Source organism: Curvibacter gracilis ATCC BAA-807, from assembly GCF_000518645.1.
Taxonomy (GTDB): domain Bacteria; phylum Pseudomonadota; class Gammaproteobacteria; order Burkholderiales; family Burkholderiaceae_C; genus Curvibacter; species Curvibacter gracilis.
In genome coordinates this window covers 221,591-326,640 of the sequence record NZ_JADZ01000010.1, presented here as the reverse complement: position 1 = coordinate 326,640, position 105,050 = coordinate 221,591, and the positions used below count along the sequence as shown (strand labels likewise).

98 protein-coding genes and 1 pseudogene (1 of these 99 cut by a window edge) are annotated in these 105,050 nt (G+C 66.3%); 46 read left to right on the top strand and 53 right to left on the bottom strand.

The window, feature by feature from the left end:
* From L880_RS0108265 to L880_RS0108225, 8 genes are all read right to left on the bottom strand, one after another.
* Positions 1-518 (bottom strand): porin (locus L880_RS0108265; RefSeq protein ID WP_157462719.1); only part of this gene is annotated, 518 nt, incomplete at its 3' end.
* Positions 519-596: 78 nt separating this feature from the next.
* Positions 597-2,564: a glycoside hydrolase family 28 protein gene (locus tag L880_RS0108260; RefSeq protein WP_027475280.1), complete on the bottom strand. Its 1,968-nt coding sequence runs from the start codon at positions 2,562-2,564 to the stop codon at positions 597-599.
* Between the two features lie 311 nt (positions 2,565-2,875).
* Positions 2,876-4,471, bottom strand: a complete 1,596-nt coding sequence (garD, locus tag L880_RS0108250) for a galactarate dehydratase (RefSeq protein ID WP_051443159.1) — start codon at positions 4,469-4,471, stop codon at positions 2,876-2,878.
* Between the two features lie 22 nt (positions 4,472-4,493).
* A complete protein-coding gene (locus L880_RS0108245; protein ID WP_027475278.1) occupies positions 4,494-5,780 on the bottom strand; it encodes a TRAP transporter large permease in 1,287 nt (428 codons plus the stop codon).
* A gap of 5 nt (positions 5,781-5,785) precedes the next feature.
* On the bottom strand, positions 5,786-6,274 hold the full coding sequence (locus L880_RS0108240; protein ID WP_027475277.1) for a TRAP transporter small permease: 489 nt from the start codon (positions 6,272-6,274) through the stop codon (positions 5,786-5,788).
* Positions 6,275-6,366: 92 nt separating this feature from the next.
* Positions 6,367-7,338 (bottom strand): TRAP transporter substrate-binding protein, encoded by a 972-nt coding sequence (locus L880_RS0108235; RefSeq protein WP_027475276.1) that lies wholly within the window; start codon positions 7,336-7,338, stop codon positions 6,367-6,369.
* 66 nt (positions 7,339-7,404) lie between these two features.
* The gene (locus L880_RS0108230; RefSeq protein ID WP_027475275.1) at positions 7,405-8,301 is read right to left on the bottom strand and encodes an SMP-30/gluconolactonase/LRE family protein; all 897 of its coding nucleotides are present in this window, start codon (positions 8,299-8,301) and stop codon (positions 7,405-7,407) included.
* Complete coding sequence (locus L880_RS0108225) at positions 8,298-9,131, bottom strand: NAD-dependent epimerase/dehydratase family protein (protein ID WP_027475274.1); 834 nt, start codon at positions 9,129-9,131, stop codon at positions 8,298-8,300. Before L880_RS0108225 ends, L880_RS0108230 begins: the two co-directional genes overlap by 4 nt.
* 72 nt (positions 9,132-9,203) lie before the next feature.
* On the opposite strand from L880_RS0108225, the gene L880_RS0108220 reads away from it, so the two are divergent.
* The 8 genes from L880_RS0108220 to L880_RS0108185 all read left to right on the top strand — a co-directional run bounded on the left by L880_RS0108220 (position 9,204) and on the right by L880_RS0108185 (position 17,309).
* Positions 9,204-10,022: a FadR/GntR family transcriptional regulator gene (locus L880_RS0108220; RefSeq protein WP_027475273.1), complete on the top strand. Its 819-nt coding sequence runs from the start codon at positions 9,204-9,206 to the stop codon at positions 10,020-10,022.
* 203 nt (positions 10,023-10,225) lie between these two features.
* Entirely contained in the window at positions 10,226-11,200 is a 975-nt protein-coding gene (locus L880_RS0108215; RefSeq protein WP_027475272.1) for a Bug family tripartite tricarboxylate transporter substrate binding protein, read from the top strand.
* Between the two features lie 62 nt (positions 11,201-11,262).
* Positions 11,263-12,180 (top strand): 5-dehydro-4-deoxyglucarate dehydratase, encoded by a 918-nt coding sequence (gene kdgD / locus L880_RS0108210; protein WP_027475271.1) that lies wholly within the window; start codon positions 11,263-11,265, stop codon positions 12,178-12,180.
* Between the two features lie 58 nt (positions 12,181-12,238).
* Positions 12,239-12,688 carry a nuclear transport factor 2 family protein gene (locus L880_RS0108205; RefSeq protein ID WP_027475270.1) on the top strand — a complete coding sequence of 150 codons (450 nt, stop codon included), beginning with the start codon at positions 12,239-12,241 and terminating at the stop codon, positions 12,686-12,688.
* Positions 12,689-12,702: 14 nt separating this feature from the next.
* Positions 12,703-13,722: a Bug family tripartite tricarboxylate transporter substrate binding protein gene (locus L880_RS0108200; protein ID WP_245615027.1), complete on the top strand. Its 1,020-nt coding sequence runs from the start codon at positions 12,703-12,705 to the stop codon at positions 13,720-13,722.
* Positions 13,723-13,983: 261 nt separating this feature from the next.
* Positions 13,984-15,435 carry an aldehyde dehydrogenase family protein gene (locus L880_RS0108195; RefSeq protein ID WP_027475268.1) on the top strand — a complete coding sequence of 484 codons (1,452 nt, stop codon included), beginning with the start codon at positions 13,984-13,986 and terminating at the stop codon, positions 15,433-15,435.
* Between the two features lie 88 nt (positions 15,436-15,523).
* The gene (locus L880_RS0108190; protein WP_245615026.1) at positions 15,524-16,114 is read left to right on the top strand and encodes an aspartate carbamoyltransferase; all 591 of its coding nucleotides are present in this window, start codon (positions 15,524-15,526) and stop codon (positions 16,112-16,114) included.
* Positions 16,115-16,172: 58 nt separating this feature from the next.
* Positions 16,173-17,309, top strand: a complete 1,137-nt coding sequence (locus L880_RS0108185; RefSeq protein WP_027475266.1) for a zinc-binding dehydrogenase — start codon at positions 16,173-16,175, stop codon at positions 17,307-17,309.
* On the opposite strand, the gene fahA is transcribed toward L880_RS0108185, so the two are convergent.
* From fahA to L880_RS0108165, 4 genes are all read right to left on the bottom strand, one after another.
* The gene (gene fahA / locus L880_RS0108180) at positions 17,296-18,642 is read right to left on the bottom strand and encodes a fumarylacetoacetase (RefSeq protein ID WP_027475265.1); all 1,347 of its coding nucleotides are present in this window, start codon (positions 18,640-18,642) and stop codon (positions 17,296-17,298) included. The genes L880_RS0108185 and fahA overlap by 14 nt on opposite strands.
* 41 nt (positions 18,643-18,683) lie before the next feature.
* Positions 18,684-19,844: a porin gene (locus L880_RS0108175; protein WP_245615024.1), complete on the bottom strand. Its 1,161-nt coding sequence runs from the start codon at positions 19,842-19,844 to the stop codon at positions 18,684-18,686.
* A 150-nt stretch (positions 19,845-19,994) separates the two neighbouring features.
* Positions 19,995-20,795, bottom strand: coding sequence for a cyclase family protein (locus L880_RS0108170; RefSeq protein WP_027475263.1), 801 nt, complete (start codon positions 20,793-20,795; stop codon positions 19,995-19,997).
* Positions 20,796-20,812: 17 nt separating this feature from the next.
* Entirely contained in the window at positions 20,813-21,532 is a 720-nt protein-coding gene (locus L880_RS0108165; RefSeq protein WP_027475262.1) for a TetR/AcrR family transcriptional regulator, read from the bottom strand.
* A 137-nt stretch (positions 21,533-21,669) separates the two neighbouring features.
* Here L880_RS0108165 and L880_RS0108160 point away from each other — a divergent pair, with 137 nt between their 5' ends.
* The 4 genes from L880_RS0108160 (at position 21,670) to L880_RS0108145 (ending at position 26,473) form a co-directional block, all read left to right on the top strand.
* Complete coding sequence (locus L880_RS0108160) at positions 21,670-22,650, top strand: tripartite tricarboxylate transporter substrate-binding protein (RefSeq protein WP_027475261.1); 981 nt, start codon at positions 21,670-21,672, stop codon at positions 22,648-22,650.
* Positions 22,651-23,175: 525 nt separating this feature from the next.
* Positions 23,176-23,382: a hypothetical protein gene (locus L880_RS0108155; protein WP_027475260.1), complete on the top strand. Its 207-nt coding sequence runs from the start codon at positions 23,176-23,178 to the stop codon at positions 23,380-23,382.
* Positions 23,383-23,437: 55 nt separating this feature from the next.
* Complete coding sequence (locus L880_RS0108150; protein ID WP_027475259.1) at positions 23,438-25,633, top strand: phosphocholine-specific phospholipase C; 2,196 nt, start codon at positions 23,438-23,440, stop codon at positions 25,631-25,633.
* Between the two features lie 63 nt (positions 25,634-25,696).
* Complete coding sequence (locus tag L880_RS0108145) at positions 25,697-26,473, top strand: DeoR/GlpR family DNA-binding transcription regulator (protein ID WP_027475258.1); 777 nt, start codon at positions 25,697-25,699, stop codon at positions 26,471-26,473.
* 89 nt (positions 26,474-26,562) lie between these two features.
* Here the strand turns inward: L880_RS0108145 and L880_RS0108140 are convergent, their stop codons facing one another.
* Positions 26,563-27,324, bottom strand: a complete 762-nt coding sequence (locus tag L880_RS0108140; protein ID WP_027475257.1) for an IclR family transcriptional regulator — start codon at positions 27,322-27,324, stop codon at positions 26,563-26,565.
* Positions 27,325-27,437: 113 nt separating this feature from the next.
* On the opposite strand from L880_RS0108140, the gene L880_RS0108135 reads away from it, so the two are divergent.
* The 4 genes from L880_RS0108135 to L880_RS0108120 all read left to right on the top strand — a co-directional run bounded on the left by L880_RS0108135 (position 27,438) and on the right by L880_RS0108120 (position 32,307).
* Positions 27,438-28,430 carry a Bug family tripartite tricarboxylate transporter substrate binding protein gene (locus tag L880_RS0108135; protein WP_027475256.1) on the top strand — a complete coding sequence of 331 codons (993 nt, stop codon included), beginning with the start codon at positions 27,438-27,440 and terminating at the stop codon, positions 28,428-28,430.
* Positions 28,427-29,206 (top strand): enoyl-CoA hydratase/isomerase family protein, encoded by a 780-nt coding sequence (locus L880_RS0108130; protein ID WP_027475255.1) that lies wholly within the window; start codon positions 28,427-28,429, stop codon positions 29,204-29,206. Before L880_RS0108135 ends, L880_RS0108130 begins: the two co-directional genes overlap by 4 nt.
* Positions 29,207-29,241: 35 nt before the next feature.
* Entirely contained in the window at positions 29,242-30,465 is a 1,224-nt protein-coding gene (locus tag L880_RS0108125; RefSeq protein WP_027475254.1) for a CaiB/BaiF CoA transferase family protein, read from the top strand.
* A gap of 237 nt (positions 30,466-30,702) precedes the next feature.
* On the top strand, positions 30,703-32,307 hold the full coding sequence (locus L880_RS0108120) for a sensor domain-containing phosphodiesterase (protein ID WP_043328856.1): 1,605 nt from the start codon (positions 30,703-30,705) through the stop codon (positions 32,305-32,307).
* Between the two features lie 65 nt (positions 32,308-32,372).
* Here the strand turns inward: L880_RS0108120 and L880_RS0108115 are convergent, their stop codons facing one another.
* The 4 genes from L880_RS0108115 to L880_RS0108100 form a co-directional block, all read right to left on the bottom strand.
* The gene (locus tag L880_RS0108115) at positions 32,373-32,570 is read right to left on the bottom strand and encodes a hypothetical protein (protein WP_027475252.1); all 198 of its coding nucleotides are present in this window, start codon (positions 32,568-32,570) and stop codon (positions 32,373-32,375) included.
* 110 nt (positions 32,571-32,680) lie between these two features.
* Positions 32,681-33,037 (bottom strand): H-NS histone family protein, encoded by a 357-nt coding sequence (locus tag L880_RS0108110; protein WP_027475251.1) that lies wholly within the window; start codon positions 33,035-33,037, stop codon positions 32,681-32,683.
* Positions 33,038-33,117: 80 nt separating this feature from the next.
* Positions 33,118-34,140 carry a Bug family tripartite tricarboxylate transporter substrate binding protein gene (locus tag L880_RS0108105; RefSeq protein WP_027475250.1) on the bottom strand — a complete coding sequence of 341 codons (1,023 nt, stop codon included), beginning with the start codon at positions 34,138-34,140 and terminating at the stop codon, positions 33,118-33,120.
* A 383-nt stretch (positions 34,141-34,523) separates the two neighbouring features.
* On the bottom strand, positions 34,524-34,916 hold the full coding sequence (locus L880_RS0108100) for a VOC family protein (protein WP_027475249.1): 393 nt from the start codon (positions 34,914-34,916) through the stop codon (positions 34,524-34,526).
* A 234-nt stretch (positions 34,917-35,150) separates the two neighbouring features.
* Here L880_RS0108100 and xseA point away from each other — a divergent pair, with 234 nt between their 5' ends.
* On the top strand, positions 35,151-36,902 hold the full coding sequence (gene xseA, locus L880_RS0108095; RefSeq protein ID WP_027475248.1) for an exodeoxyribonuclease VII large subunit: 1,752 nt from the start codon (positions 35,151-35,153) through the stop codon (positions 36,900-36,902).
* The gene (gene xseB, locus L880_RS0108090) at positions 36,899-37,207 is read left to right on the top strand and encodes an exodeoxyribonuclease VII small subunit (protein ID WP_027475247.1); all 309 of its coding nucleotides are present in this window, start codon (positions 36,899-36,901) and stop codon (positions 37,205-37,207) included. Before xseA ends, xseB begins: the two co-directional genes overlap by 4 nt.
* A 39-nt stretch (positions 37,208-37,246) precedes the next feature.
* Here the strand turns inward: xseB and L880_RS0108085 are convergent, their stop codons facing one another.
* Positions 37,247-38,587 (bottom strand): LLM class flavin-dependent oxidoreductase, encoded by a 1,341-nt coding sequence (locus tag L880_RS0108085; RefSeq protein ID WP_084461134.1) that lies wholly within the window; start codon positions 38,585-38,587, stop codon positions 37,247-37,249.
* Positions 38,588-38,601: 14 nt separating this feature from the next.
* Positions 38,602-39,609 (bottom strand): aliphatic sulfonate ABC transporter substrate-binding protein, encoded by a 1,008-nt coding sequence (locus tag L880_RS0108080; RefSeq protein ID WP_157462713.1) that lies wholly within the window; start codon positions 39,607-39,609, stop codon positions 38,602-38,604.
* A 207-nt stretch (positions 39,610-39,816) separates the two neighbouring features.
* Between L880_RS0108080 and L880_RS0108075 the strand changes: the two genes are divergently transcribed.
* The 3 genes from L880_RS0108075 to L880_RS0108065 are packed head-to-tail and all read left to right on the top strand — an operon-like array spanning position 39,817 to position 43,066.
* Entirely contained in the window at positions 39,817-40,809 is a 993-nt protein-coding gene (locus tag L880_RS0108075; protein WP_027475244.1) for an aliphatic sulfonate ABC transporter substrate-binding protein, read from the top strand.
* 37 nt (positions 40,810-40,846) lie between these two features.
* On the top strand, positions 40,847-41,800 hold the full coding sequence (locus L880_RS0108070) for an ABC transporter substrate-binding protein (RefSeq protein ID WP_019572986.1): 954 nt from the start codon (positions 40,847-40,849) through the stop codon (positions 41,798-41,800).
* 51 nt (positions 41,801-41,851) lie between these two features.
* Complete coding sequence (locus L880_RS0108065; protein ID WP_027475243.1) at positions 41,852-43,066, top strand: acyl-CoA dehydrogenase family protein; 1,215 nt, start codon at positions 41,852-41,854, stop codon at positions 43,064-43,066.
* A gap of 32 nt (positions 43,067-43,098) precedes the next feature.
* Here L880_RS0108065 and L880_RS0108060 read toward each other — a convergent pair whose 3' ends face one another.
* From L880_RS0108060 to L880_RS0108040, 5 genes are all read right to left on the bottom strand, one after another.
* Positions 43,099-43,626 (bottom strand): P-loop nucleotide/nucleoside kinase family protein, encoded by a 528-nt coding sequence (locus L880_RS0108060; RefSeq protein ID WP_027475242.1) that lies wholly within the window; start codon positions 43,624-43,626, stop codon positions 43,099-43,101.
* Positions 43,627-44,292: a methionine ABC transporter permease gene (locus L880_RS0108055; protein ID WP_043328853.1), complete on the bottom strand. Its 666-nt coding sequence runs from the start codon at positions 44,290-44,292 to the stop codon at positions 43,627-43,629. It abuts the gene before it with no gap.
* Positions 44,273-45,439 (bottom strand): methionine ABC transporter ATP-binding protein, encoded by a 1,167-nt coding sequence (locus tag L880_RS0108050; RefSeq protein ID WP_027475240.1) that lies wholly within the window; start codon positions 45,437-45,439, stop codon positions 44,273-44,275. The genes L880_RS0108055 and L880_RS0108050 overlap by 20 nt, the downstream gene beginning before the upstream one ends.
* Positions 45,436-46,260: a MetQ/NlpA family ABC transporter substrate-binding protein gene (locus tag L880_RS0108045; protein WP_027475239.1), complete on the bottom strand. Its 825-nt coding sequence runs from the start codon at positions 46,258-46,260 to the stop codon at positions 45,436-45,438. The genes L880_RS0108050 and L880_RS0108045 overlap by 4 nt, the downstream gene beginning before the upstream one ends.
* Before the next feature lie 159 nt (positions 46,261-46,419).
* Complete coding sequence (locus tag L880_RS0108040) at positions 46,420-47,421, bottom strand: TauD/TfdA dioxygenase family protein (RefSeq protein ID WP_245615022.1); 1,002 nt, start codon at positions 47,419-47,421, stop codon at positions 46,420-46,422.
* 306 nt (positions 47,422-47,727) lie between these two features.
* On the opposite strand from L880_RS0108040, the gene L880_RS0108035 reads away from it, so the two are divergent.
* From L880_RS0108035 to L880_RS0108010, 6 genes are all read left to right on the top strand, one after another.
* A complete protein-coding gene (locus L880_RS0108035; RefSeq protein ID WP_211245291.1) occupies positions 47,728-48,969 on the top strand; it encodes an acyl-CoA dehydrogenase family protein in 1,242 nt (413 codons plus the stop codon).
* A gap of 51 nt (positions 48,970-49,020) precedes the next feature.
* The gene (locus L880_RS31980; protein ID WP_245615021.1) at positions 49,021-50,304 is read left to right on the top strand and encodes an acyl-CoA dehydrogenase family protein; all 1,284 of its coding nucleotides are present in this window, start codon (positions 49,021-49,023) and stop codon (positions 50,302-50,304) included.
* 53 nt (positions 50,305-50,357) lie between these two features.
* Positions 50,358-51,761 carry an LLM class flavin-dependent oxidoreductase gene (locus L880_RS0108025; protein WP_027475236.1) on the top strand — a complete coding sequence of 468 codons (1,404 nt, stop codon included), beginning with the start codon at positions 50,358-50,360 and terminating at the stop codon, positions 51,759-51,761.
* 297 nt (positions 51,762-52,058) lie between these two features.
* Positions 52,059-53,129, top strand: coding sequence for an ABC transporter substrate-binding protein (locus tag L880_RS0108020; protein ID WP_051443158.1), 1,071 nt, complete (start codon positions 52,059-52,061; stop codon positions 53,127-53,129).
* A gap of 26 nt (positions 53,130-53,155) precedes the next feature.
* Positions 53,156-54,241 carry an ABC transporter permease gene (locus tag L880_RS0108015; RefSeq protein WP_043328851.1) on the top strand — a complete coding sequence of 362 codons (1,086 nt, stop codon included), beginning with the start codon at positions 53,156-53,158 and terminating at the stop codon, positions 54,239-54,241.
* The gene (locus L880_RS0108010) at positions 54,235-55,098 is read left to right on the top strand and encodes an ABC transporter ATP-binding protein (protein ID WP_084461132.1); all 864 of its coding nucleotides are present in this window, start codon (positions 54,235-54,237) and stop codon (positions 55,096-55,098) included. The genes L880_RS0108015 and L880_RS0108010 overlap by 7 nt, the downstream gene beginning before the upstream one ends.
* 24 nt (positions 55,099-55,122) lie before the next feature.
* On the opposite strand, the gene L880_RS0108005 is transcribed toward L880_RS0108010, so the two are convergent.
* A complete protein-coding gene (locus L880_RS0108005; RefSeq protein ID WP_027475233.1) occupies positions 55,123-56,322 on the bottom strand; it encodes an aminotransferase class V-fold PLP-dependent enzyme in 1,200 nt (399 codons plus the stop codon).
* 168 nt (positions 56,323-56,490) lie between these two features.
* On the opposite strand from L880_RS0108005, the gene L880_RS0108000 reads away from it, so the two are divergent.
* The 5 genes from L880_RS0108000 to L880_RS31970 all read left to right on the top strand — a co-directional run bounded on the left by L880_RS0108000 (position 56,491) and on the right by L880_RS31970 (position 61,608).
* Positions 56,491-57,540: an amino acid ABC transporter substrate-binding protein gene (locus L880_RS0108000; RefSeq protein WP_051443167.1), complete on the top strand. Its 1,050-nt coding sequence runs from the start codon at positions 56,491-56,493 to the stop codon at positions 57,538-57,540.
* Positions 57,537-59,474, top strand: a complete 1,938-nt coding sequence (locus L880_RS34330; RefSeq protein ID WP_051443157.1) for an ABC transporter permease subunit — start codon at positions 57,537-57,539, stop codon at positions 59,472-59,474. The genes L880_RS0108000 and L880_RS34330 overlap by 4 nt, the downstream gene beginning before the upstream one ends.
* Positions 59,475-60,146: 672 nt before the next feature.
* Positions 60,147-60,395 (top strand): hypothetical protein, encoded by a 249-nt coding sequence (locus L880_RS0107990; RefSeq protein WP_027475231.1) that lies wholly within the window; start codon positions 60,147-60,149, stop codon positions 60,393-60,395.
* Positions 60,392-61,144: an ATPase gene (locus L880_RS0107985; RefSeq protein ID WP_043328849.1), complete on the top strand. Its 753-nt coding sequence runs from the start codon at positions 60,392-60,394 to the stop codon at positions 61,142-61,144. Before L880_RS0107990 ends, L880_RS0107985 begins: the two co-directional genes overlap by 4 nt.
* 68 nt (positions 61,145-61,212) lie before the next feature.
* Positions 61,213-61,608, top strand: a complete 396-nt coding sequence (locus L880_RS31970) for a M48 metallopeptidase family protein (RefSeq protein WP_051443156.1) — start codon at positions 61,213-61,215, stop codon at positions 61,606-61,608.
* Here the strand turns inward: L880_RS31970 and L880_RS36310 are convergent.
* Positions 61,554-61,859 (bottom strand): annotated as a pseudogene (locus L880_RS36310) (hypothetical protein); the annotation flags it as partial. The gene L880_RS31970 and the pseudogene L880_RS36310 overlap by 55 nt on opposite strands.
* Between L880_RS36310 and L880_RS0107975 the strand changes: the two are divergent.
* Positions 61,771-62,187 carry an ABC transporter permease subunit gene (locus L880_RS0107975; protein WP_027475229.1) on the top strand — a complete coding sequence of 139 codons (417 nt, stop codon included), beginning with the start codon at positions 61,771-61,773 and terminating at the stop codon, positions 62,185-62,187. The pseudogene L880_RS36310 and the gene L880_RS0107975 sit on opposite strands and share 89 nt — an antisense overlap.
* 256 nt (positions 62,188-62,443) lie before the next feature.
* Here the strand turns inward: L880_RS0107975 and L880_RS0107970 are convergent, their stop codons facing one another.
* From L880_RS0107970 to L880_RS0107935, 8 genes are all read right to left on the bottom strand, one after another.
* Complete coding sequence (locus L880_RS0107970; protein WP_027475228.1) at positions 62,444-63,802, bottom strand: HipA domain-containing protein; 1,359 nt, start codon at positions 63,800-63,802, stop codon at positions 62,444-62,446.
* 10 nt (positions 63,803-63,812) lie between these two features.
* Positions 63,813-64,115 (bottom strand): helix-turn-helix domain-containing protein, encoded by a 303-nt coding sequence (locus L880_RS0107965; protein WP_027475227.1) that lies wholly within the window; start codon positions 64,113-64,115, stop codon positions 63,813-63,815.
* A gap of 381 nt (positions 64,116-64,496) precedes the next feature.
* Complete coding sequence (locus L880_RS0107960) at positions 64,497-65,522, bottom strand: fumarylacetoacetate hydrolase family protein (RefSeq protein WP_027475226.1); 1,026 nt, start codon at positions 65,520-65,522, stop codon at positions 64,497-64,499.
* 42 nt (positions 65,523-65,564) lie between these two features.
* Positions 65,565-66,404 (bottom strand): SDR family NAD(P)-dependent oxidoreductase, encoded by an 840-nt coding sequence (locus L880_RS0107955; RefSeq protein WP_084461129.1) that lies wholly within the window; start codon positions 66,402-66,404, stop codon positions 65,565-65,567.
* 4 nt (positions 66,405-66,408) lie between these two features.
* Complete coding sequence (locus L880_RS0107950) at positions 66,409-67,413, bottom strand: Bug family tripartite tricarboxylate transporter substrate binding protein (RefSeq protein WP_027475224.1); 1,005 nt, start codon at positions 67,411-67,413, stop codon at positions 66,409-66,411.
* A 218-nt stretch (positions 67,414-67,631) separates the two neighbouring features.
* Positions 67,632-68,540, bottom strand: coding sequence for a helix-turn-helix domain-containing protein (locus L880_RS0107945; protein WP_027475223.1), 909 nt, complete (start codon positions 68,538-68,540; stop codon positions 67,632-67,634).
* A gap of 99 nt (positions 68,541-68,639) precedes the next feature.
* Positions 68,640-70,004: a type II toxin-antitoxin system HipA family toxin YjjJ gene (gene yjjJ, locus L880_RS0107940; protein ID WP_043328845.1), complete on the bottom strand. Its 1,365-nt coding sequence runs from the start codon at positions 70,002-70,004 to the stop codon at positions 68,640-68,642.
* An 87-nt stretch (positions 70,005-70,091) separates the two neighbouring features.
* Positions 70,092-71,111 (bottom strand): DNA-binding protein, encoded by a 1,020-nt coding sequence (locus L880_RS0107935; protein ID WP_027475221.1) that lies wholly within the window; start codon positions 71,109-71,111, stop codon positions 70,092-70,094.
* Positions 71,112-71,225: 114 nt separating this feature from the next.
* Here L880_RS0107935 and L880_RS31965 point away from each other — a divergent pair, with 114 nt between their 5' ends.
* The 3 genes from L880_RS31965 to L880_RS0107920 all read left to right on the top strand — a co-directional run bounded on the left by L880_RS31965 (position 71,226) and on the right by L880_RS0107920 (position 73,253).
* Positions 71,226-72,353 (top strand): site-specific integrase, encoded by a 1,128-nt coding sequence (locus tag L880_RS31965; RefSeq protein ID WP_051443166.1) that lies wholly within the window; start codon positions 71,226-71,228, stop codon positions 72,351-72,353.
* 205 nt (positions 72,354-72,558) lie between these two features.
* Complete coding sequence (locus tag L880_RS31960) at positions 72,559-72,729, top strand: YgaP family membrane protein (RefSeq protein WP_245615019.1); 171 nt, start codon at positions 72,559-72,561, stop codon at positions 72,727-72,729.
* 2 nt (positions 72,730-72,731) lie between these two features.
* Positions 72,732-73,253, top strand: coding sequence for an RNA polymerase sigma factor (locus L880_RS0107920; RefSeq protein WP_027475220.1), 522 nt, complete (start codon positions 72,732-72,734; stop codon positions 73,251-73,253).
* A gap of 39 nt (positions 73,254-73,292) precedes the next feature.
* On the opposite strand, the gene L880_RS0107915 is transcribed toward L880_RS0107920, so the two are convergent.
* The 5 genes from L880_RS0107915 to L880_RS0107895 all read right to left on the bottom strand — a co-directional run bounded on the left by L880_RS0107915 (position 73,293) and on the right by L880_RS0107895 (position 78,186).
* Entirely contained in the window at positions 73,293-74,294 is a 1,002-nt protein-coding gene (locus L880_RS0107915) for a Bug family tripartite tricarboxylate transporter substrate binding protein (RefSeq protein ID WP_027475219.1), read from the bottom strand.
* Between the two features lie 126 nt (positions 74,295-74,420).
* On the bottom strand, positions 74,421-75,584 hold the full coding sequence (locus L880_RS0107910; protein ID WP_051443155.1) for a porin: 1,164 nt from the start codon (positions 75,582-75,584) through the stop codon (positions 74,421-74,423).
* Positions 75,585-75,698: 114 nt separating this feature from the next.
* Complete coding sequence (locus L880_RS0107905; RefSeq protein ID WP_027475217.1) at positions 75,699-76,634, bottom strand: LysR family transcriptional regulator; 936 nt, start codon at positions 76,632-76,634, stop codon at positions 75,699-75,701.
* A 117-nt stretch (positions 76,635-76,751) separates the two neighbouring features.
* Positions 76,752-77,099, bottom strand: coding sequence for a RidA family protein (locus L880_RS0107900; protein WP_019572931.1), 348 nt, complete (start codon positions 77,097-77,099; stop codon positions 76,752-76,754).
* A gap of 145 nt (positions 77,100-77,244) precedes the next feature.
* A complete protein-coding gene (locus L880_RS0107895) occupies positions 77,245-78,186 on the bottom strand; it encodes a delta(1)-pyrroline-2-carboxylate reductase family protein (protein WP_043328842.1) in 942 nt (313 codons plus the stop codon).
* Between the two features lie 270 nt (positions 78,187-78,456).
* Here L880_RS0107895 and L880_RS0107890 point away from each other — a divergent pair, with 270 nt between their 5' ends.
* Together L880_RS0107890 and L880_RS0107885 are read left to right on the top strand one after the other, a co-directional pair.
* Positions 78,457-80,232, top strand: a complete 1,776-nt coding sequence (locus L880_RS0107890) for a DUF1800 domain-containing protein (RefSeq protein WP_245615018.1) — start codon at positions 78,457-78,459, stop codon at positions 80,230-80,232.
* A gap of 12 nt (positions 80,233-80,244) precedes the next feature.
* Positions 80,245-81,639, top strand: coding sequence for a DUF1501 domain-containing protein (locus L880_RS0107885; protein ID WP_027475214.1), 1,395 nt, complete (start codon positions 80,245-80,247; stop codon positions 81,637-81,639).
* 22 nt (positions 81,640-81,661) lie between these two features.
* Here the strand turns inward: L880_RS0107885 and L880_RS0107880 are convergent, their stop codons facing one another.
* From L880_RS0107880 to L880_RS0107855, 6 genes are all read right to left on the bottom strand, one after another.
* Positions 81,662-82,075: a phage holin family protein gene (locus L880_RS0107880; RefSeq protein ID WP_027475213.1), complete on the bottom strand. Its 414-nt coding sequence runs from the start codon at positions 82,073-82,075 to the stop codon at positions 81,662-81,664.
* Between the two features lie 96 nt (positions 82,076-82,171).
* Positions 82,172-82,621, bottom strand: a complete 450-nt coding sequence (locus L880_RS0107875) for a CHRD domain-containing protein (protein WP_027475212.1) — start codon at positions 82,619-82,621, stop codon at positions 82,172-82,174.
* A gap of 124 nt (positions 82,622-82,745) precedes the next feature.
* Positions 82,746-84,080 (bottom strand): glucarate dehydratase, encoded by a 1,335-nt coding sequence (gene gudD, locus L880_RS0107870; protein ID WP_027475211.1) that lies wholly within the window; start codon positions 84,078-84,080, stop codon positions 82,746-82,748.
* 125 nt (positions 84,081-84,205) lie between these two features.
* Positions 84,206-85,243 carry a LacI family DNA-binding transcriptional regulator gene (locus L880_RS0107865; protein ID WP_027475210.1) on the bottom strand — a complete coding sequence of 346 codons (1,038 nt, stop codon included), beginning with the start codon at positions 85,241-85,243 and terminating at the stop codon, positions 84,206-84,208.
* 63 nt (positions 85,244-85,306) lie between these two features.
* A complete protein-coding gene (locus L880_RS0107860) occupies positions 85,307-87,067 on the bottom strand; it encodes a methyl-accepting chemotaxis protein (protein ID WP_027475209.1) in 1,761 nt (586 codons plus the stop codon).
* 163 nt (positions 87,068-87,230) lie between these two features.
* On the bottom strand, positions 87,231-88,322 hold the full coding sequence (locus L880_RS0107855) for a sensor domain-containing diguanylate cyclase (RefSeq protein ID WP_157462707.1): 1,092 nt from the start codon (positions 88,320-88,322) through the stop codon (positions 87,231-87,233).
* A gap of 29 nt (positions 88,323-88,351) precedes the next feature.
* On the opposite strand from L880_RS0107855, the gene L880_RS0107850 reads away from it, so the two are divergent.
* The gene (locus L880_RS0107850) at positions 88,352-88,921 is read left to right on the top strand and encodes an HD domain-containing protein (protein WP_027475207.1); all 570 of its coding nucleotides are present in this window, start codon (positions 88,352-88,354) and stop codon (positions 88,919-88,921) included.
* Between the two features lie 40 nt (positions 88,922-88,961).
* Here the strand turns inward: L880_RS0107850 and L880_RS0107845 are convergent, their stop codons facing one another.
* Entirely contained in the window at positions 88,962-89,573 is a 612-nt protein-coding gene (locus L880_RS0107845; protein ID WP_027475206.1) for a DUF938 domain-containing protein, read from the bottom strand.
* A 160-nt stretch (positions 89,574-89,733) separates the two neighbouring features.
* Here L880_RS0107845 and L880_RS0107840 point away from each other — a divergent pair, with 160 nt between their 5' ends.
* Positions 89,734-90,654, top strand: a complete 921-nt coding sequence (locus tag L880_RS0107840; RefSeq protein ID WP_245615017.1) for an alpha/beta hydrolase — start codon at positions 89,734-89,736, stop codon at positions 90,652-90,654.
* 23 nt (positions 90,655-90,677) lie between these two features.
* Here L880_RS0107840 and L880_RS0107835 read toward each other — a convergent pair whose 3' ends face one another.
* On the bottom strand, positions 90,678-91,256 hold the full coding sequence (locus tag L880_RS0107835; protein WP_027475204.1) for a hypothetical protein: 579 nt from the start codon (positions 91,254-91,256) through the stop codon (positions 90,678-90,680).
* 378 nt (positions 91,257-91,634) lie between these two features.
* Between L880_RS0107835 and L880_RS0107830 the strand changes: the two genes are divergently transcribed.
* The 5 genes from L880_RS0107830 to L880_RS0107810 all read left to right on the top strand — a co-directional run bounded on the left by L880_RS0107830 (position 91,635) and on the right by L880_RS0107810 (position 96,677).
* Positions 91,635-92,471: a DODA-type extradiol aromatic ring-opening family dioxygenase gene (locus L880_RS0107830; protein ID WP_245615016.1), complete on the top strand. Its 837-nt coding sequence runs from the start codon at positions 91,635-91,637 to the stop codon at positions 92,469-92,471.
* Between the two features lie 105 nt (positions 92,472-92,576).
* Positions 92,577-93,035, top strand: a complete 459-nt coding sequence (locus tag L880_RS0107825; RefSeq protein ID WP_043328839.1) for a MarR family winged helix-turn-helix transcriptional regulator — start codon at positions 92,577-92,579, stop codon at positions 93,033-93,035.
* Positions 93,036-93,170: 135 nt separating this feature from the next.
* Positions 93,171-93,710, top strand: a complete 540-nt coding sequence (gene pal / locus L880_RS0107820) for a peptidoglycan-associated lipoprotein Pal (RefSeq protein ID WP_027475201.1) — start codon at positions 93,171-93,173, stop codon at positions 93,708-93,710.
* Between the two features lie 145 nt (positions 93,711-93,855).
* Entirely contained in the window at positions 93,856-95,337 is a 1,482-nt protein-coding gene (locus L880_RS34325; protein WP_084461127.1) for a DUF3500 domain-containing protein, read from the top strand.
* A gap of 113 nt (positions 95,338-95,450) precedes the next feature.
* Positions 95,451-96,677: a HupE/UreJ family protein gene (locus L880_RS0107810; RefSeq protein ID WP_169737738.1), complete on the top strand. Its 1,227-nt coding sequence runs from the start codon at positions 95,451-95,453 to the stop codon at positions 96,675-96,677.
* On the opposite strand, the gene map is transcribed toward L880_RS0107810, so the two are convergent.
* From map to L880_RS36025, 3 genes are all read right to left on the bottom strand, one after another.
* Complete coding sequence (gene map / locus L880_RS0107805; RefSeq protein ID WP_027475199.1) at positions 96,659-97,453, bottom strand: type I methionyl aminopeptidase; 795 nt, start codon at positions 97,451-97,453, stop codon at positions 96,659-96,661. The two genes, L880_RS0107810 and map, sit on opposite strands and share 19 nt — an antisense overlap.
* Positions 97,450-97,704, bottom strand: coding sequence for a ParD-like family protein (locus L880_RS0107800; RefSeq protein ID WP_027475198.1), 255 nt, complete (start codon positions 97,702-97,704; stop codon positions 97,450-97,452). The genes map and L880_RS0107800 overlap by 4 nt, the downstream gene beginning before the upstream one ends.
* A 244-nt stretch (positions 97,705-97,948) precedes the next feature.
* Positions 97,949-98,134 carry a hypothetical protein gene (locus tag L880_RS36025; RefSeq protein WP_169737737.1) on the bottom strand — a complete coding sequence of 62 codons (186 nt, stop codon included), beginning with the start codon at positions 98,132-98,134 and terminating at the stop codon, positions 97,949-97,951.
* Between L880_RS36025 and L880_RS34320 the strand changes: the two genes are divergently transcribed.
* Positions 98,133-101,513, top strand: a complete 3,381-nt coding sequence (locus tag L880_RS34320) for a bifunctional diguanylate cyclase/phosphodiesterase (protein WP_169737736.1) — start codon at positions 98,133-98,135, stop codon at positions 101,511-101,513. The two genes, L880_RS36025 and L880_RS34320, sit on opposite strands and share 2 nt — an antisense overlap.
* Positions 101,514-101,554: 41 nt before the next feature.
* Here the strand turns inward: L880_RS34320 and L880_RS0107790 are convergent, their stop codons facing one another.
* The 3 genes from L880_RS0107790 to L880_RS0107780 form a co-directional block, all read right to left on the bottom strand.
* Complete coding sequence (locus L880_RS0107790; RefSeq protein ID WP_027475197.1) at positions 101,555-102,646, bottom strand: GTP pyrophosphokinase; 1,092 nt, start codon at positions 102,644-102,646, stop codon at positions 101,555-101,557.
* Positions 102,647-102,817: 171 nt separating this feature from the next.
* Positions 102,818-104,530: a methyl-accepting chemotaxis protein gene (locus tag L880_RS36635; protein WP_027475196.1), complete on the bottom strand. Its 1,713-nt coding sequence runs from the start codon at positions 104,528-104,530 to the stop codon at positions 102,818-102,820.
* 163 nt (positions 104,531-104,693) lie between these two features.
* On the bottom strand, positions 104,694-105,050 hold the 3' end of the coding sequence (locus L880_RS0107780; protein ID WP_027475195.1) for a sensor domain-containing diguanylate cyclase. It continues 2,406 nt past the right edge of the window; the window shows 357 of its 2,763 coding nt (coding positions 2,407-2,763); its start codon lies beyond the right edge, outside the window; its stop codon occupies positions 104,694-104,696.

The following is a 105,050-nucleotide window of genomic DNA, read 5'->3' as shown; positions in this document are numbered from 1 at the left end:
ACCGAGTTGGAGGCGCGCACAAAGGTGTTGGTGGCGGCCGAGCCGGTGTAATCAAGGATCAATGTGCCCACGCCGGCGGCGGCGAAGGGGTCGGCATTGAGGTAGTTCTGCCAGCTGGGGGTGGTGTCGCGGCCGATGCGCAGCTCGCCGAAGGCGCCAGCGAGGCTGACGGTGGCGCGGCGGTTGAAGGTGAGGCCGCCGGCGGCGATGTCGGAGCGCTGGTTGTTGGTGGTGGTGCCGCTGCTGCCGATGCCGCTGGCGGGGTTGATGGCGCCCTCAAGCCAGAAGCCGGCGCTCAGGCCGCCGCCCAGGTCTTCGACGCCGCGAAAGCCGAGGCGGCTGGCGCTGTTGCCGGAAGGGGAGACGCCGGAGACGCGGCCGGCGTTGGTCTTGACGTTTTCATAGGCGAGGTCGAGCACGCCGAACAGGGTGACCGAGGACTGGGCGAGGGCCAGGCCAGGGGCGCTGAGGGCGCTCACGGCGGCGCAGGCCAGCAGGGTTTTCTTCAGATGAGTCATGGTTTTATCTCCAGGGTTGACGAAAAGCACGGGGTTGAAAAATCGATGCGGCAAGCCTTGAGCGCAATTCATCGCGCTTCATCGCACGTCGCTCACGGTGGTGTTGAGGGTGTTGCCCGCGATGCGCACATTGCTCAGGCTGATGGCGTTCACGTTCCAGGCATAGATGGGGCCGGCCACGGTGGCGCTGGCGGGGCCTGCGGCGGTCGGGGTGCCGAAGTCGCAATCGCGGATGCTCACGCCGGTGATGGCGGGCACGGTGGGGGCCGGGGCGCTGCCGTTGTAGTCGTAGGCCACGGGGCCCTGGGCCACGATGGCCTGGAAGCACGAGGCTGTGACGCCGTTCAGAGTCACGTTGCTCACCCGCACGTTGCTGATGTTCACGTTCTGCACCAGGGCCGGTCGGGTGCGGATCGCGTCCTTGGCCGGTTGGTAGTCGCAGTCGAAGGTGATCACGCCGCCTTGCGAGGCCGAGGGGTTGGAGGCCGCCGTGGTGGCCACCCCGATAGGCACGGTGGCATTGATGGGGCTGCCCGCGATCATCGAGCTGCCGTAACCAGCGCCCGTCAGGCTCACGCCGTTGGGCAGGCTGACATCGTCCACATAAAGGTTCTTCACAAAGCCACCGCGGTTCATGTTGGTCTTGATGCGGATGGCAATGTTCAGCGGGTTGCTGGCCCAGTTCTGGTTCAGCATGGTCAGGCGGCGGGCGTAGATGTTCTGCACCCCGGCACCCATTTCGCTGCCCAGGGTGAGGCCGCCGTGGCCGCTGTTCATGGTGCAGTTCTGGATCAGGTGCCGGTCGGCCGGGCCGTACTGGGTGTCCAGGTTCTTGCCCGACTTGATGGCGATGCAGTCGTCGCCGGTGTTGAAGGTGACCTTCTCGCACAGCACGTTGGTGCAGGCCTCGGGGTCGAAACCGTCGTTGTTGGGCCCGATGCTGTCGGCCAGCACGCCACGGATCACCACGTTGGTACAGGCCACCGGGTGGTGTTGCCAGAAGGGTGTGTTCTGGGTGGTGTAGTTCTCCATCAACACGTTGGTGCAGCCGATGAACTCGACCATGCAGGGCCGCAGGTAGTGCCCCTTGCCAAAGATGCGCTGGGCCACCGGCACACCGGCTTCTGACAGGGCCGGCAGGTAGTTCTGGTCTTGCTGCCAGGGCGTGACCGGGTTGGTGAGCAAGGTGTAGAGCGCATTGCTGATGTTGGGGGCCATGGTCCTGAGGTCGGCATTGGCCGGGTTGGCGTAGGCGCAAGAGGGGGTGGATGGGCCCGTGCAGCCGTAGGCGCCGCTGGTGCCCTTCCAGGTCCACCAGCAGGTGCTGGTGCTGCCGCTGCCGGCAAATGGCGTCATGGCCTGACCGTTCAGCACAGAGGTCTGGTCTTCGCCCGTGAGCGCGATGTTGTTCTGCTGGTAGGCATACACCGGCGCACCGAAGTTCAGGCAGTCGTCGGCCTGCCAGCGCGAGTAGTACAACTTGCCGTTGCTGCCGCAGTCATAGGGGCCGTCCTTGGCGTAGTCGGCCGGGTTGGGGCTGAAGTAGATGGTGCAGTTGGCGCTCAGGTGAAAGTTCACATTGCTCAGCAGCACGATGGGGCCGGCGCAATACCAGGTGCCGGCGGGCACCACCACGCGGCCACCACCCGCGGCATTGGCGGCCTGGATGGCGGCCAGAAAGGCCGGGCGGCTGTCAAACGAGCCCGGGGCGTGGGTCAGGTTGGCACCGTTGCTCAGCGGTGAGCTGCTGGCCGGGTAGGGGCTGGTGGCCGCCACCACCTGGCAGGTCTGGGCGCCGTAGTTGAGCACCGAAAAATCGCGGGCGGCAAAGCTGGTCTGGCTCACGCCGCTGAGGCTGCTGATGATCTGGTCAGCCGCACCGCCCACGCCCCAGATCGGGTCGCCATCGCCACCGCCACAGGCGGCCAGCGGGCCAGCCAAGGCTGCGGTGCCGAGCAGGGCGCCAGAGCGGCCCAGAAAGTCGCGGCGCTTGAGGGACGCTGAGGTCCACAGCGGGAAGTCGTGAGTGGCAGTCGGTTTCTTCATGTTGTTGTCTCCAGTTGATGTGTCAGTGGGCAAGACGTGGCCCTGCCCGGCTTGGCGCGGGCATTCGGGGCGGTGATCTGGGCCGTGTTCGGGCCGTTTGGGCGCAGCCTGACCCGCAGCCCGTGGCGTCTGCGCCAGGGCTGGTTTCAGGGTGTGGGGTGCCGTTGACCCGGGGTCAAGGCCTTGGCGGCCTCGGTTTCAAAAAGATGGTCAGCCGCTGGGCGGGCTTGGTGCGTGCATGGTGGTCTCCGGTGGTGCGCAGGTTCTGGCGACTTGCTGCAGGGTGAGGCTGGTGAAAGAGGCCCAGGTGCTCATGTGACAGGGGCGGGGTTGAAAAGCACCAGGGCGTTGTGCAGCTTCCACTGCTCGGCCCAGGTCTTTTGGCGGCCGCTGGCCACGTCCAGCATGTACTGGAACAGCTGGCGGCCCACGTCTTCGATGGTGGCTTCTCCGGTGGCGATGGTGCCGGCGTCGATGTCCATCAGGTCATGCCAGCGGCGGGCCAGGTCGCTGCGTGTGGCCACCTTGATCACCGGCACCTCGGCCAGCCCGTAGGGCGTGCCGCGGCCGGTGGTGAACACATGCAGGTTCATGCCGGCGGCCAGCTGCAGCGTGCCGCAGATGAAGTCGCTGGCCGGGGTGGCGGCGTAGATCAGGCCTTTTTGCGTGAGCTTCTCGCCGGGCGAGATCACACCGGTGATGGCGTAGCTGCCGCTTTTCACGATTGAGCCCATGGCCTTTTCGACGATGTTGGACAGGCCCCCCTTTTTGTTGCCGGGCGTGGTGTTGGCGCTGCGGTCGACCCGGCCCTGGTTCAGGTAGGCGTCGTACCAGGCCATCTCGCGGACCATGGCCTGGGCCACCTCGTGGCTGGCGGCGCGGGCGGTGAGCTGGTCGATGCCGTCGCGCACCTCGGTCACCTCCGAGAACATCACGGTGGCGCCGGCGTGGATCAGCAGGTCGGTGGCATAGCCCACGGCCGGGTTGGCTGTGAGGCCTGAGAAGGCGTCGCTGCCGCCGCACTGCACGCCCACCACCAGCTCGCTGGCTGGCACGGTCTCGCGCCGGCGTGCATTCAGGCGCTGCAGGTGCACCTCGGCCTGGCGCAGGATGTGATCGACCATGGACATGAAGCCGACATGGGCCTCGTCTTGCAGGCAGATGGTGTCCAGCGGGGCGTCGGCGCCGGTGGGTTGGCCGCGTTCGTCGCGGATGGGGATGCTGCCCGGGGGCAGCAGGCGCTCGGGCTGGAGCTTTTCGCAGCCCAGGCTGATGACCATTACCTCGCCGCCAAAGTTGGGGTTGAGGCTGATGTTGCGCACGGTGCGGATGGGGATGACGGCATCGGGTGCGTCGATGGCCACGCCGCAGCCATAGGTGTGCTCCAGGGCCACCACGTCGTCCACATGGGGGTAGCGCGGCAGCAGCTCGGCCTTGATGCGCTGCACGGCGAAGTCGGTCACGCCGGCCACGCACTGCACGGTCTGGGTCACGGCCAGGATGTTGCGCGTGCCCACCGAGCCGTCGGCATTGCGGTAGCCCTCGAAGCTGTGCTGCTCGGTGGCAGTGGGTGCCGGCACGGCCAGCGTGCCCACGGGCAGGTCGTCCAGGCCGGGCGGCGTGGGCATGCGCATCACGCGCTCGTTCACCCAGCTGCCGCGGGGCAGGGCGCGGGCGGCATAGCCGATCACCACGTTGTAGCGGCGGATCACCTCGCCCTCGGCCAGATCGGCCAGGGCCACCTTGTGCCCCTGGGGCACGGCCTCAACCAGGGTCAGGCCGCCGGGCAGCACGCTGCCGGCAGGCAGGCCGCCGTCGTTGACGACGATGGCCACGTTGTCGGCCGGGTGGACCTGGATGGTGCGCGGCGGCGGGGTTGGCGCGCCGGATTGCGTCTGTGGGCTCATGGCTGAGGCTTTCGGGTCGGCTTCACTTGGTCATGAACATGCTGGGCAGCCACATCGAGAACGAGGGCACATAGGTGACCAGCAACAGGGCAAAGATCAGCGCGCCATAGAAAGGCCAGATGGTGCGCATCACCGTGCCCACCGAGACCCCGCCGATGGCGCAGCCCACGAACTGGGTGGTGCCCACCGGGGGGGTGTTCAGGCCCAGGGCGCAATTGATCAGCAGCATGATCCCGAACTGCACCGAGCTCATGCCATATTGCTGGCAGATCGGCAGAAAGATCGGGGTGCACAGCAAGATGGTGGCGGCCATGTCCAGGAAGGTGCCGAGCAGGAACAGCAGCACATTCACCAGCAGGAAGATCAGCCACGGCGTGGTGGTCATCTGCGACAGCATCGCGCCCGTGAGCTCGGCCACGCCGTACAGGCTGATCAGGTAGCCGAAGGTGCTCGAAATACCGATCAGCAGCAGCACCACGCCCGTGGTCTTGACGGCCTTGGCCGCGGCCTTGATGAAGTGCTCGCGCTTGATCGAGCGGTACACGAACACCGTCAGCGCCAGGGCGTAGAGCACGGCCACGGCCGCTGATTCGGTGGCCGTGAAGATGCCCGACAGAATGCCGCCCAGGATCAGCACCACGATCATCAGCCCTGGCAGCGAGGCCGCCAGCGAGCGCGCCACGATGGCCCAGCCCGGGAAGGTGCCGGCCGGGTAGCCGCGGTGGATGGCCACCAGGTAGGCGGCCGCCAGGTTGCACAGGGTCAGGATGGCGGCCGGCAGCAGGGCCGCCAGGATCAGTGCCGCGATCGACACCTTGCCGCCTGCGGCCAGCGAATAGATGATCAGGTTGTGGCTGGTGGGCATCAGGGCGCCCACCAGGGCCGCGTGGGTTGTCACGTTGACGGCGTAGTCGGCGTGATAGCCCTCTTTCTTCATCATCGGGATCATCACCGCGCCCATGGCCGACACATCCGCCACCGGCGAGCCCGACACACCGCCGAACAAGGTGCAGGCCACCACATTGGACATGCCCAGGCCGCCGCGCACGTGGCCCACCAGGTTGCGCGCCAGGTCCACGATGCGGTCGGCGATGCCGCCGTACATCATCAGCTCACCCGCGAAGATGAAGAACGGGATGGCCAGGAACGAGAAGATGCTCATGCCCGAGGTCATCTGCTGGAAGCCCACCGCCAGCGGCAGGCCTTCATACAACAGTGTGGACAGGGCGGACAGGCCGATCGAGAACGCCACCGGCACCCCCATCAGCAGAAACAGCGCGAAGCTGACGCAGAGAATTGTCAAGGCCATGGTGATCAGCTCCAGCAGGGTTCGACTTCGCGGCCCTGGGCCAGCGCGATGATGTGCTCGATCGAGAACATCACGATCAAGACACCTGAAAGGGTGGCGGGGATGTACTTCCAGCCTTCGGAAATCCACAGGGTGGGCAGGCGGTAGCTCCAGACCGATGCGGCCAGCTCGGCACAGCCCCAGGCCATGGCGCCGCCAAACAAGCCCACCAGCAGGTGGATCAGGATCTCGATCTTGTTGCGGACCTTCTCGGGCACCAGCACCAGCAGCGATTCAAGCCCGATGTGGCCCGCGTCGTGCACGCCCACGGCGGTGCCCAGCATGGTCACGTACAGCACCAGCAACAGCGCCAGGCTCTCTGCCCAGGTGGGCGTGTTGTTCAGGACGTAGCGGCCAAAGACCTGCCAGCTCACGGCCCCAATCAGGGCCACGATGCCGGCAATGCCCAGCCACATGCAGCTGCGAGCCAGCCAGCGGCAAAGTTTGGAATACATGGTGTCGACTCTTCAGAAAAAAGGGTGCAGCCAGCCCCCCGGCCCGCTCAGATGGGCCGTGGAACGCACAGGGGCGGCTGCCTGGGCGGTGCTTACTTGGTTTCCTGGACGCGGCGGACCAGGTCTTTCAACTTCGGGTCGGTGATGAACTTGTCATAGACCGGCTTCATGGCGTTCTGGAACGAGGCTTTGTCGACGGTGATGATCTCGGCCCCCCCGGCCTTGACGGTGGCCAGCGACTTGGCTTCGCGCTCATCCCACAGCTTGCGCATGTAGGGCACCGACTCCTTGGCGGCCTGGCGCAGGGCCACCTGCTCTTCGGGCGTCAGCTTGTCCCACACGCGCTTGGAGAACAGCAGCATCTCGGGGGCCATCGAGTGCTCGGTGAGCGAGAAGTACTTGGCCACCTCGAAGTGGCGCGAGCTTTCGAACGAGGGGTAGTTGTTCTCGGCACCGTCCACCAGGCCGGTCTTGAGGGCGGTGTAGACCTCGCCGAAGGGCATGGGGGTGGCGTTGGCGCCCATGGCCTCGAGCAGGGCCACCCACAGGTCGGATTGCTGCACCCGGATCTTCAGGCCCTTGGCATCGGCCAGGGTGCGCACCGGCTTGCGTGCGGTGTAGAGGTTGCGCGCGCCGCTGTCGTAGTAGGCCAGGCCGATGAAGCCCTGGGGTTCGCACGACTTCAGGATTTCTTCGCCGATCGGGCCGTCCAGCACCGCACGCAGGTGCTCCTTGCTGCGGAACAGGAAGGGCATCGTCGGCACCTGGGTGACCGGGCAGATGTTGTTCATGGGGGCGATGTTGACCCGCACCATGGCCAGGGCACCGATCTTGGTCTGCTCGATGGTGTCCTTCTCATTGCCCAGCGAGCTGTTGTTGTAGATCTTGACGCTGTCCTTGCCCTGGGTCAGCTGCTTGAGGCGCTCGCCCAGGAACTTCACCGCTTCGACCGTGGGGTAGCCGTCGGGGTGGATGTCGGCCGAGCGGAACTCGGTGGCCTGGGCGGCCAGGGGGCCCAGGGCCAGGCTGGCGGCCAGCATCATCAGGTGGTGTTTGAATTTCATCTTTGTCTCCTTGAGGATCAGGTTTGTCGAACGTCGGGAATCAGAAAAATCGGCGGCGGGTGGGGGTCATTCCTGGTAGTGGGGTTCGGGCAGACCGCTCACGCCGGGGTGCAGCGCAAACACGCCGCCCGCCAGGGGCTGGTCGCTCAGGTCGATGCCCTCGGGGCGGATGCTGGTGACGTACAAGGTGTCCAGGCCGGGCCCGCCAAAGGCGCACATGGCGGGCTTCTTGACCGGCACGGCCAGCGAGCGGTCGAGCCGGCCGGCCGGCGTGAAGCGGTGCACCAGGCCGGCGTCGTTGCCGCAGATCCAGTAGCAGCCCTCGGCATCCACGGCCGCGCCATCGGGGCGGCCGGGGTGATCGCGCATGTCGACGAACAGGCGGCGGTTGTGCGGCGTGCCGGTGTCGGTGTCGTAGTCGAAGGCCCAGATGGCCTGCACCGAGGGGTGCGAATCCGACAGGTACATCGTGCGCCCGTCGGGGCTGAAGCCCAGCCCGTTGGGCACGGTGAGCCCGCGCAGCACCGGCAGCAGGCCACGTGCCTGGTCGCAGCGGTACAGCTGGCCCAGTGGCAGGTTGGCGCTCATGTCCATCACCATGGTGCCGGCCCAGAGGCGGCCCTGGCGGTCACAGCGGCCATCATTGAAACGCATGCCCCGGCGCCCGTGTTGCACGGCGGCGATGGGGGTTGCGCTCAGCGCGTCTGTGTCGGCTTGGGCGTCCAGCCGGAAGAGGCCGGTCTCCATGCCGGCGATGAAGCCTTGGCCATCCGCGGTCCGGGCCACGCAGGCCAGCATCTCGGGGGCCTGCCAATGGCGGCTCTGGCCGCTGGCCGCGTCCCAGCGGTGCAGGCGGCCGGCCGGGATGTCCACCCAGTACAGCGCCTGTTCGGCCGGGCTCCACAGCGGGCTTTCACCCGTGCCGCAGCGCGCGTCCAGCACCAGTTCGGCGGGGGAGCTCATGTGGCGCTCACAGGGGGCAGGGTTTCGAAGGGGCCGGCGGCGCAGAAATTGCCGCCTTGGTACAGGGCGGCCGGCGCGTCGGGCGGCACCGGGGGCTGCTGCTCGACTTTGGCGCGGAAGACTTCCGAACTGTCTTGCGGCACAAAGCCCAGGTGGCGGGCGCCAGCGTTGTCCCACCAGCCGGCAGGGTTGTCCGAGGCGCCATACACCACGGTGTGGCCCACCTTGGGCGTGACCAGGCTGCGGCGCACCAGTTCGGTCAGGTCGCGGTAGCTGAGCCAGGTGCTCAGCATGCGGCGGTCGCGCGGCTCGGTGAACGAAGAGCCGATGCGGATGCTGACGGTCTCGATGCCATAGCGGTCGAAGTAGAAGTTGGCCAGGTCTTCGCCAAAGGCCTTGGACAGGCCGTAGTAGCCGTCGGGGCGATGCGGCACCGTGGTGTCCAGGCGCTGGGTCTGGGGGTAGAAGCCGATCACATGGTTGGAGCTGGCAAACACCACACGCTGCACGCCATGGCGGCGGGCCGCCTCGTACAGGTTGAACACGCCGCGGATATTGGCTTCGAGGATTTCCTCAAACGGGCGCTCCACCGAGATGCCGCCCAGGTGCACGATGGCATCGCAGCCCTGCACCAGGGCGTCGACGGCGGCCTTGTCGGCCAGATCGCACAGCTGGATTTCCTCTTGGCTGGAGCTGGCCGGCGCCAGGTCGGCGATGTCCGACAGTCGCAACTGGCGGGTGAAGGGTTTGAGGCTTTCGCGCAGGACGCGGCCCAGGCCGCCGGCGGCCCCGGTCAGCAGCAAGCGTTGCGGCAGTTGTCTCTCGTTCATGGCGTTTTGTTGGCTTGAAGGGATGTATGTCATCGGTTGTCGTACAACCTGGGGCTGGATTATCATCACGCCATGTCAAAGTTGTCAACGGCCAATCTCACCGCGCCAACGGTTAATGCAACGGAGGGCCCTGTCGGGGTGTCGCCCACGCGTCGCCGACCGCGGGGTCTGGCCCATGAGCTGGTGGAAGACTTCAGCAGCCGCATCCAGAGTCAGGTGCTGCGCGCCGGTGACAAGCTGCCCACCGAGTCCGAAATCATGCGGGCCTTCGGCGTCAGCCGCACGGTGGTGCGCGAGGCGCTGTCGCGCCTGCAGGCGGCCGGCCTGGTGGAGACCCACCATGGCATCGGCACCTTTGTGCTGGAGGCCCAGGCGCCGGGCATGTTCCGCATCGATCCGTCCGACATCGCCGCCTCGGTGGATGTGTTGGCGGTGCTGGAGTTGCGCATCAGCCTGGAGACCGAATCGGCCGGCCTGGCCGCCTTGCGCCGCTCTGAGCAGAACCTGCTGGCCATGCGCCAGGCGCTGGACGACTTTGCCTCGCACGTCGAGGTGGCGGGGGACACCGTGTCGCCCGATTTCCGCTTTCACCAGGAGATCGCTCGCGCCACCGGCAACCGCTATTTCGGCGACATCATGGCCCACCTGGGCACCACCATCATCCCGCGCACCCGCATCTCATCGGCCATGCGCATGGCCCCCGAGTTGCGTGCCCAGTACCTGCAGAAGGTGAACCGCGAGCACGAAGAGGTGTATGACGCCATCGCGCGGCAAGACCCCGAATCGGCCCGCGCCGCCATGCGCATCCACCTCACCAACAGCCGGGAGCGCCTGCGCCGCGCCCAGGCGCTGGCCCAGGCGGGCCAGCCGGCGGACGATCTGGCCCGCTGATCCGGCGCGCCCACCGCCCGGCGGGCGGCAGCCTGGCAGACGGCTTCACTGGGGCCGCGGGCGGCCGCAGTCATCTTTAGTTGTCTTTTCTAGACATTCCGAAAATTTAGTTGTACGATGACTGACAACAACATCAGATCAGTCATCCCACTTCGCTGACGCCGTGCTGCGACCGGGTGCCTGGTCTTCCAACAGGAGACCGTATGACCTTGTCCCGACGCCGTTTGCTGGCCGCAGCCGCGCCCGCCGCCCTGCTGGCCAGCCCCGCCTGGGTGGGGGCCCAGACCTGGCCGGCCCGCCCGATCCGCATCGTGGTGCCTTACCCGCCGGGGGGCTCGTCCGACATCATTGCCCGGGCCTTGAGCCAGCCGCTGTCCGAGGCCCTGGGGCAGCCCGTGGTCATCGACAACAAACCCGGTGCCAATGGCAATCTGGGGGCCGACCTGGTGGCCCACAGCGCCCCCGACGGCTACACCCTGTTGTTGTGCGATGTGGGTGCGCTGGCCATCAGCCCCTCGGTGTACACCCGCCTGGGTTTTGATCCCTCCAAGGACCTGCGTGGCGTGACCATGCTGGCTTATTCGCCCCATCTGTTGGTGGTGCACCCCTCGGTGCCGGTGAACAACCTGGCCGAGTTGGTGGCGTATTCCAAGAAGACCGATCTCAACTTTGCCGTCACGGCCACCGGCAGTGCGGCGCACCTGGCCGGTGTGGCGGTGCAGCGTGCCAGCGGTGCGCGCTGGGAATACGTGCCCTACAAGGGCGGCGTGCAGGCCGTGTCGGACACGGTGGCGGGCCAGACCCAGGTGCTCATGAACGGCATGCTGGCCACCTACCCCCAGGTGCAGACCGGCAAGCTCAAGCTGCTGGGCGTGTCCAAGGCCACCCGCATGCCCTTGGTGGGGCAGGTACCCACGTTGGCAGAACAAGGCCTGAGCGGATTCGAGTCGGGCACCTGGCAGGGCGTGCGCGTGGCGCGCGGCACGCCCGACGCCATCGTCAACCGGCTGAACCAGGAACTGATCCGCATCATCCGTTCGCCCGACATCCGCTCGCGGCTGGCCGGGCAGGGCGCCGAGGTGGTGACCTTGGCCCCGGCCGAAGAAGAGCAGTTCTTCAACAACGAACGCAAGCGCTGGGCCCAGGTGGTCCAGGCCGCCCGGATCCGGCTCGACTGACCGGGTCGTCCTTTCCCTTTTTGTCTTTTCCTTCCTCATCCCTTTTTCTCTGGAGCATTCAAATGACCCCTCAAGAACTCAAGACCATCATGGGCTCGGGCCTGCTGTCCTTCCCGCTGACCGACTTCGACGCTGAAGGCAACTTCAACCAGAAGGGCTACATCGAACGCCTCGAATGGCTGGCCCCCTACGGCGCCAGCGCCCTGTTCGCCGCCGGTGGCACGGGTGAGTTCTTCTCGCTGACGGCTGATGAGTACCCCGGCATCATCAAGACTGCTGTGGACACCTGCCGTGGCGTGGTGCCCATCATTGCCGGTGCCGGTGGCCCCACCCGCTTTGCCATCCAGTGCGCCCAGGCCGCCGAAAAGGCCGGTGCCCATGGCGTGCTGCTGCTGCCGCACTACCTGACCGAAGCCGGCCAGGAAGGCCTGATCGCCCACGTCGAAGCGGTGTGCAAGAGCGTGAAGTTCGGCGTCATCGTCTACAACCGTGGCCAGGCCAAGCTGACCCCGGCCTCGCTGCAGATCCTGGCCGACCGTTGCCCCAACCTGGTGGGCTTCAAGGACGGCATTGGCGACATCGAACTGATGATGTCCATCTACCAGACCATGGGCGATCGTTTTGCCTACCTGGGTGGCCTGCCCACGGCCGAGGTGTATGCCGCCGCCTACAAGGCGCTGGGCACACCGGTGTACTCGTCGGCGGTGTTCAACTTCATCCCCAAGACGGCGATGGACTTCTATGAAGCCGTGCGTACCGACGACCATGCCACACAGAACCGCCTGTTGAAGGATTTCTTCCTGCCGTACCTGGAAATCCGCAACCGTGGCCAAGGTTACGCCGTGAGCATCGTCAAGGCCGGTGCCAAGCTGGTGGGCCACGATGCCGGCCCGGTGCGCACCCCCTTGACCGATCTGAAGGCCTCCGAAATGGAAGCCCTGGACGCGCTGATCAAGAAGCTGGGCTCACAAGCCCTCTGACAACAACGGCACAGCGATGGCTCCGTTGCGGGGCCACGCCATCCATGGAGACAACAACATGAAACGACGTCTGAATCTGGCGGCCTGCGGGCTCGCCGCCTTGCTGGCCTGGGCTCCTGCCCTCCATGCCCAAGGCGTACCTGACGAGCAGGCCGTGGGGGCCGCGGTCGAGCGCCTTCGGGTGGCCATGGTCGACCCCGACCGGGCCGCCCTCGAAGCCCTGGTGGCTGATGAGCTGAGTTACGGCCACTCGGGCGGCCGGGTGGACACCAAGGCCAGCTTTGTGGGCGACCTGTTGAGCGCCAAATCGGATTTCGTGAGCATCGAGTTGAGTGCGCAAAGCGTGCGCGTGGTGGGCGATGTGGCCGTGGTGCGGCATCGCCTCACCGGCGCTACGCTGGACCAGGGCAAGCCCGGGCAGGTGGACCTGCACGTGCTGCTGGTCTGGCACAAGCGGGAGGGGCAATGGCGGCTGCTGGCGCGCCAGGCCGTACGCACCCCTGCATGACTGGAGACAAAGCAATGACCACCGTGAATTCCAACTTCTCCCGCCGCGGCCTGCTGGCCAAGGGCTGCTCCCTCGGCCTGGCCCTGGGGCTGGGTCTGGCCGCCGGCCTCGCGCCGGTGTCCAACGCCTGGGCCGCCTACCCCGACAAGACCATCACCCTGGTGGTGCCCTTCCCACCGGGGGGCACCACCGACATGGTGGCCCGCCTGCTGGCCACCAAGATGGGCGAAAAGCTCGGCCAGACCGTGATCGTCGACAACAAGGCCGGTGCCACCGGCAGCATCGGCGCCACCTTTGTGAAGCGGGCCCCGGCCGATGGCTACACCGTGCTGGTGTCTTCGCTGGGCCCTTTTGTGATCGTGCCGCACCTGATCAAGGGCATCGGCTACGACGCCACCAAGGATTTTGACTACCTGACCGTGGCCGCCCAGTCGCCCAATGTGCTGGTGGTGCCACCGCAGTCGCCCTTCAAGAGCGTGGCCGATGTGATCGCCGCCCAGCGCAAGAAGCCCGACAGCGTGACCTTTGCCTCGTCGGGCAATGGCTCCTCGGACCACCTGAGCGCCGTGCTGTTCTGGCAGCAGACCGGCACCAGCGGGCTGCACGTGCCCTACAAGGGCGGTGGCCCGGCCATCAGTGATCTGCTGGGTGGCAATGTGGATGCCTCGTTCCAGAACGTGAACAACGTGATCCAGCACATCAAGGCCGGCAAGCTGCGTGTGCTGGCCGTGGCCGACGACAAGCGTGCCGCCGTGCTGCCCGATGTGCCCACGCTCAGCGAAAGCGGCGTGAAAGACGCCGACGTGCTGTCGTGGCAGGGCGTGGCCGCCCCCAAGGGCCTGCCCGCCGACGTCAAGAAGCGCCTGGTCGAGGCCTTGCAGTTCGCATTGAAAGACACGCAGATCAAGACCCGTCTCAACGAGATCGGCCTGGAGGTGGTGGCCAACACCCCCGAGCAGTTCGCCGCCAGCCAGGCCAAGGAATTTGCCCGCTGGAAAAAAGTGATCGAAGACCGAAAGATCACTGCAGATTGATGTCGCCCCCACGGTCGCGCACTGCGTGTCGCTCCCTGCCCCCCAAGGGGGCCCAACCTGCCTTCGGGCGGCCGGGCGGCAGGTGGGTGTTTGGCCCCCACGGTCGCGCACTGCGTGTCGCTCCCTGCCCCCCGAGGGGGCCCAACCTGCCTTCGGGCGGCCGGGCGGCAGGTTGATTTCCTCGTTTCCAGGCCTTGTGGCCAATGACCCGTGACGGCTTCGGCCGTCGTTCCCATTTATTCAACCTCTGTTCCACACACCATGAGCACTCCGCACCTGAACTTCATCAACGGCGAATGGCTGGCCGGCAACACCCTGGCCCCCAACCTCAACCCCAGCAACCTGGCCGACGTGATCGGTGAATACGCCCAGGGCGATGCGGCTCAGCTGGACTTGGCCGTGCGCGCGGCCGAGGCGGCGTTTCCGGCCTGGTCCACCAGTGGCATCCAGGCGCGCAGCGATGCGCTGGACAAGATCGGCAGCGAGATCCTGGCGCGGCGCGAAGAGCTGGGCACCCTGCTGTCGCGCGAAGAGGGCAAGACCCGCGCCGAAGGCATTGGCGAAGCCACCCGCGCCGGCCAGATCTTCAAGTTCTTTGCGGGCGAATGCCTGCGCCTGGCGGGCGAGACCATCCCCTCGGTGCGCCCTGGCATCGGCGTGGAAGTGACCCGCGAGCCCATCGGCGTGGTGGGGTTGATCACGCCCTGGAACTTCCCCATCGCCATCCCGGCCTGGAAGATCGCGCCGGCGCTGGCCTTTGGCAATTGCGTGGTGCTCAAGCCGGCCGACCTGGTGCCGGGCAGCGCCTGGGCGCTGGCCGAGATCATCAGCCGCAGTGGCATCCCGGCAGGCGTGTTCAACCTGGTGATGGGGCGTGGCAGCGTGATCGGCGATGCGCTGGTCAAGCACCCCGGCATTGCCGCCGTCAGCTTCACCGGCTCGGTGGGCGTGGGCCGGCGCATTGCCGAGGCCTGCGTGCAAGGCCACAAGAAGGTGCAGCTGGAGATGGGCGGCAAGAACCCGCAGGTGATCCTGGACGACGCCAATCTGCAACAAGCCGTGGAGCTGAGTGTGCAAAGCGCCTTCTTCTCGACCGGCCAGCGCTGCACTGCCAGCAGCCGACTGATCGTGACCGAAGGCATCCACGACGCCTTTGTCGAAGGCGTGAAGGCCCGCCTGGCCGGCCTGAAGATCGGCGACGCCCTGACGGCCGGCACCGACATCGGCCCCGTGGTCTCGCAGGCCCAGCTGGAGCAGGATCTGAGCTATGTCGAGATCGCCCGCTCGCAAGGCGCCACCGTGCAGGCCGGCGGCCAGCGCGTGGCCTGCCACACCGGCAGCGGCGCCGATGGCTTCTTCATGGCCCCGGCCCTGATCACCGACAGCACACCCGAGCAGCGCATCAACCGCGAAGAAGTGTTCGGCCCCGTGGCCAGCGTGATCCGCGTGAAGAACTACGAAGAGGCCCTGGCCGTGACCAACGACACCGAGTTCGGTCTGTCGGCCGGCATTGCCACGCAAAGCCTGAAGCACGCCACCCACTTCAAGCGCCACGCCCAGGCCGGCATGGTGATGGTGAACCTGCCCACCGCCGGGGTGGATTACCACGTGCCCTTCGGCGGCCGCAAGGGCAGCAGCTATGGCCCGCGTGAGCAGGGCCGCTACGCGCAAGAGTTCTATACCACCGTCAAGACGGCTTACACGCTGGCCTGAGTCGTAGGCGGCAGGCCATGCCGCAGCATGGCCCGGCACCCCCACCCGGGGCGATTAGGATGGGCGCCTGTCAACTTCGGAGAAGTTCATGCGCATGTTCTGTTGCCCCCGGTGGGCGGTCAGTGGCCTGTTCGCGGTCGGGTTGCTGGGCGCCGCAGGCCTGGCCACGGCGGCCACCCCGCCCACACCTTCCAGCCGCCAGGCTGAGGTGGCCCGGCGTGGCCCGCAGGTGATGCCTTTTGACCTGGCCGCCACCCGCCATGTTTTCACCGCCACCCCCAGCGGCGGCGAGCAGCAGGTGCTGGTGCGCCAAAGCGGCGACCGGGTGCAGCAGGCCCTCATCCGCTTGCACCTGGCGGCCCTGCGCGAGCAGTTTCTGGCGGGCGATTTCTCCGGCCCGGCCCAGTTGCATGGGCCCGACATGCCCGGCCTGGCCAGCCTGCGCAACGCCCCCCGCGGGCGGCTGCAGATCACCTACCACGATGTGCCCGATGGCGCAGCGCTGCGCTACAGCAGCCACGACCCGGCGCTGGTTGATGCGCTGCACCGGTGGTTCCGGGCCCAACTGGACGATCATGGCGACGATGCCATGGAAGGCATGGCAGGTCATGCCCTGCACCACGGCATGCACCACCATCCCGGCATGCCAGCCCAGGATGCCGTCAAAGAAGCGCCCTGAGGCAAGCCCCAAACCCCATGCCCGAAGCCGAATTCTCAAACCCCACCCGGAGACACCGATGAACCACCCCCTGCCTGCCACCGCCCTGCAACTGCGCTCGCTGATCCATGCCAGCGGCGAGCTGGAGATTTCGCTGGTGGACGAGCCCCTGCCCGTGCCCGGCGAGCACGAGGTGCTGATCCGCATCGAGGCCACCCCGCTCAACCCCTCGGACCAAGGCCTGCTGCTGGGCCCGGCCGACCTCAGCACGGTGCAGGCCGCGGGCAGCCCTGATCGCCCGGTGCTCAAGGCCCAGGTGCCTGCTGCGGCCATGCCGGCCATGGCGGCACGGGTGGGGCAATCGCTGCCGGTGGGCAATGAGGGCGCGGGCACGGTGGTGGCCGCAGGCGCCTCGGCCGCCGCCCAGGCCCTGCTGGGCAAGAAGGTGGCGGCCATCGGCGGCGCCATGTACGCCCAGTACCGCTGCGTGCCCCTGAACCAGTGCCTGCTGCTGCCCGACGACGCCACGGCGGCCGAAGGCGCCTCGTGCTTTGTCAACCCGCTCACGGCCCTGGGCATGGTCGAGACGATGCGGCGCGAGGGCCATACTGCCCTGGTGCACACGGCTGCCGCCTCCAACCTGGGTCAGATGCTGAACCGCATCTGCCTGCAAGATGGCATCGGCCTGGTCAACGTCGTGCGCTCGCCGGCCCAGGCGGCGTTGCTGCGCGGGCAGGGCGCGGTACATGTGTGCGACAGCAGTGCCGACAGCTTCAGCCACGACCTGACCGAGGCCCTGGTGCAGACCGGCGCCACCCTGGCCTTTGATGCCACCGGCGGCGGCACCCTGGCCGGCCAGATCCTGTCGGCCATGGAGGCGGCGCTGAACCGCAACGCGAGCGAATACAGCCGCTACGGCTCGCCCGTGCACAAGCAGGTGTACCTGTATGGCGGGCTGGACACCTCGCCCACCACCTTCCGCCGCAACTTCGGCATGGCCTGGGGCATGGGGGGGTGGCTGCTGTTCCCCTTCCTGAACAAGATCGGCCCCGCCGGTGCCGACGCCCTGAAGCAACGCGTGGCACGTGAACTGCGCAGCACCTTCCGCAGCCACTATGCGGGCGAGCTGAGCCTGACCCAGGCCCTGGCGCCTGAGCAGGTGCGCCGCTATGCCCAGCGTGCCACGGGCGAGAAGTTTCTGATCAAGCCGAATTGAGGCCGGCCTCAGGGCCCTGGGTGGGGGCGTGCGGCACGACCTGGCCCCGGCATTCGCCAAAGCCGATGCGGGCCACACCTTCGCGCTGGCACCATCCCCGCAGCACCACGGTGTCGCCGTCTTCCAGCCAGTGGCGCTGGGTGGGCCCCGGCAGCGTCAGGGCCTGGCGCCCGCCCTGTGTCAGCTCCAGCAGGCAGGCTGCCTGATCAGGCTCCGGCCCCGACAGCGTGCCGGTGCCCAGCAGGTCGCCGGCCTGCAGTCGGCAGCCATTGCTGCTGTGCTGGGTCAGCATCTGGGCCGCCGACCAGTAGGCGTGCCGGTAATTGGTCTGGCACAGGCGCAGCGCTGAGGCCTGGCCGGCCGGCAGCAGAAGCGCCTCCAGCTCGATGTCGATGGCGCCCTGCGTGGCCTGCACCGGGTGGTCCAGGTAGGGCAGGGGGGGCGGATCGTCAGCGCTGCGGGGCAGCGGCACCCTGAAGGGGGCCAGTGCCTCGAACGTGACCACCCAGGGCGAGATGGTGCTGAGAAAGTTCTTGGCCATGAAGGGGCCCAGCGGCACCGCCTCCCAGGCCTGGATGTCGCGTGCGGACCAGTCATTGAGCAGGCACAGCCCGAACAGCTGTTGCTCGGCCTGGGGCAGGTCGAGGGTCTGGCCAAGGGCATTGCCTGGGCCCACCAACACCCCCAGCTCCAGCTCGAAGTCGAGCTGCCGGGTGGGGGCATAGACCGGCCGGGTCTGCCCGGGCAGCATGATCTGGCCGGCGGGCCGTTGCAAAGCGGTGCCGCTGATGGCCACCGTCGAGGCCCTGCCGTGGTAGCCGATGGGGAGCCACTTGAACTGGGGCAGCAGCTCGCGCCCCGGCTGGAAAACCCGCCCCGCGTTCAGCGCATGGTGGGCCGAGGTGAAAAAGTCGGTGTAGTTGCCCACCTCGACGGGCAGCTGGTACTCGGCCTCGGCCTGTGGCACCAGGCAGGCCCGCCAGGCCGCTGCCTGGGGCGCACCGACCCGCAAGCCCCGCGACAAGGCCAGGCGCAGCGCCCGCCAGGCCGCCGGGCCCAGCGCCATCAAGGCGTTGAGGCGGGGCAAGCTGGCCGCCTGCAGGGCCTGGGCGGCGCCCGAGTCGAGGGGGCGCTCGTGGTCAGGCAGGGCCGCCAGGGCGGCCAGGTCCAGAATCGCATCCCCAATGGCCACGCCGCCCCGCCAGGCCTCGGCGCCCTGCTGGCGCCGGAAGACGCCATAGGGCAGGTTCTGGATCGGAAAGTCGGTGTCGGCCTTGTGGGCCGAGGCGACCCAGCTTTGCAGGCCGGGGTCGTGGGTTTCGTTCAACAGCATGAGAAGGTCCTTTTCGGAGGGGCGGATGGCAGGGTCTGCTTTCAGAACCGGTGTCGGATGCCCACGGCAAAGCTGGTGCCGCTGGCCTGGATCAGCGTCGGCGGCGCGGGCAGGGTGCGGGTTTCGGTCTGGTCCCGAGACAACAGCACGTAGACCTCGGTGCGGCGCGACAGAAAGTGGTCGTAACCCACGGTGAGCAGCTTGCGCGAGACGTTGCCGCCGGCCACCGTGGCCGGTACGGGGGCCACCGTATCGCCCGTGTTGCGCACCCCGTAGGCCGCCAGCCACTGGCCGGCACCCACGGGCAGGCCCAGGCTCACATCCCACACCCGGTAATGCACCGACTGGGGCGCACTGGCCGTGCCCCGGTTCTGGATCTGCCCCAGGTGGCCGTAGAGCTTGAGCGGGTTGAAGTCGTAGCTGGCAGCCCATTGCCAGGCGCGGGTGTCGTTGGCCGAGGTGCCGTCGGCAAAGGTCTGCGGGTTGCGGTTCACGCTTTGCCAGGCCAGTGAGGTGTTGAAGGCCCCGGCGTTGTAGGCCAGGCGCGCTGCAGCGTTGGGGCCGCCCTGGTTCTGCGAGGCGGCATAGGCCACCGAACCCGTCAGGCCGGCACGCACCGGGCTGTCATACACCACCGAGTTGGCCCAGGCCGTGCCGCCCGACAGCGGCGAGCCGATGAAGGTCAGCAGGTTCAGGGGCGAGAAGGTGGTGCTGTCGCCCAGCGCATTGCTGCTGATGGCGTTCAGGAACAGCAGGCTGGTGATGTTGCCCACCCGCACACGGCCCCAATCGGGGTGGCTCAGCCCCACCCAGGCCGCGCGCGAGAAATACGGGTCGGCCGCCACGTTCACTGGGGCTGGCAGGGCATCGCTGCGCCCGGCGGCCCCCGATTCGTTGCGCATGAACGAAGACAGCTCAAACAAGGCCGAGCTGCCGCCGCCCAGGTCCTCCTGGCCCCGGATGCCCCAGAAGCTGGTGGACAGCCCCCCGCTGCTGACCTTGCTCACGGCCTGTTCCTTGGCATTGACACCGGAGGGGCTGGTGAAGCGCCCGGCAGCGGCATCGAGCAGGCCGAACAGTTGCACACCGGGCTGGGGGGCGGGTTGGGCCTGGGCCGGGGCGGCCAGGGTCAGGGCGGCCAGTGCGGCCCAGCCGGAGGCCGGGTGCAGGCGTTTCAGGGTCATGGGCTTTGAATTTGTCATGTTGTCTCCTTCTGGTTGCTTGGATGCGCAGGGCGCAGGTGTGCCCGCGGGCCGGCCCTGGCGGGCTGGTCCGGTGTGGCGGGAACTGGGGGGCGGACACTGTCGGGGGCGCAGGCAGGGCTGCGCCCGACGTGTCAGCTCAACATCGGCTTATGGGCCCGGGGCAGGGGTGTCGGTCTGGTCCAGAAGGGCCACGGCGCGGGTCCAGCCCGCGGAAGCCCCTTTGACCTTGACCGGAAAGCAGCTGATGTGAAACCCGTGGGGCGGCAAGGCCTCGAGGTTGTGCAGTTTTTCGAGGTGGCAGTAGCCGATGTCGCGTCCGACCTTGTGCCCTTCCCAGATGCGGGATGCGTCCTGGTCGTCGGCATAGCGTTGGGCGGTGTGTGCAAACGGGGCGTCCCAGCTCCAGGCATCGGTGCCGGTCAGGCGCACGCCGCGTTCCAGCAGGTACAGCGTGGCTTCTCGGCCCATGCCACAGCCCGATCGGGTGTAGTGGGGCGAGCCATAGGCGGCACTCGCCCGGGTGTTGACCACGACGATCTCCAAGGGCTTGAGTGTGTGGCCGATGCGGGCCAGCTCGGCCTCGACCTCGGCGGCCTGCACCACATGCCCGTCAGGCAGGTGTCTGAAGTCGAGCTTCACCCCGGGCTGAAAACACCATTGAAGGTCGACCTCGTCGATGGTGATGGCACGCTGGCCGCCGTCCATGGTCGAGGCAAAGTGCCAGGGGGCATCCAGGTGGGTGCCGTTGTGGGTGTTGAGCTGAACCTCTTCCACTGTCCAGGCCTCGCCGTCGGGCAGGTCCTGTGTTTGCAGGCCCGGGAAGAAGCGGGCCAGGTCGGGCACGCTGCTGCGGTGGTCGATGTAGCGGATGTGGGGTTCCAGGCCCGGTGGATCGGTGGGAACGTCATTGCACAGCGGCATGGAGATGTCGATGATTTGGCGCGGCATGGTGGCGAGGCTCCGGTTCAGTGGGTGGGGGCGGCACAGGCGCCGCGCATGCCGTTGGCGATGAAGCGCACCAGCAGCGGGCCGGCTTGTTCATGGTCCCCCGGCTGGTTCTCGCCGCGTGACAGGCGCTCGATGCGCTGGTCTGTCACGTGGTGCAGCAGCGCCCCCAGGGCAAACTGGTAGCACCAGGCGGCCTGGCCCCGCGTGGCCTGGGGCAGGGCCTGGGCCAGGGCATCGATGAAGGCATGGGCCAGGGGGTCGAACAGCTCGCGGATGATGGGCTCGTCTTCTTCCAGGTGGTCGCTCATGCCGCGCGCCAGCATGCGCAGGAAGTGGCGCCCCTCCGTTTGAGATGCCACCCGCAGGGTGGGCAGCACAAAGGCGGCCACGATGGCGTCCAGCCGGTCTGCGGCGGGCTCGCTCTGGCAGGCCTCGGCCAGGGCCTGCAGGCGTTCGCCGATGTAGCCCGCCCGCTCGCGGAAGATCGCGTGGTACAGCGAGAGCTTGGGGCCGTAGTAGTAGCCCACCAGGGCCAGGGGCACGCCGGCCTCGTCGGCAATGTCGCGGATCGACACGCCATGAAAGCCGCGGGCGGCAAACAGCCGCTCGGCGGCTTGCAGGATGTTCTGCTGCCGGTTGGGTGCCAGGTTGGCTTCGCCGGCTGCCGTGGCACTGCGTGCCCTGGCGCGCGGCGCCGCCCGGTTTGGGGAGATGGGGGTGGGTTTCTTCGGTGTCATGGCGTATTTGTACGATCGTATAAATAAATTGAACACTCGTACAAACCACTAGGTTCGGATGCTTGGAATGCAATTTGTACGTTCGTATAATTTTTGCACAAACAGACGCGACAAGAGCACTCAAACGGAGACACACCATGCTGACAAGACGCCACTTCAACCTCATCGGCACGACCCTGGCGGCCAGCGCCTGGGCGGGGGCCGCCCGGGCCGCCGAGCCCAACCTGCCGGTGGCCAAGATCATTTCGGGCTTTCCCCCGGGCGGCACGCTCGACGTGATCGCGCGCCGGGTGGCCGACAAGCTGCGCGGTGCCTACGCCGGCGCGGTGCTGGTGGACAACCGGCCCGGTGCGGCGGGCCAGATCGGCGTGATGGCCCTCAAGGACAGCCCGGCCGACGGCAGCAATCTGCTGATCACACCCTCGTCCATGCTCTCGATCTACCCCTACACCTACCCACGGCTGCGCTACACGCTCGACGATGTCAGTGCCGTCTCGCTGGCGGCCCACATGGACCATGGCCTGGCCGTGGGCCCCGGCGTGCCCGAATCAGTCACCACCCTGAAAGACTTCCTGGCCTGGGCTGCCACCCATCCCGACGGGGCCAACTTCGGCAGCCCGGGCGCGGGCTCGATGCCGCACCTGGTCGGCATCCTGCTGAACCAGTTGACCCATACCGACCTGCGCCACATCGCCTACCGCGGCACGGTGCCGGGGGTGCAGGATCTGCTGGGCGGACAGATCAGTGCTTTCTGGGGCCCGATTGGCGACTACCTGCAGTACCAGAAGGTAGGCAAATTGCGCGTGCTGGCCGTGGCGGCCCCGGCCCGGTCCGTGTTTCTGCCCCAGGTGCCCACCTTGCGCGAGCTGGGGTATCCGCTCAATGTGCGTGAGTGGTATGGCTTCTTTCTGCCTGGCAAGGCTTCTGCCGACGTGCAGCGCCGGGCCGCTGAAGCCATCGGCCAGGCCTTGGCGTTGCCCGATGTGGTGGAGGCCGGGCGGGCTTACGGCTTGGAGATCAAGGGCTCCACCCCGGCGGTGCTGCAACAGATGCTGCAGGCCGATGCCCAGCAATGGCGCCAGTTGATCCGGCAGTCGGGGTTCACAGCAGAGTCGTGAACGGCTTGCGCTGAACGGCTGCAAGACCGCCCTCGGTTTTGCACCGACTAGGGCGCACGGTCCGTGCCCCGGTGATGGATGAGCCCCAGGGGCCTTGCACCCCAGGCGATTTGATGCCCTCACCCACGCCCATGGGCAGGCGTGGGGCACTTGGCCAAGGGGCTCTTTCCCAGGTTTCTTCTTCCCAAGCTTCTTCTTTCCAAACGCCTCTTGGACAAGCTGTCCGGGCGTCCTTTCACGCCCGAGCAAGCCCGCCCGGCGTTGAGGCTCTTCGCGCCTGAGGCACATGCTCGGCCCCCATCGAGCCCCCCCGTTCGAAACCGATGTGCTCCATGGCGGCTGCCTGCTGCTGGGGGCGGCCCTTGCCTGAGCACGGGGAGTTTGCAGCGCTTGTGCTGTGTAAATCCACAAAGTCACACAAACGCAATTTAACGCACATACCATTCACCAAGCGTTAACAAGCGACTTGGCGGCCCAGGCGCTGCGCAAGCCCCGTTCAACCCACCTGTCTCCGGGATATTCAAGATGACCAACCCTTCTTTGCAGTGCTGCTCCGCAGCGCCCAACAGCCGCGCCCCGCAGCGCCCGAACAAGCCCACCAAGCCGCTGTGGCGAGGTCTCGCCCTGGGCGTGACCCTGAGCCTGGGCCTGGCGCTGGTCGGCTGCGGCGGTGGCGGCAGCAACAACTGCGGCTCGGCCGGCAACACCCGCGTCCTGCATTGCGCACCCTGAGCCGGCTGCGCCGCCCGGGCTTTTCAGCAACCCATCACCGAAACACCGAACTGCCATGACACTCAACCGTCGCAACTTTTTGCGCTCTGCCGGCACCGCCACCGGCTCGACCCTGGCGCTGAGCATCTTCCCGCCTGCCATCCAGAAGGCGCTGGCCATCCAGGCCAACAACAAGACCGGCACCCTCAAGGACGTCGAGCACATCGTGCTGCTGATGCAGGAGAACCGCTCGTTCGATCACTACTTCGGCAGCCTCAACGGCGTGCGCGGCTTTGCCGATCCCTTTGCCGTGCCCGTGCCCACGGCCAATGGCGTGCAAGGCAAAACCGTGTGGTCGCAGCCCAATGCCACAGCCGGCGTCACGCCCTCGGTGATTGCACCGTTCCGTCTCAACACGGTGCAGAACTTCGAGGTCATGCGCGTGCAAGGCACGCCGCATTCGTGGAGCGATGCCCAGGGGGCCTGGGATCAGGGCCGCATGAGCTACTGGACCAAGTACAAGGCCAACCACTCGATGGGCTATTTCACGCAAGAGGACATGCCCTTCCAGTACGCGCTGGCGAATGCCTTCACGATCTGCGATGCCTACCACTGCAGCTCGCAGACCGGCACCAACACCAACCGCCTGTTTGCCTGGACCGGCACCAACGACGGTCTGGCCAAGGGCAATGGCCCCGCCACCTACAACGATTACGACTGGTTTGACGCCAACCCTGGCAATGACGGCGGCTACACCTGGACCACCTACCCCGAGCGGCTGCAGGCCGCCGGCGTGAGCTGGCAGGTGTACGAGAACATGGAGGACAACTTCACCGACAACTGCCTGGCCGGTTTCCACAGCTTCCGCGATGCCTATTACCAGCGCCCTGGCTACTCCGAGGCGCTGCGCCAGCGCGGCGTGAGCACGCGCGACCTCGACAAGCTCAAGGAGGATGTGCTGGCCGGCAAGCTGCCCCAGGTCAGCTTCATTGTGGCCACCGCCGAGGGCTCCGAGCACCCGGGCCCGTCCAGCCCGGCGCAAGGCGCGGACTACACGGCCAAGGTGCTGGACGCCCTGACCGCCAACCCCGATGTCTGGAGCAAGACCGTTCTGTTCCTGAACTTCGATGAGAACGACGGCTTTTTCGACCACGTGCCGCCACCGGCCCCGCCGTCCTATGCCAGCTACAACGCCGATGCGTCAAAGGCCCAGTTTGCGGGCGCCAGCACGGCTGACGCCACGGCCGAGTACCACGAGCACCTGGTGAGCTACCACAACTCGGCCGCCGAGCAGGCCTTGCTGCATCGCCCCTATGGCCTGGGGCCGCGCGTGCCCATGTACGTGATCTCGCCCTGGAGCAAGGGCGGCTGGGTCAACTCGCAGGTGTTCGACCACACCTCGGTGTTGCAGTTCATCGAGCAGCGTTTCGGCGTCATCGAGAGCAACATCTCGCCCTGGCGTCGTGCCGTGTGCGGGGACCTGACCAGCGCCTTCAACTTTGCCGACCCGGACAACACCGCCTTCTACAAGAGCCTGCCCGCCACCCAGGCGCTGGCCGACCGGGCCCGGGCGCTGCCAGGCCGCACCACGCCGCTGCCACCGAACGCACCGGCCATGCCGGTGCAGGCCAAGGGTACCCGGCCATCGCGCGCGCTGCCCTATGAGCTGCACGTGAGCGCGGTGTGCGCGCCCGCCAGCCAGCAGGTCAGCCTGATCCTGACCAACACCGGCAAGGCGGCCGCTGTCTTCCATGTCTATGACCGCCTGCACCTGGACGCCATCCCACGCCGCTACACCGTCGAGGCAGGCAAGCAACTCAGTGGTGTGTGGTCGGTGGCGGCGGACAACGGTTTGTACGACCTGTGGGTGCTGGGGCCGGCGGGCTTTCACCGCCATTTCAGTGGCAACGCCAAGACCCTGAACGCCAGCGCCCAGCCCAATCCCGAGATCCAGGTCTGCTACGACGTGGCCAATGGGGATCTGCTGCTCAAGCTGCACAACACCGGCAGTGCCAGCTGCAGCTTCAGCGTGAAGGCCAATGCCTATTTCGACGCCACGGCCCAGACCGCCAGTGTGAGCCCGGGGGGCGAGGCGGTGATGGCGTGGGCGCTCAAGGCCAGCGGCAACTGGTATGACTTCAGTGTCAGCGTGCCGGCCCTGCCCGGCTACACCCGCCGCTTTGCCGGCCGGCTTGAAACGGGTGAACACCTGATCAGCGACCCGGCCATGTATGGCGCGGCGGTGTCCGATCAACTCGTCATCAAGTTCTGAGCACCCAACGGTGTGCTGGCTGCGGCCTGGCCCCACGGGGCCGGCTGCGGCATGATCGAGCCCATGCTTCAAGAAAAACGTCACCAGCGCATCCTCGCCCTGCTGGCCGGCAGCGGCCATGTGAGCACTGAGCGCATTGCCAAGGATCTGGGGGTGTCGCGCGAGACGGTGCGGCGCGATGTGCTGGTGCTACAGACCACGGGCCGGCTGCGGCGTGTGCACGGCGGCGTCAAGATCGGCGGCCCTGAATCCGAGGCGCCGCTGCAACAGCGCCTGCAGACCAACACCTTGCAAAAGCGGGCCGTGGTGCAGGCCGCAGCCCGCCTGCTGCAGCCGGGCCAGTCGCTGTTCATCGATGCGGGCAGCACGGTGTCGATGCTGGCCGAGGAGTTGGCCTCGCTGCAGGGGCTGACCGTCATCACCAATTCTTTCGATGTCGCCCTCAAGCTGGCGGGCCCAGGCCACGAGGGCGCGCCGCGCCACCAGGTGCATCTGTTGGGCGGGCGACCCCGGCCCGGCCTGGCCGCCACCTATGGCGACAGCACCGTGGCCGAGCTGATGCGCTGGCGCCCCGACTGGGCCATGCTCTCACCGGTCGGCATCGAAGCCACCCTGGGGGCCAGCAGCTTCGAGCCGGCCGAGGCCGAACTGGCCCGTGCCATGGTGCGCCAGGCGCACCGCAGCGTGCTGCTGGCCGACGACAGCAAGCTCGGCGTGCAGTCGCGCCTGTCGTTTTGCACGCCCGATCAGATCCACGCCCTGATCACCAACCGGCGCGCCGCGCGGCACCCGGCCTTACTGGCCTTGCAGCAGGCGGGCTGCGCCGTCAGCTTGGCATGAGGCGGTATCGGATCAGTCGCTGGAAAACGTCCATCTGTTCAAGTTGCAGCATCTCTTGTGCAAGGAGTGCTTGGCCCTTTGCTTCACGCTCAGGCTCTGACGGCACTTGCGAAAGGCTGCACGGCCTCTCTCAGGATCTGCAGCAAATCGGCGCAGGCGGCCTGGATCTCGGCCATCGGGCCGCCGACGCTGAGCGTGAGCGGCTCGCGCTCCTGCCCGGTGGGCAGAAAGATGGCCAGCGCCGCGGCGCCCGGCATGGAGGTGCCCTGAGACAGCGCATACCCCTGCTGCCGGACGGTCTCCAACTCTTGCAGGACGGCTGGCAGCTCCCGCGGTTCCTCCGCGCTGCCGGCCTGCGCATTGGCCTTGCGCAGCAGCAGAGACACCTCTCGCTGGGGTAGACCGCTGAGCAGCATCTTCCCCGCCGCACTGTGGAACAGGGGGCGCAGAGCGCCGATCCGGGCGGTGAATCGGCCCTCCCGGGTGGACTGCAACACGTGCAGATAGCGCACGTGAATGTCTTTTCGGCACCCGATCATCACGGTGTGGCCGGTCTTGGTCAGCACCTGTTCCATCAAGTGCAGCAGGTGTTGCTCGCTGTAGAGCCGGTCGTGGATCCAGGCCGTGATCAACGCGACGCGCACATTGGGGATGTACAGGCCTGAGCGGGTGTCATGGTCCAGATAACCGGCCAGGGCCAGGCTCTTGAGCAGCACGGAGGTACTCGATTGGGGGTAGCCCAGCGAGCGCGAAATCTCGCCTACAGAACAGGGGCGCCGTTCTTCTGCAAAGAACTCCAGCAGTTCGAGGACCCGTTGTGCCGACTTGACCTGAGGTGCGAGATTGTTCATATCCGTGATATTTGATCACATCCATGATGGGCTGCGCGCTGACGAGGACCCCACCCTAAGCTGGCGCCACGCTCAAAAGCCGCCTCTGAGGCGTCTACAACATGGAGACAAAAATGACCTTTCCTTCACCTGCCTCGAGAAGGCGCCATCTGGCGCAGCTTGGCGCCGGCGCCATCGCTTTGCTGGGCGGCCTGCCGGCGAAGGCCGCTGGCTATCCCGAGCGCCCCCTGCGCCTGGTGGTGCCGTACGCGGCCGGGGCCGCTGGCGACCTGTTGGGGCGCATTCTGGCGGACCGACTGGGCCTGCTTCTGGGGCAGGCCATCATCGTGGACAACCGGGCCGGTGCCGGCGGCACGCTGGGGGCGGACAACGTGGCCAAGGCGGCCCCGGATGGCTACACCTTGCTGCTGGGCACTGACGCCTCGCAAGCCACGAATGTGTTCCTGAGCAAGCGTTTTCCGTACGACCCGGTCAAGAGCTTCACGCCGGTGGCTGCTGCCGCCACCAACCACATCGTGTTGCTCGTTCACCCCTCGTTTCCAGCCAGAACGGTGGCTGAACTGGTGCAGTACGCCAAAAGCCATCCGGGCAAGCTGAGTTTCGGCAGTTCCGGGCCCGGTTCGGCCCATCACCTGGCGGGCCAGTTGCTCAATGAGGCCGCAGGCATCGACATGGTCCATGTGGCTTACAAGGGGGGCTCGCCCGCCATGACCGATCTGCTGGGGGGCCAGTTGCAGGTCTTGTTTGCCAGCCTGTCCACCGCGCGCCCCTACCTGGACAGTGGCAAGGTGCGAGCCCTGGGGGTGGTCGAGGCGGCGCGGGTCAAAGGCCTGCCACAGGTTCCGGCGATCGGCGAGACCCTGCCTGGCTACGAGGTCAACTCTTGGTTTGCCGTGTTCGGACCTGCAGGGCTGCCCACGCCAGTGGTGGCGCGCCTGGGCAGCGAGATCAACAAGGTGCTGGCGCAGCCGTCGGTGGTTGATTTGCTGGAGAAAAATGGCCTGTCGCCCTGGCTCACCTCGCCCGAGGAACTGGCCAAGCGCCTGAAGTCCGAGTTGCAGAGCCGTGAGCGCCTGGTGAAGGCCGCAGGACTGGAGGCTGAATGACACCCCGCACCGGCCTACCTGAGCTGATCGTGGAGGGAGGCGTGGCCACGATCACCTTGTGCCGACCGGCACAGCGCAACCGTCTGCAAGCCGAAGATCTGCACGCCTTGATGCGGCATTTCCGCCAAGTGGAAGCCGACTTGGCGGTGCGGGTGCTGGTCATCACGTCCGTCACGGTGGGCCAGCCCCGGCCGGTGTTCTGCGCGGGATACGACGTGGGTGGCTTTGACAGTGCCGCCCACGACCCCCAACTGTTCGAGCGTGTGGCCGACACCCTTGAACACCTGCGCCCCATCACCCTGGCGGCGGTCAATGGCAGTGTGTTTGGCGGCGCCACCGATCTGGTGCTGGCCTGTGACCTGCGGGTGGGCCTGGCAGGTTGCGATTGGCGCATGCCAGCGGCTGCGCTCGGTCTGCATTACTACCCCAGCGGTTTGCGCCGCTATGTGGCACGCCTGGGTCCGGCCCTGGCGCAACGGGCCTTTCTGACCGCTCAGACCTTGGGCTTCGACCAGTTGCAAGCGGCCGGAGGGCTGCAATGGGTGCTGGCTGATGAAGCGTTTGAGGGGCATCTGCAGGCGCTGGTGCGTCAGGTGGCGGCACTGGCTCCGTTGGCGGCCCAGGCGACCAAGCAATCCCTTCTTGAACTGGCGGCTGGGCACACCGACCTGAAGCTGTTGCGTGAGCGCGAGGCCAGCACCTTGGCCAGCGCTGATTTTGCCGAAGGGCGGGCGGCATTCGCCGAGCGCCGTGCCCCTGTTTTCCGGGGCCTGTGAGCCCACCCGTGTCCTCCATTCATGAAAGCATCCCAATGAAGCAGCAACAAGCCATGGCCGCGCCCCATCAACCGCTTGCGGGGGTGCGTGTGCTCGAACTGGCCCAGATCATGGCCGGCCCCACCTGCGGCATGATGCTGGCCGACCTGGGCGCCGAGGTGATCAAGATCGAGAAGTTTCCGGGCGGCGATGATGCCCGCCAATACCAAAAGCCGGGCGACAGTGCCATGCCGCCGTCATTTCGCATGATCAATCGGGGCAAGCGTTCTCTTGCCGTGGACATCCGCACGCCAGCGGGCAAAGCCATCATCCAGCGCCTGGCCGGTCAGTGTGATGTGCTGACCGAGAACTTCCGCCTCGGCGTCATGGAGCGCCTCGGCTTGGGCTACCAGGACATTCGGCCGTTCAACCCCGGTCTGATCTATTGCTCGATCACGGGGTATGGGCGGGTCGGGCCCTTGGCGAGCAAAGGGGGGTTCGATCTGATCCTGCAAGCCTTCAGCGGGCTGATCAGTGCCACCGGCGAGCCCGATGGCCCCCCGGTGAAGCCAGGTGTTTCGATTGCGGATACCAATGCAGGCATCCTGGCGGCCCTCGCCATCGTGTCCGCCTATGTGCACCGGTTGAAGACCGGTCAGGGCCAGCATGTCGAAACCTCGCTGTTGCAGGCTTCGTTGCAGCAGACCTACTGGCTGGCGGCCAACTATTTTTCGAGCGGACGCGAGACCCCGCGCCTTGGTACCGCGCACTCGTTGATTGCGCCCTACCAGGTGTTCAAGACGCGGGATGGCGGCATGGTGATCGGGGGCGGCAACCCCAAGGCCTGGATCAGCATCTGCGAGGTGCTGGGGCATCCCGAGTGGAGTGCCGACCCCCGCTTCGACCATCCGCAAAAGCGGGTTCAGAACAGGCCAGCGCTGGAGATGTTGATCAACCAGGTGTTGGCGCAGCACGACACCGCCACCTGGTGCAGCCGCTTCGATGCAGCGGGGGTGCCGGCCGGCCCCCTCAACACCGCGGGGCAGGCTTTGGAGCACGAGCAATCGCGGGCCGTGGGCATGGTGGTGGACGTGCCGGATGGTCTGGGAGGTCGCAGCCGAGGTATCGGCTCTCCATTGACCTTCAGCGGTCGTTCTGAGATCGCCAGCAGCCCCGCGCCCCGCATCGGTCAGCACAGCCGCGAGTTGCTGAAAGAGTTCGGGTGTGCCGATTCCGAGATCGATCAATGGCTGCAGGCCGGGGTGGTGCACCAGGGATGATGGCGGCCGGCACCTTGCCAAGGCCTGTGAGGTCAGCGGCGGCCCTGCCGGGCTCGATCATGCCGGGCAGCGGCAGGGGGCCGTCATGTCAGTTTGATGCGGGATGGCAGCGTCTGGAGACCGGTGAAATCCCTCGCCAGTGCCAGGGGATTCCCCCGTACACTGACAAACGGTGCCGCTTTGCCGTGCCAGCGGTGCTCTGGGCAGCGCTTCCAACCTCACTGCGTGATCAAAAGCATGACGACTCTTGCAAGCATCGATCAGACCCGGGCCTGCCTTGCTGGCGCCCTGCAAGCAGGGGAGGTGTGGCCGGCCTTTCAACCTCTGGTGCGCTTGCGCAGCCGGCGGATTGCCGGCTTCGAAGTGCTGGCACGGTGGACGTCGCCTGTGCTGGGCGCCGTGTCGCCCGGGGTGTTCATTCCCCTGGCCGACGGTCTGGGCCTCTTGCATGAACTCAGTCTGCACCTGATCCGCGAGGCCTGCTCGCTGGCCCGCGACTGGCCGGGCGACTTCTACCTGGCGTTCAACCTGGCACCCAGCCAGTTTCTGCTGCCCGATCTGGCCGAGCAGATCCAGGCCACGGTGACCGAGGCGGGTTTTCCCATGAAGCGGGTGCAGATCGAAATCACCGAGAACGCCCTGTTTCATGACAGCCAGGTGGCTCGCCGCAGTGTGGACGCCATCAAGCGCTTGGGGGCCAGCCTGTCGTTGGACGACTTTGGCACGGGCCACTCCAGCCTGACGCGCCTGCAGTCCCTGCCGTTTGACGAGATCAAGATCGACGCCAGCTTTGTGCGGGATCTGGAGTCGGACTCGGGCAGTCTGAAGATCGTCACCGCGGTGCTCGGGCTGGGTCAGAGCCTGGGCGTGCACGTGATCGCCGAAGGCATCGAAACCGATCGCCAGGCCAAGCTGCTGCAGCACATGGGCTGCACCCTCGGGCAGGGCTACCTGCTGGGCCGACCGGCGCCTCACGCCCAGGCGCTGGCGCAGCTGGCGCGTGACGGCTGCCACAGTGGCCATGATTCGCCACTGGATGCGTCGCCTTTTCAGCGCTTGCACCAACTGGAGACCCTCTACAAGGACGCGCCGGTGGGCCTGTGTTTTCTGGACACCGAAATGCGCATCATCAGCGCCAACCCCAAGGTCATCCAGTACCTGGGCCTGGAGCGGATGGAATTGCGTGGCCGATCGGTGCAGAAATTGCTGAACCAGCCGGGCTCCGGCAGCTTGTTGGACGCGCTGGAGCAGGTGCGCGCCGGGGCCGAGCTGGCACCCACGGAATACCTTCACAAGGGCACCGGCTCGACCTTTCTGGTGGCCCACCAGCGCGTGTGCAACGAACTGGGCGAGTGGTTGGGCATCTCGCTGGTGGTGATCGACATCACGGCCCGGGTCACGGCCGAGCGGGTATTGCAGCAAAGCGAGGAGCACTTCAGGCGCTCGATCGAGCTGGGCCCCAACATCGCCTGGGCAGCCGGGCCGGACGGTGCTGTCGACTACATGGGCCCGGCCTTCGAGTGGACCCCGTTGCACTCGGCACAAGAGCGTTATGAACGTTGGCGCGATCGCATGGACCCGCAAGACCGTGACCGGGTGCATGCGGAGTGGTTGGCCCACCTGCCGAGCCGGGCCCCATTCAAGACCGAATTCCGCATTCTTTGGCCCGACAACAGTTGGCGCTGGGTGCGCAGTCAGGCCTATCCCCACCTGAGCGAGCAGGGCGAGCTGCTGCGCTGGTACGGCGTCATCATGGATATCTCCAGCGAGCGCCGACTGGAGCAGCGCGTGGCCGAACTGGAGCAGAAGATGGCCCAGTGGGGTGAGTCGCACGGTTTGTGAGGCCGTGCCGAGGCCTGCTGGCTCCCGAACAGGGCCTTGGGGCCTTCGCCCGAAGGCCCGCTCGCTCAGGCGTAGGTGTTGACCGAGTTGCCCATGGTCTCGGTGGGCTTGGGGGGTTGTGGCTGGCTGTTGCTGGCGGGGGCAGGCGCCACGGCAGCACGGGAGCCGTCGTTGTCGCCATCCGCGTCCACGCCGCCAGTCTTGGCGACGGGGGTCTGGGCCTGGTAGGGGTTGCTGGAACCTACGGAAGAAATGCTGGACATGGTGATCCTTGGTCAGGGTTGAAAAAGCTCTTTGTCATCGTTTGTATCGACTGGCTGACAATTGGGCTGAAGCTTCTTTACATGCCGGAAATCTTCCGCAGGCCTTGCGTTCAGGCCCCGGTGCCGGTGCCCGTGTTGGCGCTTTGCACCTGGATGCGGAAGTGTTCGATGGTGCCGTCTTCCATGGCGGCTTTGATCCAGTTGGGTTTGCGGCCCTTGCCGCTCAAGGTGCCGTCCCAGGACAGTCCACGGCCCGGATCATAGAAAGTGGCCGGCCGTTTGAGCTTGGTCGGGGCATGGCTGCGGCTCAGCGAACTGAGTGCCACCTGGGCCGGCGTGAGCTGAAACTGTTGCACCAGGGTTCGGGCCAGTTCGACGGCCTCTTTCCTTTTGGTGCGGAACAATGCGTCGCGTTGCGCTTGAAGCTGCGCGATCTGCTGATCGAGGGATCGGATTTCGTTGAACATAAGCCCGCTATTTTAGGGACTTGTGAAACAGCAACGCGGCCCGGGCATTCACCCAGGCCGCTTTGACTGGCGAAACAGCGTCAATCCAGCGACGCGCCGGCTTTCTTGATCACGTCGGCAAAGCGGGTCGATTCACCGTCCATGAACTGCTTGAACTGTTCCCGGGTGGTGGGGAAGGCCTCGTAGCCGAAGGAGACGAACTTCTCTTTCACGTCGGCTTCGGCCAGGGCCTTTTCCACATCGCGCTTGATCTTCTCGGCCACGGCGGGCGACACGCCCTTGGGGGCGGCGATGGCGTTCCAGCCCGTCACCTCGTAACCGGCGGGGCCGCCGGATTCGGCCACCGTGGGCACATCCGGGAAATTGGCCAGGCGCTTGGGCGCGGCCACGGCCAGGAAGCGCAGCTTGCCCGCGCGCTGCAGTGGGCCCGCGGTGGCGCTGGTGCCCAGCGCAAAGCTCAGCTCACCATTGGCCACGCCGGTGTAGAGCTGGGTGGTTTCCTTGTAGATCACATGCGTCATGTCGGTCTTGGTCATGCTCTCGAGCAGGGCCGAGCCCAGGTGCACCGGGTTGCCCACCGACCATGAGCCGTAGTTGAGCTTGCCCGGGTGGGCCTTGGCGTCCGCGATCAGGGCACCCATGTCCTTGTAGGGGCTGTTGGTGGCCACGTTCACAAAGAAGTAGGTCTTGAACAGCGGCAGGACGATGTCGAAATCCTTGGCCACGTCGTAGGGCAGCTTCTTGAACAGGTGCGGATAGGCCGCGATGTGCACGGCGTCGAGCTGGATCAGGTCATGGCCATCGTTGGCGCCACGCTTGAAGGCATCGATGGCGATGAACCCATTGCCCCCCGGGCGGTTTTCGACCACCACGGGCTGGCCCCACATGCGCGACAGCTTGTCCGCCACCAGGCGGGCCACACCGTCCGGGCCACCGCCCACCGGGAAGGGCGTGATGATGCGCACCGGCTTGGTCGGAAACTGCACGGCCGGTGCCGTGCTCTGGGCCTGGGCCGGCAGCAGGGCACCGGCGGCACCCAGGCCAAGGGCCAGGGCGGCCAGGCGACGGGTCAGCGGCTGGGAGGAGCGGAGGGCATGTTGCATGGATTGTCTCGGTTGTCGGAGGAAGATACAGACGCTTAAACGGTCGGTTTGAGCGCTGTTCGCGCACTCTGGATTGTCGGCACTCGGGTTGGCCCAGGCCAGTGAGCTGACGTCATATCAGCTAGAACGAAATGGCATGACGCTGCGGTAGCTATGCCATGGGAAATGGTGGAGCCAAGCGATGAGGTCAGCGCGGCGTCCGATCTGCCGCGGGGGTGACGGGCTCTTTCACACCGCGCTTGAAAGGGGGGCGTGGGCTCGGGCATGAAGATCGAGCAGGGCGGTTGTGCCCGGCGCTGGGCTGAGCCCGCACCGGCTCCGTGCTGGCTGCGGCCCACCCAGACGGGAGTGCCGCAAAGGGGGCGAGCCTGTGCCTTGGCTGCCTAGGCCCCCATGGGCGAGCACAGCTCAATCAGGGTTCCGTCCGGGGCCCGAACATACGACACCACCTGGCCCCAGGGCTTCTGGCTGGGCGCGGCCAGCTCGGTGGCGCCCGCTTGAAGTGCCCGGGTGTGCGCGCCTGCAACATCCGCGGTGACCAGGCCCAGTTCCATTCCCAACGGTTTTTGGGATTCAGAAGCCGCCACATGGCCGCCCGGGAAGTTGCCATGGCCCAGTTCGTGGGCCGCGAAGGCGAGGGTGGTCTCACCCGTGGCCAATTCGCCATAGGTTCCAGACTCATGCAAAAACTTCAACTCAAAGCCGAAGGCCGTCGCAAAAAACTGCAGCGACGCTTTGACATCAGGCACATAGACGATGGTGTATCCGAGCTTCATGGTGTTCCAGTCTCCCTGGGGGTGCGCGGGCGCCAAGCCCAATCAGACCATCCTATCAGCCCATGGGTTGGGCCAAATGGCGACGATGTGGGGCGCCGGTGGGTCCGGTGGGGCAGGGAGGTGGCGCTCAGATCCGTTCAGCGCTGGGGCCTATTGGCCAAGCCCTGGGGAGCGGAGGGCATTTGCGCGCCGTTCAGCCCTGAAGCGGGGCCGGGAGGCCGTACCATTGCGCCCATGAGCGACACCTACCTCGTCACCACTTACGCCGACAAGGACCAAGTCAAGGCCTTGGGTGCCCGCTGGGACCCGGCGCGGCGGCAATGGCGGGTGCCGGCCGGGCTGGACCTGGGCCCCTTTGCCCGCTGGTTGCCCCAGGGCCTGGCGCTGGAGCCGGTGGCCAGCGCGGGCGCGGTGGCCCGTGCCGCCGGCACGGCATTGACCGAGCCCTTGAGCGGCAGTGCCGGTGCCCTGGCCCCGGCCGATGCCAAGGGCATTTCCCTGTCGCGCCTGCTGGGCGGCGTGGCCGTGGCGGTGTCCGACGCCTTTCGCGAAGGGGTGTGGACCACGGTCGAGGTGGTCGATGTGCGGGCGCGCAACCATGTCTACCTTGAGGTGTCGGAGCGTGACCTGAGCGGCAACACGGTGGCCAAGGCCCATGCTGTGATCTGGTCCAGCGTGGCGCAGCGCATCCTGCCGGCGTTCCAGCAGGCCACAGGCGTGGAGCTGGCGGCAGGGCTCAAGCTGCTGGTGCGGGCCCGCCCCGTGTTCAAGGCGCAGTATGGGTTTTCGCTGGAGGTCGACGAGATCGACCCCAATTACACGCTGGGCGACCTGGAGGCCACCAAGCGTGAGATCCGCGAGCGCCTGCGCCGCGAGGGCCTGTTCGAGCTCAACCGTGAGCTGCCCCCGCCTTGGGATTTCAACCACGTGCTGGTGGTGGCACCCGAGGGCGGTGCCGGGCTGGGCGACTTCCAGGCCGAGGCCAGCCGGCTGGAGCGCCATGGGCTGTGCAGTTTCATCTATGTTTACAGCCGCTTCCAGGGCGAGGGCGCGCCCGCCGAGATCCGCCAGGAGCTGCTGGCCGCGCTGGAGCAGATCCGCGTCAACCACCCCTGGCTGCCCGATGCCGTGGTGCTGATCCGCGGCGGCGGGGCCGTCAATGACATGGCCTGGCTGAACGACTACGCGCTGGCACGTGCCCTGTGCGAGTTGCCGGTGCCCGTGTTCACCGGCATCGGGCACGAGCGCGACAACACCGTGCTGGACGAGGTGGCCCACCAACGTTTCGATACCCCGTCCAAGGTGATTGCCGGCATCGAGCAGGTGATCCGTGAGCGGGCGCAGCAGGCCCGCGCCATGTTCGACAGCATTGCCACCCAGGCCCGGCGCAGTGTCGAGCAGGCCCGCCTGCAGGCCACCCAGCTGCGGGCCCAGGTGCACACCGGGGCGCTAGGGCAGATCGCGCTGGCCAAGGCCGGCGCCAGCCAGGCCCTGACCGATGTGCGCCTGCACGCGGTGGTCACGGTGCGGCAGGCTGCCGATGCTGCGCAAAGCCGGCTGGGCGAGGTGCAGCAACTGGCCCGGGCCCAGCTGCAGTCGGCCCAGCGCGAAACCCCCGCCCTGATCGGCGAGATCCGCGCCGAAGCCCGCCAGATGCTGCGCACCGCCCGCCTGCAGGTGGGCAGCGACCTGGAGGCCATCCGCAGCCAGGCCAGGGCCGACCTGCGCCAGCAGCAAGACCACCTGAGCCGCAGCCTGGGCGATGTCAGCTTGCTGGCGCGCCAGGCCATTGCCCAGGCGCGCCAGGGCAGCGAAAGCCTGATGCGCGAGATTGCCGGCCAAGGCCCGGGCAAGACCCTGGGCCGAGGCTTTGCCCTGGTGCGGGCCGACTCGGGCGAACCCATCACCAGTGCCTCGACCCCGGCGGTCGAGGTGACGCTTCAATTTCACGACGGCCAACGCGCCGCAACCCTGCTCAAGCCATGAAACACAGCTTCAAGGAATCCTACGGCGTGCTGCAACGCCACGCCCAGACCCTGCGCGAACAGCGCGAACCCAACATCGACGACCTGCTGCAGATCGTCGAAGAGTCGGTGAGCGCCTTCAAGATCTGCCAGGCCCGCATCGATGCGGTGGAGAAAGCGCTGGAGAAGGAACTGGGCGAGCCCCAGCGTGAGACGGTTGAGCGAAGCCCGGTGCCCACAGCGCCCACAGCGTCCAAGCCTGCCCCGAAGACGGCCTCCAAGACGGCCGCACCGGCCACCGACGACGACGACGACGTGCCGTTCTGAGGCGGTGGCCGCTCGCCAGCAAGGCTCGGGCTGTGCTGATCAGACCGTGGCGCTGGAGAACTGATTGGGCGGCACGGCCAGCCCCAGCGTGTCGCGCAAGGTCTGGCCCGGGTAGGCGGTGCGAAAGGCGCCCCGGTCCTGCAGGCGGGGCACCACCTGCTCCAGAAAGTCGTCCGCGCCCAGGGGCATGATGGCGGGCAGCACCACAAAGCCATCACCACCGCCCTCGTCGTGCCAGCGCTTGAGCTCATCAGCCACTTCGCTGGCCGTGCCCACAGGCGAGAAGAAGCCCAGGCTCTGCGCGTACCAGGTGCCGAGCTGGGCCACCGTCCAGCCTTCGTCGCGCGCTTTTTGCAGCACGGCCTGAAAGCGCCCTCGGCTGCCGGTCAACTGGCTGGCAATGTCGGGCACTCGCTGGTGCAGCGGGTACTGCGCCAGGTCGTGGTTCATGCTGGCCGACATGAAGCTCAGCGCCGCCTCGGGCAGCACCAGTTCCTTCAGCTCGCGCTCCAGATCCAGCGCCTCGCGCCGGGTCTGGCCGATGATGGGCACGATGCCGGGCAGCACCTTGAGGCTGTTCGGCGCACGGCCCACCTCCGCCAGCTGCTGCTTGAAGCGACGGTAGAAGGCCTGGGCCCGGCCCAGGTCGGGCTGCACGCCAAAGATCACCTCGGCCTGCTCGAGGGCGGTGCGCTCAAAGTTGCCCGACACACCGGCCTGCACCTGCACCGGGTGCCCTTGTGGCGGGCGCGGCACGTTCAGCGGGCCACGCACCTTGAACCAGTCGCCGTCGTGGTCCACATAGTGCAGCTTGCTGGCGTCGCCATGGCGGCCGCTGGCGTGGTCGCGCACCAGCCAGTCGCTCTCCCAGCTGTCCCACAGTCTTTTGACCAGGCGGGTGAACTCGGCCGCCTTGGCGTAGCGGGCATCGTGGCCCAGGTGCTGGTCCAGCCCGTGGTTGCGGGCCTCGCCGTCGCTCACCGAGGTGACCACGTTCCAGGCCACGCGGCCGCCGCTTAGGTGGTCGATGGTGGCCAGGGTGCGGGCAACGGTGTAGGGCTGGGTGTAGGTGGCTGACACGGTCGCGGCCAGGCCGATGTGCGTGGTGGCCCCCACCAGCGAGGCGATCACGCTCAGCGGCTCGACGTGCTGCGGCAGGGCACGGGATTCGACGGTGGCTTTGAAATCGCCGCCGTAGACATCATCCACCGACAGCTTGTCGGCCAGAAAGACCATGTCCAGGCAGGCCCGTTCGGCCTTCTGGGCCAGGTCGCGGTAAAAGCGCCAGTCCAGCGGGCGGGTGTTGCCGGCCCTGGGATGGCGCCAGGCACCATGCTGGCTGCCGATTTCGGCCAGGTACAGGGCGATGTGCATGCTCATGTCAGGGCCAGGGTTCAGGGCTTGAAGCGGGTGTCGAGCAGGTCTTTGGCCTCGAGCCGGCGCGGGATCAGCTTGGCCTCCACGTACAGGTCGATGGTGTTCTGCTGCAGGCGCACGATGTTGTCATCGATGGCCAGCGGGGCATGGCCCTCGCGGCGCTGCTTGGACAGGGCCACGTCCTCCGGGATGCCCACCAGCTTGGCGATGGTCTTGGAGTAGGGCTCGGTGTTCTTCTGCGCCCAGACGCGGGCGCGGGCGTTGCGGGCCACAAAATCCTTCAGGGCGGCGGCCTTGTCCTTGTCGGCCAGTGCGTGGTTGGAGGCCACCAGGTACGACAGCGCCGGGAAGTTCTTGCCGTCCACCAGGATGCGGGCGCCTGATTTCAGGATGGCAAACGACACATAGGGCTCCCAGGTGACGGCCGCATCGACCGATCCCTGTGTGAGCGCCAGGGTGAACTCCGAAGGCGCCAGGTAGGCCAGTTGCACCGCATCGGCGGCCAGACCTGCCTTGCTCAGCACCTGCAGCAGCAGGTTGTGGCCCGACGAGCCCTTGACCACGGCAATGCGCTTGCCCTTCAGGTCTTCGATGCTTTTGTAGGGCGAGGCCTGCGTCACGATGATGGCGTTGCCCTCGTAGCTGGTGGCAAAGATGGCCTTGGCCTCCAACCCGCCAGCCGCCACGGCAAAGGTCAGCGGGGCGTCGCCCACCGAGCCGGCGTCGATGGCGTCGGCCCGCAGCGCCTCCAGCAGCGGGGCGGCGTTGGGGAACTCGCTCCACACGATCTTGTAAGGCACTTGCTGCAGCTCGCCCGAGGCCTCCAGGGCGGCGCGGGCGTTGCCACGCTGGTCGCCCACGCGCAGGGTGACGCCATCGGCCAGCGCCACCTGGGTCAGGCCCACGCCTGCGACCAGGCCCAGGGTCAGGCTCAGTGCCAGCCGACGCAGCCACCGTGCGGGCTTGCGCGAGGGGTGTTGGGGGGCGTTGCCGCTCAGGGCAGAAGTGGGGTGCAAAGTCGTCATGACAGGCCAGGGGCAGGTGAAAGGAAGCGGCTGATTCCAACACCGCAGGCGCATGGGCCCAAGGACGCATTCGTCACATCGACATGCGCGCTCCGTCTATGGCGCTTAGTCTGGTTTTGCATAAGGTTTGGCAGGAATGTCATTCGACACCGCGCTGGCGGCTGCCTACGCTGGCGCCTTTGCTGACATCCACAGACGAACCCCGCCATGACGCTCAAGTCCCTGAACCGCCGACATTTCGCCGCCACCCTGGCCGCCACCGCCAGCCCTCTGCTGTGGGGCGCTGCCACTTCCGCCGAGGCGCAGACCCCCAGCGCCACCTTGCCCAAGGAGGTGCGACTGGGTTGGCAAAAGGGCTCGGCCATCCAGGTGCTGGCACGCAAGCAGGGTGTGATCGAGCAGCGGCTCAAGGCCTTGGGGGTCGAGTCGGTGAAATGGGTCGAGTTTCAGTTCGGCCCGCCCATGCTGGAGGCCCTGGGGGCGGGTGCCATTGACGCCGGATCGGTGGGAGACACCCCGCCCATTTTTGCCCAGGCGGGTGGCTCGAACCTGGTGTATGCCGCGGCCACGCTCTCGCCACCCCATGCCGTGCTGGTGCCGCGCAACTCGCCGATCAAGACCCTGGCCGAGCTCAAAGGCAAGAAGGTGGCCTTTGGCAAGGGGTCGAGCGCCCACAACGTGACGATCAAGGCGCTGGCCACCGTGGGCCTCACGCTGAGAGACATCGAACCCGTGTTCCTGGCCCCGGCCGATGCCACCGCCGCCTTCAATGGCGGCAACATCGACGCCTGGACCGTGTGGGACCCTTACTACGCCATTGCCGAGCAGCGCTATGGCGCCCGCGTGCTGGCCGACACCAGCGACAAACGCCTGACCAGTTCCTCGTACTACATGGCCAACCGCGACTTTGCCAACAAGCATCCCGCGGTGCTGGCCGCGGTGCTCGATGAGATCGGCAAGGTCACGGTCAAGGCGGGCCGCAACCCCGAGGAGCTGGCTGCGGTGGCGGCCGAGGCTTCGGGCATCGACGCCAAGATCTGGGTGTCGGTGTTCGGGCGCTCGGAGTTCTCGCTGGGCCCGGTGGGCGAAACACAGATCGCGCAGCAACAGCAGCTGGCCGACACCTTCCAGGCGCTGGGCATCATCCCCCGCAAGATCAATGTCACCGACATCGTCTGGCGCAACCCGGGCCTGCGTTGAAACAACAGACCCACCGAACCCATTGCAAAAAACACCCATGCGTATCTCCAAGCTCCGTCGTCGTCTGCCTGCCCTGCTGGCAGGTCTTCTGTGGGTCGCCTCCTCGTATGCGGCCGATCAGGTCGTCCTCAAGGTGGGCGATCAGAACTACTACAACATCCGTGCCTCGGTTGAATTGTCCAAGGCCCTGGAGGGCGCGCCCTACACCGTGGAGTGGGCCGGCTTTCAGGCTGCGGCTCCGCTGTCTGAGGCCCTCAATGCCGGTGCCATCGACATCGGCTTTCTGGGCGACTCGGGCTTTCTGTTCCTGGCCTCCAAGAGCAGCAATGTGCGCCTCATCGGCGTGACGCGCCAAAACCCCAAGACGGTGGCCCTGCTGGTGCCCAAGAACTCCACCGCCAAGACCATTGCCGACCTCAAGGGCAAGAAGGTGGCCTACTGGCCCGGTGCCTGGAGCCAGCAACTCACCCTCGGTGCGCTCGACAAGGCCGGGCTGCCCGCCGACCACGTGCAATTCGTCAAGCTGATGCCGCTGGATGCGGCCACCGCCCTGCCTGGGGGCAGCATCGATGCCTTCCCGGTTTGGGAGCCCTATGTATCGCAGCAGATCGTGCAATCGGGCGCCAGGGTGCTGTTCACTGCCGAGGGCGTGATCCCGGCGCTCAGCACCATCGCGGCCTATGCACCCTCGATTGAGGCCAAGCGCTCCGCCATCGCCGATTTTCTGCAACGCCTCAAAAAGGCCCGTGCCTGGGTGGACGCCAACACCGACAGCTATGCCGACGCCTGGGCGCAACGCGCCAACCTCGACCGCGAGGTGTCGCGCCACTGGCTGCGCCAGGCCAAGCTCACCGTGGGCCCGGTGGACGCACAGGCCGCCAAGGACATCCAAGGCACGGCCGATTTTCTGCGCAAGGTCGAGGTGCTGCCCGCCGCGCTCGACACCCGCAAGGTGATCGACACCTCGTTCAGTGCGGCCCTGAACCCCTGAACGCAGCCACCGGCCGCTCCCTCCAACGCACATCACACCGCAAGGATCACCATGACCCAAGTCCAATCCGCCTGGGGCGGCGCCCCCAGCCCGCAGTACGAAGCCCTGGCCGCGCGCTTTCGCCCTGTCTTCGAACGCATTCGTGCGGGGGCCGTCGAGCGTGATCTGCAGCGGCGCCTGCCGCACGAAGAACTGCATTGGCTGCGTGAGGCAGGTTTCACCAAGCTGCGCTTGCCGCAAGAGCTGGGCGGCCTGGGCGCCACGCTGCCCGAGCTGTTCGGCTTGCTGATCGAACTGGGTGCTGCCGACTCGAACGTGGTCAATGCCGTGCGCGCCCACCAGGGCTTCACCGAAGACGTGCTCAACGCCGCCGACCCGGCCTGGCGTCAGCGTTGGCTGGCCCGTGTGGCGGCCGGCGACTTGGTCGGCTCGGGCTTCTCGGAGGCGGGCGACGCCAAGGTGGGCAGCTTTTCGACCCGCCTGCGCCAGACCCCCGAGGGCCTGCGCCTGGAGGGCGAGAAGTTCTACACCACCGGTTCGCTGTTCGGCGACTGGATCAACACCGCTGTGGCCAACGACCGCGAGGAATCCATCCTGGTGCTGGTGCCACGCCGTGGCGCCGGTGTGGAGGTGTTGGACGACTGGGACGGCTTTGGCCAGGCCCTCACCGGTAGTGGCACGGCCCGCTTCAGGGCGGTGGCCATCGAGCCCGAGTGGGTCAATCCCAGCCTGGAGCGCTTCTCTTACAGCACGGGCTACTACCAACTGGTGCACCTGGCCACGCTGGCCGGCATCGGCCGCGCCCTGGCCGACGATGTGGCCCAGCGCGTGCGCGAACGCCAGCGCATCTACAGCCATGGCAATGCCAGCCGGGTGTCGGACGATCCGCAGATCCTTCAGGTGGTGGGTCGTGTGCGCAGCGCGGCCTACGGGGCCGGTGCCATCGTGCTGCAGGCCGCCGCCGCATTGCAGCGCGTGTACGACGCCACGGGTGCCGAGGCCAAGGCCCAGGCCACCGTGCTGGCCAATGTCGAGGTCGACCAGTCGGTGTCGGTCGTGACCCAGTTGGTGCTCGACGCCAGTACCGAGCTGTTCGACGCCCTGGGCGCTTCGGCGGCCCGTCGCACCGAGGGCCTGGACCGTTACTGGCGCAACGCCCGCACCATCTCCTCGCACAACCCCCGCGTGTACCGCGAACGGGCCGTGGGCAGCTACGCTGTCAAAGGCGAGGCCCCGCCGGCCTTCTACCGCATCGGCAAGGCCTGAGGCCGCGGCCGCCCTCGGGGGCGGTCAGGCGGTCAGGGGTCTGAGGCGGCCAGCCGGGCTGCCGCCTCCAGCACGCGCTCGGCGGCCTCGGCCGGGCTGAGGCGGGCACTGTCGATCGCCAGCCGGGGGCGCTCCCATCGCTCGTAGGCGTGCCCAAGCACTGCAGCCCAGTCGGGCAGCACCTGCTGAGGGATGTCGGGCTCGCGGCTTTCCACCCGGCGCCGATGCTCTGCTGCATCCGGGCAGATCACCTCCACCTCCAGCATCCGGGCCTGGGCCTGGGCCGCCACGGCCTGCCAGCTCTCGCGGGTGATGGCCAGCGGATTCACGCCGTCGACCACCACGCGCAGCCCGAGCTCGAGGTGGCTGCTGGCCAGCGCATAGGCCACCGCGTAGCCGGCCGCACCCACCGACCTGCCGGGATCGGCGCGCAGCAGGGCTTGTTCGATGGTGTCGATGCGCAGGTAGGGGCCCGGGCTGCGCCGCAACAGTTCGCGGGCGATGGTGGTCTTGCCAACACCGGGCAAGCCCCCGACCACGATCAGGACGGGGCGGCCCATTCAGCGACTGCGCAGGTGGCGTGCCCAGCGGTCACCGACCCACTGCACGCTGCACACCAGCGCGATCAGCAGCACGATCACCAGCACCATCACCTGGGTGTCGAAGCGCTGGTAGCCGTAGCGGATGGCGATGTCACCGAGCCCGCCGGCCCCCACCGCGCCGGCCATGGCCGAGGCGCCGATCATCGAGACCACGGTGATGGTGAAGCCCGCCACGATGCTGGGCAGTGCCTCGGGCAGCAACACGTGCCAGATGATGTGCCAGCGCCCACAGCCCATGGCCTGGGCCGCTTCGATCAGGCCTTTGTCGACTTCGTTGAGCCCCACTTCGGCGATGCGTGCAAAAAAGGGCGTGGCACTGATGGTCAGGGGCACCACGGCGGCCCACACGCCGATGGTGGTGCCCGTCACCCAGCGGGTGAACGGAATCAGCGCGACCAGCAAGATGATGAAGGGCGTGGCCCGGAAGCCGTTGACCAGGCTGCCCAGCAGCCGGTTCAGGCGTGGCGAGGCCAGCAGGGCGCCCGGGGCCGACAGCACCAGGAACACCGCCAGCGGCAGTCCCAGCAACAAGGCCAGACCTGCGGAGATGCCGACCATGGTCAAGGTGTCCGCCAGCCCCTGCAGCAGGCGCTCGATCACGATGTCAGAGATGGGATTCAACATAGCCCAGGTCCTTGGCTTGGTGGCTCAGTCGGTGTTTCAGAACGGCCTGGGCGCCGGGGCCGATGCCCTCGACGGCCAGCACCAGGCGCCCGTGGGCGTGGCCTTGCAGCTGTTCGATGCCGCCGTGCAGCAGACGCGGCGCGCCTTGCAGCACGTGGGCCAGCTGTTGCCAGTCGGGCAGCAGATCGGTCTCGCCGGTGTAGCTCAATTCGATCAGGCGCTCTAAGCGAGGTGCGGCACCCGTCGGGGTGTCCGTCGTCGCCGGAGGCTTGAGGCGCAGGCGCTGCTGCAACTCGTGGGGCAGGCCCTGGGCCAGCGGGGCCAGCAGGGCCTGGGTGGCTTCATGGCGCGGGGCGCCGAACACCTGCCAGACCGGGCCTTGCTCGACCGGCCGGCCTTGCTCCAGCACCAGCACTTCATGGCAGATCTCTCGGATCACGGCCATTTCGTGGGTGATCAGCACGATGGTCAGGCCGAGCTGGCGATGGATGTCGCGCAGCAGGCCCAGGATGGCCTGGGTGCTCTCCGGGTCGAGCGCCGAGGTGGCTTCGTCGCACAGCAGGATCTCGGGGCGATGCACCAGTGCGCGGGCAATGCCCACGCGCTGCTTCTGTCCGCCCGACAGGCGCGAGGGGTACACATCGCGCTTGTCGCTCAGCCCCACCAGCGCCAGCAACTCGTCCACCCGTTGCCGGATCTCGGCGGCCGGCAGGCCGGCCACTTTCAGAGGCAGGGCCACGTTCTGCCAGACCGTCTTGGCCGACAGCAGATTGAAATGCTGGAACACCATGCCGATGCGTCGGCGCAGGCCCAGCAGCTGACGCTCGTTGAACCGGCCGATGTCCTCGCCATCGACCAGCACCCGTCCGGCGCTCACCGACTCGAGCCGGTTGATGGTGCGCAGCAGGCTGGATTTGCCGGCGCCGCTGCGCCCGATGATGCCGAAGATCCGCCCCGGCTCGATGTGCACATCGATGCCTTGCAGGGCGTCGTGACCCGCTGCAGCACCGGGGTAGCGCTTGCTGACCTGCTCGAAACGCACCGAGCCGCTGGCCAATGGCGGTGACTCAGGGGCCGGCGTGGGATCGGGAACGAGTTGGGGGGCCGCCAGGCGGTCCGTCTCCGCCTGCCGCAGCACGGCGCTCATGGCTTGCCGACCCAGGGCAGCACGAACAGCTTGCTGTCACCCCCATAGGATTTGAGGATGCGGGCGCGCACAGCCGGTGAATCCTGGTACAGCTTCACGAACTGCTTCACACGGGGGTCATTGGCGTTGTCATTGCGCGTCACGAAGCGGATCGCGAAGTAAACATCGTCCTTGTCGGAGTAGAGCAGGGCATTGCTGGCCAGCTCGGCCTGACCCGCATTCACAAAGTGCGAGGGGTAGCCCTGGGCCAGGTCCACGTCATCGATCGCGCGCACCAGCTGGGGGCCCTCCACCTCGACGAACTTGAACTTCTTCGGGTTGCCGACCACGTCGTTCAAGGTGCCGCGCCAGCCGGTGCCCGGGCGCAGCTTGATCAGGCCTGCCTTCTCGAGCAGCAGCAGGCCACGGCCCTGGTTGACCGGGTCGCTGGCCACCGCGATGCGGGCGCCCTCCTTGAGGTCATCGAAGCGCTTGACCTTCTTGGAAAACAGGGCCAGGTTGTTCAGCACGCCCAGGCCCACGCTGCTGAACTTGTAGCCGGATTCCTTGATCGCGTTGTCCAGAAAGGCCTGGTGCTGGAAGTAGTTGATGTCGAGGTCACCCGAGGCGAGCGCGGTGTTGGGCGTCGTCCAGTCGGTGAACTCGATGACCTTGACGTCCAGGCCCTTTTGCCGGGCCTCGCCTGCGGCGACTTCGATCGAATCGGCCAGGGCACCGGGGGTGACGCCGATCTTCAGCGGAGCGGCCAGGGCCAGGGTGCTGCACAGCCAGGCACTCAGGGCGAGTGCGGCAGTGGCCAATCGGTGGGTGGATGTTTTCATGGTGTGGGTCGATGGTGATGGGTTTTGGACGAGGGACGGCTTGCGCTTGTGGTCCCGACGCGCGCATTCGAACAAAGCAAGGCCGTGCGATCAAACAAGCATTTCAAATTTGCATAGACGTGAAACGTCGCAGAGCCCGCCCGGCCGCCACCCAGGCCCTCATTGATTGCCGGCGTGGTGGGCCAGCAGTGGGTGGCCTTCGAGAGCGCGCGAGGGCTGGCCGTCCACCCCCACCGGCACCTCGCCTTCGAGCGTGATGCGGTAGAGCTGGCGGTCAAAGTCCAGGTCGAAGATGTCGGTGGGCGCCACATGGGCCGTGGCCCGGTTGTCCCAGAAGGCGAGGCTGCCGGGCTGCCATTTGAAGCGCATGGTGAATTCGGGGCGCACCACGTGCTCCCACAGCAACTCCAGCAGCACGCGACTCTCGCGCGGGCTCAGGCCCACCACCTGCTTGAGGAACGAGGGGCTCACGAACAAGGCGCGCTCGCCGGTCTCGGGGTGCACCCGGACCAGCGGATGCTCGCTGACCAGGCGTGCCTCGCCCACCAGACGCTGGTACTCTTCGGTGGCCTGGGCGCCCGGTGGGGCGCTGAAAAGATGACGCCCGCGCAAGGTGTCCACGAAGCCACGCAACGGGGCTGACAACGCCTGGTAGGCCGCCACCAGATTGGTCCACTGGGTGTCGCCACCATAGGGGGGGATCACCACGCCCCGCAGCAAGGAGGCGGCCGGCGGGTTGATCGCGGCCGTCACGTCGGTGTGCCAGCCGCTCCAGGGGCGCAGTTCGCTGCTGCCCACAAAGCGGTTGGCCTGGCGGTGCTTGGCGATCGAGTACACCTCGGGGTAACCGGCCACGTGGCCGAACACCGGGTGGCCGATGGTGGGCGCGCCGAACTGGCGGGCCAGTGCAATGTGCTGTTCGTGGCTCAGCGGCTGGTCATGGAAGAACACCACCTTCCACCGCCGCAAGGCGGCCCCGATGCCCGCCACTTCGGCCGGCGACAAGGGCTGGCGCAGGTCCACCCCGGTGATCAGGGCGCCCGTGTGGGCCGACTGCGGGTGCACCTGGTGGGCCGGGTCAAACCCGCTTGCATGGGGCCGTGCGGGTGGAGCTTGCGTTGCCTCGGGGCGCAGGTCTGGGGGCAGGGTGACATCGTTCATGGGCGGGTTCCTGTTGGAGCTGGGGCTGGGCCTGGGCGAAGAACCGCCTGCAGGCGGCCTCGAAAATTCTGCGGCGGGCCTCCTCTGACGCGTAGCCCGAAATTCATCTATCCATATGTGCAGGCCCTGGGGCGGCGAGGCGGGGCGTGCATGAGCTCATGACCGAAAGTTTTGAGTCTGTTGCCATGCAGTTTTGATCGTGGCCCTGGCGGGGGCACCGCCCTAGCATCAGGCCACGGCGCGCCGCGGGACCTTCCCCCTGAGCGCGCCTTGACTGTGCCTTGCCCCCTGACCTGAAAGAAGCCGATGTCCGAGACCCTGCTGGCCGACGCGCCCGTCCCAACGCAATCCCCTGTGCCGCCTGCTGCCAAGGCGCCCGATCTGGCCGAGCTGAAGCGCCGGGTGGCTGCGCTGTTGCCGGCCGTGCGCGAAGGGGCCGAGGCGCGTGAGCGAGACCGTGTGTTGCCGCACGAGCAGGTGCGCTCGCTGGTGGCGGCCGGCTTGCTGACGCTGCGCATTCCCGTGCGCGATGGCGGCCCGGGCGGCTCGGTGCGCGAGCTGATCGAGCTGGTGATCGACATCGCAGCGGCAGACTCCAACGTGGCCCAGGCCCTGCGCCCGGGCTTTCTGTTTGTTGAAGGGTTGCTGGCCGGTCCCGATGAGGCGGTGCGCCAGCGCTGGTGGCCGCGCTGCCTGCGCGGTGACTTCATTGCCAACGCGGGCTGGGAGATTGGCGGCGCCAATGGCGCCATCGCCACCCGGCTGCGCCGCGAGGGCGATCACTTCCGCGTCAAGGGCAGCAAGTACTACAGCACCGGCGGTCTGTATGCCGACTGGATCAGCACCGTGGCCCTCGACGAGCAGGACAAAGAGGTCCGTTTTGTGCTGCCGCGCCACCGCGAAGGCCTGGAGCTGCTCGATGACTTCGATGCCATGGGCCAGCGCCTGACCGCCAGCGGCACCACCCGGCTGAACGATGTGCGGGTGGAGGCGGCCGACATCGTGCCCCACCCCACGGGCGGCCTGGCCGAAGGGCGGCGCACCGTCGTCACTCCGTTGGCCCAGCTGTTTCTGGGCGCGGTGCTGGCCGGCATTGCCCGCAATGCCTTGCATGACGCCGTGGCCTTCGCCCGGCTGCACGCTCGCCCGATCAAGCACAGCTCGGCCAGCCGCTCGGTGGACGACCCCTATGTGGAGCTGTCGGTGGGCGAGATCTCGGCCCGAGCCCTGGCCGCCGAGGCCGTGGTGCTGCGCGCCGCCGAGCGCATCGACGCCGCCTGGGCCGCGGGCCTGGATCAGGACGCCATCATCCATGCTTCGATCGACGTGGCCCAGGCCCAGTACCTGGCCTCGGAGTCGGCCCTCAAGGCGGCCGAGCTGCTGTTTGATGTGGGGGGCGCCTCCACCACCTCGCGCCGGCACAACCTGGATCGCCACTGGCGCAATGCCCGCACCGTGAGCAACCACAACCCGCGCCACTGGAAGGCTGCGGTGGTGGGGGCCTGGCAGCTCAAGGATGCCCCGCCGCCGGCCTCGGGCCTGTTCTGAAGACCCTCTGTCATGACCCGGCCAGACCTGCCTGGCCTTCTGGAGATGCCCATGCCCCGTGTCGATGTCACCTTGCGCAACCCGCGTGACCACGCCATTGCTGCCTACGCCGACGAGCTGGCGGCCGAAATCGCCAAGACGGCGGCCCAGCACGATTCGGCGGGCAGCTTCCCGCACGACCATTTCGACACCCTGACCGCGCGCGGTGCGCTGCGCCTGACCGTGCCGCAAGCCCACGGTGGCGAGGGCTACTCGCTGTACGAAACCCTGATTTTTCAGGAGCGGCTGGCGCGCGGCAGCGGTTCCACCGCCTTGGCGCTGGGCTGGCACCTGATGGTGTTCGGCTACCTGGGCCACACCCTGCGCTGGCAGCCTGAGGCGCTGGCCAGCCTGGCGGCCGATGCGGTGCAGCGCGGGCAGCTGATCAATGTGCTGGTCACCGAGCGCGAAGCCGGCAACCTGCTGCGCGGGGCCCGCCCCGGCACAGTGGCGCGCCGCGTCGAGAGCGGCTATGTGCTGAGCGGGCGCAAGGCCTTTTGCTCGTCGGCCCCCCGGCTGCAGAAGATGATCGTCTACGCCTGGGTGGAAGACGAAGGCCGGGTGGCCGAGTTTCTGGTGCCACGCACCGAGGGCGTGCGCGTGATCGAGAACTGGAACACCCTGGGCATGCGCAGCACCGGCAGCCACGACATCGAATTTGACCAGGTGCACCTGCCGCCCGAAGCCCTGCTGAGCTACATCGAGCTGGGTCAGGTGGGCTCGTTCACTGTGGCCAGCCGGGCCTATGGCCTGCAACTGTCGGCCGTCTACCTGGGCGTGGCCCGCGCGGCGCGCGACTTTGCGCTGGGCTTTGCCGACCGCTACCACGCCCAGAGCCTGGGCAAGTCGGTGCTCGAAGCGCCCCAGGTGCAGCAGCGCCTGGGCGAGATCGAACTGCTGCTGGGCGCCAGCAAGACCCTGCTGTATGGCCTGGTCGAGCGCTGGGAGCGTCACCCGCACCTGCAAGCCGAGTTTGGCGACGAGGTGGCCATCACCAAAGTCACCGTCAGCCGCAATGCCTTGCGCGTGGTGGAGTTGGCCATGGCCATCGTCGGCGGGCATTCGCTGTCGCGCGATCTGCCGCTGGAGCGCTACCTGCGCGACGTGCAGTGTGCCCAGTTCAACCCACCGCAAGAGGACACCGTGGTGGCCTCGCTGGCCAAGTCGGCCATCAGCCACTGGCATGCCGATCACCCCGTGCCCATTGAAGCGGCTGAACCGCCGGTTCACGCTGCCCGGGCCCCCGTGGCCGTGCCACTGGCGCCAGAAGCCGCCGACCTTGCCGTGGCCGCCTGAGGCCACTGCCCTGGCGCCAACCCATTCACACTCCACCGATTGACGAAGCCCTCATGGCCAATAAACAACTGCTGCTCAACGCCTTCAACATGAACTGCGTGGGCCACATCCAACACGGACTGTGGGCCCACCCACGGGATCGATCCACCGAGTACAACACCTTGTCGTACTGGACCGATCTGGCCCGCACGCTGGAGCGTGGCCTGTTCGATGGCCTGTTCATCGCCGACATCCTGGGCGTGTACGACGTCTACCAGGGCAATGTGGACGTGACGCTGCGCGAGTCGGTGCAGCTGCCCGTGAACGACCCGCTGTTGCTGGTGTCGGCCATGGCGGCCCACACCCGGCACCTGGGTTTTGGCGTCACGGTGAACCCGCTGTCGGAGCTGCCCTACCTGTTGGCCCGGCGCTTCTCGACCCTGGACCAACTGACCCAGGGGCGCTTTGGCTGGAACATCGTCACCGGCTACCTCGACAGCGCCGCCCGCGCCTTGGGCCTGCCGAACCAGATCGCGCACGACGAGCGCTATGACCGGGCCGATGAGTTTCTTGAGGTGCTCTACAAGCTGCTCGAAGGCAGCTGGGAGGACGGCGCCGTGCGCCGCGACAAGGCGGCCCGCGTGTTTGCCGACCCGGCCCGCGTGCACAAGGTGCGCCACCAGGGCCGCTATTACCAGGTGGAGGGCTACCACCTCAGCGAGCCCTCGCCCCAGCGCACGCCGGTGCTGTTCCAGGCCGGTACCTCGGGGCGCGGCCAGCTGTTTGCCGCCCGCCATGCCGAGGCGGTGTTTGTCTCAGGGGGCGACAAGGCCCAGGTGCGCCAGTCGGTGCAGTCGCTGCGCGAGGCCGCCGTGCGCGCCGGGCGGCGCCCCGAAGACCTCAAGATCGTGCTGGGCGTGACGGCGGTGACCGGCGCCACCACCGCCGAAGCCCAAGAGAAGCACGCCGACTACGTTCGCTACGCCAGCCCCGAAGCCGGCCTGGCCCACTTTGCGGCCAGCCTGGGCCTGGACCTGTCGCACTACGACCTGGACGAGCCCATCGACTTCAGCCCGCCCACCCAGTCGATCCAGTCGGCCGCGGCGGCTGCGCGGCAAAAGGGCTGGACGCGCCGCCAGCTGCTGCAGCAGTACCAGCTGGGGGGCCGCCACCCGGCCCTGGTGGGCGATGCTGCGCAAGTGGCCGATGCCTTGCAGGCCTGGGTGGATGAGACCGGCGTGGACGGCTTCAACCTCAGCCGCACCGTGGTGCCCGAGAGCTTTGTCGATTTTGTGGACCACGTGGTGCCCGAGCTGCAGAACCGCGGCATTTACAAGACGGCCTACACCGAGGGCACGCTGCGCCACAAGCTGTTCGGCCGGGGCGACCGCCTGCCCGATCACCACGCCGCGGCCCAGTTCCGCCACCGGGTGGAGCCGGCCAGCGCCCAGGCCGACAGCGAAGCCGCCTTGGCCTGAAGCCCTCTCCTTGGCACTGCGCCGCTGCCGCAGGGCGGCAGGCCGCCCCACGCCCCGGTCGTTGACGCGGGGCGTTGCTGTTTTTGGAGCCGATCTGGGTTTTCATCCCCTGTTGTCCATGTGTTGATATTTATCAACATTTAGCAGATATCCATCCGCCTTTTTAGAGCTTCTCCTCGCAACCCGTGATTTCTACAGTGGGCTTTGTCCTGGTCGACGCGCCGGGCTCGACACCCTTGAGCCCGGCGGGCCGGCTTTCCCTGTTCAGGCCCTTGTGGGCCAATCCGAGGAATTGCCATGTCTGTGTTGGATCCCCAGTTGTCTTCAAACCCTGCTTCAAGCCCGGCCTCATCGCTGGCTTCATCGCCGGCCTGGAGCCGACGCCGTGCCCTGGGCACCCTGGCCGCAGGCGGCCTGAGCGGTGTCGCCCTGATGGGGGCGCCCTGGGTGCGCGCTGCCGGAGGCAAGAAGCTCACCCTGTCGTGGAGCGGCACGGCCCTGTGCCTGCTGCCCGTGGTGGTGGCCCGTGACCGCGGCTTTTTCGAGAAAAACCAGGTCGATGTGGACGTGATCAACTTTGCCGGCTCCAGCGACCAGGTGCTGGAGTCGCTGGCCACCGGCAAGGCCGATGTGTCGCTGGGCCTGATCCACACCTGGCTCAAGCCGCTGGAGTCGGGCTTTGATGTGAAGGTGGTGGGCGCGGCGCACGCGGGCTGCATCCGCGTGCTGTCGGGGCAAGACTCCAAGCTGAGTTCGGTCGACAAGCTCAAGGGCGCGGTGATCGGTGTGGGCCAGCCCAATGGCTTTGGCCGGCAGTTCATGTCCACCTACCTGGCGCGCAAGGGCATCAACCCCGACACCGAGGTGGAGTGGAAGACCTACCCGCCCGACACGCTGGACGTGGCCTTCGAAAAGGGCGAGATCAACCTGATCGTCGATGCCGACCCCAACCTGTTCCTGATCGAGCGGCGCAACCCAGGCCAGTTTCGCGAGATCGCCAGCATCCTGACCGGTGACTTCAAGGACCGCCTGTGCTGCCTGATCGCCGCGCGGGGCGCCCTGGTGCGCGAGAACCGGCCCCAGGTGGCCGCGGTGGTGCGCTCGCTGACCCAGGCGGCCCTGTTCATCGCCGAGAACCCGGGCGAGGCCGCCAAGGTGGCCCTGAGCTACCTGCCGCAAAAGGTGACGGCCGCGGACATCCGCAGCATCCTGACGGCCCAGCTGGATTACCGCCACCACCCGCAGGGCGTGGCGCTGCGCAACGAGATCGAGCAATACGCCGCCGACCTGAAGAACGTGGGCGTGCTCAAGAAGTCGACCGACCCGGCGCGCTTCGCCAACTTCCTGACCGTGGACGTGCTGGCCTGAGGCCGCTTCAAAAGGAGGACCCAACCATGAGTCAAGCATTGAAGGTGCTGCCGCTCCCGGCAGCGGATCTGGACGAAGCCCCGCGCGAACCGGTGGCCCCCGAGGCGTCGGCGCCGGTGCAGGCGGCGGCACCCGGGCCGGCGTCGGCTCGCTTCTGGCGCACCGGCTTTCTGGCCGCGGCGGCCTGGATCATCGAAGGCCTGCTGGTGCGCTTCTGGCCCAACCAGGTGGCGGGTTTCACCGACTGGGCCTTCACCGAAGAGTTCGGGCTGGCCAATGTGGCCGTGGGCGGGGTCATCCTGGCCCTGGCCTTGTCGTATGGAGGGCTGGCTCGGCTGCCACAGTTGCGCGACGGCCTGCGCCTGAGCGGGCGCTGGCTGGTGGCCTTGCCGGTGCTGCTGCTGGTGTGGCAGGTGCTGACGGCCAAGCTGACCGTGCTGCCCGGGCCCTTCTTCGCCCCACCGCAAAGCCTGGTCGAGGTGTTTGCCGAAGACTGGAGCCGCCTGGGCCTGTCGGTGCTGCATTCGGCGCGGTTGCTGCTCAACGGCCTGTTGTTGGGGGCGCTGGTGGGTTTCATCACTGGCGTGGCCATCGGCTGGTCGCGTGAGGTGAACTACTGGGTGCACCCCGTGCTGCGCTTTCTGGGGCCTGTGCCCTCGTCGGCGCTGCTGCCGATCGCGTTCTTTCTTGCGCCTTCGAGCTATGCCGCCGCGGTGTTCCTGGTGGCGCTGGCCACCTTCTTCCCGGTGGCGGTGCTGACCTGGTCGGGCGTGGCCTCGGTCAACAAGTCGTATTACGACGTGGCGCGCACGCTGGGGGCCTCGAACCTGTTCCTGGTTTGGCGGGTGGCCATCCCGGCCGCCCTGCCGCAGGTCTTTGTGGGCCTGTTCATGGGTCTGGGCGCCTCGTTCACCGTGCTGGTCACGGCCGAGATGATGGGCGTGAAAGCCGGCCTGGGCTGGTACCTGCAGTGGGCGCAGGGCTGGGCCGCGTACTCGAACATGTTTGCCGCCTTGTTGGTGATGGCCGTGCTGTGCTCGGGCCTGATCACCTTGTTGTTCACCTTGCGGGACCGTGTGCTGTCCTGGCAGAAAGGAACCGTGAAATGGTAAGCCTCGCCTCCCTCCGACCGACCTTGCGCCGCGTCCCCCAGCCCGCCTCAGAGGCTCCGGCCCCCCAGGCTTCCCAGCCTGCTGCCCAGGCCGTGCGTGGCGTGGGCTCGCGCATTGACATCCGCGATGTCAGCCATGCCTTCGAGACGCCCGGCGGCCTGCTGCCGGTGCTGGACCACGTGAACCTGACGGTCGAGCCCGGCGAGTTTGTGGCCCTGCTGGGGCCCAGCGGCTGCGGCAAATCCACGCTGCTGCGCCTGGTGGCCGGGCTGGAGCCGGCTGCCTCGGGCGACATCACGCAAGACGGTGCCCCCATCACCCGGCCCGACCCGTCGCGCATCGTGGTGTTCCAGGACCCCACGCTGTTCCCCTGGCGCCGCGTGCGCGACAACGTGGCCCTGGGGCCGCAGGCCCGCGGTCTGCTGGCCCAGCAGGGCGAGCGGGTGGATGAGGCCTTGCGCCTGGTGGGCCTGTCGGCGTTTGCCCGCTCTTACCCGCATCAACTGTCGGGTGGCATGGCCCAGCGCGTGGCACTGGCCCGCGCCCTGGTCAATGACCCCGAACTGCTGGTCCTGGACGAGCCCCTGGGCAAGCTCGACTCGCTGACGCGGCTGCAGATGCAAAGCGAGCTGATCAACCTGTGGCAACGCAAAGGCTTTTCGGCCCTGCTGGTGACCCACGACGTGGAAGAGGCCTTGTTTCTGGCCCAGCGCGTGGTGGTGTTCAGCGACCGCCCCGCCCGCATCCAGGCCGAGCTGGTGGTGGACCGCCCCTACCCGCGCCACCGGGGCGACCCCTACCTGGCGGACTTGCGCCACCAGGCCCTGCACCACCTGGGGCTGGACGCCACCTGGTGAGCCAGGCGCCCCAACCCGAGCGCATCAGGGCGCAGGGTAGGGGGTGCTGGACACGGGCTGCTGCAGCAGCCGGCGCAGGCCGGGGTCACGGGCAAAGCGCCCGGTGACGGCCAGGATCAGGTCCACGTCGGCCTCGGTGTTGTAGCCCCCCAGCGAGAAGCGAAGCGCGCCGCTGTCGAGCAGGTTGCACATCACACGCTGCGAGTACAGGTACTTGCGCAGCGCATAGGCCAGCTCGTGGCGCAGGCACACGATGTGGCTGTCTTCACCCGGCAGCCTGGACGACAGCAGCTGGTAGCCCTGTTGCCGCAGGCCCGCGTCCAGACGCCGGGCCAGGCCCAATGTCCAGGGTGCCAGGCGATCCACCCGGGCCTCTTCGATCAGCAGCAGGGCACGCGCCAGGCCATAGATGGCCGGGTAGTTGATGTTGCCGCCTTCGAGCCTGCGTGCATCGTGCAGGTCGCTGCAGCGCAGGGCCCAGCCCGGCACGCTGCGGTCCACCTGGTTGACGGCCGAGGCGCCCAGGTGGGTTGGGTGCAGGCGCTCCAGCAGCGCGGGTGCCACATACACAAAACCCAGGCCCAGCGGCCCGTGCAAGGCCTTGTAGGCGCCGCAGGCCAGCGCGCTGATGCCCCAGGTCTGCACATCCACCGGCAGCAGCCCCACGGTCTGGATGCCATCCACCACCAGGGCGATGCCGGCGTTGCGGCAGCGCTCGCCCAAGGCCTGCAGGTCGATGCGAAAGCCGGTGCCGTACTGCGCGTGCGACACCGCCACGATGCGGGTGCGCGCATCCACCCGCTGCCAGAGGGCGTCCACCGTGATGCGGTGGTCAACGGTGGCAGCGACGCGCACCTCCACACCGCGGTGGCGCAGGTTGAGCCAGGGCACCACGTTGACAGGGTGCTCCTGGTCGTCGATCACCAGGTTGTCGCCAGGCTGCCAGGGGTAGCCCTGGGCCACCAGGTTCAGGCCCTCGGTGGTGTTCTTGGTGAAGGCGATCTGGCCGGCTTCGGCATGGATGAGCTGGGCCACCTGTCGGCGTACGCTTTGCGCCGCCGCCAGCCACTCGGGCTTGTCGGAGCGCCCATGCGTCAAGCGGTCAAAGAACACCGCCACGGCCTGGCTCACCTCGGGCGACATGGGGCTGCTGTAGGCCTGGCAGGCATAGGCCTTTTGCAGGGCCAGGGGAAAGTAGGCGCGAAAGCGTGTGTGCCAGTCCATGTCGGGCGGCTCCGTGGTGAGGGGGCAGGCGGGGAGGGGTGGGTGCCGATTCTTTCGCACCGGCGGGCGGTCGCAAGGATGTTTTTCTTCTGCCGGTATTCAAAACGATTCGTAGGCGCACACGGGCGCGGGCGCGATGCTGACGGCCTCAACCCAAGGATGCCCCCCATGTCTGTTCGTTCTGTCCTGGTGCGCTGGCGCCAGTCGCTGCTTGTCTTGTCGGCCCTCGGCCTGAGTGCCCTGGCCGCTGCCCCGGCCCAGGCCGGCACCACGGTGGACACGATCCGCAAACGCGGCCAACTGGTCTGTGGCGTGAGCCAGGGCTCGGCCGGCCTGTCGCTGGCCGATGGCCAGGGGCGCTGGAGCGGGCTGGACGTGGACTTTTGCCGCGCCCTGGCAGCCGCCGTGCTGGGCAACCCTGACAAGGTGCGCTATGTGCCCCTGAGCTCGCAGCAGCGCTTTCCGGCCCTGCAGTCGGGCGAGATCGACGTGCTCAACCGCAACACCACGGTCACCTCGGGGCGCGATGCCGGCCTGGGCGTGACGGCGGCGGCCATCGTGTTCTACGACGGCCAGGGCTTCATGGTGCCCAAAAAGTTGGGCGTGAGCTCGGCGCGCCAGCTCGACGGGGCCCAGGTCTGCGTGCAGCCAGGCACCAACAATGAGCAGAACCTGGTGGACTGGTTCAGCACGCACAAGCTCAAGTACCGCTCGGTGGTGATCGAGAACCTGGTCGAGCTGGAAAAAGCCTTTTACAGCGGCCGCTGCGATGTCTACCTGTCGGACGCCTCCACCCTGGCCGCCAGCCGCTCGGCCCGGGCCGGCAACCCCGACGACTACGTGATCCTGCCAGAGCGCGTGAACAAGTCGCCGCTGGCACCCTGGGTGCGCGACAGCGACACCAACTGGATCGACATCGTGCGCTGGACGGTGCACGCCGTGGTGGCGGCCGAAGAGCTGGGCATCAGCTCGGCGAATGTGGACAGCTTTCTGACCAGCAAAGACCCACAGGTGCGACGCCTGCTGGGCGTGGACCCCGGCATCGGCAAGAGCTTTCAACTGGATGAACGCTGGGCCTACAACGTGCTCAAGGCGGTGGGCAACTACGGCGAGATCTGGGATCGCAACGTGGGCCCCAAGACCCCGCTGAAACTGGAGCGCGGCCTGAACGCGCTATGGAACAAGGGGGGCCTGCTGTATGCGCCGCCCTTTCAATGAGTGGGCCTGATTTCGGCTATTTGGGCCAACGGGCCGGCTTTCAGATCGCCGAGAGCTGGCTGGCGGTATCGGCCGATGACTCGTTTGCCTGGCTGATCGCGGCCGGCCTGCTCAACACGCTGACCGTGCTGTTGCTGGCCGGTGTGGGCGCCACCCTGGGGGGCACCGTGCTGGGCCTGGCCCGGCTGTGGCGCCAGCCCCTGGTGCGCCGCCTGCTGGATGGCCTGGTGGAACTGCTGCGCAACACCCCGGTGTTGCTGCAGCTTTTTCTTTGGTACTCGCTGCTGTTGAAGTTGCCGCCGCTGCGTGAGGCCTGGCACCCCTTGCCGGGCCTGTGGTTGTCCAACCGCGGGCTGGCGGTGCCCGCGCTGCACCTGGCCGAGGGCAGCGACTGGGGCCTGGTGCTGGAGTGGCCCCGGCTGCAAGGCCTGGGCCTGAGCGGGGGCTGGTTGCTCAGCCCCGAACTGGCCGCCCTGGTGTGGGGCCTGGCAGTGTTCCATGCCACCTACCTGTCGGACATCGTGCGTTCGGCCGTGCTGTCGGTGCCCCTGGGGCCGGTGCAGGCCGCTCGCGCCCTGGGCATGCGCCCCGCCACGGTGGCGCGCTGCGTGGTGCTGCCGCTGGCCCTGCGCAGCGCCTGGCCACCCTATGCCAACCAATGCCTGGCCCTGCTGAAAAACAGCACGCTGGCGCTGGCCATCGGCTACCAGGACCTGATGGCCATCCTGAACACCACCATCACCCAGACCGGCCGCGCCCTGGAGGGCATGTCGCTGGCTGCCATCTTCTACCTGGGCCTGAGCGGCCTGCTGGCCGCCACCGTGGCCTGGCACAACCAGCGCGCCAACCGGCACGGCTGGCTGGCCGGCAGCATGGCCCGCCTGAGCCAGCTGGACGGGCCGCTGCCGCTGAGCGCCCATGCGCTGTGGGGGCGGCCGCTGCAGGCGCTGCTCAACGCCGGTGTGTTGCTGGGCCTGGCCTGCGGCCTGGTGCTGGGCGTGCAGTGGGCAGTGTGGGGCGCCGTGTGGAGCGGGCCTGCCAGCGCCTGCGAAGGTGTCAGTGCGGCCTGCTGGGCCGTGCTGGACGCCAACCACCCCTTGTTGCTGTGGGGCACGGTGCCGGCGCCCCGGCGCCTGCAGGCCGCACTGGCCTGTGCCGGCCTGTTGGGGCTGGCGGCACTGTGGGTGCTGCCCAGCCCGCAGCTGGGCTGGCGCGCACGGGCCTGGGGCAGTGCCACCCTGGCCGCACTGATCGCGGCTTTGCTGTGCGGGCTGTGGCCGGGCGGCCAGCCCCTTCCCACGGGCGACTGGGGCGGCCTGCTGGTCACCCTGTTTCTGGCCGAAGCGGCCCTGCTGCTGGCCCTGCCGCTGGCGGGCCTGCTGGCCTGGGCCAGGCGTGGCGGGCGTGGCCCAGCCCGTGTGCTGGCCCTGGCCTTGATCGAAGGCCCACGCGCCATGCCCCTGGTGGTGCAGTTGCTGCTGGTGTCGTTCTGGGGCCCCCTGCTGTGGCCGGAAGCCAGTGGCTCGAACAAGTTCTGGTGGGCGCTGGCGGTGTTGGTGTTGCACACCGCCGCCCAACTGGCCGAAGTGCTGCGTGGCGCCCTGCAGGCCCTGCCGGCCAGCCAGTGGCAGACGGCCCTGGCCCTGGGCCTGCGCCCGCGCCAGGCCTTTGCCAGCATCGTCTGGCCCCAGGCCCGCCGCCTGGCGGCCCCGGCCGCCCTGGGCGTGTTTGTGGGCGCGGTGAAGGACACCTCGCTGGTCATGGTCATCGGCCTGTTCGACGTGCTGCACGCCGCCAAGGCCGTGCTGGCCGACACCGGCTGGCGCGCCCACGACCTGGAGGTGTATGGCGCGGTGGCGGTGCTCTATCTGCTGCTGTGCTGCCCGTTGTCGGCCCTGGCGCGGCGGTTGGCGCGGGATGTGGGGGCGGGGTGAGGGCGCGCGTGCAGTAGTGCTCGTTACGCCGTACCTAGTACTCGTTCAGGTGCTGGAGATGTGGTGGTGTTTCTGCCTGATCGGATGTCTGGGAACGGCCAACGTCAGCCATTCATTGCCTATGCAGAATCCGTTGCCAGAATCAGACATTCAAGGCAAACGAGCCTTGAGCAGCACATACCCATATCGATTCCCGGCGCACAAGACCGACACGGCGAGGTCGACGCACATCTATTCGATAACGTCTCAACCTGCGTCCCTCGCGGTTTGTTTTGGAACTTTCTTGCTTGAATTTTGAGCATTTCTCCGATCTGGACGAACTTGCCGCGTGTCAGTCTCAACCACTGCCGCCGTCGTCCACAATCGCCGGTGACGTAAAAAAATCTGCGACGCCTCATGGCAATTAAGAAATCCGAGCTTTACTCTTCTCTCTGGTCATCGTGTGACGAACTGCGCGGTGGCATGGACGGCCGAGGCCCGCCGGATCAAGCAGGGCTTGATGCAGGAGTTGCTGACTGGCCGGATTCGTTTACTATGAATTTCGTAGCTGCTTGCGCCTGATAGATAAGCGCCAGAGGCCGTTTTGACCACAGAAATTCGGTGTAGCGCCATCCGTTGCAGTGCATGTGCTGATTCTGGCTGGTATAAGTCTTACCCACCAAGGAGCACCCCATGAAGACCCCTTCTTCGATGAGCGAAGAATCCATGCAACGCATGGAAGCCCGCATTCCCGAGTTGGCCGGCAGTGCCGTCAAGCGGGCCTACTTGCAAGCGCTGACCATCAGCGGAAAGGTGATTGAGGCGCGTAACGGCCAGTTGATTGAAACGACTGCAGAGGGCACGGTGCGAGTGATTCGCTCCATTGCCAAGCCCGTTGCGGTGACGATGGGCACCAAACGGGTTCGGGCACGCCAGGCATGACGGCGCCCGTTCCGCGCCTGCGCATGTTCGCGGGACCCAATGGCTCGGGCAAAAGCACCATCAAAGACATGCTGCCGCCGCAGTGGCTGGGTGTGTATGTCAACGCGGATGAGATCGAAAAAGCCATCCGCTCTGATGGGTACTTGAACTTGGCCGACTTTGAGGTTTTGGCCGGTGCGGCAGAGCTTCAAGCATTCCTCCAGGCGTCCACCTTGTTGGCAAAGGCGGGGCTGCTGCCACAAGCGCAGCAGTTGACGGTGGTGGATGGCAAGGTGGGTTTTGGCGCAGTCGTCGTCAATTCGTACTGGGCTTCGGTTCTGGCTGACTTCATCCGCCACAAGCTGCTGGCTGCGCAGGTCTCTTTCACGTTTGAAACCGTCATGTCGTCACCCGACAAGGTGGAGTTTTTGCACAAAGCCCAGCAGGCGGGTTATCGCACCTACCTGTACTTTGTGGCGACAGAAGACGCTGAAATCAATGTGGCCCGTGTGCAATACCGCGTAGAGACGGGTGGGCACCCGGTAGCAGAAGACAAGATTCGCAGCCGCTACGTGCGTTCGCTGGAGTTGTTGCCGCAGGCGGTTGCCTATGCCGACCGGGCATACATCTTCGACAACTCGGGATCAGAGCGCGTGTGGATCGCAGGGGTGACGGACGGAGTAGAAATTGAAATGAAGGCAGACGAGATGCCTGCGTGGTTCAAAACGGCGCTGTGGGACAAGTTTGAACCGGAAGATTCGGCGCCATGAACACCGCACAAAACAGCTTTGCAATAGAAGAACTGTGACTCGTATCCGTCATCGTCGATGACAAGGACTTGTTTAAGAAGGTGGAAAACGCCATTGCGGCGTACACCTCGGAAATTGACCACAGCGCGGGTGGCGCTGACCCCGAAGTGATGCTGAAAGATCGGCTGAGACTGGACCGGGATCGGCCGGACATTGCCCTGGAAGCCATGTTCTTGCTGTGCGAGCCAGTGCGGCCACCCAAGGGCGAGTTGGAGCACAGCCGCGCCATCCGCCTGAACACCGATCTGGCCAAGAAACCACCGGAGTGCCTGGAGTACATCGTGGTGCATGAACTTGCGCACCTGATCGAGCCCAGCCACAACGCCCGGTTTGTGTCGGTGATGAATCTGTTCATGCCCAAGTGGCAGCACTACCGGGATGAGTTGAATAACCTGCCAGTCCGACATGAGGACTGGGATGATTGAGCTACCCCCACCACCCGCTGCTCAATCACCCCAAACGGCCCAGCCTGCCCCTCACCCTCTGGCCCAGGCCAGCGGGCTTCCATGCGCACGCGGTCGCCAAACTGCATGAAGGGGGTGCGGGGGGCGCCGTGGTCCAGCACCTCGATCACGCGGCGTTCGGCGATGCAGCTGGAGCCGGCCTCGCGTGCGCTGTTGGAGACGGTGCCCGAGCCGATGATGGTGCCGGCGCCCCAGCGCCTGCAGGCCGCACTGGCCCTGCCGGCCAGCCAGTGGCAGACGGCCCTGGCCTTGGGCCTGCGCCCGCGCCAGGCCTTTGCCAGCATCGTCTGGCCCCAGGCCCGCCGCCTGGCGGCGCCGGCCGCCCTGGGCGTGTTTGTGGGCGCGGTGAAGGACACCTCGCTGGTCATGGTCATCGGCCTGTTCGACGTGCTGCACGCAGCGAAGGCCGTGCTGGCCGACACCGGCTGGCGCGCCCATGACTTGGAGGTGTATGGCGCGGTGGCGGTGCTCTATCTGCTGCTGTGCTGCCCGCTGTCGGCCCTGGCGCGGCGGTTGGCGCGGGATGTGGGGGCGGGGTGAGTGGGCGTGAGGGCATTGGCTTGAAGGGACCTGTGCCTCATCACGCAGGCCCAGCGGGAAGCACCAAGCCGCAGCGTGCGTGCTGAGGCAGTCCCGCCTTTTTTTGGGACGCATGCCCGAAGCGTTGGAGCCATGCCGACGGTCGTATACGAATGAGCGCATGACACGGCTCATTGCCAAGGCCTGGGCCTTGGCTGGCCAGTCGACCTGGCAGGCGCAGCTCTGGGGCCCCGTGCCGGCTGCTTTCAACAAACGCTCAGAGGTCCTCGTCCTTCCAGCGCGCCGCGTCGGCCACCAGATGCGTCAGCCTGTCTGCTTGGCGGGCCACGAAATCGGCAATGCGCTGCACAAAGCCTCGCTCGGCCTCGCCCTCGTATGCGGGGGCCTTGGCCTGCGCCTCGGCTTGCGCTGCGGCCAGCTTGGCCAGACGCTGGCCCTCGCGGCGCATCAACTGTCGATCGACACCGCAGCGTGCGGCGAAGTCCGCCAGAGCAAAGGCCGAGACCTCGTTGTGGCTGAACACGTCGCCGTAGGCCATGGCCAGCTCGGTGTCGAAGCCGTCGTACTGCAGGACGCTCACCAAGTCATACCAGGGAGTGGGCTCCAGCAGCCCCCCGGGGCGGACGAAGAAAGAAAAGTTCTTGCCGTGTGCGTCGCTGTTGCCAATCAAAAACTGGAAGAGCGCCCAGCGCAGCATGGCCAGCCGTGCCAGGGCCTTGTTGGCGGTCAGGTCGGCGCAGCCGAACAGGCGCTCGAAGCTCACACCGTCGCGGATGTGGCGCACGGCCTCAGCACCGCCCAGATTGCGTTCGTACTTGTAAGCCACTGGCAGGTCACAGGCTTGGCAGGTGTCAATGATGTGACGGCGGTGAACCCGCGGCTTGCCGCCGGTGTTCTCGACTTCGCGGTCGAAGCGCCGCACCACCAGAACCGGCCGGGGGGTGCGCAACAGGTCCACCTCCGCGGCGGGCAGGCCCATGCGGCTGGCCAGCGACATGCAGAAGTGCTCGTTGACCGCCAAGTGCGGCGTCTGGGGGTTGGCGGTGTCGGGCTTGAGGATGTGGGTGGATGCCAGGCGCTGCCCGTCCACGAGGAATAGCCGCCCGCCGTCGAGCAGGGGCCGGTCGAGGTAAACCAGCAGCTTGTCTTGCAGGCCGGCCACCGACATGCGCACCTTGCCATCCCACACGGTCAGGGGCACGTGCTCGCGCTCAGCGATGCGCTGGTCGAGCTCCTGAAGGGGGATTTCTCGCTGCGTGGGCTCACCTGCAGGATGCGCGGCTGCGGCATCGCCGGTGAATCGAAGGGCGCCTGTCGTCTCGGAGCCAAGGGCCCAAATCAGGCCGAAGACGTTGGTCTTGGCCAGGCCGTTGTACGCCACCGCCACATCCAGGGCACGCCCTTCGGGCAGCAAGTGTTCGATGAAGCGCTTGATGGAAGGAGAAGCGTAGTCAGCATCCGGCCGAACCAAAGGCAGGGCCGGTGACAGTGGGTAGGACTGGGCATCTGCGGCCCAGGGTTCGGTGTAGCGCAGATGCCAGCGGTCATCGCGTCCCTCGTGTTCGATGGCGGCGACCTTCGCATCCTCGGCCCAGACCTGCAGTGTGTGCGTCATGCCAGCCGCCTCACGCCTTCTTTTTGTCGGTGGGCTTTGAGGTGCCAGTCGCCGCAGCCTCGCGTGCCCACGGGTGTTGCTTGGGAAGCACCATGAGCGTCAGGCCCAGGCCATCCAGCACCGCCAGCGCTTTGTCCAGCCGCACCGATCCCTGGCCGTTCTCAAGGCGCGACATGAGGTCGACAGACACGCCCAGCAGTGCGGCGGCATCATCGATGCGCAGCGATTGCGACTTGCGACGCGTGCGCACGACCGGGCCCAGGTCAGTGGCTGACTGAAGGAGGGTGGGTTGTTGGCTGGCGGCGTCGGTCATTTCGGAGTTTCGGTTGCAGAGCTTGCAGAACACGCTTCGAACCAAAGGTTTCGGTTATTCCGAAATAATAGACGATTCCAGGGGCATACTCACTAAAATTTCGGAAAATCAGAAATGGTTACGGGCGGGATGAATGGTGGGATTTTATTTCTGATTTTCCGAAATTTTGACTGAGGTGCGGGCGCTCACCCGAACTCGTGCTGCGCCCTGGGACGCTGACCAGATGAGCGACCAACCCAGACCCGAAGGGGCGCTCGACGTCCGGCGCTGGCTGGGGCGGTGCAAGCCGCGTTCACGGCAGCGCGCAGACATCCGATTCGGTCTGGCTCGCCGGGTTGCGGCATCGCGTAGGCTCCGCGCACCACCTGGATGGGGCGCCAGTCAGCCGCCCCCCGCCTTGTACCCCACCACCCGCTGCTCAATCACCCCAAACGGCCCAGCCTGCCCCTCACCCTCTGGCCCAGGCCAGCGGGCTTCCATGCGCACGCGGTCGCCAAACTGCATGAAGGGGGTGCGGGGGGCGCCGTGGTCCAGCACCTCGATCACGCGGCGTTCGGCGATGCAGCTGGAGCCGGCCTCGCGTGCGCTGTTGGAGACGGTGCCCGAGCCGATGATGGTGCCGGCGCTCAGGCGGCGGGTGCGGGCGGCGTGGGCGATCAGTTGGTGAAAGCCGAAGTTCATCTCGCCGCCGTGGGGGTGGCCAAACCATTGGCCGTTCCAGTGCACCTGCAGGGGCAGCTGCACGCGGCCGTCGCGCCAGTGTTCGCCCAGTTCGTCGGGGGTGATGGCCAAGGGGGCGAAGCTGCTGGAGGGCTTGGCCTGCAGAAAGCCGAAGCCGCTGCGCATTTCACGCGGGCCCAGGGCGCGCAGGCTCCAGTCGTTGATCTGCACCAGCAGGCGCACGTGCGCCAGGGCCTGTTCGGGTGGGGTGGCCATGGGCACGTCGTCGAGTACCACGCCAAACTCGCCTTCAAAGTCGATGCCATCGGCCTCGCTGGGCAGGGGCACGTCGGCCTGCGGGCCGAGAAAATCGTCACTGGCGCCCTGGTACATCACGGGGATGGTGTCGAAATCGGGGATGGGCGGGGTGTTGAAGGCGCGCTCCATGAGGCGGCCGTGGTTCAGAAAGGCCGAGGCATCGCACCACTGAGGGCTGCGTGGCAGCGGGGCCAGGAAGGCGGCGCCGGCCAGGCCGAAGGCGCCGGGGCATTGGCCCGCGTTGAGCGCGTCGTAGCGTTGTTGCAGGGCCGGGGCCACGGCGGCCCAGTGTTGCACGGCGTGCAGCAGGGTGGGGGCGATGTCGCTGGCGTCGGCGCCGTGTTGCAGATCGCGCGAGACCAGGACCAGGCGGCCGTCGAGGTGGGTATTCTGGCGGGCGTCGGGGTGGGCGAGGGTGGCGAATTTCATCGGTTGCTCCAGGCTGTGTGTTTGATCTGTGGGGTGACGGCTTCAGTTGCCGTCGGAGATGGTGGTGCCGCCATCGACGACCAGGTTCTGCCCGGTGATGAAGGCGCCCGCGGCGCTGGCCAGCAGCACGGCGAGGCCGGCCACCTCATGGGGTTCGCCGACGCGGCGCAAGGGCGTCTGGGCCAGGCGCCGGCGCATGAAGTCGTCGTTGGCTAGCAGACCGGCGGCCAGCGGGGTGCGGATCAGGCCGGGCGAGATGGCGTTCACCCGCACGCCGCGTGGCCCCCATTCGACGGCCAGGTTGCGGGCCAGTTGGGCCAGTGCGGCCTTGCTGAGCCCATACAGGCCGATCTGGGCGTTGCCGCGAAGGCCGGCGATGCTGGCCATCAGCACGATGCTGCCCTGGCCGCTGGCGGCCATGCCGGGCAGCAGGCCGGCGCACAGCTGGTGCACGCTTTTCAGGTTGAGGGCCATGACCTGGGCCCAGTCGGCATCGCTGACCTGGTGCAGCGGGCCGGCTGGCCCCTGCATCCCGGCGTTGGCGACCAGCACCTGGGGCGGGCCGAAGGGGCCTGGCGCGGCCTCGATCAGGGCTTGCACCTGGGCGGGGTCTGACAGGTCGCAGGGCAGGGCGGCCGCGCTGTGGCCAGCGGCCGCCAGGGCGCGGCAGAGTTCGTCACAGGCCTCGGCGTCGCGGTCGCTGACCAGCACCTGGGCGCGCTGGCGGGCCATGGCCCAGGTCAGGGCCTGGCCCAGCCCGCCGGTGGCGCCGGTGATCAGCACGGTGCGGCCGCTGAGGTCAAACAAATCGTTGAACTGGGTGGCAGGTTGGGTGCCGGGGTGGGCGCTCGGGTGGGGGGTGGAGAGGGCGGCCTGAGGCATGGGCTCAATCCAGCGTCACGCCCACGGCCTTGATGACCTGGCCCCAGCGCTCGGTTTCTGACTGGATGAAGCGGCTGAACTCGGCGGGGCTCTGGGGGGCCGGGGTGACGGCGAAATCGCCAAAGCGTTCCATCACCTCGGGCGACTGCACGGCCTTGACCACAGCGGCATGCAATTGCGCCACCACGGCGGGTGGGGTGCCCTGGCGCACGACCACGCCCGTCCAGCCCGGCGCATTGAGCTTGCCCAGGCCCAGTTCGGCCAGGGTGGGCACCTGGGGCAGCTGGCGCAGGCGCTTGTCGCTGCCCACCACGGCCAGGGCGCGCAGCTTGCCCTCGCGCACATAGGGCAGGCTGTTGGCGGCCACGTCCAGCATCAGGTCGATGTGGCCGCCCATCAAATCTTGCAGGGCCGGGGCGGCGCCCTTGTAGGCCACGTGCTCCAGGTTGCCGCCGGTTTCGCGGCGGTACATCTCCATCCAGATGTGGGGCTGGCTGCCGATGCCGAATGAGCCGTAATGCAGGGGCTTGTCGGTCTTGGCCGCCTGTTGCAGCTCGGCCAGCGATTTGATCGGGCTGTTGGCCGGCACGACCAGCACCAGGGCCGAGGTGAGCAGGCGGGTCAGCGGGGTGAAGTCTTTCTGAACGTCGTAGTTCAGGCGCGGGTAAAGGGCCGCGTTCATGGCAAAGGGGCCGATGTCGCCATAGAACAGGGTGTGGCCGTCGGCCGGCAATTGCTTGACGTAGGCGGCCGCGATCTGCCCGCCCGCACCGGGCTTGTTTTCGACGATCACGGGTTGTTTGAGGCTCAGCGTGAGCTGCTGTGCCAGCACGCGCGACAGGGCGTCGCCAAAGCCGCCGGCCGGGTAGGGCACCACCCAGGTGACGGCGCGGCTGGGCAGCCAGGCGCTGCTGGATGCGGTGGCGGCGGTGTTGCTGGCCTGTGACCAGGCGCTGGGGGCCAGGGCGCTGGCGATGGCAGAGAGAAGAAAGTGGCGTTTGCTGTTCACGGTTGTCCCCATGGGTTGGCTGCGGTGCGTGCTGCGGTAGGCCGCCCGGGCCGGGGCCGTGGGCCTGGCCGGGCGTGGTTTGATGCGCAGTGTGCTGCCGGGGGATGGCGTGAAATTGCGGGCGCTGTCGCTTTCTTGCGGTGTGGCGGGCTGGGGAGGGGCGGCTCAGCGCCTCCGCTCAGATCTGCTGCTCAGAGTCCCTGTTCAGGGGGCCGTGTTCAGTGCGCCCTGCGCAGGGCGCTCGGGGTCTGGCCCCAGTGGTTCAAGAAGCGTTTGCTGAAATGCGAGGCGGTGGCAAAGCCCAGCTCGGTCGCGATGTCGGCAATGGGTTTGCGGCTGTGGCGCAGGCGCTCCAGGGCGCGTTCCATCTTGCATTGCAGCACGTAGCGGTGCGGTGTCAGGCCGGTGCTGAACTTGAAGCTGCGGCTGAAGTGGTAGGGGCTGAGCTGGCAGGCCTCGGCCATCTCTTGCAGGGTCACGGCGCGGTGCAGATGCGCGTTCACCAGTTCGGCCACGGTCTGCAACTGGCGCCGGCTGAGCCCGCTGGGGCGCGGGGCCTGGCTGCCGGGGGCCCGGTAGTGCTCCAGCAGGTGCACGGCCACACTCATGGCCATGCCATCGGCAAAGCGGGGCTGCAGCGAGGAGTTGTCGGCCAGCGAGGTGATCAGGGTGCGGGTGATGTCGGCCAGCAGGCGGTCTTGCACGCCAAAGCAGCTGCGCAGCGCGTCGGGCCCCAGGGGGGCGCCGTGAACGCGCTCCAGCCACTGGGGCGACAGGTCCAGGTGCAGGTTGTCGCGCGGCAGCTCGGATTGCCAGTAGCTGGGGGTGTTGGCGGGCAGCACCAGCACCTCGCCCGTGCGCCATTCGGCGTCGCAGTTCAGCGTGCCGTGCTGCTGCAGCAGTCGTGTGGGCGGGCCGTTGCGCACGATGATGCAGTGCTTGCCAGCCGGGGGGATGTACAGGTCTGAGGCGTCGGCCACCTGGTGCCACACCGACAGCCCGTGCCAGGGCCGGCCTCGGCTGGATTGGCGGATCTGCTCATCGGGCACCGCCGCCAGGGGCTCGTCCAGGTAGGTCTGCTGGGCCTGGGACCAGCGGCGTTTGTCGAACGTGTGCAGGAGGGGCATGCTTTGTCTCGGCGCGTTTTTCTTTGAGCTTGCATTATTGGCGAGTTGCTGAAGGCCCGCCCGCTCGCAGGGCATGGCGCAACGCCTGGCGGCCTGGGTTCAGGCCAGGTGCGCGATGCGTGTGCGGGCCTGGGCCACATGGGCCTGCAGGGCCGCCAGGCAGGGGGCAAACGAGGCGGTCAAGGGCGCTTGGGTCAGGCGCAGTACAAAGGCTTCGGCCAGGGGCAGGGCCTGCTGCCAGGCCTGGGCGCTCACCTGGTCGGCGATGTGCAGGACCAGAGGGCGTTGCGGCAGATCGCCCCCGGTGCCGGGGGCAAAGGCCATGGGGGTCATGTCATAGGCCGGGGCCAGGGTGTAGGGGCGGCCTGTGTCGGACATGAACGACAGGTTGCCGGCGTGCATGTCGGTGTTGCCGATCAGGGTGCCGAAGGCCCAGAGCAGGTCAGCGCCCTGCACCGCTGCGGCGGCGATCACCCGTTCGCGCGCCAGGGCGCGGGCCATGTCGGGCCAGCGGCCGGGTCGGCCGGCAAATTCGGCGTCCAGGGCGGCCAGCGAGAACAGGGCATGTCGGCCCCGGGCGCCGACCCGGTCAAAGCGCTGCACCTCCAGAAAGCGCTGGCCGCCGTGGTCGATCACCGTGGAGGCTGCGGCGGGCACGCCGTGTTCGCGCAGCACCTGCAGCGCCAGGTGCTCGGCCCACAGCAGGTCGCGCCAGCGCTGGCTGACGGCGCCCGGCACCGGGGCACTGAACTTGACGATGACGTGCGCAGCCCCGGCGGGGTTGGCCATCTCCGCATAGGCCGTGAATTTGGGTTGCTCGCCTGCCGCCGATGAGCCGGGCAGCTCGCCCTGGGCGGCGGCGGCCGCCAGTTCGGCGTAGCGCCGGGGCTTGTCGGCCAGGCCAATCGCCTGCGGGGTGGGCGCATTGATGAATTGCTGCAGCGCCTCGCTGCCCAGCATCAGGTTGCCTGGCAGGTCACTGCCTTGCAGCAGCAGGGCCCGGAGCACGTCGGTGTCGGCCCAGTCGCTCAGGCGCTCGGGCAGGCCCAGGCGGGCACCGTGGCGCTGGTTGTAGGCGCGGCCCAGGTAGCCTTGGGGGCGCATGTCGTACACCCACCAGGGCAGGCCGTCGCTGAAGATGGCCGGCGCTTCTGGGGGCTGCATCACGTAGGCGTTGGCGTGCACGGGTATCAACAGGCCCTGCGCTTGAACCTGGCCGGCATCGCTCACGCAGTACACCGGTGCCTGCAGTGTGGCCCTTGAGGCATCGCGCAGCACATATTGAATAGATCGGGCCGCCCCGATCTGCACCACCTCGTCGCCCAATGACTTCAGTGTGCGCGACACCGTGGGCTGGCTGGTCTGCAGGGCCTGCATCAACGACCGGGCTGTCTGCGCGCCGCGCAGCAGGCGCTGGCGGGCCTGGTCGATCAAGGGGGCCGTGGTGGCGGTGGTGGTGTTCACCCGGTGAAGACTAACGGATTTGAATGGATAAGTGAATATACGCTTGAATAGATTTATGAATAAATACTGATGTGCTTGGCAACCCCATCACGGGCGACGGCGCACGCGCACCCCACCGCCGCCCGGGCGTGCCGCCGAACGCAGGGTGGGGCGCTTGGCTTCTTTGGGGGCCGGGTTGGCTGCGCTGCTGGGCGCCTTTGCGCTGGCCGTGGCCGTCTTGAGTGAGGCGGCGGCCCATTGCTCGCGCAGCTGTTGCAGCTCGGTCTGTTGCTGGGCCAGCAGGTCCTGCGCCAGTTTCAGCTGGGCGTTGGCCACACCTAGGCCCTGCTGCAGCTCCACGGCCTGCTGCTGGGCCTGGGCCAGGGCGGCCTGGTGGGCTTCGCGTTGCTCTTCCAGCAGTTTTTCGAGGCGTTGGCGGGTGGCGCGTTCGGCCTTGGCCTCCTGGCGGGCGCGGTCGATCTCCAGGGCGGCGCGGGCGGCGGCGCTGTCGGCGCGTTCCTCGGTTTTGCGGCGGTCGTCGTTCAGGGTTTTGAGTTCAGCCTGATGGCGGTCTTCGTCGGCGTGGCGGCGCTCGCGCAGCAGGCGCAGGTCTTCTTGCAGGCCCAGCAAGTGCTGGTGCTGGCCCTGGGCCTCCAGCTCGGCCTGTTCAAGCCTTTGGAGCAAGGCGGTGTTCTGGCTGCGGGCCTCGCTCAGGGCCTGGTCTTGGGCCTGCAGGCGGGCTTGCATCACGGCCTCGCGCTGGGCCAGGGCCTGGGCCTGCTCAGCCATGTCGGCTTCGCGTTGTTTCAAGGTCTCACGTTCGGCCTGCAAAGCTGTGTCTGCCAGCGACGAGGCTTCGGCCTGGGCCTTGGTCCACAGGGTTTCGGCGGCCTGCAGCAGCCAATCGGGCAACTGGTCGCCCCAGCCTTGGGACCCGGCCAGGCCGCGCACCCGTTTGCCCAGGCCGGCAAACCAGATCTCCAGCATGGGCGCGATCGTGTTGGGCGAGCCGTGGCCCAGGTGCAGCCGTACTTTTTCGATGGTGGGCCGCTGGCCCTGGGCCAGCAATTCGTCGGCCGCGACATCGACCTGGTGCTGTTGAACGCCACGGGAAGAACGGGTTTGCATGGGCAGGTTCCGGTGTTAAAGTAACCATCGATAAATGATGTTTATCGTGGTTTAATGCAGTATGAAGTGTGTAATCATACTGTGTACGTGTGATTTAAAATAGATGGGATGCGCATGAACCTCACGCTCCGACAGGCCTCTGGTGCCCTCAAACCCAGTGAATTGAGCGCCCACAGCCAAAAAGCCGTGGATGAGCTGATCCACGAAGGTGACTCTGAAAACACCTTGCGCAGCTACCGGTCGGCGCTGCGCTATTGGGCGGCGTGGTTTTTGGTGCGCTATGGTCAGAAGATCGAGTTGCCGGTGCCGCCGAGCGCGGTGTTGCAGTTCATCGTCGACCATGCCCAGCGCACCACGGCCGATGGCCTGGCCCACGAACTGCCCGAGAGCCTGGATGCCGAGCTGGTGGCGGCCGGCTTCAAGGCCCGCCCGGGCCCCATGTCACTGAACTGGATCGTGCACCGCTCGGCCGTGCTGTCCAAAACCCATCAACTGGCCGGGGCCAGCAACCCGTGTGAAGACCCGCAGGTGCGGCAACTGCTGTCGCGCACCCGGCGTGCTTTTGCCAAACGGGGCGAACTGCCCAACAAGAAGGATGCGCTGACCAAAGACCCGCTGCAGGCCCTGCTGGACACCTGTGACGATTCGCTCAAGGGTTGCCGCGACCGTGCACTGCTGCTGTTCGCCTGGGCCAGCGGCGGGCGGCGCCGCTCCGAGGTGGCCGGGGCAGACATCAAGTTCTTGAAACGCGCGGGCCCGCAGAATTTCGTCTACAAGCTCGCGCACTCCAAATCGAACCAATCCGGCGTGGACCGGCCCGAAAACTACAAGCCCATCCAGGGCGTGGCGGCGCAGGCCCTGGAGACCTGGCTGGCTCAGGCGGGCATCAGCGAGGGGCCGATCTTCCGCCGGGTGCTCAAGGGCGGGCACCTGGGCCCTGCCCTGTCACCGGCCGCCGTGCGCGACATCGTGAAGGCGCGCTGCCTGCTGGCGGGCATCGAGGGCGACTTTTCAGCCCACTCGCTGCGCTCAGGCTTTGTGACCGAGGCCGGCGCCCAGGGCATCCCGCTGGCGCAGACCATGGCCATGACCAGTCACCGCAGCGTGGCCACCGTCATGGGCTACACCCGGCATGTGGGCGCCCAGGCCCAGGCGGCGGCCAACCTGATCCGTGAGCCGGCGGGTCCTGCCCCGCACCACGCCAACACGGGGCCCACACCGGCCGGTGCCCCTTCTGAATAGGACGAGCTGTCCCATCCGGAAGGTCAAGTCCCGATGAGCCGGTCAGTGTCAGCCACTGGCTGGCCAGGAGCACGCAGAAATTTTGGGTGTTCTTGCGAACCGTTTTGACGCGATGGCGCCTCTTACTCCGTGAGGATGGTCCTCGATTCAACATTCACAGGAGATTGCCATGTTGTATGTCAAAAATGTTCCGACCTAGGAGCGCGTGCTTCGGGTCGTCTTGGGGCTGATGGCGCTGGACTTCACGGCCATGGGTTGGGGCTCGCCGATGGCGATGGGCGCGGGCATGGTGGGCGCCATGCTGTCGCTGACGGGGCTGGTTGGCTTCTGCCCGATGTGTGCCCTGCTGGGGCGCAAGCTCCACAAAGGACCGTGACGATGCTGCTTGCGGCAGACCATTCCACGCTCATTCTGGCGGCGCAGACGGGTGACCCGGCCGCCATCGCCAGGCTGCTGGCGGTGTGCCAGGCCGATGCCAGGCGTTACGCGCGCAGGCATTGCCAGGCCAGCGATGTAGACGATGCGGTGCAGGAGTCGCTGCTCTCCGTGCTGCGCAAAGTGCAGGGCCTGAAAGTGGCTGCGGCATTCTCGTCCTGGCTGTTCGTGATGATCAGGCGGGAGTGCCTTCGTCTGGAGCGCCGGCTGTTCAGGCACGACGCCTTGGACGATGAGTTGGCCGAACGGCGGCTGGCAACGCGCAGTGACGAGGCCTTGAGGCTGGACCTGGCCAAGGCCCTGGAGTCGTTGCCGGCACACTACCTCGAAGTGGTGCTGCTGCGCGATTTCGAGGAGATGACGATCGCCGAGATCGCTGCCCGCCTCGGTGAGGCGACCGGTGCCATCAAAAGCCGTCTGCACCGGGCCCGGCAATTGGTGCGCGAGTACCTGTTGGAGACTTGAGCACCTGCCCGGTAAGGGCTGGCCATGTGCACGCGAAGGTCAATCCAGCGACGAGCGCGTGTTGCGGATCACCTCGGCCATCACGCGCGACTCATCGGCGATGAACTTGTTGAAGGCCGCGCCTTGCAGGTTGAAGGGCTCGTAGCCAAAGGCGGTGAACTTCTCCAGCATGTCGGGTTCGGCCAGCGTTTTCTGCAGGTCGGCGCGCAGGCGCTCAAGCAAGGGCTTGGGCAGGCCGGGCGGTGCGGCCAGGGTGGTCCAGCCGGTCACTTCGAGGTCTTTGGGGCCACCGGCTTCGGCCAGCGTGGGCACGTCGGGCAAGGCGCTCAGGCGCTTGCTGGCCACCACGGCCAGGTAGCGCAGCTTGCCGGCGCGGTACAGCGGGCCCGTGCTGCCGCTGGAGCCCAGCGCAAAAGACAGGTCGCCGTTGGCCACCGAGGTGTAGAGCTGGGTGGTTTCCTTGAAGATCAGGTGCTGCATCTCCACGCCCATGGCCGCGGCCAGGCGGGCCGAACCCAGGTGCACCGGGTTGCCGACCGACCATGAGCCGTAATTGAGCTGGCCAGGGCGCGCCTTGGCGTCGGCCAGCAGGTCCTTGATGTCTTTGTAAGGGCTGTTCTTGGCCACCGCCACCAGGAAATAGGCCTTGAACAGCGGCGCCAGGGGCTCGAAGTCGCGGGCCGGGTCGTAGGGCAGCTTTTTCATCAGGTGTGGGTAGACGCTGAGGTGCACGTTGTCGAGCTGGATCAGATCGTGGCCATCGGTGGCGCCGCGCTTGAAGGCATCGATGGCGACAAAGCCGTTGCCGCCGGGCTTGTTCTCGACCAGCACGCCCTTGCCCCAGGCGCGAGAGAGTTTGTCGGCCACCAATCGGGCCACGCCCTCGGGGCCGCTGCCCACCGGGAACGGCGTGATGATGCGCACGGGGCGGTTCGGAAAATCCTGCGCGAGTGCAGCGCGGCTGAGGCTGCCCAGGCCGCAAGCGCCGGCAGCGGCGGCAATGAGTTGACGGCGTTGCAGGCCGGTTTGGAAGGTGGTCATGTTGTCTCCTGTGGCCAGGCGAGGGCTGGCGCTGAAAAAAGGGGTGCAGGGCCAGGCCCTGCACCCGTCAAGCCTGATGCTGAATCAGGTCCCCGGAGGAAGCTCCCGAAAGCGCGTGAGCGGGTTTCAGAAACGGTGCAGCACGCCGAGTTGCAGGCCGTTGATGCTGCGGCCATTGACATCGGTGCCCGCAAAGTTGGTGCCCAAAGCGGCCGAGCCGGCCGGCCGGAAGCCCGCGGCGTTGCTGTTGCGCAGGGTCTCGTACAGGGCCGACAAGGTGGTGCGCTTGGACAGCGAGTAGTACGCACCGATGGCGCCGCCGCTGGCGTTGTGGCCGGCGCCCGACTGGTCGTTGATGCGGCCCCACAGCGCCCCCACGCGCAGCGCTTCGGTCACACGGTAATCGGCCGAGAGCTGGAAGATGTCGTAAGTGCGGTTGACCGAGGTCGAGGTCCAGGTCACCACGCCGCCGGTGTTGCCGAGCACGCTGCCGGCATCGTTGCCATTGGCGTTCGAGGCGATGTTGTTCGAACGCACATAGGCCGCATACACCTTGCCCTGGCCATAGTCGTAGTTGGCGTACAGGTAGTGGTAGAACACAGCCGCATCGATCACCGATTTCTGCGGCGCCTTGGCGCTGAGGCCGGCGTAGCCCACGCGCACCGGGCCGTTGAGGTAGTCGGCCGCAAGTTGCACGATGGGTGTGGTGACTTGCGCGCTTGTGGTGCTGGCCTGTTGTTGGGCGAAATGCGCTTCCACCTGCACGCCGGCCCAGCGCGGCGAAATGTAGGCCACGTCGTTGTCAAAGCGGGCCGGCACGCCAAAGTTGTTGATCACCGAGCCCAGGGTGCGGGCGGTGAAGTCGGTGTAGTCGCCTCGGGTGAACGGGGCCGAGTTCTGCCGCCCGATGCGCAGCTCGCCCAAGCCCTCTTGTGACAGGCCGACCCAGCTCTGGCGGTCGAAGGCCCGGTTGGCGTCGGCCGTGGCGCCGGTGTTGGTGCTCAGGCCCATTTCGAGTTGAAAGCGGGCCTGCAGGCCTGCGCCCAGGTCTTCATTGCCCCGAAAGCCCAGGCGGCTGCGCAGGTCCTTGCCATCTTGCAGCGCGTTGATGCGGGCGCCGCTGGAGCTGCTCATGTGGTTGAAGTACTGGTCGATGCTGCCGTAGATGCTGACGCTGCTGCTTTGGGCCTGTGCCCCGGCGGCGGCCAGGGCCAGTGTGCCCAGCGCTAGTTGGCGGGCGACTGAATGCGCACACGCGGGCCGGGATTGAGATGCGGCGGTCTTTTTCAAGTCTGTCTCCTGTTGAACCTTGTCGAATCCGGAAAAGCGGGTGCACCGCTTCTCTGGGGCCGGAGTTTGCGCAAGGTCAAACAGACTGCAAAGATGCCGCTGCGGGCATCGTGATCACGCGAGGTTATAGCGGGGGTCGGACAAGGGCGTATCACCCCGGTTCACGTGGTAGGCCGCCCGGTGCAGGTGGGCGATCAGGTTGCGCAGCACGGGTGAAGGCACCGAATCGCTGCGCAGGATGGCGCCCACCTCGAGCTCGTAGCCCGCCTCGGCCAGTTCGATGATGGAGACGAACTGCGCCACGATGGGCAGGCGGGCAATCTGGATCGGCATCAGGGCCACGTAGTCGCCCGAGGCCACCAGCGACAGCAGGGCCAGGGTCGAGTTGACGATGGCGCCGATCTTGGGCGCAGCCAGGCCGTGGTGCTCAAAGAACAGTTTGGCATAGCCCGACTCGCTGTTCGAGCCGGTGTACACCCAACGGGCCGATTGCAGGTCGGCCAGCTCCTTGGCCTTGAGCCAGGGGCTGTCCTTGCGCACCGTGGCCACCATGGTGGTCTTGAGCAAAGGCTCGACAAAGAATTCGCCGGTGGCCAGGTCGTCGGGGATGCCGCCGATGGTGATGTCGACCTCGCCCGAGCGCAGCTTGTGCAACTGGGCCACGTACAGCTCTTCGGCCACGCGCAGGCGGATGTCGGGGAACTCCTGCACAAAGGTGCGCAGGGTCTCGGGCACCAGCAGCATCACGGCCAATGGCACTGCGCCCACGCGCAGCTCGCCGATCAGGCGGCCGTCCATCTGATTGATCTCGTCGACCGCTGAGCGCAGCTCGCGTTGGGCTTTCACGGCGCGCTCATAAAGCACCTTGCCCTGTGCTGTGGGCGTGACCCCACGCGAGCTGCGGGTAAGCAAGGTGGTTGCGAGCTCGATCTCGAGCTCGCGGATCATCTTGGTGAGGGCCGGCTGCGAGACACCCGCGCGCCGGGCAGCGCTGCGCAGGCTGCCCTCTTCAATGGCCGCCACCAGGGCGTTGAGCGTGACCAGTTTCATGCGATGTCTCCTGGGACTCTTGTGCTGACAAATTGATACGCATCACTTTATCAATTACCCCAGGTTATCGCCGATTGGGTTTTGTGATCACTTCGGGGGCTCAACCCCCGCGCCGGATCAGGGCAAGGCGGCGGTGACCACCATTTCGATGCGCCAACCCGGGCGGGCCAGTGCGGCTTGCACGGTGGCGCGCGGCGGGGCGTTGCCGGCCGCTACCCAGGCGTCCCAGACGGCGTTCATGCCGGCAAAGTCGTTCAGGTCGGGCAGGAAGATCTGGGCCATCAGTATGCGGCTCTTGTCGGTGCCGGCACGCTCCAGCAGGGCGTCCACGGCAGCCAGCACCTGGGCGGTCTGGCCCTGGATGTCGAGGCTGGCGTCTTCGGGCACCTGGCCGGCCAGGTACACGGTGCCGTTGTGGATGGCCATTTCGGACAGGCGGGCGCCGACGTCAAAACGTTGAATCATGAAAAATCCTTGCGATGCGGGTGGTGTGTGGGGCTGTCACCCCTGTCGGGCTTGTTGGCGCCCCTTGCGGCGAGCCATGCGCAGACCCGCCAAGCATACGGCCTGCCGAGGGCGCTCTTGGCGAGGCGCAGTGAGGGGCGTTACATCAGTTCAGCTTCATGACGCAGCGCGCCGCTGCCAGGTCCCAGCCGGCCCAGCCGCAGCTCTTGAAGAACACCGGGCCCTGCGGCCGCTGCGCCCTGCCCGACCAGGCGGCCCGGCCCTGGATCAGATCGGCCAGTGTGGGCAGTTGGGCCACCTCGATGCCCGCCTGCAACAGGTCGCCGGCCTCGTGGTCGGCGTCGCGGGTGTCCACCAGCACGGTGCCTTCGGTGGCCAGGCGGCGGCAGGTGTCGGCTTGCCATTCGACCATGCGCGGGGTGAACGCCCCGACCGCGGCCACAAAGGCATCCGGGCGTGGCATGGCGTTCAGCACCACCTGTTGGGCCGGGGTGCAACTGACCACCAGGGGGCAACGGGCCAGGGCCGCATTCGGGTCGGGCGCGTGGTGCGCCCTCATGCCCAGGGTCTGGGCGTGGGCCATCAGGGCATGGGCGCTGCGCTCGCTGCGGGAGTTGACCCAGACCTCCTTCACGCCCAGGCCAGCATGGAAGGCCTCCAGGTGGGCCAGGCCTTGCACCCCGGCACCCACGATCAGCAGAGGGCCCAGGCGGTTCGGCGCCAGTTTCTGCGCGGCCAGCAGGGACACGGCGGCGGTGCGGCGCGCTGTGACGGTGGGCCCGTCGAGCAAGGCGATGCGCCGGCCACTGACGCTGTCAAACACCACGATGTCGCCCTGGATCGTGGGCAGGCCGCGCCCGGGGTTGGTCGGTACGAAGCTGATGAGTTTGGTGATGGCGAGGCGCGCGTCGCAGGCCGGCATGACGAACAACGATCCTCCAGCCGGCAGTGGCTGGACGATGCGCGGTGGCACTTGCACTGAAGGGTCTTTCAGCAAGGACTCGATGGCTTCAGCCAGGGCTGGGTACGGCAAAGCCTGCGCGGTGGAGGCAGGGTTGAGCAAAAGGTCGGGCATGGTGGCTGACATGGGGCCTGCGGTGTGTGATGACAGAGCCGCTTTTAGCAGGGCTGCGGTCTGGTGTTCGGTAGGCGGGCTCAAGTTGTTGGTGTTGCGACGAACCAATACAAATGGAAACACAAATATTGAATGTGTGTCTGGCTTGTATCGGCGCCTGAGGCATTATTCGGCCGATCAATGGTTGGGTGGCCCCGTGCACGGGGCTCGTGGATGCGCCGCTTTCAACCTGTTCACGCTGGATATCCATGCTGGCGCTGTCCCAACCTTACAAGGAATGCCATGTCTGTGTGCGACCCTGATGTGCTGGCTGGTCCCGAGTTGATGCCCGCGGCCTCTGCGGAGACGGCAAAGCTGCCGGGGACGGCTGGCGCCACTGGTAAAGAGGCCTCTCGTACTGCACAAGCGCTGGTGGGGCTGACGCTGCTGGGCGGGCTTGCTGCCTGCGGCGGTGGGGGCGGTGGCAGCGATGCCGGGGCACAGGCCGGTGGCACCACAACCGGGGCAGATGCCAGCGTGACCCGTCCGTCGGTGGCAGATGCGGCCCGCTTTCTGGTTCAGGCGACGCCAGGCTACACAGCGGCTGATTTGTCGGACGTGGTGGCCAATGGCTACAACGCATGGCTGAACACCCAGTTTGCCGTGCCCCGAAGCCAGGGGCATTGTGAATGGCTGGATGCACACGGTTACAACGCTGCCAGCAACATCTTCAGCACGGCAGGCCTGGACAACACGATCTGGCGCAAGCTGATCAGTTCGGGCGACCCGTTGCGGCAACGCATGGTGCTGGCGCTGTCCGAGATCTGTGTGGTGTCGGTGCTGGGGGTGAATGCATCGTGGCGCCAGTATGCGGTGGCCCATTACCTGGACCTGCTGGAGGCCAACGCCTTCGGTAACTACCGCACGCTGTTGCAGGACATCTCGCTGAGCCCGGCGATGGGCTACTACCTGACCTTCAGGGGCAGTGCCAAGGCCAACCCCAAGACCGGCAGTCAACCTGATGAAAACTACGCCCGCGAGCTGATGCAGCTGTTCACCATCGGGCTGGTGCAACTCAACGCGGATGGCAGTGTGAAGACGCGCTCTGATGGCAGTGCGCTGGAAACCTACACCCAGGCCGATGTCAGCGGCTTGGCCCGGGTTTTCACCGGCTGGAACGTGGATGTCAGCGGCTTGACCAGCCCCTACCCCGCCGATTTTCAGCAGCGGCCCATGGTGTCGGTGGCCTCGCAATACGAAACCGGCAGCAAGACCTTTCTGGGCAAGACGATTGCCGCGGGCACGCCCGCGATGGACGCCCTGAACCAGGCCCTGGACACCTTGTTTCAGCACCCCAACCTGCCACCCTTCATCAGCCGGCAATTGATTCAGCGCCTGGTCACCAGCAACCCCAGCCCGGCCTATGTGGCCCGCGTGAGTGCGGTGTTTGCCAACAATGGCGCCGGGGTGCGTGGCGATCTGCAGGCGGTGATCAAGGCGATTTTGCTCGACACCGAAGCGCGCAGCGCCACTACCGCGGCCTTGCCCACCTTCGGCAAATTGCGTGAGCCGGTGATGCGATTCCTGGCCTGGGCACGGGCCTTTCGCGCCACTTCGCCCTCCGACGCCTGGGCCGTGGGGGACCTGTCTGACCCCGCTTCCCGCCTGGGCCAGAGCCCCATGCATTCGGGCTCGGTGTTCAATTTCTTCCGCCCGGGCTATGTGCCGCCGGGTACGGCACTGGCCGATCAGGGGCTGGTGGGGCCGGAGTTCCAGATTGCCAACGAGTCATCGGTGGCGGGCTACGTGAACTACATGCAGCGTGTGGTCGCCGGCAGCGGCGCGGGCGATCTGACGCCCGACTACAGCAGTCTGCTGGCCCTGGCCGCCGACGCCACGGCGCTGTTGGCCGAGATCAACCGGGTGCTGGCGGGCGGGCAGTTGTCGACACAGACGCTCAACCTGATCCAGGGTGCGGTGGCCACCCTGCCCGCCACCAACCAGGCCACTTCGCTCAAGCGCATCCAGGCGGCCTTGGTCCTGGTGCTGGCATCACCTGAATTCATTGTGCAGAAATAAGGCAGGACGGCCATGAACCACTTTCCCCATGTTCCGCCTGACAACGCGTCGCGCCGGGCCTTTCTGAAGCGCGGAGCGGCCCTGTCGGTGGCTGCCGGGGCCACGCCATTTGCCATGAGCCTGGCCGCCATGGGCGAGGCTGCGGCGGCCACGGCCACCGATTACAAAGCGCTGGTCTGCGTGTTTCTGTACGGCGGCAATGACTACGCCAACACGCTGGTCACCTATGACCCGACGAGCTACAACGCCATGCTGCAGTTTCGCGCTCCGTTGGCGATTGCCCGGGACAGCCTGACCCCGCTGGTGCTGAACCCGACCACGGCCCTGCCCAATGGGCGTCAGTATGCGTTGGCGCCGGGCCTGGACCCGCTGCTGCCCTTGTTCAACGCCGGGCAGATGTCGGTGTTGCTCAATGTGGGCAGTCTGATTCAACCCACGACCAAGGCCCAATACCAGGCGGGCTCGGTGCCCTTGCCCCCCAAGCTGTTCTCGCACAACGATCAGCAGTCGTTCTGGCAATCGTCGTCGCCTGAGGGGGCGGCGTCGGGTTGGGGTGGGCGGCTGGGCGACCTGTTTGCCTCGGGCAACGGCAATGCCACCTTCACCTGCATCGGCGTCGGGGGCAATGCGGTGTACCTGTCGGGTCACAGTGCGGTGCAATACCAGGTCTCCAGCGGCGGTTCGGTGGCCGTCAATGGATTGCAGACACCTTTGTTCGGCTCAGCCAGTTGTTCTCGCACGCTGCAACAGCTGATGACCTCCAGCCGGGTGCACCTGTTTGAAAATGAATACGCCCGGGTGGCCGCGCGTTCCATCGCCGCCAACAGCCAATTGAGCAGCGCGCTGGCGGGGGCCACCCTGAGCACGCCCTTTCCGAGCGGCAACAGCCTGGCCGACCAGCTCAAGCTGGTGGCACGCATGGTGGCGGCCCGCTCGAGCCTGGGGGCCAAGCGACAGGTCTTCTTCGTTTCCATGGGCGGCTTTGACACGCACGATGGTCTGGTCTCCCAACACCCCGCGCTCATGAAGACGCTGGGTGATGCGCTGGGGGCCTTCCATCAGGCCACGGTGGAGTTGGGTGTGTCCCGACAGGTCACGGCCTTCACCGCCTCGGATTTTGGCCGCACCCTGGTGGGCAACAACGACGGCAGCGACCACGGCTGGGGCAGCATGCACTTTGTGGTGGGCGATGCGGTGAATGGGCGTTCATTTGTGGGCACACCGCCCGTGGTGGCCAATGGCGGGCCCGATGATGTCGGTCAGGGGCGGCTGCTGCCCAGTCTGTCGGTGGACCAATATGGCGCCACCCTGGCCAGCTGGTTTGGTGTGTCGGCCACCGACCTGGCCAGTGTGATGCCCAATCTCGCGAACTACAGCACGCGCAATCTCGGTTTCATGGCGGCTTGAGCCGGCCCGACCCGATCGCGCGTCACAGCCACTGGCCGGTGCCCGGGGTGGGCATGGGCACGGGGGCTTGCCACGACCAGTCACCCCCCGCCAGCACCATGCTCAGCAGGAAGCTGAGCACACCGATGAACATGCTGGCAAAGAAGGCGGTCCAGAAGCCCGAGAGCTGAAAGCCCTTCACCAGGGCGGACACCAGCATCAGCATCAAGGCGTTGAGCACCAGCACAAAGATGCCCAGGGTGAGTACCGTGAGCGGCAGCGTCAGCACGAACAGCAGCGGACGCAGCACGGCATTGGCAAAACCCAGCAGCAGCGCCGCCACGACCAACGAGCCGGTATCGGCAAAGCGCAGGCCTTTGAAAACATGGCTGGCCACCCACAGCGAAAGCGAGGTGATGGCCCATTGGATGAAGAAACTGGGCAGCGAGTCGAGCATGGCAGGGTTCCGGGTCAGGACGGATGTCCATCATACGCAGCCCTGCTGCCGCCAAGCGCTTGATGCCGCTTCGTGCGGCTCTGCAGCGTCCCTGGTTCAGCGCACGCTGATCTGGGCGCGCACCTCGCCGCCCTTGTTGGCGGCGGTGTGCACATTGGCGTACCACTTGCCTGCCAGCAGGTCGGCGGCCTGGGCCGGTGTCAGGGTGGCGCTGCCTTCGATGGGGCTGGTGCTGCCCGCAAACGGGATCACCACGCCGGCATTGCTGCCGGGTGCGGCCGGGCCGTGGAAGTGGGCGGCGGTGGCAGGGCCACTGAGGCCCGTGAAGCTGACCTTCCAGGTCAACACCTGGGTGCTCTTGTCGAAGCGGGCCTCAACGGTGCCAGAGCCGGCGGTGTTCACCGGGGGCACTTCGCTGGCACCGCTGAGGTTGCCGCCCAACACCACGGTGTTGCTGTTGCCTGTGGAAAGCGCGCTGCAACCTGCGAGCGCGAGGGTCAGTCCGGCAGCCAGGGCGGCGATTTTCAGCAGTTGACGGGTTTGCATGGTGGGTCTCCAGAAGGGTTGAGGCCGTTGGGCCCACGGGAATGGCGCAGGCCTGCAACAAACAGTTGCAATCTAGCACGGCGCTGCAACCCCTGGGCGTCAGGGGTTGCCGGGGTTTGAAGGTTCAGCGGTCGAGTGCCGGGCGCTTGGGGTTGAATTGCCAGCCCGGGATCAGGTATTGCATGGCCACCGCATCGTCGCGCGAGCCCAGCCCGTGCTGCAGGTACAGTTGGTGAGCCTTGTCGACCTCGACCATGTCGAGCTCCACGCCGAGCCCTGGCTTTTGCGGTACTTGCACTTTGCCGTCCACGATCTGCAAGGGGTCGCGGGTGAGACGCTGGCCGTCCTGCCAGATCCAGTGGGTGTCGATGGCGGTGACCTTGCCGGGTGCTGCCGCGCCCACATGGGTGAACATGGCCAGCGACACATCAAAGTGGTTGTTCGAGTGTGATCCCCAGGTCAGACCCCAGTCACGGCAGGTCTGGGCCACCCGCACGCTGCCGGCCATGGTCCAGAAATGGGGGTCGGCCAGCGGGATGTCGACCGATTGCAGGGCCAGGGCGTGGCTCAGCTGGCGCCAATCGGTGGCGATCATGTTGGTGGCGGTGGGCAGGCCGGTGGCACGGCGGAACTCGGCCATCACCTCGCGCCCCGAGAAGCCGTCTTCGGCACCGCAAGGGTCTTCGGCGTAGGCCACCACGCCCCGCATGTCGCGCATCAGTCGGATGGCATCCTTGAGCAGCCAGCCGCCGTTCGGGTCCAGTGTGACGCGGGCCTGCGGAAAACGCTCGTGCAAGGCGCGCACGGCCTCCACCTCTTCATCGCCGCGCAGCACGCCGCCCTTGAGCTTGAAATCGTTGAAACCATAGCGCTCACGGGCGGCTTCGGCCAGGCGCACGATGGCCTCGGGGGTGAGGGCTTTTTCGTGGCGCAGGCGGGACCAGGCATCGGCCGCGCCCGGCTCGCTCTGATAAGGCAGATCGGTCTGGGTGCGGTCACCCACGTAGAACAGGTAGCCCAGCATCTCGACCTCTTGCCGTTGCTGCCCCTCGCCCAGCAAGGCGGCGACCGGCACCCCCAGGTGTTGTCCGAGCAGGTCAAGCAGGGCCGACTCGATGGCGGTGACGGCATGGATGGTGGTGCGCAGGTCAAAGGTCTGCAGGCCGCGGCCACCGCTGTCACGGTCGGCAAAACGTTGCTGAACCTCTTGCAGTACACGCTGTTGCGAACCCAGGGCCTGGCCGACGACCAGTTCACGCGCGTCTTCCAGGGTCTGGCGGATCTTTTCCCCACCGGGCACTTCGCCCACGCCGGTGCGGCCAGCGCTGTCGGTCAGGATCAGCAGGTTGCGGGTGAAAAACGGGCCATGGGCGCCGCTGAGGTTCAGCAGCATGCTGTCGCGCCCTGCCACGGGGATGACACGCAGTTCGGTGATGGTGGGGGTGGAGTGGATGGGCATGGTGGGGCCTGTTGAATGGAAGGATGCAGCGCCGCCTGATGAGGTTTGGTAGCGCTACCATGGTTGAATGATAACGCTACCATTTGCACTTCGCAAAGTCCTGCCCTGTACCGCCGCCTGGGGCGTCAGGTGCTGCTGCGTTCCACCAGGGTGAAACCGATGTCGACCACGGGCTGGACCACCTCTCGCCCCTCGGCGCGTTCCATGATGAAGCGTGCGGCCTGGCGCCCCATGGTGGCGCCGTCGATCCGCACGGTGCTGAGCGCGGGCTCCAGATCGGCCGCGAAGTCCAGGTCGCCAAAGCCCATCACGGCGACCTGGCCGGGCACCGCCCTGCCCTGCGCCCGGGCCTCGGTCAGCACGCCGAGGGCCAGCAGGTCGGAGCTGCAGAACACGGCCTCTACCGCAGGCTGGTCCTGCAGCAGTTGGCGCAGGGCCAGGCGGCCACTTTGGAGGGTGGTTGGGGCGGGGACAGAGACCACCGCAACAGGGGGCAGGCCGAATTCGAGCGCAGCCTGGCCAAAGGCCTGTTGCCGCCGCTGTGAGCGCGGATCGTCACCGGCCACCAGGGCCCAGTGCCGCCAACCCTTGGCATGAAAGAACTTGGCCACCGAGCGCCCGACCCCTTCGTGCGAGAAACCCACCAGCATGTCGATCGGGCGATCGCCGAGGTCCCAGGTCTCGACCACCGGGATACCGGCGGCACGCAATCGCTGCCGGGCCTGCGCCGAGTGCAGGGTGCCTGTCAGCACGATGCCGTCGGGCCGGCGTCCGATCAGGGCTTCGAGCATCAGGTCTTCGCCGGATTGGGGGTCTGCATACCCGGTCTGGCCCAGCATCAGCTGGTAGCCTTTTTCGGCCAGGGCCTGGGTCAATGAGGCCACGGTCTGCAGGAACACGGGCCCCGCCATGGTGGGGACCAGCGCGGCGACCAGGCGGCTGCGTGTGGAGGCCAGACCACCGGCGAGACGATTGGGCACATAGCCCAGAAGCTGCACGGCCTGGTTGACCCGCTGCAGCACATCGGGCGAAACCTTGTCGGGGGAATTGAGGGCGCGCGAGGCCGTGATGGGGGCGACGCCTGCTTTTTGAGCCACCTCGTGCAGGGTGACCGCACCGCTGCCACGGCGGGTGCGCTTGGAGGGGCTGGGGGCGATGCTCATCGCCCGGATTCTAGTCAGCGCAGTGCACAGGCGCGGCCCCAGGGGCCGCTTTGGACCAGGCGCTCAGAACGAGGTCCAGTCGTCTTCGTTGCCGGCCTTGGGCGCGGCGCTGGCGCTGGCGCTGGCCGATGGCAGGGCCGCCCGGGGGCTGGTGGCGCTGGCGGCTGGCGCCTTGCTGGCGCTCAGGCTGGGGCGCGGTGCACTGCGCAGCGCGGTCGGGGCCGGTGCGGCAGAGGCCCTGGGGCTCTGAGCCAGCGAGCGCGCGGCAGGGGCATGGCCCTGGCCCAGGTTGAACACGGACACCACTTCAGTCAGGCGCTGGGCCTGGTCGCGCAGGGATGCTGCTGCAGCGGCGCTTTCTTCCACCAGCGCTGCGTTTTGCTGGGTCATCTGATCAAGCTGGCCCACTGCCGCGTTCACTTGGGAGATGCCCGAGCGCTGCTCGTCAGACGAGGCCGTGATTTCGCCGATCAGATCGGTGACGCGGCGCACGCTGCTGACGATCTCGGCCATGGCGGCGCCGGCATCGGCCACTTGCTGCGAGCCGGATTCGACGTTCTCGACCGAGGCGTTGATCAGGGTCTTGATCTCCTTGGCGGCTTCAGCACTGCGGCCCGCCAGGCTGCGCACCTCGCCGGCCACCACGGCAAAGCCCCTGCCCTGTTCGCCCGCGCGTGCAGCTTCCACGGCCGCGTTGAGTGCCAGGATGTTGGTTTGGAAGGCGATGCCATCGATCACGCCGATGATGTCGGCGATCTTGCGCGAGCTCTCGGTGATCTGCTGCATGCTGCTCACCACCTGGGCCACGACATCGCCACCCCGGGTGGCTGCATGGGCCGCGGTGCCGGCCAGTTGATTGGCCTGGCGGGCCGTGTCGGCTGATTGGTTCACGGTGCTGGTCAGTTGCTCCATGCTGGCTGCGGTCTGCTGCAGGTTGCTGGCCGTTTGTTCCGTGCGCGAAGACAGGTCCTGGTTGCCATTGGCAATCTCGACCGAGGCCACGGTCAAAGCATCCACGCCGGTGCGCACCTCACCGACCACCGAGCGCAGTTGGGCGGCCATGCCCGACATGGCATTGAGCAGCACGCCGAATTCATCCTGGCGTTCAGTGCGGGTGTCATGGGTCAGGTCGCCCTTGGCGATGCCCTGGGCCAGGTCCACGGCCTGTGCCAGCGGCTGGGTGATCGAGCGCACCAGTTGGGCGGCAATGAACAACACACCGAGTGCCACGATCAAGCCGGTGACGGTGCTGGTGATGGCGTTTTGACGGCGCGCATCTTGTGCTTCCTGGACGGTGGCGTCGCGGTTCTTCTCGAGCATCTGCACAAACTCCCGCTGGTGCTGCAGATAGGTCGTGGTCAAGGGGACCAGGTCTTTTTCGGCGGCGTCCTTGGCGCCTGCCATGTCACCCGCCTTTTTGAGTTCGTTGGCTTTGCCCAATGCCGCCAGCACAGGTTTGCGTTCATTGCTCAGGTTGTCGAGCGCCGCTTTCTCATCGGGGCGGCTGATCAGATCCGCCATGGTCTTGAGCATCTTGGTGTTGCGCTCGACCAGAACCTTGCCATCGTTGGTGAGGCGTTGTGAGCTTTGCTCGTCGGTGGACAGCACCGCTGCCACGGTGATGGCCAGCGCGGCCGAGGTGCCATCGTTCCAGCGAGTGGCCGCCACCACCTTGATGTCGGTGCTGACGACCTCTTCAAGCGCTGCACTCAGGCTGGCATTGGAGCGGTATTGAGCCCAGCCCGACAGCACCATCATCAGGACGATGAGGGCCGTGAACGTCACCCACAGGCGCGTCTTGACACTGATGTTGTTGATCTGCATGGCTGTCTCCTTCGGCATGTCCTGGGGGTTGTCAGTCTCCCAGGGTGATATAGATGAAAAAAATGATTTTACAATTTATTTATATATCATTCATGCCGGTGCTGGGATGGCCTGGGTCAAATGTTGCTGCAATCACACAAAAATGGTGCGTTCTTCAGGCACATCATGGCGTGATGGCGCCGTAGCAGAACACCTGGTTTTTGCCCGCGTTCTTGGCTTGGTACAGGGCGGAGTCGGCCTGTCGTATGAGGGCCTCGCAGTCGTCGTCGGCGGGAACGGCTGAGCTGAGCCCCACGCTGACGGTGCATCTTCCGTACTCCGGCGATTCAATCTGTCGAACCCCGGCAAGGAGTTCTTTCGCCATCTGCAACGCGGTGGCGTGGGACGTGTTTCCCAGAACCAGCATGAATTCTTCGCCACCCCAGCGCACGACAAGGTCACCGGGGCGTCGGGCGTTGCGTCCGATCAGGCTGGCAATTTGTTTCAGGCAGGCGTCGCCGGCGATGTGTCCGTGCTGGTCGTTGATGTGTTTGAAATCATCGATATCCAGCAGTATCAGGCTGATGGGGGTGCTGTCGCGCCGGTTGCGTTGCCACTCGGCAGGCAGAAATTGCATGAAATGCCGGCGATTCGCCAGGCCTGTGAGCGGGTCGAGCAAGGAAAGCCGCTCCACCTGTTGCTCCGCCATTTTGCGCTGCGTGATATTGCTGTGGATGACGACAAACAGGTCATCGGTATACCCATTCAGGCCGACCACATTCATCAGAAACCAGCGTTTTTCATCCGGACTGTGGCACGGATACTCATACGAGAAATCAGATCGGTCGCCATGGATGACCGCCACCAATCCAGAGTAGATGTCCCGTGCTTCCGGCTCGTTGCACAGCGCAGCATGGGCGCAAATGTCGAGGTAGTTCGATTGCAGCCAATCGGCCCCCGCAAGCCCGTTGTACTCACCAAACCTGACCCAGGCTTTGTTGACGTACACGATCTGACCGTCTTTTTGAATGACGGCAATCTCCTGCTCAATCGAGTCCAGGATGGCATACGAAAAACCAGCAGCAGACCCCGAGGGCGTCGGGGGCGTTTCAAGAGGCTTCGCCGATGAATTATTGACTGTAGTCAAGATTATTGGACGATCTGAATAATGCACACGCCGCTTGCCAAAGAATAAAGCAAGATCCAGGGTTTGGCGATGAATATCGAGTGGTGGAATTTGCACCTTTGATGCGAAGGCGTGAAGGGAATAATCCACAGAATGCGGCCACCCCGTAAACTGTGCGAATGACCCCGCGATTCACCCAAGCCATCACGCTCGCTGCCACGGCCCACGAGGGGCAATTGCGCAAAGGCACCGCCATTCCCTACATCACCCACCCTGTCGCGGTGGCAGGTCTGGTGGCGCAATACGGTGGCGACGAAGATCAGCAAATTGCCGCCTTGCTGCACGATGTGCTAGAAGATGGCGGGCCGCAGTACGCGGCGCCAATCGGTGAGCAGTTCGGCCCCCGTGTGCTGGCCATGGTTCAGGCCTGCACCGACGGTGTGCCCGACGCACAAGGCCACAAGGCGCCCTGGACCGAGCGCAAGCGCGCCTACCTGGCCCACCTCAAGAGTGCGCCTGATGAGGCCTTGTTGGTCTCAGGGTGTGACAAGCTGAACAATGCCCGTGCCATCCTGGACGATCTGGTCACCATCGGCCCGGCCGTGTTTGACCGCTTCAACGCCAAGCTTGAGGGGGCCGTCTGGTATTACGAGGCGCTGTCTCACCTGTTCACCGAACGCAAGGTGCCGGTAGCCAAGGCGCTGGCCGATACATTGCAGAAGATCAAGCGCCTGGTGCCCGTCTCCTGATCCCCTGGCGCGCGCGGCAGATCAGCCCGGCCGTGTGCCCTCAGGTGCGGGCCCAGACCAGCAGCAGATTGTTGGCCGGCATGCTGATGCGTTGACGCAAGCGCAAGCCCGCCTGGCCAGCCACCGACTCCACCTCACTGAGTTGCCGCACGCCCCAGGCGGGATTGCGGCTGCGCAGGTCGGCATCAAACGCCAGGTTGCCTGGGGCCGTGGGGGTGGCTTCTTCGAGGTAGGGGCCGTAGGTGATCAGCAACCCATGGGGGCCAAGATGGCACGCGGCGCCCTGCATGAGCGCGTCCGTGCAGGCCCAAGGGGCGATGTGGATCATGTTGGCGCAGAACATGGCATCGACCACGCTGGGCAACTGCGCTGGCCAGGGCTTGCTCAGCACATCCAGTTGCACGGGGGCTCGAACCCTGTCCAGCCCCTGGCACCAGGCACGGATGGAGTCCAGGGCGCTGGCCTCGAAGTCGGTGGGTTGCCATTCCCAGCCCGGCAGACCCGTGCTGAAAGCGGCCGCATGCCGGCCGCTACCGCTGGCGATTTCGAGCATCAGGCCTTGGGCGGGCAGCAGGGCCTGCAACTGGGCCAGGATGGGGGCGGTGTTGCGTTCTGCAGCGGGGCTGTGCAAACGTGCGTCTGGGGCTGGCATCGGTGTGGTCGTTGGTTGGTTCGTCGGTGGTTGAAGGCGTCTGCCTAGAATACCTGCAGGCCCAGGTGTGGCCGGATGGAGTGGCGGGATGGATGACTGCACGGTAGCCCCCGAAATGAGTTCTTCTGTGCCCCGGCGGCGTCTGGGTCGCAGGCGAATCGTGAAAGGCGCGATGTCGGTGGCGCTGGCCCTGGGGCTGGCGCAGGTGGCCATGGCCGGCCCCCTGTTGGACCGGCTTCGCGAGCGGCGCCAGGCGGCTGGCCAGCCCAGCTCCTCAAGCCCTCAGGCCAGTCTGTCCAATGTGGCGTATGGGCCCGATCCGGCCCAGGTGTATGACGTCTACCTGCCAGGCGGCGGGGCCCGAACGTCTGCGACGCCCGCGGCTCCGGTGATTTTCATGGTGCACGGCGGCGCCTGGGCGGTGGGTGACAAGGCCATGAGCCGGGTCGTGGACGCCAAGGTGGCTCGTTGGGGGGCGCAGGGCTTTGTGCTGGTGTCGGTCAACTACCGGATGCTGCCCGATGTGCCGCCAGATGGGCAGTTGCGCGACGTGGCCCTGGCTTTGGCCCATGCCCAGGCGCATGCGCCTGACTGGGGCGCTGACCCCGCGCAGTTCATGCTCATGGGTCATTCGGCCGGCGCACATCTGGTGGCCTTGCTGGCGGCGGCGGTGCCCGCCAGCCTGGGCCTGAGTGGGCCGCCGGTGCTGGGTACGGTGGCCCTCGACAGTGCGGCCATGGATGTGCAAGCCATCATGGGCCAGCCGCACATGCGCCTGTATGACCGGCCCTTTGGCAAAGACCCCGGCTATTGGCGCGCCATGTCGCCCATTCAGCAATTGCGCCAGGGCATGGCTCCGGTGTTGGCAGTCTGCTCGACGCGGCGTGATGACTCTTGCACCCAGGCACAAGCCTTTGTGGCACGGGCCGCGCAATTGGGGATACGGGCCCAATGGCTGGGGCAGGATCTGAGCCATGGTGACATCAATGCGCAGCTGGGCCTGGACAACGCATACACCCGAGCCGTCGAAGCCTTCATGGCCACATTCAGCGCTGGGGTGGCACAGCGCTTGGGGCGCTGAGCAGGTTTTTGGCGGCGGAAGGCTCAGAGTTCGGACGGATCGCGTTCGGCGTGCACCTCGTGCACCAGCAGCAACTGGCAATTGCCCGCCATCTGGTTCAGGTACAGGCGCACGTCATAGGCACCCGCTGCCCAGGCGGTGGAGGCCTGGGGGCCCTGGGCGTCCCCGTTGGCGACGCCGGTCTGGCCCAGTCGTTGGTTGAGGCGGGCCACCAGTGCCTGATAGCGGCTGCCGGCCTGACAGCGCGTCGGCTCGGCCCGCCAGCGCTCTTCGATGTGCACCACGGCCTGGTTGCGTGTGAAGAACAAGGTGTCCAGACGGCCCTGGTCCAGTGGCACGCCGGGCAGTGCCCACCAGGCTTTCAGGCCATGGGGGCCGATCTGGGGTCGGCGCAGTCGCTGGATTTCAGGCACCGCGGCGGGCAAGGTGGATTCGTTCAAACCCAGCCATTGGGCGGCGGGCGTGGAGGGCCAGAATGTGGCGTCTGCCGTGGCTGCACGCAAAGGCGCAGCGATGGCCGCCAGCAGAAGGCAGACACCTGGCAGCGAGGCGACCAGCCTTTGATGAGCGAGCCGGGTGAGGGAGCTTGAGTTGGCGTGCATGGGTTTCGCAGTCTAGCGAATTGGCGCCCTCCGAAGAGCCGACCCCCAGTCACCGCGGCAGGTGGCGTGGGCGGGCAGTGTCACCGTGCCAACCTGCAGGCTGATGGTCTCTTGCCCCGGCCAGACCTGATCTTTGTTGTGAATCGAGAGACAGTAAAACCTGAAACGGTGGATTTATCGCGGGATTCAAAGCTATTAAAGTGCCTGCTCAGTGGCTGTTTCATGGGGCAAGGCTTGGCGTGGGGTGTGAGCCGGTTCCGCGGCGTGACGAACTGCGGTTCGAGCTGCTCGGTGTTTCGTCTGCACCCATGCTTTGCCTGGTCCTGCCCACGCCTTGAGCTGCCGCCAGCCCAAGGCACCCAATTTCTGGAGACCCTGATGTCTGAACTCAACCCTGTTCCCACCGCTGTGCCTGCGACACGCATGCCCACCTGGTTCATCCCGCATGGCGGCGGTCCATGCTTCTTCATGGATTGGAACCCGCCAGATGCCTGGAACAAGATGGCCGCCTTTCTGAAGGGGCAGGCGGCCACCTTGCCCGCAGCGCCGAAGGCCATTCTGTTGGTCTCGGCCCATTGGTTGGAGCCCCAGTTCAGCGTCACTTCGGGGGCGCAACCGGCGTTGATCTACGACTACTACGGCTTTCCCCCGCACACCTACGAGCTCCAGTACCCCGCGCCGGGCGAGCCTGCCCTGGCCGATCGCGTGGCCCGGTTGCTGGGCCAGGCCGGGGTGGCGGCCCAGGGCAACGCCAGCCGTGGCTTTGACCATGGCATGTTCATCCCCTTGATGCTGATGTTTCCCCAGGCCGATATCCCGGTGGTGCAACTGTCGCTGACCAGCGATCTGGACCCCGAGGCGCATCTGCGTGCCGGGCAGGCCCTGGCGCCACTGCGCGACGAGGGGGTGCTGATCGTGGGCAGCGGCATGAGCTTTCACAACATGCGGGGCTATGGTGATCCACGGTTCGGCCCGGTGTCGGATGCCTTTGACGCCTGGCTGGGTCAGGCCGTGGAGGCCGCCCCTGCACAGCGCCACCAAGCGCTGGCCAATTGGGCGCAGGCCCCGGGCGCCCGGCTGTGCCACCCGCCTCGTGCCGAAGAGCATCTGCTGCCCTTGATGGTGGCCGCCGGCGCGGCTGGGCAAGACCTGGGGCGGCGTGTGTTCTCCGATCGGGTGATGGAAACCACCTTGTCGGCTTTCAGTTTCGGTTGATCGGCGCAATCGAGCGGGGCCTGCGGGTGGCCCCGCTATCATCGCGCGATGCCCAAGACCGAGATCACAGCCCCCCCTGCAAGCGCGCCTCCTCAGCCAACCGACATGGAGAAGACCACCCTGGTCTTGCGCCGCTTTCGGGTGGTCTTCAATGCGGTGCGCACCCATTTCCAGCAGGTCGAGAGCCAGGCAGGCCTGGGGGGCGCCCAGATCTGGGCCCTGAGCGTAGTGCGCGATCGGCCTGGCATCGGTGTGTCGGGGCTGGCGGCGGCCATGGACATTCACCAATCCACCGCCAGCAACCTGGTGCGGGCCATGCTCAAGCGGGAGTTGATCCAGGCGGTGAAGGGCCTGACCGATCGGCGCAGTATCGAACTGTCGATCCTGCCGGCGGGTCTTGAGGTGCTGGGGCGTGTTTCAGGCCCCTTTGAAGGGGTGCTGCCAACCGCCCTGGCCCAATTGCCATCCGAGACGCTGGAGCGCCTCGAGCAGGACTTGCGGGCCCTCATCGCCGTTTTGCATGCCGATGAGACTGTGGAGCAGACACCTCTGGCACACCTCTAGACCTGAGGCCTCGCAGAGGTTGGTTTGCGATTCTTTACATTGTGTTGGGATGTAAATACATTTGTGCAAATGTTATGATTTCCGCTTGGACCTGAAGCCTCTTCTGCGGGGCCAGGCTTTTGACGGAGTCATGCCATGAAATCTCTTTCTTCCCTCGCTGCGCTGAGCGCAGTCGTGGTCCTGCTCTCGGCGTGCAGCAGCGCGCCCAAGGCGACGGCACCGGTCTCAACCCCGGTTGCAAGCACCCCGGCGCCTGCCCCGGCACCGCCCGCTGCCCAGCCGCAATCTGCCGTGGCCCAGGTTGTGGTGCCCGATTACCTGGACCCGAACAATCCCTTGTCCAAAGACCGCAGCGTGTTTTTTGCCTACGACGATTTCAGCGTGGCGTCCAAATACCAGCCCGTGGTGGAACGGCATGGCAAATACCTGGCGCAGCACGCCAGTGTGCAGATCCGTGTGGAAGGCAATGCCGACGAGCGCGGCAGTTCCGAATACAACCTGGCGCTGGGTCAGAAGCGTGCCGAAGCCACCGTGCGCGCCTTGCGTGTCTACGGTGTGAAGGACAGTCAACTGGAAGCCGTGAGCTGGGGCAAGGAAAAGCCACGAGCCCAGGGCCACGACGAAGCCGCATGGGCTGAGAACCGCCGCGTGGATCTGGCGTACCCCAGCCATTGAATCAGGCATTGAACCGGCCACGAGGCCGCTTTGAGCGGTCCGGTCCGATCTCATCAGATCTGCCTGGTACACATCTTTACCGGCAGGATAAAGCTCATTGATGAGCCCCCCCTAGCATCCGCCTCCAAGCATGGAGGAGTGACGGATGCGCATTGAAAATCTCAGTCGGGGATGGGCCCTTGGCCCGGTGATTGTGGCTGCGGCCTTGGCGGCTTGTGGTGGAGGCGGCAGCTCCAGCAGCTCCGACTCCAGTTCAGGGTCTGGCAGCACTGGCAGCACCGTGACGGCGCCGAGCATCACGACGCAGCCTGTATCGCAAACGGTGTCCGCCGGCAGCTCCACCAGCTTCTCGGTGGTGGCCTCAGGAGGGGGCACACTGACATACCAGTGGTACAAGGACTCGAACGCCATCTCTGGCGCCACGTCGGCAGCCTATGCCTTGAGCAGCGTCGGCAGCACCGATGCAGGCAGCTATTACGTGATCGTGAGCAACAGTGCCGGATCCGCCACCAGCAGCACGGCCACGCTCACGGTGAGCAGCAGCACCAGCACAGCTTGTGACAGCAGCTACCTGAGCAATGTGATGAGCGCCATCTCGGCTTTCGAGACGGCATTGGGCAGCAGCCTGACTGGGGCGGCCAGCTATTCTTCCACCAGTTACACCAGCGCCCAGCTCAATGTCTACAAAACCAACTGGTCCAACCTGCCCCCAGGGGCGATCAGTTTCAGTCGTCCTGGCATCACCTTGTCCCAGTTGAGCACGGCCGGTCAGATTGCGGCTTTCAACGCACTGGCCAAGACGGCTCTGAGCTCGGCGGGCTATGCTGATTTCCAAGGCGTGCTGGCAGCTGATGATTATTTGGGCTACACCAAGAACGCCAATGGCTACGGGGCAGAGCTCTACCACGTGGCCGTTGTCGGGACACCCTCCACAACGGGCAATTGGACGCTGATGTTGGGCGGGCATCACATGGCCTTCAACATCAACTTCAATCAGGGATGTGCCTATCCCACGCCACATCACATCGGGGTGGAGCCCCGCACCTCTTTCGCAAGCAACAGCCACACAAGCAACAACTTCTACAGTTCGGGTACTTACCAGGTGCTGGCCGACAAGGCCAGCGCCATGGCTGCGGTATTCAGCAATCTGAGCAGCAGCCTGTTGTCCAGTGCTTTCCTCACGGGCCAGACTTTCTCTGACATTCTGATCGGCCCGGTGGAGGCCAACACCGGCAGCTATGCCAAGGTGACGAGCAAACTCTCCGCTGTGGCGGCCAGCAGCAACCGGGGGGTGCTGGTGTCCAGCCTCTCGACGGCTCAACAAGCCTATGTGACGGCGGCCATCCGGCAGTACCTCAACGATTACGACAGCGCAACGGCTGCCCGCATGCTGGCGGATTACCAGGCCGCTTACGGCAGCACCTATGTGGCCTGGGCGAACGCCTCAGGCAGCTACAGCAGCAGCGGGCCCGACATCAGCGCCAACGGTACCTACATGCGCATCGATGGGCCCAGGGTGTGGATCGAGCTTGCGGCGCAGACCGGTGTGGTGATCACCAACCAGACCCACTACCACATGATGTTCCGCGACAAGTCTTACGACTACTACAACCAACTGGGCAGCTGATCGCGATGTTCCGTGGCTTGTACTGGTTGCGGTGTCTGGCGGGGTGGCTCGGCCTTGGCTTGGGGGCGGTGGCCTGGCCGGCCCATGCACACGATGTGCCGCCCAGCACCGTGATGTTGGATTTGGGCTGGACCAGCATCCAGGTCGACATGGATGTTCCCTTGAGCGAACTGACCGCGGCCCTGGGCCAGCCTGTGCCGCTGGTGCCTGAGGCCTGGCTGCAAGCTCAGCGAGCGGGCTTGCAACGGTACTTTGAAGACCACTGGGGTCTGAAGACGCAAGATGGCAGACCGTATGCATTGCAGCTGACATCAATGTCCCTGAAGGCGCATGCCAATCCCCGTTGGCGCAGTCAGTTGGGCCTGCGGATGCGGTGGATCGCTCGACCGCCCGAGGGCGCGGCGACCACTGTGTTTGCGCTGGATGACACGGCGGTGATCGAGCGGGTGTTGAACCATGAGGCGCAGGTCTACGTTCGTCGTGACGTGCGCAATGGACTGCTGGGTGAGCAGCCTTTGTTGATCGGTACGGCAGGTTTTGGCAGCACCCATGTCCGAGTGGATGCCGCGGCCGGCAGTTGGTGGCAGGCGGCCGGCCTGTTGTTCATGCGGGGCATGAACCACATTGCCGCAGGCACGGACCACCTGTTGTTTCTGCTGGCGCTGTTGTTGTGTGCCCCGCTGCAGGCGCGTTGTGGGCGCTGGGTGTCGGGCAAGCCCTTGCGGGCCACGGTTCGCAGTGTGGTCGGCATCATCAGTGGCTTCACGCTGGGGCATTCGGTGAGCCTGGCCCTGGCCGCCCTGGGCTGGGTGCGCATGCCCACAGCCTGGGTCGAGTCGATGGTGGCGGCGTCAATCCTGGTGTCCTGCAGCCAGGCCTGGCGACCGTGGCTGGGATCTCAGGCGGTGGGCTTGGCAGGACTCTTCGGTGCGGTGCATGGCCTGGCCTTTGCGGAGACCTTGAGTGGTCTGGACTTTGATGGCGCCACCTTGGCAATCAGTCTGCTGGGGTTCAACCTGGGCATCGAAACCATGCAACTGGCGGTGATGGCGCTCACCCTGCCCCTCTTGCTGGCCGCCAGCGAAAGCCGGCATGCCACGGCGTTGCGGCTGGGCTTGGCGAGTGCAGCTGCCTGCTGCGCCATGACCTGGCTGCTGGAGCGAACACTCGGCTGCACCAACCCCTTGCAAGGCTTGCTGGCCTACCTGGCGCCGCCACCGCCCTGGCTGGCATGGGGGCTGGGCCTGGCCAGCCTGGGCTGTGTTGGCCACAGGCTCATGCGGCAAAGGCGCGGGGCTGCGCAGCCCCTGCCTTGGACGGCTCAGTCGAAGCCCGGGTAAGCGCCCGTGCCCTCTGGCCAGGGGGTTAGGACTTCGAAACCGGTGTCGGTCACGGCGACCATGTGCTCCCACTGGGCGGACAGGGATTTGTCGCGGGTGATGACTGTCCAGCCATCGGCCAGTTCGCGGGTTTCGCGTTTGCCGGCGTTGAGCATGGGCTCGATGGTGAAGATCATGCCGGGCTCCAGACGCAGGCCTTGGCCGCGTTGGCCGTAGTGCAGCACCTGTGGTTCGTCGTGGTAGACCTGCCCGATGCCGTGACCGCAGTATTCGCGCACCACGCTGAAGCGTTCGCGGTGAGCGACGGTCTGGATGGCATGACCCACGTCGCCCAGGGTGGCGCCCGGGCGCACCTGCAGGATGCCGGCACGCATGGCTTCGTAGGTGGTGTCCACCAGGCGGCGAGCCAGCGGGCTGGGCTTGCCCACACAGTACATGCGGCTGCAATCGCCAAACCAGCCGTCCTTGATCACGGCCACATCGATGTTGACGATGTCGCCATCTTTGAGGACCTGCTGCTCGGAGGGGATGCCGTGACACACCACATGATTGATCGAGGCGCAGATCGTCTTGGGAAAGCCGTGATAGCCGACATTGGCCGGGATGGCGTTTTGCACGTTCACGATGTGGTCGTGGCAGAGGCGGTCCAGGGTCTCGGTGCTGACGCCGGCTTGCACATGGGGTGTGATCATGTGCAGCAGTTCGGCTGCCAGCGCGCCGGCCACGCGGGCCTGCGCCAGTTCGGAGGCGTTGCGGATGGGGACTTTTCGGTTCATGGCGCCACCGGGCTGTGGGTTCTGGGCATGAAGGCTTCGGGGTGCTTCAGCATCGCCATGCCCTGTTCGCCGGCCTGCGCTGCGCGAAGCAGGGCTTGGCAGATGTCGCCGTAGCGCAGGTCGGGATGCAGTTCGGACAGCATGCCGATGCGGATCCAATGTTCGGCCTGTGCGTTGATGGATCGGCTGAGGGCGTCGCTGGCGATGCGCAACTCCTCGTGCAGGGTGTCTGAGATTTTGACCAGGCCCATGACGGCACCTTTATATGGTTTGTATATGGACCGTATTCTAGATGGCCTGCGTCATCCCCTGGACTGGCAGGGGCTTTGGGTGGGAGAGCCCTTCCATGGAGGACGGCCGTATGCCATCAAGAAGCATTTTCATCAAAGACCCTTGAAATGTAATGTGCATCAATTAGGAAAAACGACCCAAAACACATTTGACCCCCAATGCAGCGCTTCCCTGTCAAGTTAAAGGTATCAGAACTGTGCTGAGTTACTTGAGGATTTCCCCAATCGGCAGTGCGAGTGAAGCTTGCGGTGGATCCAGAAGGCTATATTCAGGTTTTGCCAATTCGGAAGTTTGGCAAGTCCCTTTAATGTCAAAAATGACACCTTTCAAACGACTCAGACTCCTGTTGATCACAGGGCTTGCGCTCAGCAATGGGTTGGTGGTGTTCATGACAGTCCAGTCGCTGCGCCAGACCTGGGAGCAGACGCGGATCCGGGTGGAGATCCAGACACAGAATGTGGCCAATGCGATTGACCAGAACGTGTCTGCCAGCATCGACAAGATCGATCTTGTGCTGAAAGGATTTGTTGACGATGCACAGGCCCAGCTGCGTCACGGCGCGCTGGACGAAGACTCGCTTCGCTCCAGCATGACCCGCTACGAACAGCGCATGCCTGAGGTGGAGTACTTTCGCATCACCGACCGCGACGGCTTTGTGGTGGTGGGCAACCAGGTCAACAAGCACGAAAAGGTCAGCGCAGCAGACCGTGACTACTTCAAGGCCTTGAGCGCACAACCCGACCTTGGGCTGTACGTGTCCAAACCTTTGGCCGGCAAGATCATCAAGATCCCCATGATCGTGTTTGCACGGGCCCTCAAGGACCCGGCAGGCCGCTTTGCCGGTCTGGTCTACGGCATCATCAGCGTGGAGCATTTCCGGCACCTTTTGTCCGGGTTCCAGATGGGGCCGCACGGCAGTGTGATCCTGCGTGACCAGGATCTGGGGCTGATTGCCAGAGCGCCCTCGATTGCCGATGACCCTGCTGGGCAGATCGGCAATCAGCAGGTTTCACCCGAGTTTCGTACCCGTGCAGCTTCAGGCGCCCAGGCCGGCACCATTCACAACGCCGGGGGAGCCGATGGCATACAACGCACCATCACTTTCCATCGATTGACCCGGGCGCCCATGTTCGTCATCGCGGGGCTGGCCACGCAGGATTACCTGGAGGCCTGGGATCAGGAATGGCACAAAGCCGTTGCCGTGAGCCTGGGTTTTTTGGGCCTGTCGGTGCTGTTTGCGTTTTTTCTGCTCCGCATGATCGAGCGTGGCAAGGCGCTCGAACAGGCCCACGAAGCCAGCCTGAACCGGCTGTTGAAAATCGCGAGCCGTCTGCCGGGCATGGTGTTTGAGTTCCAGCAGAAGCCCGATGGCACGTTCTGCTTCCCTTATGCCAGCGATGCCATCCGGGACATCTATCGGGTGGAAGCCAAGGCGGTTCGTCGGGATGCCAGTGCGGTCTTCGCGGTGTTCCACCCGGACGATGTGGAAGGCATCCGCAGCTCGTTCTCGCGCTCGGGTGAGGAGCTCACGCTGTGGCAGCACGAGTACCGTGTGCGCCATGAGGATGGCACGGAGCGCTGGCTGCTGGGCAATGCCAAACCCGAGCGCGCCGAAGATGGCACGCTCACCTGGCACGGCTTCATCACCGACATCACTGAGCGCAAACAGGTCGAATCGGCCCTGGTCGAAAGCGAAGCCCTGTTCCGTCTGATTTTCAACCACAACCTCGACGCTGCCTTGCTGACCCGCCCCAATGGTGAGGTTGTCGCAGCCAACCTCGAGGCGCAGCGCATGTTCGGCTACGAAGAGGATGATTTCAGGCACTTGGGCCGCGACGGCTTGGTGGACGCCACCGATCCACGTCTGCCCGCGGCCTTGGCGCAACGCGCCAGAGAGGGCTGGTTCCGCGGTGAGTTGACCATGATCGCCCGGGACGACCGTCGGTTTCCTGCCGAGTTGTCTTCGTCGGTCTTCCGCAGCAAGGACGGCAGCGAGATGACCAGCCTCTTGATCCGCGACATCACCGAGTTGAAGCGGCTGGAACAGCAGTTGCGCATCGATGCCACCGTGTTCGAATCCCAGGAGGGCATGCTGGTGACGGATGCGCAGGGCACCATCTTGCGCGTCAACAAGGCTTTTTGTGCCATCACCGGCTACAGCGCCGATGAAGTGGTGGGGCACACCAGCCACATGCTCAAGTCGGGCCGGCATGATGCGGGCTTCTATGTCGATCTGTGGCGCAAGCTCAAAAAGCATGGCTACTGGGAGGGCGAGATCTGGAATCGCCGCAAGAACAACAGCATCTATCCGGAATGGCTGACCATCACCGCCGTCAAAGGGCGGGACGACCAGGTGATGAACTATGTGGGCACGCTCACCGACATCACCGTGCGCAAGCAGGCCGAGGAGGAAATCAAGACCCTTGCGTTTTACGACCCGCTGACCCAGTTGCCCAACCGCCGCCTGCTGCTGGACCGGCTGCACCATGCCATGGCGGCCAGCTCCAGAAGCAGTCAGACCTGTGCGCTGCTGTTCATCGATCTGGACAACTTCAAGACCCTCAATGACACCCGGGGGCACGACGTGGGCGACTTGCTGTTGCAGCAGGTGGCGCAACGTCTGATGCACAGCGTGCGCGAGGGCGACACGGTGTCACGCATAGGCGGTGATGAGTTTGTGGTGATTCTGGAAGACCTGTCCACCAGCCCGCTGGAGGCGGCCAGTCAGGCAGAGCAGGTGGGCGAGGAGATTCGCCGCGAGCTCGGGCGCACTTACATGCTGGGCGGCCACAGCCACCACAGCAGCCCCAGCATTGGCGCCACCTTGTTCAGCGGGCACCAGTTCTCCAGCGACGAGTTGTTGAAGCGGGGTGATCTGGCGATGTACGAGGCCAAGGCCGCCGGGCGCAATACCTTGCGCTTCTTCGATCCGCAGATGCAGGCCCAGGTCAGTGAGCGGGCGCGCCTGGAGGCCGAACTGCGCCAGAGCTTGCGCGAGCAGCAGATGCTGCTGCATTACCAACCCCAGGTGGATGCACAGGGGCGGATCTTCGGGGTGGAGGCCCTGGTGCGCTGGCAACACCCCAGCCGAGGACTGGTCTACCCGGGCGCCTTCATCGGTCTGGCCGAGGAAACCCGCTTGATTCTCGAACTGGGCGAATGGGTGCTCGAGACGGCCTGCCAGCAACTGGCCGACTGGTCCGGCCTGCCCGCGCGCCGTGATTTGAGCATTGCCGTCAACGTCAGTGCGCAGCAGTTCCATCAGCGCGACTTCGTGCAACGGGTACAGGGCAGCCTGGAGCGCACAGGCGCCGATCCCAGACGGCTGAAACTCGAACTGACCGAGAGCCTGTTGGTGCATGACCTGCAGGACGTGGTGCGCAAGATGGGCCAGTTGCAGGCGCTCGGGGTGCGCTTCTCGCTGGACGATTTCGGCACGGGCTACTCGTCACTCGCCTACCTCAAGCAATTGCCGCTGGACCAATTGAAGATCGACCAGTCCTTTGTGCGCGACGTGCTGGTGGATGCCAACGCCGCCACTTTGGCCCGAACGATCGTGAGTCTGGCCGACAGCCTTGAACTGCAAGTGATTGCCGAAGGCGTTGAAACGGCGGAGCAGCGCGATTTTCTGGAACGCAGCGGTTGCCGCTATTTCCAGGGCTACTACTTCAGCAAGCCACTGCCTTTGGCGGCCCTAGAGGCCCTGTTGGGTGAGGGCCGGGGCCAGGCAATGGGCCTGGCAGATGGAATCAAGGCTGAGCTGCATTGAGGCTTCAAGCCTCGGATGCCACTTGAGCGGCACGCCAGGGCTCAGCCGTCCTGTCCGGGCCTGCCGGGTGGTGGGTTCTGCGCCAGCCAGGTGTCAAAGGCCTCCTTGGCATTGCGCCTGAGGGCTGGCTGGAAGGTGTCTTTGTCACCCAGGTACAGGCAGTGGCGGATGACGGTGTAGGGGTTGAATTTGAGCCCCTCGTTGCGCTCCTCGAAATACTGTTTGTAGCGCTTCACCGTACCGATCTGGTGGCGCACGATGGAGTTGAAATCGCCACGGCTGATGTCGGGCGACCAGGATTTGATGCTTTCAACAAATCCGTCCACTTTGGCAGGCTCAAACGCAAAATCCTTGAAGAAATGGTTCACGATCTTCAGGAAGGTGAAGGCATTGAGCTCGCTGAGGGCATGGCCATCCCGCGGGGCGAGCCGATTGTCGGGTGACGCGTCCTGCAAGGCCGTCTCATCCAGGGCTGATTGCAAGCCGGCCTCGGTTTCGTCGCGGATCTGGCGAAATTCCCGGTCTGCCAGCTCGAACAGGGCCGCCAACACGTTGATGCGGCGTTTGAGCGGGCTGGGAATCGACTTCTTGTACTTGATCTGGTGGTCCAGCACGCTCCAGGAATCCTGGATGATGGTGCGCACCTGCAGTTCGAACTGCCCGACGGGCAGCACCTGCCCAGGCTCCAGCCCGGCATCCTCGGCCCGATAGGCCAAATCCAGGTGCAGGCCTTTGTAGCCAAAGGAATCGTCGGTTCCCTCGACCTTGGCAATCTTGTCGGTGATCTCGATGACATCGAAACGGGGCCTGATGAGTTCGGCCACTTTCCAGATCTCGTCATCATAAAGGCAGACCACCCGGATGCCGATCAAATCGGTCAGGTGATCGCGTATGGCGTAGGGCTGGTTGGCCTCCTCCAGCGCATAGCGGTATTTGTTGGCGAACTTGCGCAGGCACTCATCCTGGTCCTTCACCCGACCTTCGACCTTCACCCCGGCAATGCCATGGGCTTGGCCCAGCAACTCGGCAATGTGCTTTTGAAGGCCCAGGCACACGTCGCGGAGCAGAGGTGCCTGGCTTGCATAGAAGGCCGCGAAGACTTGCTCTTCCTGTTCGAAATGCAGGGACGCCATGGGGGTGCTATGAAATGAAGGAATCGGAGTCGCACAGGCCCAGGGGAACAGATCGCGCCGGCGCCCCGGCTGTCGAGCCAGGGGCACGGGCGCTTCCTGAGGCTCGGCGTGTTCGTACTTTACACGGCCCTCGATGGCCCATCACGCAAAACCAGGACTCAGAACCAGGACTCAGAGCGAGGCCCAGCCGGGTTCTCCCGTCGCATTGGGTGCGGTGGCCCCCGGGCCTGGACGAGTGGCGGACCGGCGTTCCGGCCCCAGGTAAGGTTTGCTGGGCGGCACGGGCGAACGGGTGGCCCGAGGGGTGGTGACTTCGACAGCCGGTTGGGTGGCGCCAGTGGGCCCCTGCGCAAGCCTGAAGACCGCCACGGATTGCACCAGGCGTTCCGCCTGGTTGCGCAGGCTGATGGCGGCTGCGGCCGACTCTTCGACCAGGGCCGCATTCTGCTGGGTGGCGTGGTCCATCTGCGAGACGGCCTCACTCACCTGCCCCAGGCCGGCACTCTGCTCGGCGCTGGCAGAGCTGATCTCACCCATCAGCCGGGTCAGGTCCTGAATCGCCGCCACCACCTCGTCCATGGTGTGGCCGGCCCGGTCCACCAGAGCGCTGCCCTGCTCCACGCGCTCCACACTGGCACCGATCAGGCTCTTGATTTCGCGCGCAGCCTCCGCGCTGCGGCTGGCCAGGCTGCGTACTTCGCCAGCCACCACGGCAAAGCCCCTGCCCTGCTCTCCGGCACGGGCCGCCTCGACCGCAGCGTTGAGCGCGAGGATGTTGGTCTGGAAGGCAATGCTGTCGATGACACCGATGATGTCGCCGATCTTTTGCGAGCTTTCGTTGATGCCCTTCATGGTCTGCACCACTTCGTGGACCACGGTACCCCCACGTTCAGCCACCAGAGACGCGGCATGCGCGCGTTCGTTGGCGTTGCGGGCCGTTTCGGCGTTCTGCTTCACGGTGGACCCCAGTTGCTCCATCGATGCCGCGGTCTGTTGCAGCGCCGAGGCCTGCTGTTCAGTTCGTGCGGACAGGTCATTGTTGCCCTGGGCGATTTCAGCACTGGTGTTGGCCACGCCATCCGCGTTGTGGCGCACCTCGCGCACGATGCCAGCCAGGTGGGCCTGCATGTCGGCCAGCGAGCGCAGCAAGGTGCCGGATTCGTCCTTGCTGCTGCTTTCAATGGTCTGGGCCAGATCGCCCTGGGCGATGGCCTGCGCCACCTGCACCGCCTGCCCAACAGGCCCGGTGACGGAGCGCGTGATGCGCCAGGCCAGCCACAAGCCCACCAGCACGGCGGCCAAGGCGGCACCCGCCAACCAGTAAAGGCTGCGTTCGGCCAGTGCCAGATTGTCCCGGGTCTCCTCATTGACTCGTTGGGTCACCGCCTGCTTGAGCTGGGTGAGGCGTTCTTCATAGGTCTTGAAAAGGGGGTACAGGCGCTGGTCGACCTGCTCGGCCACGTTCTGACCGGCGTCCTGCTGCTTTTGCAGATCGGCCCGGGTGCCGCGGTAGGCCTCTCGCGCCTCCAGGGCCTGGGCGAATGACTGTTGTTCCGGGCCGAGCAACATCAAGGCCCGGGTGCGATCGATGCGCTGGCTTTGCGCATTGACCACGGCGGCCATGTCGCGCCGGATCTTGTCGAGGTAGGCGGCGTTGTCCGCCTTGAAGCTGGCCTCCGTGCGCAGCCAGTTCATCTGCAGGTCGTTGAACCAATCCTGCACCAACGCCTGGCGCTCCATCTCGACGGTAGACAGCTGTTCGTTGGCTTGTCGCAGCGCCTGGATCCGGGTCATGCCCAGCCCCGTGATCAGCAAGGACATCAACAGCAGCAGCCCGAAGGCAAAAGCCAGACGAACACCCAGTTTCCAATCGTTCCAGCGCATGCAAGCCCCCTGTACAAATCGAGTTGTATCTGCGCTCAATGTAACTGCATTGCGCTTTATCTGGCAGTCTTTTCCTGAAAGACCTGCTGCGCTGTTGCGCGCCTGCATGGCAGCTTGCTGTCACCTGCTGTGAAACGACCTGGTGGGGGCACCTGGCCCCGATTCATGGGCTGATATAGAGGCCTTGGCCGCCTGAGTTCTTGGCCTCGTACATGGCGGCATCGGCCAGGGCCAGGAGCTGTGAGGGCTGCCTGCCGTGCTTGGGGTACAGCACCACCCCCATGCTGGTGCTGACCTGCACCATGTCGCCGGAGGGCAGCCGGATGGGCTCGCGCACGCTGGCCAACGCCCGTCGCAGAATGGGTTCGCATTCGGCCAGGTTCATGATGGGCGTGATCAGCATCACGAACTCGTCACCCCCCAGTCGGGCCACAGTGTCATTGGCTCGAACAGAGGCCTGCAGCCGCCGCGCCACCTCCTTGAGCAGAAAGTCCCCTGCCCCATGCCCGTGGGTGTCGTT

Excerpts from the sequence above, each read along its gene's own strand:
- L880_RS0108260 (WP_027475280.1), bottom strand. The coding sequence starts at position 2,564 with ATGAAGAAACCGACTGCCACTCACGACTTCCCGCTGTGGACCTCAGCG.
- garD (WP_051443159.1), bottom strand. The coding sequence starts at position 4,471 with ATGAGCCCACAGACGCAATCCGGCGCGCCAACCCCGCCGCCGCGCACC.
- L880_RS0108245 (WP_027475278.1), bottom strand. The coding sequence starts at position 5,780 with ATGGCCTTGACAATTCTCTGCGTCAGCTTCGCGCTGTTTCTGCTGATG.
- L880_RS0108240 (WP_027475277.1), bottom strand. The coding sequence starts at position 6,274 with ATGTATTCCAAACTTTGCCGCTGGCTGGCTCGCAGCTGCATGTGGCTG.
- L880_RS0108235 (WP_027475276.1), bottom strand. The coding sequence starts at position 7,338 with ATGAAATTCAAACACCACCTGATGATGCTGGCCGCCAGCCTGGCCCTG.
- L880_RS0108230 (WP_027475275.1), bottom strand. The coding sequence starts at position 8,301 with ATGAGCTCCCCCGCCGAACTGGTGCTGGACGCGCGCTGCGGCACGGGT.
- L880_RS0108225 (WP_027475274.1), bottom strand. The coding sequence starts at position 9,131 with ATGAACGAGAGACAACTGCCGCAACGCTTGCTGCTGACCGGGGCCGCC.
- L880_RS0108220 (WP_027475273.1), top strand. The coding sequence starts at position 9,204 with ATGTCAAAGTTGTCAACGGCCAATCTCACCGCGCCAACGGTTAATGCA.
- L880_RS0108215 (WP_027475272.1), top strand. The coding sequence starts at position 10,226 with ATGACCTTGTCCCGACGCCGTTTGCTGGCCGCAGCCGCGCCCGCCGCC.
- kdgD (WP_027475271.1), top strand. The coding sequence starts at position 11,263 with ATGACCCCTCAAGAACTCAAGACCATCATGGGCTCGGGCCTGCTGTCC.
- L880_RS0108205 (WP_027475270.1), top strand. The coding sequence starts at position 12,239 with ATGAAACGACGTCTGAATCTGGCGGCCTGCGGGCTCGCCGCCTTGCTG.
- L880_RS0108200 (WP_245615027.1), top strand. The coding sequence starts at position 12,703 with ATGACCACCGTGAATTCCAACTTCTCCCGCCGCGGCCTGCTGGCCAAG.
- L880_RS0108195 (WP_027475268.1), top strand. The coding sequence starts at position 13,984 with ATGAGCACTCCGCACCTGAACTTCATCAACGGCGAATGGCTGGCCGGC.
- L880_RS0108190 (WP_245615026.1), top strand. The coding sequence starts at position 15,524 with ATGCGCATGTTCTGTTGCCCCCGGTGGGCGGTCAGTGGCCTGTTCGCG.
- L880_RS0108185 (WP_027475266.1), top strand. The coding sequence starts at position 16,173 with ATGAACCACCCCCTGCCTGCCACCGCCCTGCAACTGCGCTCGCTGATC.
- fahA (WP_027475265.1), bottom strand. The coding sequence starts at position 18,642 with ATGCTGTTGAACGAAACCCACGACCCCGGCCTGCAAAGCTGGGTCGCC.
- L880_RS0108175 (WP_245615024.1), bottom strand. The coding sequence starts at position 19,844 with ATGACAAATTCAAAGCCCATGACCCTGAAACGCCTGCACCCGGCCTCC.
- L880_RS0108170 (WP_027475263.1), bottom strand. The coding sequence starts at position 20,795 with ATGCCGCGCCAAATCATCGACATCTCCATGCCGCTGTGCAATGACGTT.
- L880_RS0108165 (WP_027475262.1), bottom strand. The coding sequence starts at position 21,532 with ATGACACCGAAGAAACCCACCCCCATCTCCCCAAACCGGGCGGCGCCG.
- L880_RS0108160 (WP_027475261.1), top strand. The coding sequence starts at position 21,670 with ATGCTGACAAGACGCCACTTCAACCTCATCGGCACGACCCTGGCGGCC.
- L880_RS0108155 (WP_027475260.1), top strand. The coding sequence starts at position 23,176 with ATGACCAACCCTTCTTTGCAGTGCTGCTCCGCAGCGCCCAACAGCCGC.
- L880_RS0108150 (WP_027475259.1), top strand. The coding sequence starts at position 23,438 with ATGACACTCAACCGTCGCAACTTTTTGCGCTCTGCCGGCACCGCCACC.
- L880_RS0108145 (WP_027475258.1), top strand. The coding sequence starts at position 25,697 with ATGCTTCAAGAAAAACGTCACCAGCGCATCCTCGCCCTGCTGGCCGGC.
- L880_RS0108140 (WP_027475257.1), bottom strand. The coding sequence starts at position 27,324 with ATGAACAATCTCGCACCTCAGGTCAAGTCGGCACAACGGGTCCTCGAA.
- L880_RS0108135 (WP_027475256.1), top strand. The coding sequence starts at position 27,438 with ATGACCTTTCCTTCACCTGCCTCGAGAAGGCGCCATCTGGCGCAGCTT.
- L880_RS0108130 (WP_027475255.1), top strand. The coding sequence starts at position 28,427 with ATGACACCCCGCACCGGCCTACCTGAGCTGATCGTGGAGGGAGGCGTG.
- L880_RS0108125 (WP_027475254.1), top strand. The coding sequence starts at position 29,242 with ATGAAGCAGCAACAAGCCATGGCCGCGCCCCATCAACCGCTTGCGGGG.
- L880_RS0108120 (WP_043328856.1), top strand. The coding sequence starts at position 30,703 with ATGACGACTCTTGCAAGCATCGATCAGACCCGGGCCTGCCTTGCTGGC.
- L880_RS0108115 (WP_027475252.1), bottom strand. The coding sequence starts at position 32,570 with ATGTCCAGCATTTCTTCCGTAGGTTCCAGCAACCCCTACCAGGCCCAG.
- L880_RS0108110 (WP_027475251.1), bottom strand. The coding sequence starts at position 33,037 with ATGTTCAACGAAATCCGATCCCTCGATCAGCAGATCGCGCAGCTTCAA.
- L880_RS0108105 (WP_027475250.1), bottom strand. The coding sequence starts at position 34,140 with ATGCAACATGCCCTCCGCTCCTCCCAGCCGCTGACCCGTCGCCTGGCC.
- L880_RS0108100 (WP_027475249.1), bottom strand. The coding sequence starts at position 34,916 with ATGAAGCTCGGATACACCATCGTCTATGTGCCTGATGTCAAAGCGTCG.
- xseA (WP_027475248.1), top strand. The coding sequence starts at position 35,151 with ATGAGCGACACCTACCTCGTCACCACTTACGCCGACAAGGACCAAGTC.
- xseB (WP_027475247.1), top strand. The coding sequence starts at position 36,899 with ATGAAACACAGCTTCAAGGAATCCTACGGCGTGCTGCAACGCCACGCC.
- L880_RS0108085 (WP_084461134.1), bottom strand. The coding sequence starts at position 38,587 with ATGAGCATGCACATCGCCCTGTACCTGGCCGAAATCGGCAGCCAGCAT.
- L880_RS0108080 (WP_157462713.1), bottom strand. The coding sequence starts at position 39,609 with ATGACGACTTTGCACCCCACTTCTGCCCTGAGCGGCAACGCCCCCCAA.
- L880_RS0108075 (WP_027475244.1), top strand. The coding sequence starts at position 39,817 with ATGACGCTCAAGTCCCTGAACCGCCGACATTTCGCCGCCACCCTGGCC.
- L880_RS0108070 (WP_019572986.1), top strand. The coding sequence starts at position 40,847 with ATGCGTATCTCCAAGCTCCGTCGTCGTCTGCCTGCCCTGCTGGCAGGT.
- L880_RS0108065 (WP_027475243.1), top strand. The coding sequence starts at position 41,852 with ATGACCCAAGTCCAATCCGCCTGGGGCGGCGCCCCCAGCCCGCAGTAC.
- L880_RS0108060 (WP_027475242.1), bottom strand. The coding sequence starts at position 43,626 with ATGGGCCGCCCCGTCCTGATCGTGGTCGGGGGCTTGCCCGGTGTTGGC.
- L880_RS0108055 (WP_043328853.1), bottom strand. The coding sequence starts at position 44,292 with ATGTTGAATCCCATCTCTGACATCGTGATCGAGCGCCTGCTGCAGGGG.
- L880_RS0108050 (WP_027475240.1), bottom strand. The coding sequence starts at position 45,439 with ATGAGCGCCGTGCTGCGGCAGGCGGAGACGGACCGCCTGGCGGCCCCC.
- L880_RS0108045 (WP_027475239.1), bottom strand. The coding sequence starts at position 46,260 with ATGAAAACATCCACCCACCGATTGGCCACTGCCGCACTCGCCCTGAGT.
- L880_RS0108040 (WP_245615022.1), bottom strand. The coding sequence starts at position 47,421 with ATGAACGATGTCACCCTGCCCCCAGACCTGCGCCCCGAGGCAACGCAA.
- L880_RS0108035 (WP_211245291.1), top strand. The coding sequence starts at position 47,728 with ATGTCCGAGACCCTGCTGGCCGACGCGCCCGTCCCAACGCAATCCCCT.
- L880_RS31980 (WP_245615021.1), top strand. The coding sequence starts at position 49,021 with ATGCCCCGTGTCGATGTCACCTTGCGCAACCCGCGTGACCACGCCATT.
- L880_RS0108025 (WP_027475236.1), top strand. The coding sequence starts at position 50,358 with ATGGCCAATAAACAACTGCTGCTCAACGCCTTCAACATGAACTGCGTG.
- L880_RS0108020 (WP_051443158.1), top strand. The coding sequence starts at position 52,059 with ATGTCTGTGTTGGATCCCCAGTTGTCTTCAAACCCTGCTTCAAGCCCG.
- L880_RS0108015 (WP_043328851.1), top strand. The coding sequence starts at position 53,156 with ATGAGTCAAGCATTGAAGGTGCTGCCGCTCCCGGCAGCGGATCTGGAC.
- L880_RS0108010 (WP_084461132.1), top strand. The coding sequence starts at position 54,235 with ATGGTAAGCCTCGCCTCCCTCCGACCGACCTTGCGCCGCGTCCCCCAG.
- L880_RS0108005 (WP_027475233.1), bottom strand. The coding sequence starts at position 56,322 with ATGGACTGGCACACACGCTTTCGCGCCTACTTTCCCCTGGCCCTGCAA.
- L880_RS0108000 (WP_051443167.1), top strand. The coding sequence starts at position 56,491 with ATGTCTGTTCGTTCTGTCCTGGTGCGCTGGCGCCAGTCGCTGCTTGTC.
- L880_RS34330 (WP_051443157.1), top strand. The coding sequence starts at position 57,537 with ATGAGTGGGCCTGATTTCGGCTATTTGGGCCAACGGGCCGGCTTTCAG.
- L880_RS0107990 (WP_027475231.1), top strand. The coding sequence starts at position 60,147 with ATGAAGACCCCTTCTTCGATGAGCGAAGAATCCATGCAACGCATGGAA.
- L880_RS0107985 (WP_043328849.1), top strand. The coding sequence starts at position 60,392 with ATGACGGCGCCCGTTCCGCGCCTGCGCATGTTCGCGGGACCCAATGGC.
- L880_RS0107975 (WP_027475229.1), top strand. The coding sequence starts at position 61,771 with ATGCAGCTGGAGCCGGCCTCGCGTGCGCTGTTGGAGACGGTGCCCGAG.
- L880_RS0107970 (WP_027475228.1), bottom strand. The coding sequence starts at position 63,802 with ATGACGCACACACTGCAGGTCTGGGCCGAGGATGCGAAGGTCGCCGCC.
- L880_RS0107965 (WP_027475227.1), bottom strand. The coding sequence starts at position 64,115 with ATGACCGACGCCGCCAGCCAACAACCCACCCTCCTTCAGTCAGCCACT.
- L880_RS0107960 (WP_027475226.1), bottom strand. The coding sequence starts at position 65,522 with ATGAAATTCGCCACCCTCGCCCACCCCGACGCCCGCCAGAATACCCAC.
- L880_RS0107955 (WP_084461129.1), bottom strand. The coding sequence starts at position 66,404 with ATGCCTCAGGCCGCCCTCTCCACCCCCCACCCGAGCGCCCACCCCGGC.
- L880_RS0107945 (WP_027475223.1), bottom strand. The coding sequence starts at position 68,540 with ATGCCCCTCCTGCACACGTTCGACAAACGCCGCTGGTCCCAGGCCCAG.
- L880_RS0107935 (WP_027475221.1), bottom strand. The coding sequence starts at position 71,111 with ATGCAAACCCGTTCTTCCCGTGGCGTTCAACAGCACCAGGTCGATGTC.
- L880_RS31965 (WP_051443166.1), top strand. The coding sequence starts at position 71,226 with ATGAACCTCACGCTCCGACAGGCCTCTGGTGCCCTCAAACCCAGTGAA.
- L880_RS0107920 (WP_027475220.1), top strand. The coding sequence starts at position 72,732 with ATGCTGCTTGCGGCAGACCATTCCACGCTCATTCTGGCGGCGCAGACG.
- L880_RS0107915 (WP_027475219.1), bottom strand. The coding sequence starts at position 74,294 with ATGACCACCTTCCAAACCGGCCTGCAACGCCGTCAACTCATTGCCGCC.
- L880_RS0107905 (WP_027475217.1), bottom strand. The coding sequence starts at position 76,634 with ATGAAACTGGTCACGCTCAACGCCCTGGTGGCGGCCATTGAAGAGGGC.
- L880_RS0107900 (WP_019572931.1), bottom strand. The coding sequence starts at position 77,099 with ATGATTCAACGTTTTGACGTCGGCGCCCGCCTGTCCGAAATGGCCATC.
- L880_RS0107895 (WP_043328842.1), bottom strand. The coding sequence starts at position 78,186 with ATGTCAGCCACCATGCCCGACCTTTTGCTCAACCCTGCCTCCACCGCG.
- L880_RS0107890 (WP_245615018.1), top strand. The coding sequence starts at position 78,457 with ATGTCTGTGTGCGACCCTGATGTGCTGGCTGGTCCCGAGTTGATGCCC.
- L880_RS0107885 (WP_027475214.1), top strand. The coding sequence starts at position 80,245 with ATGAACCACTTTCCCCATGTTCCGCCTGACAACGCGTCGCGCCGGGCC.
- L880_RS0107880 (WP_027475213.1), bottom strand. The coding sequence starts at position 82,075 with ATGCTCGACTCGCTGCCCAGTTTCTTCATCCAATGGGCCATCACCTCG.
- L880_RS0107875 (WP_027475212.1), bottom strand. The coding sequence starts at position 82,621 with ATGCAAACCCGTCAACTGCTGAAAATCGCCGCCCTGGCTGCCGGACTG.
- gudD (WP_027475211.1), bottom strand. The coding sequence starts at position 84,080 with ATGCCCATCCACTCCACCCCCACCATCACCGAACTGCGTGTCATCCCC.
- L880_RS0107865 (WP_027475210.1), bottom strand. The coding sequence starts at position 85,243 with ATGAGCATCGCCCCCAGCCCCTCCAAGCGCACCCGCCGTGGCAGCGGT.
- L880_RS0107860 (WP_027475209.1), bottom strand. The coding sequence starts at position 87,067 with ATGCAGATCAACAACATCAGTGTCAAGACGCGCCTGTGGGTGACGTTC.
- L880_RS0107850 (WP_027475207.1), top strand. The coding sequence starts at position 88,352 with ATGACCCCGCGATTCACCCAAGCCATCACGCTCGCTGCCACGGCCCAC.
- L880_RS0107845 (WP_027475206.1), bottom strand. The coding sequence starts at position 89,573 with ATGCCAGCCCCAGACGCACGTTTGCACAGCCCCGCTGCAGAACGCAAC.
- L880_RS0107835 (WP_027475204.1), bottom strand. The coding sequence starts at position 91,256 with ATGCACGCCAACTCAAGCTCCCTCACCCGGCTCGCTCATCAAAGGCTG.
- L880_RS0107830 (WP_245615016.1), top strand. The coding sequence starts at position 91,635 with ATGTCTGAACTCAACCCTGTTCCCACCGCTGTGCCTGCGACACGCATG.
- L880_RS0107825 (WP_043328839.1), top strand. The coding sequence starts at position 92,577 with ATGGAGAAGACCACCCTGGTCTTGCGCCGCTTTCGGGTGGTCTTCAAT.
- pal (WP_027475201.1), top strand. The coding sequence starts at position 93,171 with ATGAAATCTCTTTCTTCCCTCGCTGCGCTGAGCGCAGTCGTGGTCCTG.
- L880_RS34325 (WP_084461127.1), top strand. The coding sequence starts at position 93,856 with ATGCGCATTGAAAATCTCAGTCGGGGATGGGCCCTTGGCCCGGTGATT.
- L880_RS0107810 (WP_169737738.1), top strand. The coding sequence starts at position 95,451 with ATGTTGGATTTGGGCTGGACCAGCATCCAGGTCGACATGGATGTTCCC.
- map (WP_027475199.1), bottom strand. The coding sequence starts at position 97,453 with ATGAACCGAAAAGTCCCCATCCGCAACGCCTCCGAACTGGCGCAGGCC.
- L880_RS0107800 (WP_027475198.1), bottom strand. The coding sequence starts at position 97,704 with ATGGGCCTGGTCAAAATCTCAGACACCCTGCACGAGGAGTTGCGCATC.
- L880_RS34320 (WP_169737736.1), top strand. The coding sequence starts at position 98,133 with ATGACAGTCCAGTCGCTGCGCCAGACCTGGGAGCAGACGCGGATCCGG.
- L880_RS36025 (WP_169737737.1), bottom strand. The coding sequence starts at position 98,134 with ATGAACACCACCAACCCATTGCTGAGCGCAAGCCCTGTGATCAACAGG.
- L880_RS0107790 (WP_027475197.1), bottom strand. The coding sequence starts at position 102,646 with ATGGCGTCCCTGCATTTCGAACAGGAAGAGCAAGTCTTCGCGGCCTTC.
- L880_RS36635 (WP_027475196.1), bottom strand. The coding sequence starts at position 104,530 with ATGCGCTGGAACGATTGGAAACTGGGTGTTCGTCTGGCTTTTGCCTTC.